The sequence below is a fragment of the Pseudomonas sp. FP1740 genome, from assembly GCF_030687165.1.
In the GTDB taxonomy this organism is placed as follows: Bacteria; Pseudomonadota; Gammaproteobacteria; order Pseudomonadales; family Pseudomonadaceae; genus Aquipseudomonas.
Genome location: NZ_CP117461.1, coordinates 2,772,817 through 2,886,190, shown reverse-complemented (window position 1 = coordinate 2,886,190; position 113,374 = coordinate 2,772,817). Strand labels below are relative to the sequence as shown.

Below are 113,374 nucleotides of genomic sequence, written 5' to 3'. Positions count from 1 at the left end.
GCCAAGGACCGATGGTCGCGCGTGAAGCCGACGAACGTCCGCTGGCCTCCCCGGCCGTGCGCAAGCATGCGCTGGACCTTGGCATTCAACTGCGCCTGGTGCGTGGCAGCGGCCCTGCCGGGCGGATTCTGCACGAAGACCTCGAAGCTTATCTGGCTCAGGGTCAGTCGAACGCATCGACCGCCACCGCCGCTTACGCCCAGCGTAACGATGAACAGCAAATCCCGGTGATCGGCATGCGCCGCAAGATCGCCCAGCGCATGCAGGACGCCACCCAGCGTGCTGCCCACTTCAGTTACGTCGAAGAAATCGACGTCACCGCCGTCGAAGAACTGCGTGCGCACCTGAACGAAAAACACGGCGCGACCCGTGGCAAGCTGACCTTGCTGCCGTTCCTGGTGCGCGCCCTGGTCGTGGCCCTGCGCGACTTTCCGCAGATCAACGCCCGTTACGACGACGAGGCCCAGGTCATCACCCGCCTCGGCGCGGTGCATGTGGGCGTCGCCACGCAAGCCGACATCGGTTTGATGGTGCCGGTGGTGCGTCACGCCGAAGCCCGCAGCCTGTGGGACAACGCCGCGGAAATCTCCCGCCTGGCAACTGCCGCACGCACTGGCAAGGCCAGCCGCGATGAGCTGTCCGGCTCGACCATCACCCTGACCAGCCTCGGCGCCCTGGGCGGCATCGTCAGCACGCCGGTGCTGAACCTGCCGGAGGTGGCGATCGTCGGCGTGAACAAAATCGTCGAACGGCCAATGGTGATCAAAGGCCAGATCGTGATCCGCAAGATGATGAACCTCTCCAGCTCCTTCGATCACCGCGTGGTCGATGGCATGGACGCGGCGCTCTTCATCCAGGCCATTCGTGGCTTGCTCGAACAACCCGCAACGCTGTTTGTGGAGTAAGGAATGCAACAGACTCTAAATACCACGCTGCTGATCATCGGTGGCGGCCCTGGCGGTTATGTGACGGCGATCCGTGCCGGTCAGTTGGGCATTTCGACCATTCTGGTGGAAGGCCAATCGTTGGGCGGCACCTGCCTGAACATCGGCTGCATTCCGTCCAAGGCGTTGATCCACGTCGCCGAACAGTTCCATCAGACACAGCACCACAGCCAGTACTCGGCGTTGGGCATCAGCGTATCGGCGCCGACCCTGGACATCGGCAAAAGCGTCGAGTGGAAGGACGGCATCGTCGATCGCCTGACCACTGGCGTCTCGGCACTACTAAAGAAGCACAAGGTCCAGGTCATCCACGGCTGGGCGAAAGTGATCGACGGCAAAACCGTTGAAGTCGGCGACACGCGGATTCAGTGCGAGCACCTGGTGCTGGCCACCGGTTCGACAAGCGTCAACCTGCCAATGCTGCCGATTGGCGGGCCGATCATCTCCTCCACTGAAGCCCTGACGCCGAAAAGCGTGCCGAAACGGCTGGTTGTGGTCGGTGGCGGTTACATCGGTCTGGAGCTGGGGATTGCTTATCGCAAGCTCGGCGCCGAGGTCAGCGTGGTCGAGGCGCAGGATCGTATTCTGCCGGCCTACGATGCCGAACTGACCCATCCGGTGCACGAAGCACTCAAACAACTCGACGTGAAGCTTTACTTGAAGCACAGCGTTGAAGGTTTTGATTCGCAAAGAAATTTACTGCAAGTTCGCGACCCGAACGGCGACATCCTGAATCTTGCAACCGATCAGGTGCTGGTGGCCGTCGGTCGCAAACCCAACACCCAGGGCTGGAACCTCGAAGCCTTGAACCTGGACATGAACGGTTCGGCAATCAAGATCGACAACCGTTGCCAGACCAGCATGCGCAATGTCTACGCCATCGGCGACCTCAGCGGCGAACCGATGCTCGCCCACCGGGCCATGGCCCAGGGCGAGATGGTCGCCGAGCTGATCAGCGGCAAACACCGCGAATTCAACCCGACCGCCATTGCCGCCGTGTGTTTCACCGACCCGGAACTGGTGGTGGTCGGCAAGACCCCGGACGAGGCCAAGGCTGCGGGGCTGGACTGCATCGTGTCCAGCTTCCCGTTCGCCGCCAATGGCCGGGCGATGACACTGGAGTCGAAAAGCGGCTTCGTGCGGGTCGTGGCGCGGCGTGACAATCATCTGATTATTGGCTGGCAGGCGGTGGGTGTGGGTGTTTCGGAGTTGTCGACGGCGTTCGGTCAGAGCCTGGAAATGGGCGCGCGGCTGGAAGACATCGCCGGCACCATCCACGCGCATCCGACGCTCGGCGAGGCGGTGCAGGAAGCGGCGTTGCGTGCGTTGGGGCATGCCCTGCACCTTTAAAGACTAACGCAACCCTTGGTAGCAGCTGTCGAGCACCGCGAGGCAGCTGCTACAACGAGGTGCATCGATGGTCGCGGAGTTCGTAATCCGGGCTGCGATTTAGGCCCGGAATGAAGTATTGTTGTCCCCATCCAGAAAAATGTCAGAAGCCTTGAACCGTTTCGACGGTTGTTAAGTGATAGAGGGTGTCATGGGTAACGAAAGCATCAATTGGGACAAGCTGGGTTTTGACTACATCAAGACAGACAAGCGCTATCTGTCGCACTGGCGTAATGGCGAGTGGGACAAAGGCACCCTGACCGAAGACAACGTGCTGCACATCAGCGAAGGCTCTACGGCCCTTCACTATGGCCAGCAGTGCTTCGAAGGCCTGAAGGCCTACCGTTGCAAGGACGGTTCGATCAACCTGTTCCGCCCGGACCAGAACGCCGCCCGCATGCAACGCAGCTGCGCGCGCCTGCTGATGCCGCAGGTGTCCACCGAACAGTTCATCGAAGCGTGCAAGGACGTGGTCCGCGCCAACGAGCGTTTCATCCCGCCTTACGGCACCGGCGGCGCGCTGTACCTGCGCCCGTTCGTGATCGGCGTGGGTGACAACATCGGCGTGCGTACCGCACCCGAGTTCATCTTCTCGATCTTCTGCATCCCGGTCGGCGCCTACTTCAAGGGCGGCCTGACCCCGCACAACTTCCTGATCTCCAGCTACGACCGTGCCGCCCCACAAGGCACCGGCGCGGCCAAGGTCGGTGGCAACTACGCCGCCAGCCTGATGCCAGGCTCCCAAGCCAAGAAGGCGCACTTCGCCGACGCCATCTATCTGGACCCGATGACCCACACCAAAATCGAAGAAGTCGGCTCGGCCAACTTCTTCGGGATCACCCACGACAACAAGTTCGTCACCCCGAATTCCCCTTCGGTGTTGCCGGGCATCACCCGTCTGTCGTTGATCGAACTGGCCAAGACCCGTCTGGGCCTGGAAGTGGTCGAAGGTGACGTGTTCATCGACAAGCTGTCCGACTTCAAGGAAGCCGGTGCATGCGGTACTGCTGCCGTTATCACCCCGATCGGTGGCATCAGCTACAAAGACAAGCTGCACGTGTTCCACAGCGAAACCGAAGTCGGCCCGGTCACCCAGAAGCTCTACAAAGAGCTGACCGGTGTACAGACCGGCGACATCGAAGCGCCAGCGGGCTGGATCGTCAAGGTTTGATCTGACGCGACTGTTCGTTTGAACACAAAAGCCCGGCCATCACATTGAAGGCCGGGCTTTTTTTCGTCCGCGTTTCGGGCAAAACGTCACTAGACTTGCCACGTGCAACCGCCATCAACAGGTGCCACCAAAACCATGGATAAATTCTGGCGAAAGTATCTGGCCTTGCTGGACACCGATTTCACCACGCAAGTGTTCGACAACATCAAGAACCTGCTGGTGTGCGCCCTGCTGTTCGCGGCGGGCACCAACGCGTTGCACGGCGGCCATCATGTATTTATGGGATTGTTCGCTTCAAACCTCGCCGGCTGGGGATTGATTGCAACGTCAGCACTGCTGATGCTGCTCAGTGTCAGCGACGGCTTGCGCCGGCTGTCCAGGTTGCCGTATCACACGGCGTTCCAGATCATCCTGGGTCTGGTTTACCTGGTGCTGGCGGTGCGGGTGGTGGAGATCGTCTGGGACTTCAGGGCGTAGCGGTCACGGCACGAGGTGTCTGCCAACTCAGCTCATCCTGAGCAATCCGGGCAAACAACCACTCCACAAAGATCCGCGTGTGCGCCGTCACGTCCGGCGCAACACCGTAGTAATAACGCGGCAACGGCATGCGCAACTCGGGCAACGGGCAGATCAGGTGTCCACTCAACAGATGGTTGCCCAGCAAAGAGGTCGGGCACAAGGCGAGGCCCTGTCCCTCCACGGCGGCCTGAAGCACCAGGTGCATGTGATCAAACTGCCGGGTGACCTGAGTGGCTGACTGGCTTTGACCAAAGTGCATGGCCCAATTGTGCCAGTCTTCGCGGCGTGCCTTGGCGGTCAGTAACGTATGCCGACTCAGGGACGTGAGGTCTTCAAGTGGCAGGCGCTCGATCAGCGATGGCGCCGCGACCAGCAACAATTCGTCTTCGAACAGCGCTCGCGCCTCAATCGCCGGAGCCCAATCGTCACGACCACGGCGAATGACGATATCGAACCCGTCGCGTGCCTGATCGGGTGCCTGGGTCTGGGTGATCACCTGCGGCTTGATGCCGGGGTACTGCGCAACGAAATCCGCCAGCCTGGGCGTCAGCCAAAGCATGGCAAAGGACGGACGCACATTGATCTTCACCGTAGGCAGCGAGGCATGCTGCTTGAGCGCAGTGGCGGCATTGGCGATCTGAGACAGCCCGGCGCTGACCTGTTCATAGAAGCGCTGGCCGGCCGGCGTCAGCACCGATTGACGGATACGTCGCTCGAACAGCAGCACCCCCAGGTACTCCTCGAGCAATTTGACGTGCCGGCTGACGGCACTGTGGCTGACATGCAGCTCTTCGGCCGCCAGGCTGAAGCTCTGATGACGAGCAGCAACGGCGAAGGCGCGAACAGCATTAAGCGGCGGTAGTGGATTCATGCGTCTAATTTAGTCACCTATGTGCTGTAATTAAAGCGTTTGTCACGCCCTCCTCGCCACGCCAATCTGCCAGCACGCAGCCAATGCCACCTGACGGAGCAAGCCATGAACAGTTACGGACTCTTTGTACTCTTCGCCACCCTGACTATTTTGAGCCCGGGACCTGGTGTGGTCCTGACCCTGTCCAACGCGGTACGCCACGGCTGGACGGGGGCGGTGCCGGGCATTCTGGGGATCGCGTCGGGGGCGTTTGTCGTCGCCGCCGTCAGCGCCACCAGTGTCGGCCTGATACTCAGCACCTCGGCGAACGCCTTTACCGCGTTGAAATATGCAGGGGCTGCCTATTTGTTGTACCTGGGCTACAAAAGCTGGCGCTCGGATCGTTTGAGTACCTTGCTTGAAACGCGCCCCTCAAGCCCCGGCTATCGATTCGTCGAAGCCGCTTCGCTGCAGTTTTTGAACCCCAAGGCGGTGTTTTTCTTTCTGGCGGTGTTCCCGCAATTCATCGACACCTCGGCGCACTTCTACAGCCAGTTCTTCAAACTGGTCGCCTCCTACGCCATTCTGGTGATCCTGGTGCACGGCAACTATGCCTTGCTCGCCAATGCCGCCAAAGGCTGGTTGTCGAGCCCGAAAGGTTCCTGGCTGACCGCAAAAGTTTCAGGCGTGACCTTCGCCGGTTTTGGCGTGCTGATGGCTTCGGCCAGTCGTTAAGCCGTAGGGCTGGCGATCACGCGGCGCCTGTTCTCGGTGGACGAGAGTGGCGCTGTCGTTCCCTGAGCCGGCAGTTCAACGGCGAACCGGCGACCGAGTTCCTTTCGCCCCACTGCCGTCAACGCCAACGCCCGACTGTCCAGATCCTGCGTCATCCATTGGCGCTTGATCGCCGTTTGCAGCAACGCCGCGCCCAAGGCACCGCCCAGGTGCGGCCGACGCATGCTCCAGTCCAGGCATGGACAGGCAAAGCGGCGGCGCAAAGTGCCGAGGTCTTTGACGTCGATGCCCAATCCTTCGAACAACGCTTCACCACTGTCGCTCAATCGATAAGCCTGCTCATCGGTTTGCAGCAACCACCCCGCGTCGATCATCCGGTCATGCAGCACCACTGCCAACGTGCCGGCCATGTGGTCGTAGCAGGTGCGGGCGAATTGCAGGCGGTCCGGGGTGCGCGGGTTGAACACTGGCGCAGCGTTCTGGCCGATCACCATCAGTGCTTCGAGTGCCTGGGCCACACGTTTGTCCGCGAGGCTGTAATAGCGGTGACGACCCTGAACGTGCAAACGCACCAGTGCCAGCTCCTTGAGCTTGGCCAAGTGCGCGCTGGCAGTCGAGGCGCTGACTTCCGCAACCGCCGCCAGCTCGGTGCTGGTGCGGGCGTGGCCGTCCATCAGCGAGCAGAGGATTTTCGTCCGCGCAGGCTCGGCAATCGCTGCGGCCACTTGAGAGATGCCAACGTCGTGTTGCTCTGCGTTCATATTTCGCTCCCGGACGAATCAAGGCCCCTTCGGACTGGAGATAGTAGCAACACTTTTCAACCATCGATAAGGCTGCGCCCCATGGACCCGATCATCGCTGCGACTCACGCCGATCCTTACCCCTACTACGCGCAACTGCGTGCCGAGGGTGGATTGGTTTTTCATCAGGGACTGAAACTGTGGGTGGCCAGCAGCGCCCGAGCGGTCGCCGCCGTGCTGGCGCATCCGGATTGCCATGTGCGGCCGGCGCATGAGCCGGTGCCCAAGGCAATTGCTCAGGGCATGGCGGGCAAAGTGTTCGGTCAGCTAATGCGGATGAACGAGGGTGAGCGGCAGCGTTGCCCGAGGGCAGCGATTGAGCCGGGGCTGACGCTGATTGATGGGAATGACGTCAATTCATTGGTCAGCGCTCGGTTGATTACCCCTGGAGCCGATGGGTTGTACACGGCGATGTTTCGCGGGCCGGTCTGTGTAGTGGCGGCGTTGCTGGGCTTTTCTCCGGCTCAGGGCCGGGCCATCAGCGAGCTGACCGCTGACTTCGTCGCCTGCCTGTCACCCCTCAGCGACCAGGCCCAACTGGACGCTGCCCATGTTGCGGCAGAACAGCTGAAGGGATATTTCATCGAGCTTCTGGCTGATCCGAACAATCGAAGTACCCTGCTCGCCGGTATCCGGCAGCGCTTCGCCACCTCGACCGACCCGGAAACCTTGATCGCCAACCTGATCGGCCTGTTCTCCCAGACCTACGAAGCCACCGCCGGGCTGATCGGCAATGCGCTACTGGCGTTGAATCGAAACCCGCAGCTCGATTTGACTCAGGCTGACGAGTTGATCGCCGAAGTGCAGCGCTTCGATCCTTCAGTGCAAAACACCCGCCGCTTCGTCGCAGCGCCCTGCGAAATCGACGGCGTGAACCTGAACCCCGGCGACGTGATTCTGGTGCTGCTGGCCTCGGCCAATCGTGATCCGCTGCTCAATGACGATCCCGATACATTCCTGCTCGAGCGCCCAAACCGCCGCAGCTTCACCTTCGGCGCCGGCCGTCATCAATGCCCGGGGCAAGTGCTGGCCTTGAGCATTGCCCGCGCGACGCTGACTCAGATCCTGACGATGAAACCGGCTTTGGATCGGTTGACCTGGCACTACCGCGCCTCTCTGAACGGGCGCATTCCTTTGTTTACTGATCTGCCGAACGCCTGACAGACCGTGTCATCGCTCTTCGCCTTGTATCGCGGTAATAGCGGATCAGGCTTGCAGCAAAATCGCTGCGCAACCCAAGGGGGCAAGCCCCCTCGCCACAGCAAGCCCCTCGCCACAGATAGCAAAAACCCCGCTCTCTCCTCTCAGAGACAGCGGGGCTAATCATTTCAATTCACTCGCCCATCAATCATCCCGCGTCAGCACTTCCAGCAATTCAATCTCGAAAATCAGATTCGAATTCGGCGTAATCGCCCCCATCGAGCGCTCGCCGTAGGCCAGGTGCGCCGGCACCAGCAGCTTGCGCTTACCGCCGACCTGCATGCCCATGATTCCCTGGTCCCAGCCCTTGATTACCCGCCCGGTGCCAATCACGCACTGAAACGGTTTGCCCCGGCTGTAGGAAGAATCGAATTCGGTGCCGTCTTCCAGCCACCCGCGATATTGGGTGGTGATCAGCGCGCCTTTGACGGCGGCTTTGCCGTCGCCCACTTCAAGGTCGATTACCTGCAACTCATCATTCATTACATTCACTCTATCTGTGCGCTTGCCCGAGCGGGCTTGATGGGCGCCGTTTTCCCAGAAATGCGGGCTATTGGCAACCGTTTCGCTCTGTATCCGGCAGTGGTCGTGAACTAATATACCCGCCACCTCCCCTACGGTTCGATACGCCATGAGCGCAATTCCTCAATGAGTCAGCTCTGGACCGACGTCACCATCGGCTCGCTGACCCTTGCCCTGATCGTCGCGCTGATTTGGCGCGATCGTTCGTTGCAAAAGCAGTTGGCCGAGTGCCGTGCGCTGATCGATAGCCTCACCGAGGGACAAAGTATCCACCAGGAAGGCGACGCCGAGCGCTTCAAACGTAGCCAATACTTCGCCCGCATCGGCACCTGGGACTGGGAGGTTGATACCGACAAGCTCTATTGGTCGGATGCAATCTACGGGATGTTCGGGTTCAAGATCGGCGAGGTGACGCCCTCCTACGCCCTGTTCTGTTCCTGTGTGCACCCGGACGACCGGGTCAAGGTCCGCGCCGGTGAATTGCGTTGCCTGGAAACCGGCGAAAACCACGACGAGGAATACCGCGTGGTCTGGCCGGACGGCAGCATCCGCTGGCTGCGGGAGACCGGCAATGTGGTCAAGAATGAGCATGACGCAACGATCAAGATGATGGGCGTGGTCCGCGACATCACCGAAGAAAAAGCCTCCGCCACTTATCTGCAGCACCTGGCCCATTACGACCCGCTGACCGGCCTGCCCAATCGCCTGGTGCTCGAAGAGCGCCTGTCCGCTGCCCTGGAACACGCCCGCCTCAGCGCCACGCGGGTGGCGCTGGTGTTTGTCGACCTCAATGGGTTCAAGGCGATCAACGACCACTATGGCCATGCGGCCGGCGACCGCGTGCTGGTCACCACCGCGACACGCCTGAAGAAAATCCTGCGTTCAACCGACACCGTCGCCCGGATCGGCGGCGACGAGTTCGTGGTCATCCTCCAAGGCCTTCCCCAAGGCAACAGCCTGCAAGACGAAGCCCGCAGCATCTGCCAGAAAATCTTCATCGAACTCGCACCGCCGGTGACCATCGGCAATGACCAGCGCCACATCGGCAGCAGCCTTGGGGTTGCGGTGTTCCCGGACCATGCGCCGAGCATGGACCGCTTGATTCACATTGCCGATCTGGCGATGTATGAGGCCAAGCGCAGCGGGAATAATCAGTATCGGTTGGGGAACATCAGCCCGATACGCGTTCACAGCGAATAGCCTTGGGCAAACGCCGAATCTCTGGAGGTCGGCAACATTGATCCGCTTCATGCATCAATACATACCAACTATGCAATTAACATATTGATGTCCCTGTTCCACTATCCACCCCAATAAGAACCGTGCACCGCGTCCAGGCAGTGCACGTCATAAAAGCGGTGGAGTACACGTCAATGACAGCATCAATCCATTCCGGTCGCTCCCGGACCAGTGCGATTTTCCGAGTGACCTCGGGCAACTTCCTCGAGCAATTCGATTTCTTCCTTTTCGGCTTCTATGCCACGCAGATCGCTGCCGTATTTTTCCCTGCCAGCAGCGAGTTCGCGTCCCTGATGATGACGTTCGCGGTGTTCGGCGCGGGCTTCCTGATGCGTCCGTTGGGCGCCGTGATACTGGGCGCTTACATCGATGATGTGGGGCGCCGCAAAGGGCTGATCGTCACCCTGTCGATCATGGCCAGCGGTACGATTCTGATTGTGCTGGTGCCCGGATACGAAACCATCGGGCTGTTCGCCCCGGCCATCGTGCTGATCGGCCGATTGCTGCAAGGCTTCTCGGCCGGTGCGGAACTGGGCGGTGTATCGGTGTATCTCGCGGAGATCGCCACTCCCGGCAACAAAGGTTTCTTCACCAGTTGGCAATCAGCGAGCCAGCAAGTGGCGATCATCGTCGCGGCGGCTTTGGGCTATGGTCTGAACCAATGGATGGCGCCGACGATGATTGCCGATTGGGGATGGCGGATTCCGTTTTTCGTCGGCTGCATGATCGTGCCTTTCATCTTCTTCCTGCGCCGTAACCTGGAAGAAACCGAAGAGTTCGCCGCCCGTAAACACCGGCCAAGCATGGGCGACGTGTTCCGCACCCTGGGACAGAACTGGGTCATCGTGTTCGCCGGGATGATGATGGTCGCCCTGACCACTACCGCGTTCTATCTGATCACCGTGTACGCGCCAACCTTCGGCAAAACCGTGCTGCACCTCAATACCTCCGATGCACTATTGGTGACCCTGCTGGTGGGCGTTTCGAATTTTTTCTGGTTGCCGATTGGCGGCGCGCTTTCAGATCGCATCGGTCGTCGCCCGGTACTGATCGCCATGGCGTTGCTGACGTTGGCCACGGCCTACCCAGCGCTGACTTATCTGGTGCAAGCACCGAGCTTCATCAACATGCTGTTGGTGCTGCTGTGGCTGTCGTTCATTTATGGCTTGTACAACGGCGCAATGATCGCCGCGCTGACGGAGATCATGCCGGTCGAGGTTCGGGTCGCAGGTTTCTCCTTGGCTTATAGCCTGGCGACGGCGGTGTTCGGCGGTTTCACACCGGCCATATCGACCTTCCTGATCCAGTACACCGGCGATAAGGCCGCACCCGGTTACTGGATGAGTTTCGCCGCGTTCTGTGCCCTGTGCGCGACGCTGTTTCTCTATCGCCGTGCCTCTGGCCGCCTGCAACCGGCCGTGTCGTGAACCACCCAACCTCTAACTGCGAGAGCTATTTGATGAAAAGGTTTTTCAACTTTACCGCCCTGGCCCTGGTGGCCAGTCTCGGTCTGAGTTCGATCGCCCAGGCTGAAGAAATCCGTGTAATGACGTCCGGTGGTTTCACGGCGGCCTACAAAATCCTCGGTCCGAAATTCGCCGAGTCTAGCGGCAACACCCTGGACACCGCCCTCGGTCCATCCATGGGGAAAGCCCCGGAAGCGATTCCCAATCGTCTGGCCCGCGGTGAGAAAGCCGACGTGGTCATCATGGTCGGTTATGCCCTCGACGACCTGATCAAGCAAGGCAAAGTCGATCCCGCTTCACGGGTCGAACTGGCGGATTCGCGGATCGGCATGGTGGTGCGTGAAGGCGCACCGAAGCCGGACATCAGCTCGGTGGAAGGCCTGAAAAAAACCCTGCTCGACGCCAAGTCAGTCGCCTACTCCGACAGTGCCAGCGGCGTGTATATCGAGGATCAACTGTTCAAGCGTCTGGGCATCGAAAACCAGCTCAAACCCAAATCGAAGATGATCCCGAAAATCCCGGTGGGCTCGGTGGTTGCCACTGGCGATTATCAACTGGGCTTCCAGCAGGTCAGCGAATTGCTACCGGTGCCTGGGGTGAGTTTTGTGGCGAAAATTCCGGAATCGGTGCAATCGGTCACTCGTTTCGCCGCCGGTATTCCGGTCAATGCGCAACACCCGGCCGAGGCCAAGGCACTGCTTGAGTACCTGGCCTCCAGCGCAGCCCAGCCGGACGTAAAAGCGACGGGGCTGGACTCAGTCAGCCACTGACCGAAGGTTGCTGGACTTTCATTTCCACCACCAGGCGCTCCAACGCCAATGCCGCCGGGGTTAACGTACGACCCCGGCGCTTGATCAACCCAACATTGCGCATCACCTGCGGATCGGTCAACGGTACCCGCGTCAGAATCGGGTGGTCCGCCGCCGGCATCGCCATCAACGGCACGGCCGCCACGCCCAACCCGGCCTCCACCAGACCGATCATGGTCGTCACATGACGGGTTTCGCAAATGCTCGGCCGCTGCGGCACCACGCCAGACAGCGATTGATCCAGCAAAAAGCGATTGCCCGAAGTCTTGTCCAGCGAGATGTAATCCTGCTGATAAAACTCATCCCACGTCACGCTGCTGCGTCCCGCAAGGGGGTGATCTCGTCTGCACGCCACCACATAACCTTCCTGCACCAGCGGCTCGAATTCGACTTCGGCCTCCAGGGTGCCCATGAAGCTCAGGCCAAAGTCCGCTTCACCGTTGACCACGGCACTCAATACCTCGTGAGCACTGGAGTCGAGCACCTTGACCTTGATCCGCGGAAATTGCCGATGGTAGTGGGCGATCACGCGCGGCATGAAGTAGTAGGCCGCCGACGGCACACAGGCGACGGTGACATGCCCGAGCCGGGTCGAGGCGACTTCGCTGATGCCCAGTAGCGCCACGTCCAGGTCATCCAGCAGGCGCTCGACGCTGGGCATGAAACCACGCCCAGCCTGAGTCAGGCTGACCCGGCGAGTCGTGCGCTCGAACAATTTCACGCCCAGAGCGTCTTCGAGCTTTTCGATCCGCCGGCTGAGGGCTGGTTGGGAGATGCGTACGGTGTCCGCAGCCTTGCGAAAGCTGCCCTGCTCCACCACGGCGCGAAAGGCTTGCAGATCGTTAAGGTCGAAGTTGATGGCCATGGTGCGCACTCGGGAACGAACAGATTGATCAGCTTATCCTATGAATGTCACTAATTGATGCTAAATGTTACGACATCTTGGGTGCCTGAAAAACTGCCATCGCGAGGCCCAAACATTTTCGTTCATGGCTGACGCATCCGGCTCCAGCCTTTATCCTTATCGCCCCCGCCGTATCGAGTTTTTGGAGTTTCGCATGCCCCACGAAGGCAACCTGTTACAAGCCGCTGTCGTCTTTTTGTTCGCGGCGGTGCTCGCCGTTCCCTTGGCCAAGCGCCTGCAACTGGGGGCGGTGCTCGGCTATCTGTTTGCCGGGGTGATCATCGGGCCGTCGGTGCTGGGTTTGATCGGTAATCCACAAAGCGTCAGCCACATTTCCGAGCTCGGGGTGGTGTTGTTGCTGTTCATCATCGGCCTTGAGCTGTCGCCGCGTCGTTTGTGGGTGATGCGCAAATCGGTGTTCGGCGTGGGCCTGGCGCAGGTGCTGTTGACCGGTTCGGTGATTGGCGTGCTGGCGTTGTTCGCGTTTGGCCAGTCCCTGAACAGTGCCATCGTGTTGGGCTTGGGCCTGGCGTTGTCGTCCACCGCGTTTGGCTTGCAAAGCCTGGCCGAGCGCAAGGAACTGACCAGCCCCCATGGGCGGTTGGCGTTCGCGATTTTGCTGTTCCAGGATATCGCCGCGATCCCGTTGATCGCGATGGTGCCGTTGCTGGCCGGCGGCGATCACACCAGCAGCGCGGCCGAAGATTTGAACCATGGCTTGCGGGTGCTGGGCAGCATCGCGGTGGTGGTGATCGGCGGGCGTTATCTGTTGCGTCCGGTGTTTCGCGTGGTGGCCAAGACCGGTCTGCCGGAGGTGTCCACCGCCACCGCGTTGCTGGTGGTGATCGGTACGGCGTGGCTGATGGACCTGGTGGGCGTGTCCATGGCACTCGGTGCGTTCCTCGCCGGCCTGCTGCTGGCGGATTCCGAATACCGTCACGAGCTGGAGGCGCAGATCGAGCCGTTCAAAGGCCTGCTGCTGGGGCTGTTTTTCATCAGCGTCGGCATGGGCGCCAACTTGAGTCTGCTGCTTAGTGCGCCGGTCGTGGTGCTGGGGCTGACCCTGCTGCTGATCGCCATCAAGCTACCGTTGCTGTTTGTGGTCGGTCGACTGGCCGGGGGGTTGGGCAAGGTCAATGCGATTCGTTTGGGGATCGTGCTGGCGGCCGGTGGTGAATTTGCCTTTGTGGTGTTCAAGATCGGTCGGGATCAGGGCTTGTTCGAGCCGCGCCTGTACGACTTGCTGGTGCTGACCATCACCCTGTCGATGGCGCTGACGCCGCTGTTGCTGCTGGCCTGCGCACGCCTGGTCAAACCCAAGGTGCAACCGGTGGAGGTGCCACAGAAGTTCCGTGAAATCGACGCCGATACGCCCCGCGTGGTCATTGCCGGCATGGGCCGTATGGGGCAGATCGTGGCGCGGATTCTGCGGGCGCAGAACATCAAATTCATCGCCCTCGACACCTCGGTGGAAACCATCGAACTGTCCCGCAGTTTCGGCGGTGTGCCGGTGTTCTATGGCGACCCGATGCGCCCGGAAATTCTCAGCGCGGCCAAGGTCGAGCAAGCGGAGTTCTTTGTGATCGCCACCGATGATCCAGACACCAACATCAAGACGGCCGAGGTGGTGCACAAGCTGTATCCGCACATCAAAATCATCGCCCGTGCCCGTAACCGTCAGCATGTGCACCGGTTGGTGGATGTCGGGGCGCAGGCGGTGCGGGAAACCTATTACTCCAGCCTGGAAATGACCCGGCGCACCCTGGTTGGACTGGGGCTGACCCAAGCCCAGGCGGATGCACGGATCAAGCGCTTTACCCATCATGATGAACAGGTGCTGGAGGCTCAGCACGCGGTGTATGACGATGCGGCCAAGGTGATGCAGACGGCGCAGGAAGCGCGGGCGGAACTGGCGAAGTTGTTTGAGTCGGATCAGCTGGAAGAGCAAGCGGGCAAGGTTTGAGGTGACAGTGATGACTTCATCGCGAGCAAGCTCGCGATGAACGATAACGCAGTGTTCGAGGCAACCCGAACGTCCAGGGAAACTTATCGCTGACGCTCATTGACACCCGCACCAAAGCCCTTGGGCAGCATGCGCGTGAGCGTGTTGTCGCGAACCCAGTAGTGATGGACCAACCCCGCCGCCGCGTGCAAACCGATCAGCCAGTAGCCGGCACTGCCGAGCCACTCATGCCAATGCTTGAATTGCTTGGCCAGCACAGGATCAACCGCCACCGGCGCCGGCAGGAAAAACTCGAAATACGGCATCGGCTTGCCCCCGGCGGCCAGCATCAACCAGGCCAATAGCGGCGTTGCGATCATCAGCACATACAACGCCAGGTGCATGAGGTGCGAGGCGCCGGTCTGCCAGGTGGGCAGGGCCGGAGTAATCGGTGGCCGGGGTGTGAGGCGCCCGAGCAAGCGAACCCAGACCAAGGCAAAAATGCTCAATCCGAATAAGCCGTGAAGCCCCAGGAAAAGGCCCCTCAAATCATTTCCACGGGGCAGTAGCCCTTTGATCTCGATGCAGCCATAAACGCCGATGAACAGCGCCAACATCAGCCAGTGCAAGGTGATCGAGAGTTTTCCATACCGGTGTACTGCTGAATCTGGGGTCATACAGAACCTCGTGTAGATCAGTGGCGGCTGCCGACTCATTTCGTGCAGCCTGGATCCGGTTTCGTCAAACCGACCGGCGCCACCCTGCCCGTCCAGTCTTAAGACAATCTGAAGGTCGCCTTCAGACTTCGTTAAGAATCGCCTTTGATACTCCTCCCAAACTGACTCAAGGGAGGCGTTCTTGCCCATGCACGATTTCGACTGGAACATCCCTCTGCCCCTGCACTTCGGTCAAGCCGAAACCCCGCAGATGAGCCTGGACAGGGCCTTGCCGGACGATGCCCAGCGACCCGTCTTCGAAGCTTTTATCCAGCAACGTTTTCGCAAGGCCCATGGCGCCGATATCCGCCATTTCATGCCGCAACTGTTCGGCATGAGCGATGAGTCCGGCACGCTGTGTGCGGTAGCCGGCTTACGACTGGCCAGTACCGAACCCTTGTTTCTGGAGCGTTACCTGGACGAGGCGATCGATACGCTGATCAGCGCCGCTGCCGGCCAACCCGTGGACCGGGCCGGCATTGTCGAGGTCGGTAACCTGGCCGCCAGCGATACCGGCAGCGCGCGACTGAGCATCATCGCCATCACCTACCTGCTGGCCATGGGCGGGCTGGAATGGGTGGCGTTCACCGGCAATATCGGGCTGGTGAACAGTTTCCATCGCCTGGGTTTGAAGCCGGTGACGCTGTGCGCCGCCGACCCCGAGCGGCTGGGTGAGGACCGTCACCACTGGGGCAGTTATTACGAGAGCCAGCCATGGGTGCATGTCGGCAACATCCGCGCCGGCTTCATTCATTTGCGCAACATCGGTCTGTTCAATCGCCTGGGGCTGCCAACGTCCCTTGAGGAGTCCAGCCATGTCGCCTGAAATGGAGCGTTTCAAACAAACCCTGCGCCATCACGCCGAACACAAAGGCAACGCCATCGCCCTGTGGGGCGATCAGTTGAAACTCGACTACGCCACGCTGTACGCCGAGGTCATGGATCGCCAACAGCGACTGCGCGATGAGCACGTCAAGGTGGTCGCGCTGGCTCTGGACAACGGCACCGAGGCAATGCTCTGGGACCTGGCCATCCTGTTCGAAGGCCTGACCTGCCTGACGTTGCCGCCCTTCTTCAGCTCGGCACAACGCACCCATTGCCTGGAACAGAGCCAGGCCGAACGGGTGATTGCCGAGCCGGAACTGGAAGCCGAACTGCAAGGGGCCGGCTACGAACACGCTGGCGAATTCTGGCGCCGTCCCTTCAGCGGTCCGAACCGGATACCCGAAGGCACCGCCAAACTGACCTTCACCTCAGGCACCACCGGCACGCCCAAAGGCGTGTGCCTGAGCGCCGAAAGCCTTTTGCGGGTGGCCCGTGAACTGGATCAGGCAAGCAAACCCACCGATCCACGGCACCACCTGGCGTTGCTGCCCCTGGCGATTCTGCTGGAAAACCTCGGCTGTTATGCCGCGCTGTATGCCGGCGCGACCCTGAGCGTACCGAGCCAGAAAACCCTGGGCATTCAGGGCGCCAGCGGTGTCGATGCGCCGCGGCTGCTGGGGTATCTGGCCGCCCGTGCGCCCGAGAGCTTGATCCTGGTGCCACAGTTGCTGCTGATGCTGGTCAGCGCCGCCGAGCAAAAAGCGTTCAACCCCCAATCATTGCGTTTCGCCGCCGTGGGCGGTGCGCGGGTCAGCGAAGAGTTACTGCATCGTGCCCAACGCATCGGCATGCCGGTGTACGAGGGTTACGGATTGTCGGAATGCGCGTCGGTGGTGTGCCTCAATCGCCCGGGAGCACACCGCCCCGGCAGCGTCGGCCGGCCCCTGCCCCATGTCGAAATTCGCCTGGCCGACGACGGCGAAGTGCTGGTCAAGGGCTCGACCCTGCTCGGCTATCTGGGGCAAGCGCCCTACCACGATGAATGGTGGCCAACCGGCGATCTCGGCGAGTTCGACCCGGAAGGTTTTCTCTACCTCAACGGGCGCAAGAAGCATCAGTTCATCACCAGTTTCGGCCGCAACGTCAACCCGGAATGGGTCGAGGCCGAACTCACCCAGCGTCGCCACATCGCCCAGGCGTTCGTCTACGGCGAAGCGATGCCGAGCAACCACGCCCTGCTCTGGCCCCATCGGCCGGACTGCACCGATGAAGAACTGGCCACCGCCGTGGCCCAGGCCAATGAGGCCTTGCCTGATTACGCTCAGGTTCATCACTGGACCCGTCTCGATCAACCGTTCACCCCCGCCAACGGCTTGCTGACCGCCAATGGCCGACCGCGCCGCGACGCCATCGTCGAGCATTACCGGGCGCAGCTCACCGAATCCGTTATTTCCGAGGAATCTGCACCATGAGTTTTTTCGACACCCTGCAAGAAGCCACCCAGCAGGAACGCCACGAGTTGTTCAACCTGCCGATCATCCTCGATGCCCTTGAGGGCAAGGTCAGCCTGGACAGCTACCGCGCCTTCCTCGCCCAGGCCTACTATCACGTGCGCCATACCGTACCGTTGATGATGGCGTGCGGCGCACGTCTGCCGCAGCGCCTGGAATGGTTGCGCAAAGCGGTGTGCGAGTACATCGAGGACGAATACGGCCATGAACAATGGGTACTCGATGACATCGCGGCCTGTGGCGGTGACAAAGACGCCGTGCGTGACGGCCGTCCATCGCTGCCAATCGAGTTGATGATCAGCTTCCTCTACGACCTGATCGCCCGGGACAACCCGGTGGGCCTGTTCGGCATGGTCAACGTGCTGGAAGGCACCAGCATTGCCCTGGCCACCCACGCGGCCGGCAGCATCCGCGAACGCCTGGCGCTGCCGGAAACCGCCTTCAGCTACCTCAGTTCCCACGGCTCGCTGGATATCGAACACATGCAGACCTACCGCCGCTTGATGAACATGCTCGAAGACCCGGCCGATCAGGCCGCGGTGATTCATGCCTCGAAGGTCGTGTACAAGCTCTACACCGACATGTTCCGCGGCCTGCCGCGTGATGGGGAGAATCTGCATGCGCCCGTCTGAGGCTCGCGTGGTATTGACCGGCGCCAGCGGCGGCATCGGCCTGGCCATCGCCGGCACCCTGTGTGCCAGTGGCGCCCATGTATTGGCCGTGGCCCGGCATCGGGAGTCGCTGGAGCCCTTGCTCGAACGCTACCCGGAGCAGTTGCGCTGGGTCGGTGCGGACCTGACCTCGCCCGACGACCGGCGCAACGTGCTGGCCGCGGCCGAAGCCATCGGCGGCATCAACCTGCTGATCAATGCCGCGGGCGTCAATCACTTCGCCATGCTCGAACAGCTCGATGACAGCGAGGTCAACGCCATGCTGGCAGTGAATGTCGGCGCACCGATCTGTCTGACCAAGTTGTTGCTGCCGCTGCTCAAGCAGGCCGAGAGTGCCATGGTGGTGAACGTCGGTTCGACCTACGGCTCCATCGGCTACCCCGGTTACGCCAGCTATTGCGCCACCAAGTTTGCCCTGCGCGGTTTCTCCGAAGCCCTGCGCCGGGAACTGGCCGATACCCGGATCAACGTGCTCTACGTCGCCCCCCGAGCGACCCGCACCAGTATGAACAGTGCGGCGGCCCAAGCGCTGAACGATGCGCTCAAAGCCAATGTCGACGACCCGCAAACCGTTGCCTCGGCGGTCATCCACGCCATTGCCGGTGACCGTCGCGACTTGTACCTGGGCTGGCCGGAACGCTTTTTCGTGCGCCTGAACAGTCTGTTGCCGCATCTGGTGGACCGTGGCTTGCGCAAGCAATTGCCGCTGATCCGTCGCCTGAGTCAGAAGACCGATAAGGAGAGCCTCAAACCATGAAGAAAATTCTCGCCTGCTTGCTGTTCGGGGTACTGAGCCAAAGCGTCTGGGCGCTGGACGCCGCCGATCAGCAGCGCCTCAATGCCATTCAACAAAGCTGGGCGCACATCCAGTACGAATTGCCCGCCGAACAGCGCAGCGCCGCCTTCGAAAAACTCGCAGCCCAGGCCTCGGCGTTCACCCGGGAACGCCAATCCCTGGCCGAAGCGTGGATCTGGTCCGGTATCGTCACCAGTAGTTGGGCCGGCGCCCAGGGTGGCCTCGGTGCCCTGAGCAAGGCCAAGGCAGCCAAAGTCGATCTGGAAAAAGCCCTGACCATCGATCCCAAGGCCCTGCAAGGCTCGGCCTACACCAGCCTCGCGGCGCTGTATGATCGAGTGCCCGGCTGGCCTATCGGCTTCGGCGACGCCGACAAGGCCGAACAACTGTTGAAGCAGGCCCTGGACCTGAACCCGACCGGCATCGACAGTCTGTACTTCTGGGGCGATCACCTTTACCGTCAAAAGCGCTATGGTGAAGCCAAGCAAGCACTGCAAAAAGCCCTGCAAGCAGCGCCCCGTCCTGGCCGGGAAAGCGCCGACGCCGGGCGGCGTAAAGAGATCGAAGCGTTACTGGTGGACGTGAACAAGAAACTCGACTGACAGGAGTCCGTGTGCGCTTATTACTGATCGAGGATGACGTAGCCCTCGGCGAGGGCATTCATCAGGCCCTGGGCCGTGAGGGTTACACCGTCGACTGGCTGCAGGACGGCAACAACGCCTTGCATTCACTGCTCAGCGAAACGTTCGATGTGGCCGTGCTCGACCTCGGCCTGCCGCGCATGGACGGCCTGGAAGTGTTGCGTCGCTTGCGTGACAGCGGCTCGAACCTGCCGGTGCTGATCCTCACCGCCCGGGATGCCACCGAAGACCGCATTGCCGGGCTGGATGCCGGCGCCGACGATTACCTGGTCAAACCCTTCGATCTGGCCGAGCTCAAGGCCCGCCTGCGGGCCTTGTTGCGCCGCAGTGCCGGTCGCGCGCAAGTGCTGATCGAACACGCCGGCATCAGCCTGAACCCCGGCACCCAGCAAGTCAGCTATCAGGGCGAACCGGTGGCGCTGACGCCCAAGGAATATCAACTGCTCCACGAATTGCTCTCGCCTCCGGGCCGGGTCATGACCCGCGACCACCTGATGCAACTGCTTTACGGCTGGAACGAAGAAGCCGAAAGCAACACCCTGGAGGTGCATATCCATCACCTGCGCAAGAAGTTCTCCACCGACCTGATCCGCACCATTCGTGGGGTGGGTTATCTGGTGGAGGAGCGTCGATGACTTCGATCCGGCGTCGTACCCTGACGCTGATCATCGGCCTGATGCTGACGGGGTTGGCAATCCTCAGCGTGTTCAACCTGCACGACAGCAATCACGAAATCGCCGAAGTCTACGACGCCCAACTGGCGCAGAACGCCCGGCTGCTGCAGGGTGTGATGCGCATGCCACTGGCCAGTCATGAACACGCCGAACTGTATCAAGCGTTCAACAAGGCCTTGAGTGAAGCGGTGCCGGGTGTCGATGGTCACCCCTATGAAGGCAAAATTGCCTTTCAGGTGTGGAATCGCAAGGGCGAAGTGCTGGTGCACACCGCCAGCGCCCCCTCCTTCACCGCGCCGCCGACGACACATGGTTTCAGCGATGTGGTGGATTTGAACAACCGTCATTGGCGGGTGTTCGTGCTCGAAGATAAGCAGAACGACCTGAGCATCTGGGTCGGTGAACGGGACGACGTGCGTGCGGACCTGGTCGACCGGATCGTGCGTCACACGCTGTGGCCCAATGTGTTGGGCAGCCTGATTCTGGCGGCCATGGTCTGGCTGGCCATTGGCTGGGGGCTCAAACCCCTGGCCGATATGGCGGCCACCTTGCGGGCACGGCACAGCGGTTCTCTGGAGCCGTTGCAACTGACGCCGTTGCCCAGCGAACTGGAACCGATGCAAGCGGCGCTCAATCGCATGCTCGCGCAAATTCAAGAGGTGCTTGGCCGTGAGCGGCGCTTCATCGCCGACGCCGCCCACGAATTACGCACACCACTGGCCGTATTGCGGGTGCATGCGCAAAACCTGCAGGAGGCCGGCACGGAACAGGAACGTCGTGAGTCCCTGGCGTTTCTGATTGCCGGGGTCGACCGCGCCAGCCGTCTGGTCAACCAATTGCTGACCATGGCGCGTCTCGAACCCAAGGCCGTAGTGCCGGTGCTGCACAGCATCGACCTGAGCGAGACCGTGCGCGCCAGCCTGGCCCAGCTCACACCCTGGTTGCTGAGCAGGAACCTGGAACTGGCTTTCGACGCCGAAGACCGGCCTTTCAAAGTCCTCGCCAATGCCGGTGCCATCGACATCGCCCTGAACAACCTGGTCACCAACGCGGCGAATTTTTCGCCGGAGCACGGCGTCATCACCGTGCAACTGAGCCAGGACGACGGGTTCTACAACTTGAGCGTCCAGGACCAGGGACCGGGCATCGACGAAGCGGATCGCGCACGATTGTTCGAGCGCTTCTACAGCCGTGGAAATACCGGGGGCGCGGGCCTGGGGCTGGCCATCGTCAACACCATCGCGACACGGCTGGGTGGACGGATTACCTTGGTCAATCCGCCAGAAGGTGGGTTGCGGGCGACGCTGTCGATTCCTGTTGACCAGCACCATTGAACACTCTGTGGCGAGGGAGCTTGCTCCCGCTGGACCGCGCAGCGGCCCCAAAAAAGGGACCGCTGCCCAGCCCAGCGTCAGTTACCCACTCACCACCGCAAGCGGCGCCTACTTGGGCAGATCAATCTTATCCAGCACCCGGTTCGCGGTGATCTCCGCCACCATGATGCTGTTTGAAATACCCAGCAGGGCGTAGCGCGACTCACCCTCCAGATGATCCACCAACTGATGGACCATCACATCGACCGAGGCCAGTGTCTCGACCAAAAAAATCGCCAGGGTTTCGGTAGTGGCCTCTGGGGCCACAGCAAACAGCCTGCTGGGTTTACGCGCGGTGGCTTTGATGTCGGCATTCGACGGAAAGTGGAAGTTCAGAGCCCGCTCGGCGGCCTCATTGAGCTTCTTTGAATCGGGTTCGTACGGGGAGACCGGATCGGCGTCCGGCGGATTGGGTGTGACCTTGAACATAAGCTGGCTTCTCTGATTGGGTGCCACCCTCCTGCTGCTAAACGAGAGGGAGGCAGCTGTACGCAGGTTAGCAGACCGGGGAAGCTAGCAAAGCCGGCGCGCCCGAAGGCGCCCTGCGCACAACCACCATCAAGTGCAGGCATGGGAATGCCTGACTGACAAGAGCTTGTGCACCTTGCTTATAACCCCGGGCTGCTAAACCCGATCACTGATGGGCAGTGACGGGAATCAAGTTACCGAGCGGGCCCAGGGCGCACAAGCCGGCGGATTCTGTCTTACGTGTAGGGGGTGGCGCAAGGCGTTGTAGCCTTTGGATGGTAACGGCAAGCTTCATTTAAACGATCGCGATTTTTCTTGTTTAAACGGGCTTTCCCAACAACAACAACTCCTGCTCACGCTCACACAACCCCACCACGTAATCCCACAACACCCGCAGCCGCACCGACTTGTGCAGCTCGCGCCGCGTACTGATCCAATAACTGCGCTGGATGCTTTCATCCGGCAGCAACGGCACCAGTTCAGGATCGGCGCTGGCCATGTAACACGGCAGCACGGCGATCCCCAGGCCCGAGCGAGCGGCCTGTTGTTGGGCGATGACGCTGGTGCTGTGAAACACCACCCGGGGGTTGCGGCAGAAGCTGTTGAGGAACATCAGTTCCTGGCTGAACAACAAGTCGTCGACGTAGCCGATCCACGCGTGGCGGCCAAGGTCTTCGCGGCTGCGCAGTGGTGGCGAGCGGTCCAGATAGGCCTGGCTGGCGTAGAGCGCCAGTCGATAGTCGGTGAGTTTGCGGGTGACCAGCATGTCGGCGGCCGGGCGTTCCAGGTGAATGCTGATCTCCGCTTCACGGTTGAGGATGCTGACGAAGCGCGGCACCGCCACCAGTTCCACTTCCAGCCCCGGATAGCGTTCGAACAAGCCGTTCATGCGGCTGGCGAGGAACATGATGCCCAGCCCCTCTGTCACCCCGACGCGGATCTTGCCCAGCGGCGCGGTGGATTGGGTGATTTCTTCCTGGGCCAGCAACGCGACGTTTTCCATGGCCTCGGCATGCTTGAGCAGCGCTTCGCCGGCCGGGGTCAATTCGTAGCCCTGGGCATGCTGGACGAACAGCGCGGTGCCGAGGCTTTTTTCGATGGCCTCGATGTGCCGGGCCACGGTGGCGTGGGTGGTGTTCAAGCGGCGAGCGGCGGTCAGCAAGCGGCCGCTGCGCTGCAATTCGAGAAAAAACCGTAGGTCATTCCAGTCGAACATGAACCATCCTTGACGTTATGCCGTTAATGACGCTGTTTAAAAACGCACAGCAGCTGCGCAAAAACTAACATTCTTTTAACGAAAGCTAACAACTAGGATGACCGACAACAAGAACAACAATACGAGGTCAGGGATGCAGACTTCCCTTGATGAATACGACTACATCGTGGTCGGTGCCGGGCCGGCCGGGTGTTTGCTGGCCAATCGACTGTCGGCCAACCCGCAACACCGCGTGTTGCTACTCGAAGCCGGCGGCCGCGACAACTATCCGTGGATTCATATCCCCGTGGGTTACCTGTTCTGCATCGGCAACCCGCGCACCGACTGGTGTTTCAAGACCGAGTCGCAACCGGGCCTGCAAGGCCGCGCCCTGAGCTACCCGCGCGGCAAGGTGCTTGGCGGCTGTTCCTCGATCAACGGCATGATCTACATGCGCGGCCAGGCTGGCGACTACGATGGCTGGGCGGCCGAGGGTAATCCTGGGTGGGGCTGGCAAGACGTGCTGCCGCTGTTCAAACAGAGCGAAAACCATTTTGCCGGCGATTCTGAATTTCACGGCGCCGCCGGCGAATGGCGGATCGAGCGGCAACGTCTGTCGTGGCCGATTCTCGATGCCTTCCGCGCTGCTGCCGAACAAAGCGGCATTGCCAGCATCGATGACTTCAACCAGGGCGACAACGAAGGCTGCGGCTATTTCCAGGTCAACCAGAAAGCCGGGGTGCGCTGGAACGCGGCCAAGGCGTTTCTCAAACCGGTCCGTCACCGCACCAACCTCACGGTGCTGACTGATGTTGAAGTCGACCGCGTGCTGCTGGAAAACGGCCGTGCCTCGGCGATCAGCGCCCGTTGGCAAGATCAGGCGAAAACCTTCAAGGCACGCAAGGAAATCATCCTGTGTGCCGGCTCCGTCGGTTCACCCGGCATCCTCCAGCGTTCCGGCATCGGCCCTCGCCCGCTGTTGCAACAACTCGGCATCGGCGTTGCCCATGAACTGCCCGGCGTGGGCGGCAACCTGCAGGATCACCTGCAACTGCGGCTGATCTACAAACTGGAAAACGCCCGCACCTTGAACCAGATCGCCGGCACGCTGTGGGGCAAGATGGGCATGGGCCTGCGTTATCTGTATGACCGCAGCGGCCCATTGTCCATGGCCCCAAGCCAACTCGGCGCCTTCGCCCGTTCGGGGCCGGAACAGACCTCGGCGAACCTCGAATACCACGTGCAACCCCTGTCGCTGGAGCGCTTTGGCGAACCGCTGCACGCCTTCCCCGCTTTCACCGCGTCGGTCTGCGATCTGCGTCCGCAAAGCCGTGGCCGGATAGACATTCGCTCTGCCGACCCGCGAGAAGCGCCGCTGATTCAGCCCAACTACTTGAGCCATCCCGAAGACTTGCGCGTGGCAGCCGAAGCGATACGCCTGACTCGCCGCATCGTTTGCGCCCCCGCGCTGCAAGCGTTCAAACCGGTGGAGTACCTGCCCGGCGACAGCTTGCAGAGCGAAGAGCAATTGCACGAAGCCGCCGCCCGGATCGGCACCACCATTTTCCACCCGGTGGGCACCTGCCGGATGGGCAACGACGCGGACGCGGTAGTCGACGCTGAGCTGCGCGTGCATGGCATCCCCGGCCTGCGCATCGCCGACGCCTCGATCATGCCGCGCATCACCTCGGGCAACACCTGCTCGCCGACATTGATGATCGCCGAGAAAGCCGCGCAATTGATCCTCGAAACAACCGCAAGGAGTTTTGCCCCTGACGAAAAAGCACTGACCGCAGTCTCTTGAGCAAAGGAATAGCGGCACCCGCCCACAAGGCTGGCGTCGACAGTGGAACAACAAAAACAATCACTGTGAGGGATACCGATATGTCAGAACATGTTCAGCCCCTGGAAGCCGTCCGCAGCGCGGGCACCAGTCAGGAAACCCAGAAAGTCATCTTCGCCTCGTCCCTGGGGACGGTGTTCGAGTGGTACGACTTTTTCCTCTACGGCGCCCTCGCGGCGGTCATCAGCAAACAGTTCTTCGCCGGGGTCAACGACACCACGGCGTTCATCTTCGCGCTGATGGCCTTCGCCGCCGGCTTTATCGTGCGCCCGTTCGGTGCGTTGGTGTTCGGACGGTTGGGGGACATGATCGGGCGTAAATACACGTTCCTCGCGACCATCGTCCTCATGGGCCTGGCGACGTTCTGCGTCGGTTTGCTGCCGACCTACGCGAGCATCGGCATCGCTGCGCCGATCATCCTCGTGGTGCTGCGCATGCTCCAGGGCCTGGCGCTGGGTGGTGAGTACGGCGGCGCTGCCACTTACGTCGCCGAACACGCACCGATCGGCAAGCGCGGCTTCCACACCAGCTGGATTCAATCCACCGCCACCCTCGGCTTGCTGCTGTCGCTGCTGGTGGTGCTCGGTTGCCGTTACTTCACCGGCGACCAGTTTGAAGTCTGGGGCTGGCGTATTCCGTTCCTGTTTTCGATCGTGCTGCTGGGCATTTCCACCTGGATTCGCCTGAGCCTGCACGAGTCGCCTGCGTTCGTGAAAATGAAAGAGGAAGGCAAACTCTGCAAGTCGCCACTGCGCGATTCTTTCGGCAAATGGGAAAACCTTAAAGTGGTGCTGATCGCCCTGTTCAGCATCAACGCCGGGCAAGCGGTGACCTTCTATGCCGCGCAGTTCTACGTGCTGTTCTTCCTCACGCAGTTCCTGAAAATGGACCCGGCCCTGGCCAACAGTCTGCTGATTGTCAGCGTGATCATTGGCGCACCGTTCTTCATCTTTTTTGGCTGGCTGTCGGACAAGGTCGGACGCAAACCGGTGCTGATGATCGGCCTGCTGCTGGCGACTGCACTGTACTTTCCGATCTTCAAGTCCATCGCCCACTACGCCAACCCGGCCATCGACCAGGCCAGCCGCCAGGCACCGATCACCGTATTGGCCGACCCGGCCACCTGCACCTTCCAGTTCGACCCGGTGGGCAAGGCGAAATTTGATAGCCCGTGCGACAAGGTCAAAACCTTCCTGGTCAAACAAGGCCTGCCCTACAACAGCGAAGCGGCCCCGGTCGGCAGCGGTGTTCAGGTGAGCGTCGGTGACGTGAAGCTCGACGGCTTTGACGAAGCGGCCCTGCGTGGCGCAGTGACCCTGGCCGGGTATCCGTCAAAAGCCGACATCCAGCTGATCAACAAACCGATGATCGTGGTGTTGATCGTCGCGCTGATCATCATCTCCGCCATGTGCTACGGCCCGCTGGCGGCGCTGATGGTCGAACTGTTCCCGACCCGCATTCGCTACACCTCGATGTCCCTGCCCTATCACATCGGCAACGGCTGGTTTGGTGGTTTCCTGCCGACGGTGTCGTTTGCCCTGGTGGTGTACACCGGGGATATTTTCTACGGGCTGTGGTACCCGGTGGTGATTACCGGGGTGAGCCTGGTGGTGGGGATGATGTGTTTGCGGGAGACGAAAAACGTGGACCTCGATAAAAACTGAGCGCTAACGGGAGGTTAGTTTGTGGCGAGGGTGCAAGCCCCCTCGCCACAAAATGCTTTCTGCACATCAGGTCTTGAGCACCTCAAACGTCACTTCGTCAGGATAGAACGCCACATACCCGCCAATCTGCGCAACCGACACCTTGGGGTGCTCATAACTCCACACCGCATTGGCACTTTCATGCCCGGGGATTTGCAGGCTGTAGTAGCTGGCATCGCCCTTGTACGGGCAATAGCTGGTGTGGTCGGTGCGGGCGAAATACTGTTCGGCGATGTCCTCCCGCGGGATGTAGTACACCGGAGGATAATTGGTCTCATGCATGACCAGCGCCCGAGTGGACGACGCCACTTGAATGCCATGGAACTTCACCACCACGCAGCCGGGTTGAGGGACGATGGAGATGGGACTACCGGCACCTGGGACTTTCATTAAGTAGGTTCCTCTGCTGCTGTTGTGCGGTTTCCGCGCCCCAACAGGTATACCCCATGTTCCGGTATCGCGAGTACTTCGCAGCCGAACGGAGCGTGCTTCAGTCGCTGGATTGACCGCTGTCATCAACCGCAACAGCTCAAGCTGTACATCCATACAGATAAAGATTGCTCCATCGCTCATCAACCGCCATTCTGTGCACCTCTCGAACACTGATCGACGATGGTGGTTATGCGGCTGTACCTCTGTGAAAAACCTTCCCAGGCCAAAGACATCGCGGCCGTGCTGGGCGCCAGGCGTCGGGGCGACGGCTGCTGGCTGGGAACGGACGTCACGGTGACCTGGTGCATCGGCCACCTGCTGGAAACCGCGCCGCCGGATGCCTACGACGCGCGTTACAAGCGTTGGGTGCTGGCGGATCTGCCGATCATTCCGGAAAAATGGAAAATGACCGTCAAGCCGCGCACGGCCAGCCAGTACAAGGCAGTCAAACGCCTGCTCGGCGAGGCCAGTGAACTGGTGATTGCCACCGACGCCGACCGTGAGGGCGAGATGATCGCCCGGGAACTGGTGGAGCATTGCCGTTATCGCGGGCCGATCCGGCGGCTGTGGTTGTCGGCCCTGGACGATGCATCAATCCGCAAGGCACTGGCGGCGCTCAAGCCGGGGGCCGAGACGTTCAGCCTCTATCATTCGGCGTTGGGGCGCTCCCGGGCCGACTGGTTGATCGGGATGAACATGAGTCGGCTGTTCACCCTGCTGGGGCGTCAGTCCGGCTATCAGGGCGTGTTGCCGGTCGGTCGGGTGCAGACGCCGACTTTGCGCCTGGTGGTGGATCGCGACCGCAGCATCGCCAATTTCGTCCCGGTGGCCTACTGGGCCATCGACGTGCAACTGCTGCACGATGGCACTGCGTTCACTGCCCAGTGGCGCGCGGCGTCCGATGCTTGTGACGATCAGGATCGCTGCCTGAACCAGGCGCTGGCCCAGCAGGCGGCTGCGACCATTGGCAACGCGGCGAGCGCTCGGGTGATCAAGCTACGTACCGAGCGCATGCGCGAAGTCGCGCCGCTGCCGTTCGACCTGGGTACTTTGCAGGAAGTCTGCTCGAAAAAACTCGGGCTCGGCGCCCAGGAAACCCTCGATATCGCCCAGGCCCTGTATGAAACCCATAAAGTCATCACCTACCCGCGCAGCGACTGCGGCTACCTGCCCCTGAGTCAGCACAGCGAAGCGCCGGGTATTCTGGCGGCGCTCCGGCAAGCCGATCCGGCCCTGAACGCCTTGCACGATTATCTGGAGCCGCAACGCCGCTCGCGGGCCTGGAACGATGCCAAGGTCAGCGCGCACCACGGCATCATTCCGACCGCCGCGGCGAAGAATCTCGATCGACTGGTGGGCAAACAACGGGCGGTCTACACCCTGATTCGTGCGCGTTACCTGGCGCAGTTCCTGCCCAATCATGAATACGACCGCACCCAGGCCGACTTCGACTGTGCCGGTGAAGCCTTGCGCGCCGTGGGCAAGCAGATTGTCGAGCCCGGCTGGAAACGCGCCCTGCCCGAAGCCCTCGCGCCTGCCAAGGGCCGCGAAGCACCGGCACCGCAAACACTGCCGACATTGGCCGAAGGGCGTGACTGCGCGGTGGCTGACGTGAAACTCAAGGACCTCTGGACCCAGCCGCCCAAGCCATTCACCGAAGGCGATCTGATCAAGGCAATGAAGAACGTTGCCAAACTGGTGGAAGATCCGCTGCTCAAGCAAAAGCTCAAGGACACCACCGGCATCGGCACCGAAGCCACACGCGCCTCGATCATCCAGGGCCTGCTCGACCGCGGTTATCTGATCAAGAACGGCAAGGCCCTGGCCACGACGCCGGCGGCTTTCAGCCTGATCGATGCGGTACCGCGCGCGATTGCCGACCCCGGCACCACGGCAATCTGGGAACAGGCGCTGGACATGGTGCAGAGCGGTGAAATGAGCCTGGAAGAATTCGTCACCAAACAGGCCGCGTGGATGAGCAAGCAAGTGGCGCGCTGCGCCGGCCTGAACCTGACCATCAGCGGGCCGGCAAGCCCGGCCGGGCGTGGCGCCACACCGTGGAAAAACAAACGCAAACCCGCCAAACGCAAGCCTTCGACTGGCACCAAGCGCGCGGCGAAACCGGCGGGCAAGGTTTGAAGGCAGCGAATCGAAATGGTCTAGTGTTCTTCAATGTCAGTTAAGACACGGAAGGTACGACCATGGCGACAATCAGGAGCCAGCCCTCGATAGAACTGCACGCCGCCCAGCGCGACGAACTGGAAACCATCGAAAACCTGATGCAGTTCTACATGTACGATTTCAGCGAATGGCTGCCGCTGAAGCTCGGGGAGAATGGTTTCTTCAACATCCAGCCCAGACTGGACTACTGGCGCAACCCGGCAACCCGGCCGTTTCTGATCAAGGTCGACGGCGAGCTGGCGGGCTTCGTGACCGTGGATAACGAAACCCATATCGTCGGCGCCGAGTACAACATCGGCTACTTTTTTGTCAGTCGACGCTTTCGTGGCCAAGGTGTCGCGAAGTTTGTCGTCTCTGCCCTCTTGAGCCGCTTCCCCGGTCAATGGCAGATTTTCCACATCGATGCCAACCAGCCTGCGCGGCTGTTCTGGGCCAGGGTGATGCCCGATCTCACGGGCGGAGCATTCACCGTGCATCAGCTGCCGATCGACGGTTATCCATGCACCCTTTACCGCTTTGAAAGATCGCAGCCTTCGGCAACGCCTCCGGGGCCGGGGTAAGCGCTGCCGAAGACTCCAAACGGTGGCCACGCTGACTTTCTAATTCCAAAACCACTTTGTCCGACAATATGTAGTGAACAAAAATAATCACTACAAAACCGTTGACGCCTCCGATTTGCCCTTGCATGATGCAGACGTCTCCCCGATCGGGAGTACAGGCAACACGTTTGAGCAAGTTCGTCTGACCGCCGAGCTGTTTTTCCCGGATACACGCTGCCCACAAGGCAGATTGAAGAAGCTGACCTGGCCTGAACGTCCAGAACAAGGGCGAGAAGCGCTGGCGATCAATCCTCATGAAGCTTGTGGCCGACCCTGAAAACGTCGGCAGTGGCCTCCAGGTTTTCGCTGCTTCTCTTCGTTGTGACGCTATTGCGTAGCAGTTATTCAACACGACTACATGCAACAGATGTGCGACCCCGTCGTATTGACGGTCGACCGCTGACGTCCTGGTTTCGGTGCCAGGGATCAACTAACCGATGGGCTACCTGTATTAGCGAATCAACTTTGAAAGATCACCAAATGGTCAAGGGGCTTACAATGAATCTGAACAATCAACCTACTATCGATGAACTGGCTCGTTTGTTCGCTGCGCAAAAAGACAGCCATGACAGCCATATTCTGTGGATCAGCAAATCGGGCCAGGTCCATATCGACTGCCTGTCACCCCATGCCCACGAAGAAGAGTTCGACAAGAACAACCAGAACCTGCTGGCCCGCATGAAGATGTACCGTCGCGGCCAGGGCTATGTCGGCAAGAAAGCCGCGGCCGACAAGGACTTCATCGGTAATGTGCTGCAAACGCTGACACAGGCGTGGGCCTCGCTGCAGAACCAGAATGAAGTTCGGGTGATTGATCGGTTGTACTGATCTCCCCCAAACACAAGAAGGCCCCGCTCGTTTTATCGAGCGGGGCCTTTTTTTGTTTCTTGTTTTTGCACCTCTAACTTCGCACCGGGTCAAAAGAACAGGGCTATGGTTAACAGTGCGCTGGACATCGGTTTATCCGCTGGAGGTCTGCGATGAAAACAACCCTGACATTCATGCTACTGGCATTGGCGAGTGCAGCCCATGCCAACAGTCTCCCCGGCATTCCCGCCTTCGATGTGGACTGTCCCGGGAAAATCATGGTCCACGCCGACCAGGATGGTCCGGTGATGATCAACAGCAAAGAAGCCCAGACCAAAATGATCAATGATCGCCTTTTCGAGGCCAAGGGGCCGGATGTGACGATCTCGATCAGCATCGCGGATGACGACACGGTAGCCGTGACCTATACCAGCAAGAAAGGCGGCAATGGCATCTGCCAGTCGGTGGATGATTGATTCACACGCTGGTGCTGCCGGCCATCACCAGGTTCGCGAACGCCACAGACGCGGCACTGTGATAGTTGTTCTTCCTGCGCAGCAATGCCGCGTCGCGCCGGGGTGCCTCGCCCTGTAATTCAATTCGACGCAATGCCCGTTCCGCCGTGGCGATGGGCTCCGGGAGGATGGTGGTCATCGGCGTGTGGCGAATGACCTCCAGCAACGTACTCACCGAATTCACCTCGATCGCCACCTTGGGCGTGATGTTCTGCTGCCGAAAATACTCGTCGACTGAGGATCGGGTAATGAAGTCCGGCGTCAGCAACGCGAACTCCAATTGCGCCATCTCCTTGGGCGATAGCGGGATCTGCCGTTCGTACAACGGATGACGGTGCCCGACCACCACACCCAGAGTCTCGACAAACGCCGGCACGCACTCGATATCCGGGCTCCTCACCGGGGTGAAGGCAATGGCAATGTCCAGCGAGTCATCAAGCAACCCCGTCTCGATGTCATCCATCGACAACTCGAAAATCTGCAGATGGATGTTCGGAAATTTCGCTCCATAGTCGCGCACCAGCGGCCCCACCAGATACGCCATGAACGTTGGCGTCATGGCCAGTCGCAAGGTGCCGCGAGACAAGTCCTTCACGTCATGCAGCGCGCGTTTGCCCGCTTCCAGTTCCACCAGCACCCGCCGGGCGCATTCGATATAGGCCTGCCCCGCGTCGGTCGCTCTGACCGTGCGCGAGGTGCGGTCGAACAGGCTGACACCCAGGGTTTCCTCCAGTTGCCGGATCTGCTGGGACAGTGTCGGTTGGGAGACGTGCAACGCCTCCGCGGCGCGGGTGAAGCCGCCGTGGTCGGCGACCGCCAGCAGGTAGCGCAAATGTCGGAGCAGCATGGGGCTCATAATCTATAGGCAGGACTTATGCAAAGCATTGTATATCGATCTTGGACGCTATGGATCAATCAACCGAAGATGGCTCCACTTTCCAGCCACAACCGATAGGAGTCACACCATGCAACAGTCCCACGCTTACCAGGACACCAGTCTGGCCCTGACCACTTCGATCCTCGATGCCAAGGCGCGCAAGAATCTGTCCTGGCAGGATCTGACTGACGGCACCGGCCTGGGTGTGGCCTACGTCACCGCCGCCCTGCTCGGCCAGCATCCACTGCCGGAAGCCGCCGCCAGAGTGATCGGCGAAAAACTCGAGCTGGACGCCGACACCGTGACCCGCCTGCAAATCATCCCGCTGCGCGGCAGCCTGTCGGGTGTTCCGACCGACCCGACCATCTACCGTTTCTACGAAATGATCCAGATCTACGGCACCACGCTTAAAGCCCTGGTTCACGAGCAATTCGGCGACGGCATCATCAGCGCGATCAACTTCAAGCTGGACCTGAAAAAGGTCGAAGACCCGGAAGGCGGCTCCCGTGCCGTGATCACCCTGGACGGCAAGTTCCTGCCGCTGCGCCCGTTCTAAGTAACTGGCCACCTTTAGCAAGCGACACCCCGTAGCAGCTGCCGAGCCTGCGAGGCTGCGTTCGGCTGCGAAGCAGTCGTGAAATCAAGCAGCGCGGTCTTTCAGGTAGACCGTGTGCACCGGGTTTACGACGGCTCCGCCGCCGAACGCAGCCTCGCAGGCTCGGCAGCTGCTACGCCCCCTCATTCATTGCAAGGAAGTCCGCCATGAAAGCGCTCATCGAAGGTTTATTGAAGTTCCAGAACGAAGCGTTTGCGCAACGTACCGATCTGTTCAAACACCTGGCCACCACCCAGCATCCGGGCACCTTGTTCATCACCTGTTCCGACAGCCGCGTGGTACCGGAACTGCTGACCCAGCAAGAGCCCGGCGAACTGTTCGTGGTGCGCAACGCCGGCAATATCGTGCCCTCTTACAGCCCGCATCCGGGCGGCGTGTCGGCTACGGTGGAATATGCGGTCGCGGTATTGGGCGTGACAGACATCGTGATCTGCGGGCATTCGGACTGTGGCGCCATGACCGCCATTGCCCAGTGCAAATGCATGGATCACCTGCCCGCCGTCAGCGGCTGGTTGCAGCACGCCGAGTCGGCCAAGGTGATCAACGAATCCCGCCCTCATGCCAGCGACGCGGCCAAGGTCAGTTCGATGGTGCGGGAAAACGTCATCGCCCAACTGGCGAATATCCAGACGCACCCGAGCGTGCGCCTGGCCCTGGAAAAAGGCCTGTTGAACCTGCATGGCTGGGTCTATGACATCGAAACCGGCTCGGTCGATGCCCTGGATGCCGGCAGTCACAGCTTCGTGTCGCTGGCCGAACACCCCGGCACTTGCGCCGTGCACGGCAAAACGGTCGAAGCCGCCTGAAGGTGTCGACCGCACAAGCTGCACCAGGCTTGGCGCAGCGTTACAAAGTGGACAGGCGCGCTACTGCGCCCGTCCTCGTTTCCCGGCCGGGAATGTGACACTCACACGGTCGCCCTGGTTATTTGTCGTCCGTCTTGGCTGACGATTGTGGCCGACGTTCAGGTGTGTCTTCAGCGTTGGGCGCTTCTGGAAAACTGCCTGGGGTGAACACATGAGTGAGCAATTCGCTGGCATCGATATTGACGACACCAGGAACCGAACGGGCCAGTGCAACAGCCTGCTCACACTGTCTATGGGTATTGACGCGACCGCTCAATGCCACCGTACCCGCATGGGTTTTAACGTGGACATTCAGGCCAAGGTTGGGTTCGGCCAATGCCAGGGCCGACTTCACCCGGGTGGTGATCCACGCGTCGTGAACGACCGTTTCCAGACCATGGGAGTAATGTTGGAAGTCATGAAGTTTCATGGCGCAATCCTCTCACACGTAATCAGATGCGCTGTCCGTCCCCGCACAGGCACGGACACACAATAAGTATAGTGCGTGCCGTTGCCTGCGGCCGGGGGCTCCTGATGAGCGACGAAAATCCTGTGGGAGCGTGGCTTAACTTATCGCTGTCAGCGTTTGACCGACAGATCCACCTGGGTCATGCGGCTGCGGATCGTGAACACGCCATCACCCGAGAGAATCGCGCTGCGCGCAAACAGGCGACCGCTCTCCCAGTTCGAAAGCCCCAGTTCCGGCTTGTTCAGCGCGTACTGTCCGTCGACCCAGCGGGTGATCCCGTTGCCGACAAAAGGCGCGTTGACCGCATTGTAGAAACGCTCCTGCGCCAGTGCATCTTCACTGATCAGCGACACGGTGAATTGCGGGCTGTAGCGGTTGAACAAGGCAATGGCCTGATCCAGATCGTCGACGATCTTCAGGCTGACTTCCGGGGTTTCTTCCCATTCCCACTCGCGGCCCAATTGGTCCTCGGGCAACGGTTCGGCCTGCGCTTCGGTCTGATAGCCTCCGGCGCGGTACACCTCGACGCTCGCGGTGCGCCAATCGCTCGGCAAATGCTGCTCGCTGCCCTCGACGATGTGCAATTTGCAGCCTTGGCCCCGCGCGGTGCCGGCCTGTTGCAGTGCATCGAGAAACAGCGGCACCAGTTCGGCAGCTCGGTCGCGGTGGATCAGGCAAACATTCAAGGTGTTGCAGACTTTGCGGTCCAGCGAGTTGCGCACCACGGCGGCGAAGCGCTGGGCGTCGGCGTCTTTATTCGCGATCAGCCAGGCGCCACCGGTGCCGTGCAGGCTGACGGCGGTGCCGGCCTGTCGCGCGATGCTGCCCAACTGGCTGACCGCACGCCCCGAACCACGGGCCACGGCCAGCGACAGGCGCCGGTCGGCGAACATTGCCCAGCCGGCGGCGTGATTGACGCTTTCGACCAGCGACACTGCACCGTTCGGCAACCCGGCATCGGCCAGTGCCGGATTCAATGCATGGGTGACGATGGCCTGGGCGGTGCCCAACGCGTCGCTGCCAATGCGCAGCACCGCAGTGTTACCGGTACGCAATACACCGGCGGCGTCGGCGAAGACATTCGGCCGGCCTTCGAACACAAAAGCGACGATGCCCAGCGGCGAAACCATCTGTTCGACTTTCCAGCCGTCGTGCTCGACGCAGCTCACGACTTGACCGCGGGTGGCCGGTGCATCGCGCCAGGCCCGCAGGCCTGCGATCATGTCGCGGCGCATGCGCTCATCAGCCAGCAATCGCGTGGTGGAACGCCCGCGCGCCTTGGCCCGCTCGATGTCGGCCAGGTTGGCGGCCGCAATCAAGGCCCAGCACTCCGGGGTTTCCAGGCGCTGCGCGAAGCGATCGAAGAACTCGCTGATGGCGTGATCCGAAACGCTGGACATTGCGGCAAACGCCGCCTCGGCGCGCTCGATGGCGAACGCCGCTGCCTGTTGATCCGCCACCGGGATCAGCAACAACTCGCCGCTGACCTGCTCCACCAGCAAATGGTCGCCGGGCTGAAAGCGCGCCGCCAGTTCGGGGCTGACGACCGTGACACGATTACCGGCAAATGGGATCGGCGTGCCAGCGACTAGACGTTCGAGCGCAAGAGACATGAAGCGGTTTCACCATGCAGGGGGGCGGTCGGAAAATGTATAGGAAAATCCGTGGAGCGTCATTCACCGGGACGCGGTGGTGGTTACTTTTTCGCAAGTCGAAATACGTCCTGCTCCAGTCCATTGCTACCTTGTTTACGCTTGTCCGAATTCACGTCATAAACCACCAGCAACAAGGGCTCTTCTACGCCATCGGTGCCTATAAAGGTCATCCCTTCGGCATGATCGCAGCCTTTATCTTCTCCTTGCCCGTAAGGAACCTCCAGGACCGACGTCACTTGTTCGCTGAAAACGAAACCTTCATCTGCTGGCCTGGCGCCGTCGCGCCATCGAAATACAGTGACGGGCCCGTCGAGGTCCATCGTCGGTCCAGCCTGGATCAACATATCGTCACCATCGAGGCATAAGTCCCTGACGCCGAGTCCATTCAGCTGGAAAAAATGCTTTCGATACTTTCGCCCACCCGGCCCGATTTTCTTCAGCCTCAGTGTGTGAGCAACCTTGGGATGGTCTTCGGGTTCGACCTCCAGAATGATTGCCCATCCCCGCAGCACAGGCCCTCGCAACCCGATAAAAACACGCTTGCCGTTGACCTCGAGGCCTTCGGTATCGAACCCGTTGTCCTTGCCGGGAATGTGCAGGAATGCCCCAACATGTTCGTCGTCCTTGAGTTCATCGAGCAATTCGTCACCCAGTTGATTGCCGGCCAATTGAGCGGCGACTCGATCATCGCTGGTGCTGCTCTTCACCAAAGTGAACGTCCCGTTTTCTTCGACCAGCGGAATCCGGACCAGGAGAAAACGATTGCCATCACGGCTGACAATGGCCAGACGTTCGGCGTTTTTCTTCAGGGACTTGGTGCTATCGGGCTTTTTCCGTTTCAGGCTGTGAGAGCCCACGATCCAGAGATACCCTGTGTCGCGGTCGTAACTCATGCCTTCCAGGTCGGCTTCAACGTCTTCTTTGCCAACGTCCGGCATGACCGGCAGCGTCAACAGGGATGCCAACGGGAACCGCTTCTGCTGATCAAACAGAAATTCGCCCGGGCTGGCGCGCTCGCGCTGGGTGAAACGTTCAAGGCTCAAGGATTCATCATTGGCGACCCACAGGGTATTGCCGACCTGCACCACGGCAGACAACCCGTCGCGCAAATGAGCGTCCGCCTCATTGAAGACGAGAAGCGCGGAACCGAATTTCATCATGGAATCACCCACGCCTCCACCCGATCGGGTGAGCAGTCAAAAGATCTACTTCACGTTAGCGACCTCCCGGTGCAAGTCAAGGAGCGCCATCAGAACACTGACCAGCCAATCCGTTGACTCAACAACTCCAGCGCCGCCATGCCAGCGAGCGAGTTGCCGGCAGCGTTCAATTCCGGGGACCAGACGCACACCGTGAATTGCCCCGGTACCACCGCGACGATGCCCCCGCCCACGCCGCTCTTGCCCGGCAGACCGACGCGATAGGCAAAGTTGCCCGCTTCGTCGTACAGACCGCTGGTGGCCATGATCGAGTTGACTTGTTGGGTCTGGCGGGCGCTGAGAATCTGTGCGCCGCTGTGTTTGCAGAAACCGTCGTTGGCCAGGAAGCAGAACGCCCGGGCCAGGTCCACGCAACTCATGCGCAACGCGCAATGGCTGAAGTAGCTGCGCAGCACCGCTTCGACATCGTTATGGAAGTTGCCGAACGACTGCATCAGATACGCCATGGCCGCGTTACGCGCGCGGTGCTGGTATTCGGATTCGGCGACCTTGCCGTCCACCATGATGTTCGGGTTGCCGGACAAGCGCCGGACAAAATCGCGCATCGACAGCGCTGGAGCGGCAAAGCGCGATTGATTGATGTCGCAGATCACCAGCGCACCGGCATTGATGAAGGGATTGCGCGGGCGCCCGCGCTCGAATTCCAGCTGCACCAGCGAGTTGAACGGCTGGCCGGATGGCTCGTGGCCCAGGCGTTCCCATATCGCTTCGCCGGAGTGTTCGATGGCCTGCACCAGGCTGAACACCTTGGAAATACTCTGCACCGAGAACGGCGTGTCGGCGTCCCCCGCGCAAAACAACTCGCCATCATTGCCATACACGGCAATGCCCAATTGATTGCCCGGTACCTCGCCGAGGGCGGGAATGTAGTCAGCCACTTTGCCCTGACCGATCAACGGTCGGACTGCGTCAAGGATCTCGTTCAACAGCGCTTGCATGCCGGGTTCCGAAGTCTCGCCCCATGGGATTGCGGGGACACTGTCGCTAGACGCCGCTGGGCGGCGCTGAATCACAGTTTTGTATGGGAATGTATTTGTCACGGTCCGGGATACACCAACTTGCACCCGGCGGCGTTTCAGACATATCGCCAATACAGCTGATTGCAACACTTCTGTCGTCCGCTGACCACCGATAACCGCTAGTGGCTGCCGAGCAGCTGCTACCGGTAGACACTTGCAATGAATGCCCGGAGACCAAAACCATGACCACCGCTCTCTCATCAGCCGTCCAGGGCCTGCACCTGAACCTCGACCGCGTCGGCAATTGGATCGCGCCCCTCACCCTGCGGCTGTTTCTGGCCTGGGAGTTTTTCGAGTCTGGCCTGGAAAAATGGAATGGCCAGAACTGGTTCGCCGACATCCAGGACCGCTTCCCGTTTCCCTTCAACCACGTTCCCGCCACGCTGAACTGGGAACTGGCGATGTGGGCCGAGCTGATCTGCGCCCTTACCTTACTGGCAGGCCTCGGGACACGGCTCTCGGCGATTATTCTAGTGGTGGTCACAGTCGTTGCGACCGCTGCCGTCCACTGGCCGGCCGATTGGTCTACATTGAGTGAACTTGCCCAGGGTTATGCCATCAGCAACAAGGGCCACGGCAACTTCAAACTGCCGTTGATCTACCTCGTAGCCCTCATGCCGTTGTTGTTCTCGGGGGCCGGCAAACTCAGCATGGACGCGTTGTTGGCTCGACTCTTCTGGCGGCGCAGTCACCGCTGAGACGCCAGCGTCTCGATACCCCATCCAACTTGTGTAAAGGAGCCATCATGAGCGTAACCAGCCAATGGATCGAAATCAGCAGCCCCGAAGGCACCTTCGGCGCTTACCTGGCCATCCCCCACACCCGTAAAGGGCCGGGGATCGTACTGATTCAGGAAATCTTCGGGGTCAACGAACACATTCGCTCGGTTGCCGAGCAATACGCCGCCGATGGCTATCTGGTCATAGCGCCGGATCTGTTCTGGCGCCACGGCCACCGTATCGAACTGGGCTACGACGAAGCCGGCTGGAAACGCGCCGTCGAATTGATGAACGCCACCGACCGCTATAAAGCCCAGGCTGACATCAAACTGGCCATCGATACCCTGAAGACGCATACCGGGCTCGACGGCAGGATCGCCTCCATCGGTTACTGCTTCGGCGGCATGCTGTCGTACAACACCGCAGCCAACGGTTTCGTCGACGTGGCGATCGCCTATTACGGCGGTGGCATTCAGAACCAACTGGATCGGGCCGGTGAAATCAAGGTGCCGCTACTGATGCACTTCGGCGAACAGGACAGCCATATCCCCATCGACGCCGTGAAGCAAATCGCCGAGCGTTTCGAGTTCAACGACGACGTCGATATCGAGGTCTATCCAGGGGCCGAACATGGCTTCAACTGCTCGCACCGCGACAGCTACAACCAACGGGCTGCGGCCGAGGCGCATGGCAATACGTTGATCTTCTTGAGTCAGAATCTTTAAGGGCTGATCGCCGACATCAACAATCGGTAAGCATTCAACCCCGGAAACCAGCATGGACAACCTCGCAAAACCCAGACCAGCCTCACTGCGTATCCCCTCCACGGTCTGGGCTCTGGGCTTTGTCAGCCTGTTCATGGACCTTTCGTCAGAGCTGGTGCACAGCCTGTTGCCGGTATTTTTGGTCACTACTTTAGGCGCCAGCGCACTGACCGTCGGGGTGATCGAAGGCATTGCCGAGGCGACGGCGATGGTGGTCAAGATATTCTCCGGCGCCATCAGCGACTTTATCGGCCGGCGTAAAGGCCTGCTGTTGATGGGCTACGGTCTGGCGGCGTTGTCGAAGCCGCTGTTTCCCCTCGCGCACTCGGTTGATGTGGTATTTACCGCGCGGTTTCTGGATCGCATCGGCAAAGGCATTCGTGGCGCGCCGCGCGATGCGCTGGTCGCCGATGTCGCCCCGGCCGAAATCCGTGGCGCCTGCTTCGGCTTGCGCCAGTCGATGGACACCGTGGGGGCGATTCTGGGTCCGGTTCTGGCGATCGTGCTGATGCTCTGGCTCGGGCAGATCCATCTGGTGTTGTGGTTCGCGGTGATCCCGGCGGTGATATCGGTGGCGCTGATTGTCGGTGGCGTCAAAGAACCGACCGATGTCGCCGGGAAACACACCTTCCGCTCGCCTATCCACTGGAAGGTTCTGCGGGAGTTTTCCCGGGGTTACTGGTGGGTGGTGATTGTTGGCGGGCTCTTCACGCTGGCCCGTTTCAGCGAGGCCTTTCTGGTCTTGAAAGCGCAGCAGACAGGTCTGACGGCCACTTGGGTGCCGATGGTGATGGTGGTCATGTCGCTGCTGTATGCGGTGTCTGCCTACCCTGCCGGCTGGCTGTCCGACCGGATCAGCCGCACCAAGTTGCTGTGTGTCGGCATGGGGCTGCTGATCCTGGCGGACCTGCTGCTGGCGCAAGCGGATTCAATCATGACCATGATGGCGGGCGTGGCCTTGTGGGGTCTGCACATGGGTTTCAGCCAGGGCATTCTCGCGACGCTGATCGCCGACACCGCACCCGAACATCTCAGGGGCACGGCGTTCGGCCTGTTCAATCTGATCAGCGGCGTGTGCCTGTTGATCGCCAGCGTGCTGGCTGGCGCGCTATGGGAAACCTCGGGTTCCGCCAGCACTTTCATCGCCGGGGCGGTGCTGGCGGCTGCGGCGCTGTTGTTGCTTGTGCTGCGCAAGTCCTAGTCCGCGATCGCGGCGAACCCGCGTTGCAAATCCTCAATCAACGCGTCGACATCTTCCAGGCCAATGTGCAACCGCAGCACCGGGTTCAATGCGCGATCTGCCGCACTGTTGCGATCCTGGGTGTCGGCGACGGTGACCAGGCTTTCATAGCCGCCCCAGGACGCGCCCAGACCAAACACCTGCAACGCATCGATGAAGCGCTCTACATACGTAGCGTCGGCATCACGCAGTTCGAAGGACAGTAAGCCGTTGCTGCCCGTGAAGTCCCGTCGCCACAGGGCATGATGGGGATGATCGGCCAGCGCCGGATGGAACACCCGTTTCACCTGCTGTTGCGCTTGTAGCCAATGAGCGATTTCCAGGGCCTGGCGTTCGTGCACCTCCAGGCGCGGCGCCAGGGTTCGGGCGCCGCGCAGCACCAGCCAGGCGTCGTCGGGGCTGACGGCGATGCCAAAGGTGTCGCTCATGGACGCCAGCGGCTGCCAGACCTCTTGCCGGGTACAGACGCTGCCCATGACCACATCGCTATGGCCACACAGATACTTGGTCAACGCCATGATCGAGATGTCCGCGCCCAGGGTCAGCGGCCGGTACAGGTAGCCCGAGCCCCAGGTGTTATCGACGGCCAACAGGATGCGCCGTGGTTTGCACAGTGCGGCGATGGCCGGCAGGTCGCAGAGTTCATACAGCAGCGAGCCGGGCACTTCGGTGTAGACCATTTTGGTGTTGGCTTGCAGTTGAGATTGCAGCCCGCTGCCGTCAGGCGCGAAGTAGCTGACCTGGATGCCGAACGGCCCAAGCAGTTTGCGGGCCAGACGCCGCACGGGCGCATACACCGCGTCGGTGATCAGCACATGATCGCCGGGCCGCAGGTAGGCCAGGAACGTCTGCGCCACCGCCGCCAGCCCGGTGCCAAACAAGCGGGTGCGATAACCGCCTTCCAATTCCGTCACCAGGTCTTCCAAGGCAAAAGCGGTCGGATTGCCCCGGGCGCCATAGCTCAACACCCGCTCCCGGTCACGGCGAGCACGGGCATCGCGCATCTGCGCCAGGTTGTCGAACAGCACCGTGCTCAAACGAGTGACGGGCACGTTGACACCTCGACTGCCACTGCCCTTTTCGGTACGCGCCGCCTGCACCAGACGGGTACGCACCCGCGCATCACGAGTCGCTTGAGACGGCGCACGCAGCGGTTTGAGGCTGGCGATTTCGTCTGCGCTCATTTGCGCCAACAGGCCGATTTCCCAAGCCAGGTACCGACGCGCCGCGTCCTTGTTGCCGGCGTGGCGATCATGGGTAAAGAACAGAAAATCGATGCACTGCTGATCGGGCGGCGTGTTGGCATCCTCTTGCAACGCAAAACCCGCCTCGCGCCAGGCGTCAACACCGCCGCTCAACAGCCGGGTTTGTGCACGCTGAACATCGGGTAATTCCAACGCTGCGAACGCGGCCAGCTGCGGGTCATCGGCCAGCAACACCAGAGGTCGCTGTTCACCGGCCACTTCACTTGCCAGCAACGAACGGATAGACCAGCGAGAGCCGGCGATATGGCCTTTACGGAAGGTCATGCTCGGGCGCAGGTCAATCAATGCCACCGCGCTGTCCTTCAGCGCATCGGCCAGGGCCTGTGCGGTGATCACGGGCAATGTTTCGTGAACGGATACCTCAAGCGCGGGCAATGCCAGACCGCTACTCACCCCACCTTCCAGCACATAAGCTTCATGCCCCAACTGCCGCAGCCAACTGGCAACAATCGGCGCCCGTATGCCATCGCTGTCGAACAGCACCAACCGCGCCTGACGTACGCCGATATACAGATCGGTAGACTGAATCAACTGCCCGCCCGGCGTGCAGGTGCGCCGATCTTTCTCGCACGCCATATTGGTCCACCTGGTTCGCCTATCGAGTCCGGAAGTCCGTTGACGCAACTGGTGCAGGAACTGGAGCTACAGGGTGACGAAGTGATCTTCGAGAAAAGCCGACCCAACGCCTTCACCAAGACAGCTCTGGCCGATCAGCTACGAGCTTGTGGCGCTCAGGGCGTGGTCATTACCGGAATGAAGACCCAATACTGTGTCGACAGCACCTGCCGCGCTGCACGGGATTTTGGATTCGATGCAGTGCTGATCGCCGATGGCCACACCTGCAACAGCACCCCTGCGCTGAAGGCTGAAGAGATTGTTGCTCATCACAATGCGACTCTGGCAGGACCATTCTGTCGCGTCGTATATGCTGAGGACTGGTGTTTCTAACCGCCATCGACAGACCGGTCCGAGTCAGGACCGATCTGCCCACTTTGGGTCAACAGCAGCCGTCGCCGAGTGGCAACGGTCGTGGCCCGCCCCTATCGCCCCCCTGCTGCGCCCTCTTCACGCTCACACCTGATCCATAGCCTCGACCACTCCCTGATCCTCACCCAGAAACCCGCCGCTTTGATGCTGCCACAGCCGCGCATAAATCCCGTTCTTCCCGAGCAATTCGGTGTGGGTGCCCTGCTCAATGATGCGTCCGTTGTCCATGACGATGAGCCGGTCCATGGCCGCAATGGTGGACAGTCGATGAGCGATGGCGATCACCGTCTTACCCTGCATCATTTCATCGAGGCTTTCCTGTATGGCCACTTCGACTTCCGAGTCCAGCGCGCTGGTGGCCTCGTCAAGAAGCAGGATCGGGGCATTCTTGAGCATCACCCGGGCAATCGCGACGCGTTGGCGCTGGCCGCCCGACAGCTTGATGCCGCGCTCACCCACAAGGGTGTCGTAACCGGTATGGCCTTGCCGGTCGCTCAGTTGGCTGATGAACTCGTCGGCCTGGGCATTGGCCGCGGCGCTGCGGATTTGCGCGTCGGTCGCATCGGGGCGGCCGTAGGCGATGTTGTCACGAATGGAACGGTGCAGCAGGGAGGTATCCTGCGTGACCATACCGATGGAGCCGCGCAGGCTGTCCTGCGTCACTTTTGCGATGTTCTGGCCGTCGATGCGAATCTCCCCGCTGTCGACGTCATAAAAGCGCAGCAGCAAGTTGATAAGCGTGGATTTGCCGGCGCCAGAGCGGCCAACCAGACCGATCTTTTCGCCCGGACGGATGTGCAGGCTCAGGCCATCGAGCACCTGACGTTCGCCATTGTAGTTGAAGCTCACCTTATCGAAGGTGACCGCGCCGCCGGAGGTCACGAGCACGCCCGCGTCCGGCGCATCCTGCACCTTTGGGCCCCGGGTAAAGGTTGCCATGCCATCCTGCACGGTGCCGATGCTCTCGAACAGCGAGGTCATTTGCCACATGATCCAGTGCGACATGCCGTTGATACGCAACGCCATGGCGGTGATTGCCGCCACGGCACCTGCGCCGACCTCACCCTGGTGCCATAGCCACAGGGCATACCCCCCCGCCGCCATGATCAACGCCACCACCAATGCCTGGTTGATGATCTCGAACTGGCTCACCAGACGCATCTGACGAAAGCCGGTTTGTTTGAAATCCTCCATCGCTGCACGCGCGAAATGCGCTTCACGATTGGAGTGGGAGAACAGCTTCACCGTCGTGATGTTCGTGTAGGCGTCTGAGATACGCCCGGTCATCATCGACCGCGCATTGGCCTGCTCCTGCCCGACTTTCCCCAGGCGGGGCACGAAGTACCACATGGCCAGCCCGAACAACACGACCCAGGCAATGAAAGGCAGCATCAGTTTCAGGGCGAAGCCGCCGGCCAGTGCGATGATCGCGATGAAATATACCCCGATCCCGGGCGCGATCTCGATAAGGGTGAATAGCATGTCGCGCACCGCCAGCGCCGTCTGCATCACCTTGGTCGTGACCCGGCCGGAAAACTCATCGGAAAAAAACGAAAGGCTTTGCCGCAGCATCAAGCGATGGAAGTCCCAGCGCAGCCGCAACGGCAAGTTAATCGCCAATATCTGGTGCTGCACCATGGTGCGCAACGCCACCAGCCCGACACTGGCCACCATGATGATGCCCATGCCCCACAACACGCGACTTTCCTGCGCAGCCGCTTCACCGCCTGCCTGCCAGGTCGAGAGCAGGTCCACGACCTGCCCGAGGAAGGAAAACAGCCAGGCTTCGTAAATCGACACACCGGCACTGAGCAGCGCAAACACCAGAATGTAACCGCGGGCACCCCGCGTACAGGCCCACAGGAAGCGAGCCAGGCCGTCGGGTGGCGGTGGTACCTCGTCAGGAGGAAAAGGGTCGAGCCTTCGTTCAAACGCACGAAGCATGGTGTTCTCCAAAACGATCAAGTTGAGGAGATTCTGCCATTGAACGGTTGCTTTGAGGGGGTTGCGAAGTAGAGGTATGGCGCTTAGGCAGGTCGCTCTGAAGATTGGGCTGCCGGGGGCGGCCTCTTATACGCTGCCAGAGATCCGCTCGGCAGGGATAAATTTGTCGGTATCGAAGGGGGGCTGGCCAAGACCGGACGTTCATCGAAGGACCGCTTTCAGCTGTGGATTCAACCGGCCAAAACAGACATCCCGTTACAACCCCTCTTGGGCAGCAGCTGCCTCTGCATGGGCATCGAGGCAGCTATCCATACTTACGACCTAAGCTTGGAGCAGGTTGTAGATCTTGACGTCCGGATCGACGTCAGCCTCGTAGTCCACCCCTTCGATCCCGAAACCGAAGAGACGCAGGAACTCCGCCTTGTAACCGACAAAATCAGTAAGTTCATAAAGGTTGTCATTGCTGACCTGATCCCATAGTTGCTTGACCCTATCCTGGACTTCGGGAGCCAGCTCCTTGTAGTCCGCGCGCAGGCGACCCTCTTGATCCATAACTGGAGAATGGCCGTACAAGCTGTCTTTGTAGAGCGCGTAGACCTGCTCGACGCATCCCTCGTGTGTGCCCTGCTCCTTCATGACTTTGAACAACAATGACAGATACAGCGGCATGATCGGGATAGCTGAACTTGCCTGGGTAACCACCGCTTTCAATACCGAGACCCGCGCGTCGCCTCCCAGAACAGCCAACCGTTCACGGATACCAAGGACTTTCTGATCCAGGTCCTTCTTGGCCGCACCAATGGAGCCGTTCCAGTAGATATCATGAGTCAGCTTTTCGCCCAGATAAGTGAACGCGGTCGTTTTCGCCCCATCAGCCAGAACACCCGCTTCGTGCAGGGCATCGATCCACATCTGCCAATCTTCGCCGCCCATCACGGCCACCGTGCCATCGATTTCGCTTTGGATCGCGGGTTGTAGCGTGGTGTCCTTGACCATTTCCTTATCAGTATCCAGGCCCCGCAAGGTCACGGCCTTGTCGAGCGGCTTGAGGGTAGAACTGAATACTTCACCCGTCTTGGGGTGTGTCCGGCGCGGTGCGGCAAGACTGTAAACAACCAGGTCGACCTTCCCGAAGTCGCGCTTGATAACGTCGATAGTCTTCTGTTTGATCTCATCGGAAAAAGCATCGCCGTTGATGCTCTTGGCGTAGAGGCCGTCGGACTCGGCAAACGTGTGAAAGGCCGCTGTGTTGTACCAGCCGGCGGTGCCGAGCTTGCCCTCATCGCCTTCACGTTCGAAAAACACACCGAGAGTGCTGGCGCCACAACCAAAAGCTGCCGTTATCCGCGCAGCAAGTCCGTATCCGGTCGATGCACCAATCACCAGTACGTTCTTTGGCCCCCCGGTGATCAATCCTTTCGTAGTAACGTAATCGATCTGATTCTTGACGTTGGCTTCGCAGCCAGTGGGGTGGGTAGTCACACAGACAAAGCCGCGAACGCGCGGTTTAATGATCATAAAAGATCTCCCTCTTCCAGGATGAGAGCCAACCTTGGCTACGAAGTTATAGACGCCTGGAAAGCTGGAACGTCACGATGAAAGATCTGCAGCGATTGGTGCCTCGCCAAGCAATGCTTGAACAAATCCTTCCTACTGGTCATATAGCATTGGCAACCTAGAGCCTGGCAAGAGACTGCGACGGTCTAGCCTCGACCGTTGCAGTGGGTGGTCAGAGGTCCATCTGTTCCGCCATTTCCAGGGTGTCATCGACCTCGATCCCCAAGTATCTAACGGTACATTCAAGCTTCGTACGGCCAAGCAGGAGTTGCACTGCTCTCAGGTTCTTCGTCCTGCGATAGATTAGCGATACCTTGGTTCTCCGTAGCGTGTGGGTACCGTACATGGTTGGAACGTCCTGCATCGGCAGCCTCTCTACGAAAGTCGCTAGGTTCAGCGGTTGTTACGGAGTGCCCATTGGCTCGCGCAAATGGACGGAATCCGTGTGTCAGTCCGCACTTGGCCGTTTTTGACTATCTATATTGGGTCGTTTTCTTCCTGTCGTGACAGGCAGCAATCGGCCGAAGCTGTGTAAGAATGATTTAGAGCAAGTTAAACGGTCAGAACCAGAACGTTACTGGACAATCGAGACTATAGTCGGCCTGGTAATACGCATTCTGCCTGCCTATTTCTCCATACAGGCCTTCATCATCACCCTAAGCCTGGCGGGGTCTGGCTGCTGATTAAAGCGCCCTGCCCAGGCATGTTCGACCTACACCAGCACGGTCAACCAGGTCGACACCAGCAGCAAAAAAGCCAGTGCATGGTTCACGCGTTTGAACGCCTGTGGCGAACCAAAAAACCGAGCACTACCCACGCCGAGCAACGCCCACAGAGTCATGCACGGCAAAGAGACCAACAGGAACACCAGCGACAACAACACCAGCCGCATGGTCTTGTCGCCGCCACCGGCAAACACGCTCACCACCGCCACCGCCATCATCCAGACTTTGGGGTTGAGCAATTGCAGGGTGGCGGCACCGAACACACTCAGGCCCTCGTCGCGCGGGGTAGTCGGGTTCAGGGACGGCGGCGCGCTTTGAAAGATCTGCCAGGCCAGCCAACTCAACCAGAACACCCCGATCCAGGCCATCGCCTGCTGCACTCGCGGAAACCGCAGCAGCGTCTCGCCCACGCCGAGCCCGACGGCAAACACAATCAGCGCCGCCGCCACGCATGCGCCAAAAATGATCGGCAGCGTAGCGCCCAGCCCCCACCGCGAACTGTGGCTCAGCACCAGAATATTGGTCGGCCCCGGAGTGATCGAGGCAACGAACGCAAACAGCAGGAAAGGCAACAACGATTCCATGACTCAGACTCCCTGAGGACACATCGAAGGCGCAGAAAGGAACAGCGAAAAAGACATGGCATGGACTCCTTGATCAGATAGGAGGCCATGGTCGCGGGTCAGCTGGTTTCAGTCTGGAAGGTTTGAGCAGCGCTTGCGGTAGTCCGCTGGCGTGAGCTGGTAGGCACGGCGGAACCAGCGCCCCATATGGCTTTGATCGGAGAACCCGAGAGCACTGGCCACCTGCGCCGGCGACTCGCCCCGCGCCAGTAGCTGCCGCGCCTTGGCCAGGCGCAGCTGGATCAGATAAGCATGAGGCGCCAGCCCAAAGGCTGCCTTGAAGGCCCGCGTCAGGCGAAAGCGATCAACACCACAGGCTTGAGCCAGATCATCCAACCCGATGTCCTCGTAGACATGGGCATGCAGATAGTCACGCGCAACCTGGGCCACCAACGGCAGACGGGGATCAAAGGCCTGCCGCTTGCGCCAATCAAGGTGGCAAGTGAGCGCCCCCAACAAGGTATCGATGGCGCTCTGGCGCACGATGCGCAAGTCACCCTCATGGAGCACGTGGAAGGCTTGATAAATGGCAGTGGCCAGGCCCGGATCCTGGCTCAGGGTGTCGGCAAAGCCCGGCTGACTATCGGCCGGCGCGTGCTCAAACAACGCATGCAACTCCCGTTCAAGCCAGTGCGGATCGAGGTAGAGCATGGAATAGGTAAACCCTTCCTCGGTCGGCGCATGCCCATCGTGGATTTCCCCCGGCTCCAGCATGAATACCTTGCCCGGCGTACTAAGATGGCGAACGCGTCGGCAATTGAACTGCTGCACCCCCTGTTCGGTGACCCCCACCAGAAAACTGTCATGCCAGTGCGGATCGTAGGCATGCCCCTGAAAATGGGCACGAATCGATTCAATCCCGGTATCGGCATCCTGGGACAGCTCAATCCAGTTGCGTTTATCCACGGAAGGCTCCAGAGGTATGGTTCAGCTTTGAACTGTGCGGGCGACTAAATTACCGCGCTTTTGAAAAGGACGTTTAGAAGATTTGTGCGGTTTGATGCTGAGCCATAGCTGCCTATGCTGAAAGGCAGAAAACGGGTCGATTTCCGTCAGTCGTGACAGGCAGAAATCGGCCAGAAGCAGCCAGTGGAATTGTGAACAAATTCGTCTAGCCTAAGTATCTATGCGGAAACGAATGCTTCTGGCGCATGACTGAGGAGAGTTCGCTTGATACTTGACTTACTAAAATCGACTCTTCACTTGAACAACCATATCAAGGCTGCGTTATTTACCACGTTCGCCCTATTAGTATTTACAGCACTCTATCTCTCCGAACTTTCAAATAAGCCACTGCCCTTCAAAGAAAACGCTTCCGTGACAGAGGGCACACTCGTGTGGGCTGATGGCACTCAAAGAGGGATCTGGCTTATTATAAGAGACAAATCCACTAATGAATTAAGAAAATTTCTCGCCCTCCCAGACTATACAGAACTTCCGAAGGGGCTCACAAAAATTCGAGGGAACCACATCACCATTACACATTATGGAAAATTAGTGACTGGATGCAATTTAGAGTCGGTAGGATTTTGCACACCAAGATGCGGTGAGGCTTACGAGTGCAAAGCTAATAGTATAAAACACTCAGCTGAGGCCTTAAGACATACCAGTATTACCATTTTTGTCTTTTTGGTTGGCATAGTTCTTCATTATTTTTTCTGGGCCAAAAAATCTCCGAAGGATTAATCGCTAAGTTGGTAAAAACTCATGAGAAAAATTGGCAGAACATCGGAGGAGGAAGCTTACCTTCTGATGATTTAGCGCCTGCCATGGGTCGTGAGAGGCAGAAACCCGCCAAAAGCTGCCTGCTGGAACCGGCTGAAATCGACCCGAAGCAGTCTTCGCTAACGATTGAACTCACAGGCCTGGACAGCCGTTCGGGCTGGTCCGGCGGCATGATGGGTCAGCCCGTAAAGAAGTACTTGCCTTTGATTTTCCTGGGATTGACGAAGACGAAGTCTGGAAAGATTTTGCCTCGGACGTACCAAACAAAAGCCAGGATAACGATACTTATAGCTAATGCGATAGTGGTTGTTGCCGGACTCGATGTAAACCCCGCAAGCGATCTTGGGAATTGGGGAAGCGCAAGGAGTATGTACGCGTTGTAAGCGCCGACGCGATGGTTGTAGAAGCCCCATACCAAAAACAAGGGAATCAAGGTCATTGAAACACCCATAACCCATTTGGCCGTTGGCCCCATCCGGGCGCCGATATCCAATCCCAGAAAGAATGCAATCAAAGCCTGGGCGAGCATTATCGTGATGAGAATATTGACCTTGCGATCGTGCTCGTCACAACGAATTGGATCTGCATACGAGGCTATAAAGTAGGCAAGATGACTGTCTTTTACACCCCGCCCGGAGAGTTGTGAAAACACTTCCGACTTTGCAGTGCCGGCGGCGAGCAGCTCGCGAACTTTTTCCTGAACTTCTTTCTTGCTCAAAGTTGAATGTGAAATGCTTTCTCTTTGCTTGACAGATTTCTTAGCAGGAAACACCAGGACAGCTACGCCCCCGATAAAGGCTAGCGTGCCCAAGAAAACGCCGAGGTAAAAAGCCCCACCTAGTGAGTAAGTACCTGGCTTCACTCTACCCGGCTTCGCAGGGTCGACAAGAATTTCGATCACTTTTCCTTCCCGGAGTGTTGCAACTGATCTTTCGACCGACTCCAGGCTGGTCTTACAGGGCCGCTGCGATATTTCGAGCGGATAAGTGTATTGCTGTCCGTTCAACTCAAAGGTCACGTTAACCAGAGGGCAATAGGTCATACCCTTACTGCGCATCTCCTCAAAAATGGAGACAGTGGCGACAGTGGCATTCAACCTCTGCCAAGTCTTCGTCTCGTCCACCTCCTTGTACGAGGAAAGAGACACGAGAAGACTGAGCAAGGCAAAGGAAAATAAAACAACGAACAGGGCCGTCCTTAGCAAGAGCAAGAAGGTCTTCATAACGCTCCTTGGCCAACGTGAATTGGAGGTCAGTTGGGATATGACACCTTGGCGGCGAGTCCCCCCGCGCGCGGTGTAATGATGCACTGAGGTTAGTCCGTAGATACTCAAATGCAATGCAACTTCTCGCGCTTGCGCTCCTGGCCGGTTTCTGCCGGTTCCCACCGGCAGCTATGGGTTGTGGATTCAACCGGTCGATGCAACACAACTAAATTCTGTGTAAGCAGAAGGAGTGTTGCAGATGAAGCAGAGACCTCGGATCTATTACACCGAAAGCCAGAAAAAACTGATGTGGGATCACTGGCAGAAAGGCGACTCTCTCCAGCACATCGCCCAACTATTTGATCGAAACCACTCATCGATACAGCGCATTCTGGCGGAGACCGGGGGGATCAGACCCGCTCTACGCCGCAGGTCCAGATTGGCGCTGACGTTGGCTGAACGCGAAGAGATTTCGCGTGCAGTGGTGGCAGGTAACTCGATCCGTTCCATAGCCGCGCTGCTAGGGCGAGCAGCCTCTACGATCAGTCGTGAGATCAGACGCAACGGTGGCCAAGGAGGCTACCGGGCTAATCGTGCGGATCAGGCTGCCTGGGATCGCGCCCATCGACCCAAGGTCTGCAAGCTTGTTGAGAACCGAGCGGTGGCGCAAATTGTTGCAGACAAGCTTCAATTGCAGTGGTCACCGGAACAAATTGCCGGCTGGCTGAAGCGCACCTACCCGGACGATACGAGCTATCAGGTGTCACACGAGACGATCTATCGCACCCTCTTCATACAGGCTCGCGGGGCTCTGAAGAAGGAGTTGCTTGAGCATTTACGGCGAACGCGAGCCATGCGTCGCTCGCGCCATCACACGCAGAAGAAAGAAAATCACGGTCGAATCACAGACGCGGTATCGATCCGCGAACGCCCGGCCACGGCTGAGGATCGGGCGGTGCCAGGTCACTGGGAGGGTGACCTGCTGTGCGGTAGCAGGAACAGCCAAATTGCCACTCTTGTGGAGCGTCATACCCGTTACGTAATGCTGGTGAAGTTGGCCGGTAAGGACACCGAGACGGTCATCAGCGCCCTGATCGAAAACGCCCGCGAACTCCCCGAGGAACTCTACCAATCGCTGACGTGGGATCGCGGCAAAGAGATGGCCGACCATAAGCGTTTTACGGTGGCTACCGACATCAAGGTCTACTTCTGCGACCCTCATCGTCCCTGGCAACGGGGATCGAATGAGAACACCAACGGGTTGTTAAGGCAGTACTTCCCGAAAGGCACCGACCTGTCGGAGCACTCGCAAGCCACGCTCAATGAAGTGGCAAGGCAGCTGAACAGCCGTCCTCGGAAAACACTAAACTACGAAACGCCCGCTGAACGATTTAGCCAATCTGTTGCATCGACCGGTTGAATCCACAGCCGATTTCTGCCGTTCGTGAAGGGCAGAAATCGACCAGTAGCGGTCGCATTCGACAGGTGAACTTCTGAGCGCCTCGCTCAGATATGCAGCCAAGCCAACGAACCCAACATGACGCCAACACCCGCGGCCCCAAACGAGAGCCGCTTGAGCCATTCCTTACGCGTCAGCAAGGTAATGGCCGCCAGTGAAATTGCTATTTGAATCGCGGTCATTGCCTGGGCCCAGCGGTGATGCTGATGCAACGCCTGCTCTGACTTCTCGTCCCACTCTCTTGCCCGTTGTTCGAATGCTTCAGCCTTCTTGCGCGCCTCCTCCTTCTGTTCCCCGTACCGCCGCGCCTCAGCAACATAATGGGCGGAATCCAGCCCTGGAAGATGGCTTGCCAGATCCGACAGGTTCTGCCGGCTGGACTTGGCCTGGTAGTAATTCCACTCGTTGGCGGCTTCGGTTTTCTGGATGGCGGCGTTGTTTTTGTCCATGGCCGCCTCATTCTCCGTTGAGCCGGCCTGATAGCTCATCAGGGCGCCGACGGTCGCCATGACGGCTGTCATCACCGCAATCTTGCTGGCAAAGCTGTCGCCTTGTGCATGCGCATGATGGGTGGTGTGCTCAATGTGTTGCTCGTGTGGGCTGGGGACTTCGAACTCTGCAGGCATGGGTGTCGATCTTGGAGGCGTTAGTGGAGATGGACAGCATTATGAATTGTCCCTGATTCTTTGGACACAATTGACTGGCAGCCAGTGGTCGGTTGCAGACTATTCTTGATCTGGGTAACCAACCGGTCGCACCGAAGGAGGTCACTCGTTTATGCACTGTGCCCTTTTCGAAATCCGCCGCGGTTCGATCTGATGCATGAAGGCAAATCGATCTGCGCCGTCATCAAGTTCCGATGAACTACCGGCCTGGGGCGCGGCCCCAGGCACTTTTGTCTGACACCCTGAAACGGAGACGCCAGCATGAGCACCTTGCAACTTCACCCTGCACTGGACAATGGCATCCAACCCGCCGCCGCGAATTTCACAGGTGGCACCCTGCAATGCCTGTGTGCGACCGACAAGGTCGAGGTCAAGATCGACGCACAAACTTTGTATAACCACGCGTGCGGCTGCAGCAAATGCTGGAAACCCAAAAACGCGACATTCGCCGTTATCGCCGTGGTGCCTCGAGATAAGGTCAGCGTCATTGCCCACGGCGAAAAACTGGAGATTGTCGACGAATCCGCCACCATCCAACGCCACGCCTGCAAGCAGTGTCACGCCCATCTCTTTGGGCGCATCGAGAACAAGGACCATGCGTTTTATGGCCTGGACTTCGTCCACACCGAGCTTTCGCCACAGCGCGGATGGGCTGCGCCGGGATTCGCGGCGTTCGTGTCCTCCATCATCGAAACCGGCACACCGCCAGCGCAAATGAAGGCTATCCGCGAGCGCTTGCGCTCGATCGGGCTGGAACCCTATGACTGCCTGTCCCCGGAGTTGATGGACGCACTGGCGACTCATGTCGCCAGACAGAAAGGCCTGCTCCCCGCCGCCTGATCGGTCGGTCGCCGCGGTTTCTTTTCCGGACCGCGGTCCGATTCACCAGTTCTGTGGGAGCGGACTTGCCGGATCGCCGGACCGCGGCAATGGCTTCACCGCAAGCACACCGGTCTTTCCCCAAGCGACTACCGGCGCCAGCGTCAGGGCTCTGCTGGCCGCAGATAGGGCTCGATAAAGCCGCAGCCAAGGATCTCGTTCAGGCGTTGCGCATCGTTCATTCGGCGAAACAGTCCAATAGTCTTCCACGGCGCGTGACCATCGATATTGGGCGCTCCCAATCCGGTCAACAGGTCGGCGATCAGTATTGATCGGGTCTCGAAAGAGATGCGTGTCAGCCCGGTACTATTGCCGACGCCGGCATGGGCATGAGCCCCGGAAAAGGCGATCAGGCTCCCCGGAGCGATATCGACGGCAATCCCCTCCTGCGGGTCGACCGCTTCCAACAGATGAGGAATGGCTTCGTCGGCATCCACGGCATTGCGGCCGTCTCGATGGGATCGCTGCAAAATGGCGCGCATATCGAAATCTGCGCTCGAATTACCCAGCGGTCGCTGCCAGAGGCCTGGATACAAGGCGACGGTACGCCCTGCCGCGATGGGATAGATGGGCGCCCACCAGTTGGTTTGTGCATAGATATTCGACCCCCAGGTATCGCGGTGAAACGCGATGGTGGCCGTCGTGCGGGCACGCGGTGTCGACTGCTCTGGCTCGCAATGTGGCTGAAAACGCAAATGCAGGCGATCGCACGCCAGGGCATCGGGGGCGATGCCAAGACTTTGCACGACGTCCTGCCAGCGCTGCTGGACCTCAGCCGAGCCTGCGAAGTCGTTCTGAATTTTCGAAAAGTGCTCAGTCTGCTCAGGGTGGCTCAAATGGCGATGGATCTGTTGCGGCGACCAAGGATGCAGCGCGTCTTCGAGGAACGCACGCGTATATTCCACCAGGGCCGTCATGGGCTGCAGGTCAGTGAAGCGAACGATCTCGCCAGCATAGATCCGGTCATGCAATTGGCGAGCGGTGCTCGGTATGGCAAGCGAGCTGTACATGACTGGAAGTCCCCTGAAGGTGCGCCCCCTGACTTTAGATCCACGCCGAGTGTGGCGAAAGTGGCAGGTGAGGCGAAAAAGCGCGGATCAGGCCCTGGGGACGTGAGCAACAGGCGACCGTCAAGCCATGAATGGGACGCTTATGACAGTTCTTGGCAGGCAGTTAACAGCCAGAAGCCGACACCAGATAGCAAACCTCAAAGAAGCCGAACAATGAGGTCGTCGGCTATTTAAGCCGCGGAGCCCTAGAACTTTTCTCTTTTTATCGGTCTATGTGGACAGGCACATCCTCGGTAAGCGCGACCTCGCAGGCTTCCCGCAGTCAGATGGCCACACGTCCATTGTCAATCAGAGGTTGTCTTCGCTCATGAAATTCCATGACCCACGGATGGTGCTCTTCGGCCTGTTCGCGCTCGCGGCAGTGGGCTCCGCATCAGCAACACAAATGAAGACCTCAACCCCTGTTTTCGCAACTGAAGTGGCAGCCGTTCAGGCTCCGGTCGAGGCCGCCGGCAACCCTTGGCCAACCTTGGCCAGTATGGCTGGCAAACAGCCAGGCCCCTTGCTGGCCCATGACGACCGATACTGGCATGACGGCCGTTGGCACGATCGTAGAGACGATTGGCGCCGAGACGAATGGCGCAGAGAACAGTGGCGTAGAGAGCAAGCCCGTCGAGAAGCTGAACGCCATCGTTATTGGGAGCGCCACGATGATCGGCCCATGCGGCACCGCTACGAGGACGATCACCGCTACTATCGTCGCTAATGCGACGCCACGAGATTAATCCGCTTGCACTCAAACCGGCCTGATAGCAGTGCTGCTGAAAACGAAGCGGAACAGACGGAAGTCTGACCATTCAATGCGACGGTCGAAGCTGGACCGTCGCTCATCCGTGTACCAGATAGGCTCCCAACGGAACCCGATGCCGTAGCTTCTTGCATTTGCCCGGTGGGGGCTGATGCCCGGGCGGACGATCAGGAAACCAGATTCGGCATTTACCCGGAGGCGGCCAATGGCCACGGGGAATCTCAATTCCATCGTACGCGGGCGCTGGTTCGGTGGAAGCCGATTGCAATTCTCCTTCGGGCATTGCGCGAGCGAAGTTGCCAGCATCGCGCCCAGTATCCGGAGCGGCTTGTTCAGCAGCGGCCATTTCTGCTTCGCGCAGCCTTTGGGCCTCCTCTTCGAGCCCCTTCTGTACTGCGACCTGGTCCTCTTTGGCGTTGGGTGAGGTGCTCGAAGCGTTGGCCTGCTGCGCCGCCTGGATCAATTGGAAGTTGCGGTTGCGTAACGCTACGTTGCTACCGACTCTCATGTTCGAACGCACCGCCAACGTTTCAGCCTGTTGGTACTGTCCCTGCTGAAGACGCAACACACCGAGATAATGCAGCGTCGCGGGATTGTTCGGTTGGATATGCAGGGCACGCTCCAGCGTGGCAGCGGCTTGGTCCAGCTGGCCATTTCCATACTGCCGCGAGGCGGTTTCGATCAGGGTGGTTGATGCGCTGTTACTTTGCGAAGGCGCCCTTCGCTCGGCAGCAATCGAACAAAGCGACGCGACGACGCAGAACGCCAGGAGAAGACTCGGCAGAAAAATCTTGGTTGGCATCAGGGGGCGGACTCGGCTGATCTCGGACGGCACTGTCGTAAAACAGGCCACCAGCACTGCTCGGCATCTGCGACACAGGGCCCCCATTGACCTGGCCAGTACCCTGAAGTTCCCGCCGCAACGGCCACTGCGGACGGAGTGGAATCCGCGGGTCACCGCAACCGGTATCAATTTTTACCTGAAATTTTAAGCTGGTATCATTCAAGCACTGACAAACCGAGCAGAAAATATGAATCGTCGTAAAAAAATAAATCAGTTGTTAAAGGCTAACGCCAAAAAGGCCAGTGCCAAATTGGCACCGAAAAGCAAGACTAAATACATTAGTAAAGCTGACCGATTGAAGCTGGCGGCTGAAGCCGGTCAGGACTCAATCACTTGCGCTGAGAGCTGATCTACCTAGCCTTCGCGACCGACCGCTTCCGCCCCAGAGCCCACTTCCCTGCCCAACCGATCTGACAGATCGCGCGGACGCCAAAACTGCTACAGCGGTTTTTTTGTTGAGCTGCAGCAGTTCCCGTACCACGAGTTTACAAACTTGCTTCTTTGTAGGATGACTGAAGAAACTCTGCTATCAGCGATGTGATCTGCTGTTGAATCACCTCACGTGAGCGACCGCCGTCGCCATCCAGGCAAATGATGCCATCGCCTGGTACATCGTCTTCGAGCATTTTCTGCGCGCCAGGTTTGCACATCGACAAGAAGCTGAAATGGCTTGCGTCGCTGATTTCGACGTAACGGCTTGACGCCGCAGGCAAGCGTTTGGCCAGGTTGGCAGACTCCAACTCAGCAGGAAGCTCGCGCGACGGTACGCCGGCAGCGATCACCAGCGCTGGTACCGGCAGCGCGGCCAGGCTTTCATCGGTCAGGCCCCGTGAAAGGCCCAGGTCCAATGTGACCACAGCAGTGACGCGTTTATCGCGCAAATCGCCGGCCAACGCGGCCTTTGATTTTGAGGTGCTTGCAGGGTTTATCGTTTCGTAGACGGTGCAACTCGCTAACTGCGGGTGGGCTTTGCAGTCAAGGGCGAAGCGGTCTGGATCGAAACGAGCACCGGCGATCTCCAGGGCGGTCCAGCCGCCGAGTGAATGGCCCACTACTGCAATTCGGTCATTGGCGACCAAGCCGAATTTTTCTGGTTGAGTCGTGACCCTATCAATGACTCGGCCCAAATCAACGGGCCGCTGCCATAACTGCGCCGCCGCTTGAGGGCTACGGTCATGAGTGGTGGTGCCAGGGTGATTGATAGCGGCGACGATGTAACCCCTATGGGCCAGAGCACTGGCAAGCCAGATCTGGTTGCTCCAGTTCCCCCTGTACCCGTGGGAGAGCACCAGCAATGGATGCTTGCCAACAGCGGGCGGCGCATTACGAACGGCAGAAGCACCGACAAACACCGCATCATCGCCGATTAACTGCGTGGCGGCGGTAGTCGCACTGGGGTACCAAACGACCATCTCCAGTGAGCGGTCACTGTGCGAGTCCGCCAGTGTGGAAGATTGGAAGCCAACAGGGTTCTCGTCAGCGAGTGCGAGAGTAGTCAGGCAGGTCAACAACAGGGCGCCAAAAGCTATTTTCAATGTCGATTCTTCCTTGATTGGACAAGTGCACAGCGTGCACAGCGTGCACAGCGTGCACAGCGTGCACAGCGTGCACAGCGTGCACAGCGTGCACAGCGTGCACAGCGTGCACAGCGTGCACAGCGTGCACAGCGTGCACAGCGTGCACAGCGTGCACAGCGTGCACAGCGTGCACAGCGTGCACAGCGTGCACAGCGTGCACAGCGTGCACAGCGTGCACAGCGTGCACAGAAAAGTTAGAACCAATTCACGAGACGTCAAGGGGAGAGAGCTAGAAAAGAGTTCTACCTATCACGTCTATAATCCCTCCCCCAAAAACCGAAGTTAAAAACGCAACCTAGACGGCCCGAGGAAACCCACCAAAACCAACTCAACCCGCCCGCAGACCCCAAACCGCCGCAAGCTCATACGCAGCCTTATCAGGCAACACCGTCGCCCCACTCCGACGAACCATCCCAACATAATCAGCAAGTCCTTCAACAAGCACAGCCCATTCCGGGCGCGGGTCTTTGACGTAGTCCCACCCCAACCCCAACCACGGGCATCGCCCACCGATCCAGGCCTGCACAGCCGGGGTTGCTTGCATGACGTAGTCAGGGAGCGCGGGCGCATCCGGTCGGGGTTGGCGCGCCTTTACGGCCGGCACGTGTAGTTGCAGAACGCCATTCGCCTCGACGGTCACTTGCATCGCGCCAAGTAGTGCGATGTCAAAGGGAACCGGTTGACCATGGGTAACATAGAAATACGCCATGCGCCGGATGCTGTCATAGTCGGCAACGGCGCGATACAGGTAGGCGCAGATCACACCCAGCATGGGATCCGCGTGCTTTTGGTTCCGCAGGTCGGCGGCGAGCCAGTCGATGCTGTCGGCTTGGAGCCGGCCGGCGGCGAAATCGTCGATAGCACCGAGCATCCCTTGGTAGCTCTCAGGAGCATTGCGCGTGCCATAGGCCTGGAAAACGTCGCCGGCGCTGCTGGGTGTCACGACGGTGTACAGGTCATCGTACGGAACGACCGGTGTAAATGTGCCATCGGCCAACTCAACCAACACCGGCATCCCCTGTGGATCGCCCTTGATGCGGTACGTCTCGAACCCGGGCGTTGCGCCCAGTCGCTCGATCGGCTTCCGGGACAAAAGCTTCGCTTGACTGCCCCAGACGATCACGTTCGCCTGGCCTGGGTCGTTGACCTGTTCCAGCCTGCGCCGAACCTCTCCAGCCGCGGTCTTGCGGACATCGGCAGCCGCATCTGCCTCCAGTCGCTGAACCAGTGACTGTACCTTTTGCGTTTTTTCAGGCGTATGAGTGGTCTGGTGCCGCAGCTCGAACAGATCCTGAAGCAGATCCTTACTGTCGTCGGGGATGGTGATGAAGTGGTCGGCCGGCACCGCCAGATCGCGCCCCTTGAAGCCAAAACCGGTGCCGAGGATCTGCTCGCGAAAGTCCGTGTCGGTATGCACCCGCTCAAGAATTTGTTCGGCGGCACCTGGTGCGCCACCCGCCTCGACAGCACCCAGGGTGGTGGCATTCCCCGTACGCGGCCAGGGCTGCAATTCGGCGACGCCCTGTAGTGGATTGGCGGCGTTATAGAGCACGGCCGGTTCCGGGTCGACCAGGCACTGCGGGTTGAGCTTCAGGCGATACTCTTTCGCACGCTCGGTGGTGCGCGACCGCACGCATTTGCCCAGTGTCTCCGTGGTGATCACACCATCGATGATGGCGGCTGGCTCGATGCCCCAGAGCGCGTCGGCGATCACGCCAGAAAACACACACTTGCCCGGAGCGCCGGACATCGGATCAGACACCATATAGCCGAGTTGTCCGTCCTGGCAGGAGGCCAGACGATCAAACCTGGGGCTGTCGACTTGTGTGCCCTGCACGACGATCCCGCGCACGGCATCGAGGCGCATCAGGTCGATATTCTTCGGCGCTTCGCGGCATGCATCGGTAATCAGTGTGATGCGCTGCACGCCGTGCAGTAACAGTTCGGTGTAGAACAAGTCGGCCAGAACACGGTACTTCAAGCGCAGGGAATCGCTGAACAGCCAGGAGATCGAGCCGATATTCGCATCGGTGAGGCCATGGCCACAAAATGCCAGGATCAACTGCTCGACCACCTCGGCACCGCTCGGAAACAGTTCATCGACCGCTTGCTGCACCCGCTCACGGGTGACTGGAATGTCGCCGGCGAGGCCGTCGTCGACGACTCTTACGTTGCTGGCGCCGAAGCCCGAGCGGAGCGCCCAGTCGCCGATTGAGCGGGCGGCGAGCACCGCTCCGTCCAGGTACGCGAAGCGCAGCGACTGGTTTGAGGTCGGAGTCAGCGTGCTGACCCCGATCGCCAGACAGGCCCGCCTAGTCATGCGGGCGCGCCGCCTTTCGCGCAGTGAAGACAGAGCCAGGATCAAGTTGGGGGAAAATCGCCGGCCAACGCCAGCGCGGTCGATCCGCGGGCGTCAGGCGCTCAGCCAGCATCATTGCGCCTGCAAACAGCATGATCGGAATGTGCCACGCCCCGCCAAGCAGTGGCACCAGCATCCACGCCCAGCACGACGCAATGCACCAGAGACCATGCGTCATGCCGAAGATCAGGCAATCCCTGTCGGCCGCCCAACCGAACAGACCGATCCGCCGCATTCGGTGGCCACGATTGAGCGCCACGCGGTGCCACGGGCTGGCACTCCACAACATCGCAATCAGCAGTGCCCCGGCAAGGGCCGCCTCTGCGACGGTGAGCTGCAACAATAAAGCGAGAACGGTCAGGATCGGCCCGGCGGCCATCCATAGCGCACCGTAACCGAGCAAGAACCCGACTGATGCGCGCAGGCGTCTGCGTGGCAGGCTGGAACGCCAGACATGCATGAGCGGCATCGCCAGCAGCGGAGGCATCATCGCGACGAGCATCAGCGCCCAGTCAGCCAGCAAGCGGTTCAGTGGATTCAGGGCGAACTCGGCCTTCAGCACGGTGGGCCAGAGCGTGACGATAGACAGCCCCGCCACCGAACTGCAGAAGGTCGGATGCGCAGCGTGCCCGGCGTTGTAAATGCTCAGGGCCAGACCGAGCCCAGCCGTCGCGAACAGCAACGGCCAGGGCGCCAGGGTAAAGCTGCGCATTACCGAACCTGGCTGCATGAGCGGGTACTCAACTCACGACGCCACTTCGCTTGAGAACGCTGATTCGGTCCACGGTCACAGGCTTGGCTTCCGATATCTGCTCGCCCGGAACAAGGGTCACACGCAGATGGTTCGGATCGAAGTCGCCAGCATCCGTCAGCCGCTGGGCTAGGTCAGTAATGTCGATCGTATAGCCAAGCCCATTGCCGCCGTGGCCGCCGTCTGGCCGCGAGGCGACGTTCAGGCCGAACAGCGTCAGGCTGCCGGCATGGCACTCGGGGTGGAGTTGTGGATCGACGCCTTCCGGCAAATTGACGTACACCTCCAGCAGAGGAGAAGGCGCGGAGCCGCGCACCGATTCAAGCGCCAGGTAAAGCCGGGTCACCTCCCTGCCCGGCTCCATCGCGCCCATGGCGGCGATGCCGGCGGTGGTGGCTTGCTGGTCGAGGTTGACTTGCGTGCGCACCGGCGCACCGCCGACCCTGACCATTGCCGCATTGGCACCGATTGGCTCGATGCTTTGTTGATCCGGCGCACCCATTTTGACCCGTGCCACAGCTTCTGCTCCAGGTGTTACACCGGTGCCGATGCGCAAGTCCGCATAGCTACGGTGCAATTTGCCATCTTTCAGTGTGTCGCGGCCGGAGAACTTCATTCCAGCAGCGCCGCCGGGCACCGGCATGATGAAGGTGCGGTCAGCCGGGCCGTTGAGCCAACGCGGATCATGAACCATCGTCTTGCCCGGCGTGCTCATCCATGCTTCCCAGAGCCGGTCGATGTTGCAATGGTGCAACCAGAAGATCGGGTCCAGGCCCGCGAGATACGGATTGGCCATGAATCCCTGGTCGCCGCCGATGAGACGATGGACCGTATTGTGCGGGTTGTTCTCCAGATCGCCGGTCCAGCGGGCGAACTGAACGAAATCGCCGGTGACGCCGCCGCCGAATCCGATGCTGCCGTCATTGCCGACCTGGAAATCATTCTCCTCCATCGCGGCGAGGCTGAACGCATCGCGTGGGCCCGGCCGCAGTTTGGTAAGTCCTTGTCGACGGGGGTATTTGCTGAGTGGGTTCGGGCTGCCGTCGGGCAAGGTTTCCTCCAGGAAAGCATCTGGAACACGCCGCGCATCCGGGTTGCCGCTGTTGAGGTAGTTCCAGTACGGCAGCGCCCATTCGTCGCCGGTCAGTTCCTTCACTTTCGCGGCGACGATCGCCTCGAATGCATACACATAACCGCGGTGCCAGGAAAGGAAATACCAACTGCCGTGCTGGCACTGACTGCCGTAGGTATAGTTGGTCAGATCCTTTGGAATCGGGTCGTCCACACCCAGCACGTTTTCGTCAATCCACAATTGCCTGTCGAACCCGTGGATGGCGCCCAGGAATTTCCAACTGTTGTGATCGGTGATCGGCAGCTTGTCCAGCTCGCGCATCGCCAGCGCATAGTTGAGCAGGACCTTGTTCCATCCAGAACCAAGTGTTGCGACATCTTGTCGAGCCGTACTCATGACCGCACCCTCCCTTGCAACATTTCGCCGCGTGGCGACTGTGTCGTCACACCGATTGCAATCCTTTGCAGTTCGCGACGTCATGTTAAGGGCGGAACTGCGCTCAAGAGGCTCGCTGAGTTGCGGTGATGCGCGCCTCTGCGAGATTCAGTATAGAAGCTCGGCAAAATGGTCATGGCGAATTCACCTGATATTTGCCGCAGGCGATGAATGGCAGTCACCACCACTAAGCATCCTGCAATTTTTCACGCAGAAACTCGATGAACCGTTGGGTTTTCGCCGGAAATAGTCGCGTCTCGGTGAGGGTATAAACCGTGACGGGCGAAGCCTGCCACTGCGTCGAGACTCTGCGCAGCGTGCCATCGGCGAGGTCTACCTGTGGGAGCACCGCACCGCCGCTCCCACAGGGATGAGTCGCTACATCTCAACCTGCGTACCCAGCTCAATCACACGATTGAGCGGCAAATTGAAGTATTTGAGATTGCTGTTGGCGTTCTTCAGCAAGAACGCGAACAGGGTCTCGCGCCAACGGGCCATGCCGATACGCTTGGTCGGGACGACCGTCTCGCGGCTGAGGAAATAGGTGGTGCGCATCGGGCTGAAATCCAGCTCTTTCAAATGACACAGGCTCAATGCCAGCGGCACATCGGGCTCTTCTATAAAACCAAAGTGCAGACTGACACGGAAGAAGCCTTCGCCATAGGACTCGATCTCGAACCGCTGATCCGCAGGCACACGCGGGCGGTCTTCAGACACCACGGTGAGCAACACCACCTGCTCGTGCAGCACCTGGTTGTGCAACAGGTTGTGCAACAGGGCATGGGGGACAGCATCGGATCTGGCCGTCAGAAATACCGCCGTACCCTGCACACGATGGGGTGGTTGCGCACGAATGCTGCTGATGAACAACGGCAGTGGCAGAGCGGTTTCGTCCAGTCGCTCGACAATGATCTTGCGGCCGCGCTTCCAGGTGGTCATCAAAATGAACAGGGCAATACCGGCAATCACCGGGAACGCACCGCCCTGGAAGATCTTCGATATGTTGGCGGCGAAGTACAGGCTGTCGACCACGAGAAAACCCAACAGCATCGGAATCGCCAGCCAGCGCGGCGTTTTCCACAGCAGCAAGACCACGGCCGAGGACAGGATGGTCGTGATCAACATGGTCCCCGTCACCGCCACGCCATACGCCGCCGCCAGCGCACTGGACGACTCAAAGCCGATGACCAGCAACACGACGCCGACCATCAGCGCCCAGTTCACGATACCGATGTAAATCTGCCCCTGCTCCTGACTGGAGGTGTGCTGGATAAACATACGCGGCACGTAACCCAGCTGAATGGCCTGGCGAGTCAGTGAGAACGCCCCGGAAATCACCGCCTGGGAGGCGATGATGGTGGCCAGTGTCGACAGCGCGACCATCGGCAGCAGCGCCCAGTCGGGTGCCAATAGATAGAATGGGTTGCGTACCGCTTCCGGGTTTCCGAGGATCAACGCACCCTGGCCAAAGTAATTGAGCACCAGGCCGGGCAGCACCAGCATGAACCAGGCACGGGCAATCGGTTTGCGACCGAAATGGCCCATGTCGGCATACAGCGCTTCAGCACCGGTCAATGCCAATACCACGGCGCCCAGAATGGCGATGCCAATGCCCGGATGAACCACGAAGAATCGCACCGCCCAAGCAGGATTGAGCGCTTGCAGCACTTCCGGGCGTTGCAGAATGCCGAATGTACCGAGAATGCCCAACACCACGAACCACAGCACCATGACCGGGCCGAACAGGATGCCAATACGCGCCGTGCCATGTTTCTGGATCAGGAAAAGTGCTACCAGGACGATAACGGACAGCGGAACGACCCAATGACCGATGCCCTCGAACGCAAGTTGCAGACCTTCAACCGCGGAGAGCACCGAAATGGCCGGGGTGATCATGCTGTCCCCGTAAAACAGTGCCGCGCCAAACAGCCCGAGCAACACCAGGTTCCGGCTCATTTTCGGATAAGGCGCGGAGGCCCGGCGTGCCAGTGCCGTCAAGGCCATGATGCCGCCCTCGCCCTGGTTGTTGGCGCGCAGGATAAACAGCACGTACTTGATCGAGACGACCCAGATCAGCGACCAGAAAATCAACGACAGAATGCCCAGTACACCGTCCTGATTGGCCTGGACGCCATAGTGGCCGGCGAACACTTCTTTGAGGGTGTAAAGCGGGCTGGTACCAATGTCCCCATAAACCACGCCGACCGCGGCGACGAGCAAGCCCACTCCTGATGTTTTGGCGTGGGAGTTATCATGGGCGGGGATCGCTGTTTCGCTCACGGGTAGCTTCTCTGAGATTGAAGGAAATAAATGGCATGCCACCTTCGAGCAAGAGGGTTTGCGGGGCTACCGGGTAAACATTGGAACTCAGCCATGAAACCCTACAGCTTGATAATGAGATTAGTCCATGGGGGTCATGCCGCTCGTTCAGGCGACCTGGAGAGTTTTGCAGGCCTGTCGACGATCAAAAAAACGCGGCAAGTATCCTCGCAAGGGAAAACACCTACCGTAAAGAAAGCGTAAAAATGTACGGGCAGCAGCGAGCGAATTTCGATCAAGTTTCTTGTGCGCGACCAAAAATAGTCCTTAATTAGAGGCAAGGTTCTTTCCGGGACCTGGTCACATCGCTATATCCTGTATTTCAACCCGAACCACCTGAATCGAGTGCCAAGGCACCACCAGCATGGAGTTTGCGAATGAGCCAAGGGCCTGTCCATGAGGACGACACCGCTATTGGACCTACCTGTACACCCTCAGAAGGTAGCGAGCAAACATCCCCGTTCCTTCACGACCTGGGGTTGAGCGATGTCCTTGAGGCACTTCCCGAGGCCATCTACACCACCGATGCCAAGGGTCTGATCACCTTTTACAACCGTGCAGCGGTGGCGCTGTGGGGAATGACCCCGGCGCTTGGGGAGAGCGCCTTTTGCGGCTCTTGGAAGCTCTATTGGCCTGACGGCACGCCGCTGCCCCACGATGAATGCCCCATGTCCATGGCATTGAAGGAACAACGTCCTGTCAGAGGGCTTGAAGCCATCGCCGAGCGTCCGGATGGCACACGCGTTCGTTTTCTGGCGTGTCCCTCGCCGATCTTCGATGCAGAAGACAGCCTGATAGGCGCCGTTAACATGCTGATCGATCTGACCGACCAGACCGTCGCCGACGAAGCCGCGCTGATCCATGACGCGCTGGTCGAATCGTCCGCCGACGCGATCATCGCCAAAGACCTGAACGGCACGATTACCAACTGGAACGCTGGCGCCCAGCGACTCTTTGGTTACACGGCCGAGGAAGCGGTCGGCCAAACCATTGACATGCTCATTCCCCTGGATCGGCGGGTTGAGGAACCCGGCATTTTGGCGCGCATCCGTCGAGGCGAGCGCATCGAACACTATGAAACCCTCCGGCGGCGCAAAGACGGTAGCCTGGTCGAGATCTCTCTCGCCGTCTCCCCCATCAGAAATCGGCAAGGCCGTATTGTCGGAGCGGCCAAAATCGCTCGCGATATCACCGAGCGACGACAGGCGGAAGAACAAAAGAGCCTGCTCATCAGAGAGATGGATCACCGGGTGAAAAACCTGTTCACCCTGGCAAACAGCGTGGTCTCACTGAGCGCCCGTTCGGCAACGACCCCCGGCGAACTCGCCTCCGCCGTTTGCGCACGGCTGAACGCATTGGCGCGAGCCCATACCCTGACCATACCGCACGGTTTGAGTAACGAGCAGCCAACGACATTGCATGCCCTCATTCAAACCATTCTCGCGCCTTATGCCGAGGGCGGGGATAACAGCCAGTCACGCGCCTTCGTGACCGGCCCTGACATAACGATGGACGGTGCTTCAGTCACCAGCTTCGCTCTGCTGTTGCATGAGTTTGCAACCAACGCCGCGAAATATGGGGCGCTCTCTTTGCCTGAAGGGCTTTTGGATATTTCGTGCAGCGAGAGTGAGGAGGTGTTCACCGTGGTCTGGAGCGAAAGGAATGGCCCGCTCATTGAACGGGAACCCGACAGCACCGGGTTCGGCACCCTTCTCGCAAAAGCGACTGTGCATGGCCAGCTTCACGGCGAAATCCGCCGTGACTGGAAGCACGAGGGGCTGACCATCACCGTAGCGTTTCCCACCCGTAGCATAAGCAGCCAGTAGAGAGTTGGCTCCAGGTGGCGCGAAGCGATTCGCACCTACTTTGCCGTTCCGCCACCAGGCTTATAGAACAGAAATTTCGGGGTCTCGCCTGTCTTGATGTACTGCTTCGCCCAGTCGGGCTTCACCGTTTTGTCGTGGAAATACAAGGCACCATGGGTGCGGTCCGTGAGTTGCCTGTTGAGTGCCTTGCGCGCGATTTCCTTGGCAAGGGCATATTCGTCGTCTTCCTTTACCTGATCTGCACGCCCGTCACACCACCATGAAAACTGGCAGGCGTGCTTTTCAGAACCTTGCTTGACCACCCCGCACACCGTATCCGGAAAACCTTCATGGCCCAGCCGGTTCATGACCACACCGGCGACGCCCTCCATGTCAGCATCCGTCACCCCTTTGGCTTCCCAGTAGATGCTGCGTGCAAGGCATGTAATGGCATCCTCCAGCGGCGCCGTGCCCGCCGGATCAACCGCCTGTACTTCAGAGGTGGTGATGGTCTCGGACTTGGGTATCGGAACTTCACTCCCCTTCTCTGCCGCTTTCTGCTCCAGGACCTGTGCCTTGTCTTCAGCCACTTCCTTTTTTTGCTCCTGATCAGTCGCCCACACCTGGCCGCACAGAAGGATGATTGCGAAGCAGGTGGCTACCCCGTTAAATCGCATGTTCCGATCCTTCTGATTGAAACCGATGTGAACAACGACACGATCGCAGACCTGAGTTGATTGTAGTCGCCGGAGTTCATACCAACAGGCAGGCAATAAACTGCATTTGGATGCGAAAAGGCATTGCATCCGGAGGGGTGTATTCGCGCATCATGAGCGCAGTCCGTTCAGGGGGAGATTTTCATGCGCAGCCTGTCATCCGTTTTGCATCTTGGCGTGTTGTCATTCGGGTTGGTGTTCAGCGTCATCGCATCGGCGGCCGATGAACAACAGCTGGTAGAGTCGATCAACGTTTACCGCAGCCAGGTACAGCGCTGTGCCGGACAGGCGTCTTCGGAGTTACCACCGCTGGCCAGCGATCCGCGCCTGGTGCTGTCCGCCAACAGCATCGGCGACCTGCAGCAGGCACTGGCCCGCGCGGCGTATCCGATGGTCAACGTGCAGGCGATCAGCTTGTCCGGCCCGCGTGATGGGCCCGCCGCGATGAAGGCGATTCAGGAGAGCTTCTGCCGGGTGGTGCTGGACCCGCAATTTGTCGATATCGGCGTCAGCCGGGAGGGCCGCGAGTGGCGCATCGTGCTGGCGCGCCCGCTGTTGACGGGGCGCTTGGGCGACTGGCAGGCGGAGGGACAGAAACTCCTTGAAGCGATGAACAGCGCCCGCACGCAAGCGCGCCAGTGCGGTGCCCAATCCTTCGCCGCCACCACGCCGCTGGCCTGGAACGCCACCCTGGGATCAGCCGCCGAGGGTCACAGCCGGGCCATGGCCAACCATAACTTTTTCGATCACAAGGACCGCGACGGCCGCACGCCGGGTGATCGGGCTGAACTGGCGGGTTACGCCGGCCAGCAGGTCGGTGAGAACATCGCCGCCGGGCAGGACACGGTGCGCAAGGTGGTCGATGGCTGGCTGGCCAGCCCGGGGCATTGCGCCAACCTGATGAACCCACAATTTCGCGAATTGGGTGCAGCCTATGCGGTGGACCCGAAGAGTGACGCGGGTATTTACTGGACGGCGATGTTTGGCACGCCGTAAAGGCCTGAATAAACCGTTGAAAAAGGAATCGTCATTTGAATAAGGCCCCCTCTTCGACCGTCGGGCAGGCGCTGTCGAAGCCTGCGGCGATCAGCCTGCGGGAAGCGTTTCTGTTCTGGCTGAAGCTCGGTTTCATCAGCTTCGGCGGGCCGGCCGGACAGATCTCGATCATGCATCAGGAATTGGTGGAGCGCCGACGCTGGATCTCGGAACGGCGCTTTCTGCACGCCCTCAACTACTGCATGTTGCTGCCCGGGCCGGAGGCTCAGCAACTGGCGACCTACATCGGTTGGCTGATGCATCGGACGTGGGGCGGCCTGATTGCCGGCGGGCTCTTTGTGTTGCCGTCGCTGTTCATCCTGATCGGGCTGTCGTGGGTGTACATCGCCTTTGGCGAAGTGCCAGCGGTGGCCGGGCTTTTTTATGGGATCAAGCCGGCCGTGACCGCGATTGTGGTGCAGGCGGCCCACCGGATTGGCTCACGGGCATTGAAGAACAACTGGCTGTGGGGCATCGCCGCGGCGTCGTTCACCGCCATCTTCGTGTTCAATGTGCCGTTCCCGTTGATTGTGCTGGGCGCCGCGATCATCGGTTACTTCGGCGGACGCCTGGCACCTGAACGATTCAGGACCGGAGGTCACAGCGCAGCGAAAAAGTCCTTCGGTCCGGCGTTGATCGATGACGACACCCCGACGCCCGAACACGCGCGTTTCAGCAGTTTCAAATTGCTGCGCCTGTCGTTGGTGGGTGCGGTCTTGTGGGTGCTGCCGATGGGGGTTCTCACCGCCCTGTTCGGCTGGGATGGCACCCTGACCCAGATGGGCTGGTTCTTTACCAAAGCGGCGTTGCTGACATTCGGTGGCGCGTATGCCGTGCTGCCTTATGTGTATCAGGGCGCTGTCGGCCACTATGGCTGGCTGACACCCACACAGATGATCGATGGCCTGGCGCTCGGCGAAACCACCCCCGGGCCGCTGATCATGGTGGTGGCCTTCGTCGGTTTTGTCGGCGCCTATGTTCATCAGGTGTTCGGCCCGGATCAACTGTTCCTGGCCGGCGCCCTCGCCGCCACACTGGTCACCTGGTTCACCTTCCTGCCATCGTTCCTGTTCATCCTCGCCGGCGGCCCGTTGGTGGAGTCGACGCACAACGAACTCAGGCTTACCGCCCCCCTGACCGCGATTACCGCGGCGGTGGTTGGCGTGATCCTCAACCTGGCATGCTTCTTCGGCTATCACGTGCTCTGGCCCAAGGGCTTCAGTGGCCAACTCGACTGGCCTTCGGCGCTGATCGCCATTGCAGCGGCCATCGCCTTGTTCCGCTTCAAGCGGGGGGTGATCGAGGTACTGATGGGCTGCGGGTTGATCGGGTTGGCGGTGCATCTGCTGCGCTAGCGCCCGACAAGACCATCAATGAAGTTTCCGTTGCCGCTGTAGCTCGGTCTTCAACCAGAGGTTGGCCGGTTGTATGCCTGCCGGACAGCGCACTTCATAGGCGCGGCCACTCATGCTGCTTTGGGTGGCCGCCAGCTCAATGAAGTCTTCGGCGCTGTTCACCCTGTCCTGTTCTTCAAGGTACTCCAGCTTCTTCTCCAGATGCGCCCGGGCTTGAGGGCCGCCGTATTCGCTTCCGTTGCGCACAAACCGGCATTCACTGTGCTCGACAAAGTCCAGCAAGCTGTTTATTTCCTGAGTGGCTTGAGGTGGGATTTGTGCCTGTGCATTGAACACCACGGCGGTCAGGCCGATACCGGCCGCCATCAGCCATTGAGTGAGGGGTGCAACAATATGCCCAGTCAGCCTTCGCATGATTATTCCTCAGGAGATCAGAGCGGTGATGGCCGCTCTGAAGCTGGGCGCAGACAGGTCAATCGTCGTCTCGGTCGTCATGATCGCGGTGCCGACGGCGATCATCACGACGATCGTAATCCCGGTCATACCCACGATCATCACGGTAATAATAGCCACGATCATGGTCGCGACGGTATTCACGGTGATCCCGATCGTACCTGTCTCCCTCTTCCCAGTAAGGAAAGCAACCTCCCAGCAGGAGAGTACTTGCAATGGCCAGGGTCATTATCGCGGTGCGCTTCATTTTAACGTCCTAAAAGGTCAGAACTACGGGGATGAGGTGACGCTAGCGGCGAATCGATCGCAGTGCGTTCAAACCCATAATTACGACCCTCAAGCCGATCAATGATTCCGTTATCGCCGGGCCTTAAAGCGTTCTCTGGCTGTTACCGATGGTTTTGGCTTTTTCGATGGCCCACTCCATCGCCGCTTCCATGTCCAGCAGATGCGGCGAGGGATGCTTGTCCTCGACAATGGCCGAGCCGTCCGGCCAATAGACCCCCATGAACATCTTCAGCGAACCGTCTCTCAATATCTCGGCTTTGACCTCAATCGTGCATCCGTTCGACAGCGTTTCCGAGTGGATCATGTGGCGCTCAGTCATGACTGCATTCCTCCCGTCGTTGCTATCAGCGTAACCCATGCAGCGTCGGGCGCGATGACGCTCAGGCGTCTGCCTGCACCACCTCGATCCCCAGTTTTTGATAATCATCGACATTGCCGGAGGCCACGTGACGTTCGGTGATCAGCGTATGCACACGGGCACAAGGCGCAACCACGAAGGGCTCCACCGCCCCCAGTTTGTCCGCGGTGGTCACGGCAATCACGTGGGAGGCGCTGGCGAGCATCGCCTGCTTCACCGGCACTTCATCGAAATGCAGCGAGCTGAGGCCGACTTCCGGATGAATGGCACAGACCCCGGTGAACACCAGGTCGGCCTTGATGCCCTCGATCAGCCGCAGGGTTTGATGCCCGCTGGAAGACATCGTCGCAGGGTTGAGCTGACCGCCGGCGACGATCACCGTGATGCCTTTGTATTCGGCCAAGGTGATCGCAATCATCGGCGACGCAGTGACGGCCGTGATGACAATGTCAGCGGGCAGCGAGCGTGCGATCTGCAGCGTGGTGCTCCCGGAATCGAACATCACGATCTGGCCGTCTTTGACCCGGCACGCGGCAAGTTGCGCCAACCGGGTTTTCACCTCGTCGGTTTCGCTGACCCGGGTGAAGTAATCCTTGCCCGTGTCCTTGGGCCGCGGGAGCGCCCCGCCATGCACCCGCTGCACCAGCCCGGCACTGGCCAGCTCCGACAGATCCCGGCGAATGGTGTCTTCGGACACGGCGAAATGCTGGCTCAGCTCGGAAGCCATGACCTTGCCATCACGTTCGAGGATCAGCAGGATTTTTTGGCGGCGCAGTTGGGGGAGTTCGGCGGAGGAATGCTCAGCGTGCATGGTTATGCCTGTTTTTGCGTGTTTGTGCGAGATTAGCCAAACACCTCAATGAACACAAGGCGCGGAACCTCTCTGGGAGCCCCCTCGCCACAGGCGCTCCCACAAGGGATTGTGTTTGATTGATACCCATCACAAGGCACTCACGATGAACTCACGCAACCATTGATGCGCAGGGTCGCGATGAGCGCGCTCGGGCCAGAGCATCGACATCTCGTATCCCGGCACTTCAAGCGGGGGCTCGACCATGGTCAAAGCGTGCGTATCGCGAACCAGGCGAGCTGGCAGCATCGCGACCATGTCGGTGCTCTCCACCACCGACGGGACAAACAGAAAATGGGGGAGCGAAAGCACCACTCGGCGCGTCATGCCCAGCTGGGAAAGCGCCTGGTCGGTGACACCCTGAAAGCCCCCGCCATCCCGGGATACGATGACGTGGTCGAGTTCGCAGAACTGCGCGAGGGTCGGCCGCTTTCTCAACAGCGGATGGCCAGTACGCCCCACCAACACATAGCGTTCGGTAAACAATGCACGACGTCGTAAGCCTGGGGGAGCATCCTCGGTGGTATGAAACGCCAGGTCGATTGCCCCCTGCTCCGCTTGTTTGGCCAGTTGTGACGGCATCAGGTCAAACACCGCCAGACGCGTGCCGGGTGCCGCCGAACGCAGCCCGGCCAACGCGGGCAAGATAATGGTCGACTCGCCGTAGTCCGACGCCATGACATTCCACGTCTGCTGTGCCTCGGCCGGGTTGAAAGGACTGGCGGGCGACACCGCGCGCTCCAGGGCTTCCAGGGCCTGGCGCAACGGCTCGCGCAACTCATCGGCCCGGGCCGTGGGCCGCATGCCCCGTGGTCCTGGCAGTAATAGCGGATCGTTGAAAATATCCCTCAATTTAGCGAGATGAACACTCACCGACGGTTGCGACAAATTCAGGCGTTGCGCCGCACGGGTCACGTTGTGTTCCGAGAGCAAGACATCAAGGGTCAGCAGCAGGTTGATGTCCAGACGACGCAGATTATTCATGACAATACCTGGCATATTGGTTATTCATTTCCAATATACCGGGTAAGGCCTGATTCTGCTGGCTTCTGACAACGGAGACTCAGCCCATGAATGTTCTGCTCGTTTACGCCCATCCCGAACCCAAATCGTTAAACGGTTCGCTCAAGGACTTTGCCGTCAAACGCCTGGAAGCTGCCGGCCATCGGGTACAGGTTTCCGACTTGTATGCGATGGACTGGAAAGCCTCGCTGGACGCCGATGACAGTTTCGGCCGCCCGGCTGACGCGCGGTTCGATCCGTCACAGGACTCCAGGCGCGCTTTCAAAGAAGGCCGGCAACGACAGGACATCGTCCTCGAACAGGAAAAACTGCTCTGGGCCGATACCGTCATTCTGCAGTTTCCGCTGTGGTGGTTCTCGATGCCGGCGATTCTCAAAGGCTGGGTGGAACGCGTCTACGCCTATGGGTTTGCCTACGGCGTAGGAGAACACTCCGATGCACGCTGGGGCGATCGTTACGGGGAAGGCACGCTGGCGGGCAAACGGGCGATGCTGATCGTCACCACCGGTGGCTGGGAATCTCATTACAGCCCACGGGGCATCAATGGGCCGATCGACGATGTGCTATTCCCGATCCAGCATGGCGTACTGTTCTACCCCGGCTTCGACGTGCTGCCACCGTTCGTGATCTATCGGACCAGCCGAATGGATGAGGCGAGATTTTCAGCAACTTGTGAGGCGCTCGGCCAACGGCTGGATGACCTCTGGGAAACCGCGCCGATTGCTTTCAGGGCGCAAAATTCAGGGGCGTATGACATTCCGCAACTCACGTTGCGTGATGAGATTGCTGCGGGTCAGATGGGCTTTGCGGCTCACGTCAGACAGGCGACACACTCGTTGTAGCAGTTCGATCCTGCGAGGCTGCGTTCGCCGTAGCAGCTGTCGAGCTTGCGAGGCTGCGTTCGGCTGCGAAGCAGTCGTAAAACCAGAACTCGCGGTGTGTCAGGCAGACCGCGTCGGCCGGATTCACGACTGCTGCGCAGCCGAACGCAGCCTCGCAAGCTCGACAGCTGCTACAGCGAACACGAAAAAGCCCGCACAAGGCGGGCTTTGGAAATCGAGTAGGTGGCCAGCGCTGGTCTCTGGCTTACAAGGTTTATCGGGCCTCTCACAGAACAGGATTTTTAGCTTTGGGCTGTTCTGCCTCACACGGCATAAGGGCTGGATCTCAGCGCGGAGATCTTTCTAACCGTGTACCCTTGGGAGCGCGCCCCACGCCTCCTCGCTATCCCTTTGCGCATCAGTCTGCGTCTTCACCTACAACCTCAGAATAGCAAACCATTCGAAGCCTGGGTCGGGGTTTTTAGACTGATTTTTTTCAAGGGAAATGATGGGTAAATGGAAAAATACTAACGCCGCAAGACGGACGTCCATGCCGCCTCCAACACCCGAACTAATTCACCGACATGCTTCCCGTGAGGTTCTGCTGCATGTAGGCCAGGAAGCGCCGCTGAAACAGCATGGTGTGCTCGTGCGCGGCCTGTTCGGCCTCATCCGGATTGCGCGCGGCGATGGCGTCAATCATTTCGTCATGGTCACGCCCCAACCGCGTACTCGTGCTGGCGGCGCTGATGATGTAGTCGAAATGCAGATGCAGCAGTCGCTGCCCCTCTCCCAAAAGCTTCTCGTAATAGCTGATGAAGTAAGGGTTCTTGCCGGCCTCGGCAATGGTCATGTGAAAAGCTTTGTTCATTTCCGACATCGCCTGGAAATCCCCGGTACTGACGGCCTCCAGATAAGCGGCATCGGCGGCGCGGATACGCGCCAGATCCTCGTCAGTACGCTGTAGCGCCGCAAGCCTTGTGACGGCACGCTGAATCAGGTCCAGGGCGGAGATGTAGTTAGGGAACTCTTCGATCTCGAACGGCGTCACCAACGTGGTGCGATTGGGCAGAATCGTCACCAGCCCTTCGCTGATCAGCCTTGCCAGGGCGTCGCGCACAGGCGAACGCGACAAGCCGAACTGCGCCGCCAACGACACTTCATCCAGCGGTGTGCCAGGCTTGAGCTTCAACGTCAGGATCTGTTTGCGCAGCTCCTCGTAAATGTAGCGCCCACCATGGCGCTTGACGCTTGCGTTGGTTTCAGCGGTGTCTTTGCTCATCAGGCAGCTCTCAGCGATACAGGCCGGACGTCTGTCCGGCCCGCAACTTTAGCATCAGCCAAGGCTCGGTTAGAAACCTTCGCCCCAGGTGTCGCTCAACATGAACCCTTCGCGGAGCGGGTCGTCCGGGTCTACACCAATCTGATGCAGACCATACACCCAGGCCCGCCCGGTGATTCTCGGCAACACCGCAGGCCGATCCCCCACCTCGGTCAGGCCCAGCAACTCGACCTTGAATTCACCGCCAATGGTGGAGCGCGAAGTGAGCTGGTCGCCTGGCTGCACCAGACCGCGCGCGCTCAGGGTCGCCAGGTTCGCCGAGCTGCCAGTTCCGCACGGCGAGCGGTCCACCCGGCCGGGCGGCAACGTGGTGCAGGTTTGCCAGGCTTTGTCGTCGAGGCGATGGCGGAACATCACATACGCGACTTCATTCAGCTCTTTGATCAACGGATGGCGGACCACCACCTGCTCGTTGATCAACCGCCGCAAACGCACCCCTTCGCTGGCCAGCGTACGGGCGTTTTCCGGAGCGATGCTCAAGCCGATCTGATCGACATCCACCAGCGCGTAATAGACCCCGCCAAAGGCGATGTCAGCCTTGATCGGGCCATACTCGGCGGTTTCAATGACCACGCCCAAATGCTCGACGAACGAGGGCACCATATCCAGCGAAACGCTGAGACAACGCCCATCCGCACACTGGGCACGCGCCGTGACCAGACCGGCCGGCGTGTCGAGCACCACGGTGGTGGACGGCTCCTGCATCGGCAAAATGCCCAGTTCCAGCAACGCGGTGACCACGCAAATGCAATTGCTGCCGGACATCGGGTGAGCCTTGTCTGCCTGTAATACGATGAACCCGGCCTGCGCCTCCGGCCGGGTGGATGGCAACAGCAGGTTGACGGACATTTGCAGGCAGCCGCGAGGCTCCAGCACCACCAGCCGACGCAGGCTGTCGTCCACTTCGTTGATGTAGTTCATCTTGTCGAGCATGGTCTTGCCGGGGATGTCGAGCACACCACCGGTAATGACTTTGCCGATCTCGCCTTCGCAGTGCACGTCGGCCATTTGCAGGGTTTTCTTCCAGCGCATCTCGGCCTCCTCTATTTGATGTACCAGCCCCAAGGCTGCTGGCTGTCATAACGGGTGATCTGCTTGGTTTCCAGGTAATTGTTCAAGCCCCACTCACCCAGCTCACGGCCGATCCCGCTTTGTTTGTAGCCACCCCAGGGTGCTTCGGTGAAGGTGGGTTGCGAACAGTTGATCCAGACAATACCAGCCTGCAGTCGGCGCGCGACCCGCTCCGCCCGTTGCATATCCGCAGACATCACCGCCGCCGCGAGGCCGAAGCGTGAATCGTTGGCGCTACGCAGCGCCTCGGCCTCATCGTCGAATGGACGCACGCACACTACCGGGCCGAAGATTTCTTCTTTCCAGATCCAGCTCTCTTCGGGCACATCGGCAAAAATCGCCGGCGTCAGGAAGTAGCCTTTTTCGCAGTCGGCCGGACGCGTGCCGCCGTACAACAAGGTTGCACCCTCCTCTTGGCCTTTGGCGATGGCTTGCAGCACTTTGTCGTATTGGCCACGGCTCACCAGCGGCCCGAGCAACACCCCCTCTTTCAAACCATTGCCGATGCTCAAGCTTCGGCTCTGTTCGACCAGGCGCTTGAGCAACGGCTCGTACAGATCCCGCTGGACCAGCACGCGGGACGTCGCGGAGCACACTTCGCCCTGGTTCCAGAAAATCCCGAACATGATCCATTCGACGGCCGCGTCGATGTCGCTGTCATTGAAAATGATGAACGGTGACTTGCCGCCCAATTCCAGGCTGATGTTTTTGATGTCGCGAGCCGCCGACTGCATGATCTTCGTCCCGGTCGGCACACTGCCGGTGAAGGCCAGCTTGTCGATGCCCGGATGCTCACTCAACGGTGCGCCGGCCTCGTTGCCCAGGCCGGTCACGACGTTCAACACACCGGCGGGCAACCCGGCTTGATGGGCAATGTCGGCCAGTTCCAATGCGGTCAGCGGCGTGAGTTCGGAGGGCTTCAACACCATGCAGCAACCCGCCGCCAACGCCGGAGCGACTTTCCAGGCCGCCATCAGCATCGGAAAGTTCCAGGGAATGATCGCGCCCGCGACCCCCATGGGCTCTTTACGGGCGATTGAGCTGAAGCGTTCATCCGCGAGGAAAATCGCTTGCTCCCGATGTCCGTCGAGGTCTTCGGCCAGATCGGCATAGAATTCGAAACAACCGGCCGTGTCGCCGATGTCCCACAGCGCTTCGGGCAAAGGCTTGCCGTTGTCCCGCACCTCAAGCTCGGCCAGGGCTTGCTGACGCTCGCGGATTCCGGCGGCGATCCGGCGCAGCACAATGGCACGCTCAGCCCCGCTCATCTGCGGCCACGGGCCCTCATCAAACGCACGGCGTGCGGCGTTTACCGCCCGGTCGATGTCCGGCGCGGTCGCAGCGGCTACGCGGGTGATTACACACTCATTGCTCGGGTCGATGGTCTCGAAGCTGCCGCCTTTGACGGGGCTGACCCATTGGCCGTCGATGTAAAGCAGGTCGTAGAAATTCATGAAGGGCCTCAATTGAAAGCAAAACGTTTGGCACTGAATGGGCTCAGGTCCTGGGCAGGTTTGCGTCCGGCGACCATATCGGCAATCAGTCGCCCGGTCGTTGCCCCGAGGGTCAGCCCCAGTTGCCCGTGACCGAACGCAAGGAATACGTTTTTGAGCCGATCGCAACCATCGATGATCGGCTTGGTGTCCGGCAGAAACGGGCGATAACCGACGCCATATTCAAGGCCGTCGATGTTCAACTGAGGAAGGATCCTGCGGGCCTTCTCCAGAATGATGTCCGCGCGTTTGTAGTTGGGTTCCGCATTGGGGCCGGCGAACTCGATCGTTCCGCCTATTTGCAAGCCTCGGGTCATCGGTGCGAAGCAAAAACCGCCATCGGCATAAATCACCGAATGACGCACCTCGACACCGGAATGAGGAAGCAGCACTTGATAACCGGCAATGCCCGCCAGAGGCACGCTGCCGCCGATTTGCCCGAAGAATTGTCGTGAGCCGATTCCGGCTGCGATCACCACATGATCGGCAGCGTAACGCGCACCGCTTGTAAGGGTCACGCCGCTGGCACGGTCGGCGACTTCATCAATGCTCTTCACTTCAGCACGCACCCGGGCGCCGCCTTGATCGATGAAGCTTTGCGTCAGAGCCGCAATAAATCCTTTGGTATCACTGACCGCACGCCAATCGGGAAACAGCAAACCGTGGCTGAATTTGCCGGCCAATGCGGGTTCAAGATCGGCAATGGCACCCCGATCCAGAACCTGCGACTTGAAACCCAGCGACCTGCGCAGGTCCATGTGTGGCTCTTCCTGCTCAAGCCCTTCAGCCGTGTCGAACACCTCGATGATCGGACGTTCGCCCATCAAGGTCTTGTCGGCACAGGCATTCAGCAGCGGCGCATAGTCTTCGTAGACATGATGCGTGAGCGTCGCCATTTCATTGGAAATCTCGACGATCCTGGAATGCCGCGCACATGCCACAAACCGCAAAAACCACGGCAGGATTCCCGGCAAGGCGCTGGGTCGCAACGCCAGTGGCCCTTTCTGATCCAGCAACCAGGCCGGAATCTTTTTCAGTATTCCCGGCTTGGACAACGGGATGACTTCACTCACCGCCATTTGCCCGCAGCTCCACTTGGCCGTGCTGTCGCCCGGCGCCTGGGGGTCGATCATCGTGACGCGATAGCCCTCGCGCTGCAGATACAGGGCGCAGCAGACGCCGACGATACCCGCGCCGATGACCACCGCGGTCTGGCGCTCGGCTTGCTGCTGGATGGGTGATTGCATAGGGATCATATACACCGTCTCTCTCTAGGAAGCTGAGCCCGCACCGTCCCACGTGGAGGCCGATGCGGGAAACGTATCAGCCTTGCAGCTTCTCGAACTCCTTGCGGAATTCGGTTTTTTCCTCAGCCGTCAGCGGCAACAACGGCATGCGCGCCACACCCACTTCAAAGCCAGCCAGTTCGCAACCGTATTTGACCTTCTGAATGAACTTGCCGCTTTCCAGATTGGCCATCAACGGGAACAACGAACGCACGATTTGTTGCGCACCGGCCAAGTCACCCGAGGTGTACTTGTTGTAGAACGAAACGATGTGCGGCGACAGGAAATTCGCCGGCGCACAGATCCAGCTGGTAGCGCCCCACAGGAAAAAGTCCAGCGCCTGGTCATCGGAACCGCAGGACAACTGAATCTTGCCCTTGTAGTTTTCACCGATCTCGACGGCGCGCAGCAGGTTGCCCGCACTTTCCTTGATGCCGATTACCCGTTCATGATCCTTGAGCGCATCCAGCACGCTATAACCCACTTCAACATTAGTGCGGATCGGGTAGTTGTAGAGCACGATGTTCACGTCCGGCACGGCATCGAGAATCGCTTCGTAGTGACCGATCAGCTCTTCCTGGGTTGGAATGGCGTAGTACGGCGGCGCAATCAGCAGGTTGCGATAACCAATGTCACGGGCCTGTTTGACCTGCTCGATCACCTCACGGGTACATGAGCCGTTGGCACCGGCGATCAGCATGCCGCGATCGCCGACCACCTCGCGCACGGTCGCCATGACCTGACGACGTTCGTCGTTGGTCAGCGCGTAGTATTCGCCCGTTGAGCCCAGCGGCACGAACCCGCTTACGCCCTGCTTGAGTTGATATTCGATAATCGATGTCAGGACGTCGTAATCAATGGCACCGGATTGATCGAAGGGGGTCACCAGGGCCGGCAGGATGCCTTTGAGTTGCTGCATGGGAATGTCTCCAGTGGGTTGAGTTAGTACGCGTAGCGTCTGAGCATCCGGGTTTCGATCACGCCAACCAGTCGGGTCAGGGGGAACGCCACCAGGAAATAAATCACCGCCACCGCCGACAGGAACTCGACCGGGCGCGCGGTGCTGTTGGAAATGTTCTGGCCGACGAACATGAGGTCGGCGATCCCCACCGACGAAATGAGTGCGCTTTCCTTGAACAGGCTGACCACGTTGGACAGCAGCGGCGGGACGGCACGCAACAATGCCTGGGGGAAAATCACGTAGAACACTTTGTTCCACGACGCCACGCCCAGGGCGGTACAGGCATCGTGTTGCTCGCTCGGAATCGACTTGAGCGCGCCACGAAAGGTCTCGCTGGTGATGGCAGTCATGTACAGCGTCAACGCCAGCACCACCGAGACGTAAGGCGGCACCGAGATGCCGAATACGACGGGCAGGCAGAAAAAGATCCAGAACAGTTGAATCAGCAACGGCGTGCCGCGGAACAGCTCGACGTACAGGCCGGTAGGGATTCGGATCAACGGGCTTTTCGAGAGCCGCAACAGACTCAACAGAAACCCGCAGACGCTGCCCAGCACCGCGCAACTGACGGTGAACGCCAGCGTCAGCGCCAGGCCTTTGGCCAACACCTGCCAGTAGGAAAGGACCACCCAGAAATCCAGCTGCATCTTCTTCTCCTCAGCGCGCGAGCGCAGTGTCCTGGCGCCGCTCGAGCCACTGCACCAGCTGCGCGATGGGCAGCGAGAGGGCGAAGTAGATCAGGGCGATCAGCGAGTAAGTTTCGAGTGGGCGATACGCTTCGGTGGCAATGCTTTTGCCGACGTACATCAGGTCTGCGACCGCCACGATGGCCACCAACGCGCTTTGCTGGAGAATCGAAATGCCGTTGGTCATCAGTACTGGCAGCGCGGTGCGCACGGCTTGCGGCAGAATCACGTACAGCGTGCGCTGCCACGGGCGCAGGCCCAGCGCAACACAGGCATCCAGATGTTCGCGCGGCACTGCCTGCACCCCGGCCCGATAGGCTTCGGCGTTGAACGCAGTGAGGTTCAGCCCCAGGGCCAAAACGCCCATGGTGATCGGGTCGATGAACACGTTGAACAGCATCGGCAAGCAGTAGAAGAACCAGACGATCTGCAACAACGCCGGCGTGCAGCGGAAGAACTCGATGAACAACTGGGCGGGCCAGCGGATGAAAAACCAGCGGCTCAGGGTCAGCAGGCACAAGCCGAAACCGAGTATCAGCCCCTCCACATTCGACACCAGCGCCAGCTGCAGGGTGACCTTGAGGCCCTCCCACAGGGCACCGAAGTTTCCAGTCAGAAAATGGAAATCAAATTGATAATTCATGGTCGTACCCCTCAGCCCAGGTGCAGGACTTTTTCGAGGAATTCGCGGGTGCGCGGCTCCTTCGGCTGAGTGAAGATCTGCGCGGGAGGCCCCTGTTCGACAACCTTTCCGTTGGCGCAGAACACCACCCGCGAGGCGATGTTTTTGGCGAAATGCATGTCGTGGGTGACGATGATCATGGCCATCTTCTCCTCGGCCAATTGCATCATCACGTTCTGCACTTCGGTGACCATTTCCGGGTCGAGCGCCGAAGTCACCTCGTCAAACAGCATCAGCTTCGGTTCAAGCATCAAGGCGCGGGCAATAGCGACACGCTGCTTTTGCCCGCCGGAGAGCTGGCTTGGATACGCATTGAGCTTGCTTTCCAGACCCAATCGCGCCAGGAAAATCCGTGCTTTCTCGGTAGCCTGGGCCTTGGACAGCCCGTGAACTTTCATGGGCGCCAGAATCAGGTTGCTCAAGACCGACAGATGCGGGAACAGCGTGTAGTGCTGGAACACCATGCCGACCTGGGTTTGCAAGCGCACATCCAGTGGTTTGCCCTGGTTTCTCGCGTTGCCATCGATGTAAGGCTGGCCCTGGAAGTTGATCGTCCCGCCCTGGATGCTTTCCAGCCCCATCATGACCCGCAGCAACGAACTCTTGCCGCTGCCGCTGGGACCGATGATTACCAGCCGATCGTCGGCGCGCATATCCAGGCTCAAATGGTCCATGACCACCAACCCTTCGCCATAGGATTTGTAAACATCGCGCAGCTGGATGAAGTCGCCGCCAGCCGAATCGGGGACGAACGATGCCTGTGGCTGGGCGGCCACCAGTAAAGGAGCTGTCATAGGGGGTCTCCAGGAGAGCGGCGGTTACCGGCCGCTCTCGGGAATCAGCGAAATTACTTGGATGTTTTTTCGTCGGCGTTCGCGAGGATGGAAGCCTTGTCGACCAGGGCGGCGATTTCGCCTGTCTCGCGACGCTGGGTGAGGTAGATGTTCAGCACTTGCAGGTCTGACTGCGACGCGTCACGGTTCAGTCCGAACGCGACGCCCTGCTTGGCCAAGGCCGGGGCCGGCATTATTTCCTTGGTCCAGTCCGGGTTGGCGACGGCGAACAAATGGTTGGTGTCACTGGCATCGACCAGCACGTCGGCGCGGCGGGACATCACCGCCAGTCGAGTCTCGTCCATCCCGGGTAAACGCATGACCGAGCCATTCTTCACCACCGCACTGATCGCCTTGTCGGCGGCCGTGCCGGACATCACTGCAAACGACACGCCCGGCTTGTCGTAGTCGGCGATGGCATTGCCCGCCGTGGCCAGTTTTGGATTGTCTTTATGGGTGAGCAACGAGATCTGGTAGTCGGTCGCCGGGACCGAGAAGCTGACGGCCATGGCCCGTTCCGGGGTCTGGTTCAATGCCATCGCCAGATCCCATTTGCCACCTTGCAGACCCGCAACCAGGTTGTCCCAGTTGGTGTCAACGAACTCCACCTTGACCTTCAGCACCTTCTCGCCGAAGTCCCGACACAAATCCACGAAGTAGCCGCTGTACTGACCGGAACGGGCATCACGCATCACATAGGGCGCCGCCACCGCAGCGCCGCAACGCAGCACGCCGGCCTTTTGCACGCCTTGCCAAAGTGACGGATCAGCGGCCTGCGCTGGAGCCTGGCTCAATAGCGCACCGATGGCGATGGCACAGAGGAGCATGTTGCGGGCGGAGCGAGAGAATAACCGAGCCATTTTGAACCTCACCGTTATGTAGTTGTTCTTGGGCAGAAAGGTACAAGCGTGTAGCAATGTGCGCCATCATGTGTGCAGCGCTGTATGCAGATTAGTTTTGAACGAATTGAGCTGTCAACAGACTTGCGCGGATTTTTTCAGGAAAGTGACTGAGCGGTCGGACGGCCGCTCGAAGTGTCGAAACCGTCAGGCGGTTTGCTGTACGGCTTGCAGGAAGTGATCGAGGATCAGGCTTTGGCGGCGGCTTTTGGCGGTCACAATGGCCAGGGGCGCATCGAAATGGAACCGTTGCGGCGCGATGGCTTTCATCATGCCCTTCTCCACCCACGCGGCCGCATAATGGTCGGGGAGGAAGCCGATGTAACTCCCGGTGAGGATCAAAAAAGCGATGCCTTCACGGTCGGTGGCAGTGGCGGCGCAATCGAGCAAGTGGTGCAAACCGATGGCTTCGGCGGTCATGCGAAAACTCGGCACCACGGCATCCACATGGCGCAAATCATCGGTGGACACCGTGTCGGCGCAGGCGAACAACGGATGCTCATGGCTGCAATACAAGTACGACCGCTCTTCATAAAGCAGGTTGTACTCAAGGCCTGAAAGCGGCGTAATCAAAGGGACTACCCCGACATGCAGACGACCGTCCAATACCCCGCGTTCGATCTCGGCCGGCGTGCTCATGCTCAAATTCACCGTCACCCCCTCGCCTTGGCTGCGCAGTGATTTCAAGGCCCGGGTGATGCGCATCTTCGGCTGGGTGACCAAATTATTGATGATCCCGATATTCAAGTCCCCCCGCAGTTGGCTGTGCAACTGGTTCACCTCGGTTCGAAACCCCTCGATGGCCACCAGCACCGCCTCGCTGGAACGAAGCACCTCACGTCCCTCATCCGTCAACGCGAAGCCGGCACGTCCACGCTGGCACAAGCGGACTCCCAGACGTTTTTCCAGATCGGCCATATGCACGCTGATTGCAGAGCGGCTGATCCCGAGCGAGGTTTCCGCCGCCGAGAAACTCCCGCACTGCACCACGGTTTTGAAGAGTCGTAACAATCTGAGGTCAAAGTCACTGACCTGGCTGAGGGGGATTTTCTGACTCATAGGTGAATTTTCCTGAACGTAAACATTTAACGATTCAGATTTATATCACCCATTGGCTCAGGGCATGCTCTGTTAAATCCGGTCATCGATTGCTCTTGTAGCAGCTGCTACGGGAGTGCGTCGTGGCAGCTCAAAGGCATAAACACTCGCAGGCGCTACATCGGTAATTTGTATTCAAATGCCAGCTTTATAATATTTTACCGATCCAGGGGTGATCCCTAGTCTTGACCCAAGAAATGGCAGGCCACAACCGACCTGATTCCAACTTCGATGGGTATAGAGATGACCACTGAAAAAACAAAAATAGATACGCTGATTGTGGGCGCCGGTCAGGCTGGCGTGGCCATGAGTGAGCACCTGAGCAAACTCGGCGTGCCTCACCTCGTACTGGAGCGGAGCCGCATCGCCGAACGCTGGCGCAGCGGTCGTTGGGATTCGCTGGTGGCCAACGGCCCGGCCTGGCACGATCGGTTTCCGGGTCTTGAGTTCGACGATCTCAGCCCCGACAGCTTTGCCCCGAAAGAACGGGTGGCGGATTATTTCGAAGCCTACGCGAAGAAGTTCAACGCCCCCATCCGCACCGGCGTGGACGTGAAGAAAGTCGAGCGCAATGTCGGTCGTCCAGGCTTCACCATTGAAACCTCCGAAGGCGTGATCGAGGCCAACCGCGTAGTGGCCGCCACCGGACCTTTCCAGCGTCCGGTTATTCCGCCGATCGCACCGAAAGATCAGCCATTCACCCAGATCCACTCCGCCGAATACCGCAACCCGCAACAACTGCCAGAAGGCGCTGTGCTGGTGGTGGGCGCCGGCTCGTCCGGGGTGCAGATCGCCGATGAATTACAGAGTACCGGCAAGCAGGTTTACCTCTCGGTGGGTGCGCACGATCGCCCTCCTCGCGCCTATCGCAACCGTGATTTCTGCTGGTGGCTGGGCGTGCTCGGCGAGTGGGATCAGGCAGCGATGAAACCCGGCCGGGAACACGTGACCATCGCGGTGAGCGGCGCGCATGGCGGCCGCACGGTGGACTTCCGTGGGCTGGCCCATCGCGGAATGACGCTGGTGGGTCTGACCCAATCGTTCAATGGCAGCGTGGCGACGTTCCAGCCCAACCTTGCCGACAACCTGGCACGCGGCGATGAGAACTATCTGGCGCTGCTCAATGCCGCCGACGCCTACGTCGAGCGCAATGGCCTGGACTTGCCGGAAGAACCTGAGGCGCGGCATACCTTCCCGGATCCGGATTGCGTCACCAACCCGATTCTTGAACTCGACCTGGCCAAGGCTGGCGTGACTTCGATCATCTGGGCCACCGGGTTCGCCACGGATTACAGCTGGCTGAAGGTCAACGCGTTCGACGACAACGGCAAGCCGCAGCATCAGCGCGGTGTGTCGAGCGAGCCTGGGGTGTATTTCCTCGGCCTGCCGTGGCAATCGCGTCGCGGCTCTTCGTTCATCTGGGGCGTTTGGCACGACGCCAAGTACGTGGCTGATCAGATCGCCATTCAGCGCTCATACCACGACTACCGCGATGCCCTGCAACGCGAAGCCGAAACCGCCCCCGTCGCGCATAAAACCACCGTCGGCGCTTAACGAATAGTTCTTCAGGAGCCTCAGATGTCCACGCCAACCCATACCCGTATTCGCATGTTCAACACCAAGGAAACCTACCCGAACCAGAGCCTGGACAATGACCTGTGCCAGGCCGTGCGGGCCGGCAACACCGTTTATGTTCGCGGCCAGGTCGGCACCGATTTCGAAGGCAACCTGGTGGGCCTCGGCGACCCGCGTGCGCAAACCGAGCAAGCCATGCGCAACGTCAAACAGTTGCTGGAAGAAGCTGGCAGCGACCTCAGCCACATCGTCAAAACCACCACTTACCTGATCGACCCGCGTTACCGCGAGCCGGTTTATCGGGAAGTGGGCAAGTGGCTCAAAGGGGTGTTTCCGATTTCCACCGGGTTGGTGGTGTCGGCACTGGGGCAGCCCCAGTGGCTGATGGAGATTGATGTGATTGCGGTGATTCCTGAGTAAGCAGGTAGACCGAGTCGCGGCCATCGCGGGCTTGCCCGCGATGGAGTCGAAACAGACAACCTATTTCTCCAAGCCCGAACAAGGAGCAAAACCATGACCTTCTCCATCGCCGCCCGTTGCCCCGAAACCGGTCAGTTCGGCATTGCAATCAGTTCCTCAAGCATCGCCGTTGGCGCCCGCTGCCCCTGGCTATTGCCCGGTGTCGGCGCGGTCTCCACACAAAATATCACCCTGCCATCCCTCGGCCCGGAAACCCTCGCCCTCATGGAACAAGGGCTCTCACCTGCCGAGGCTCTGGACAAGGCATTGACCCGCAACGGCTACAGCCAATACCGACAAATCACAGCGATTGACCACCTCGGCCGCACCGCGCATTTCAGCGGCTCAGAAACCCTGGGCAACCACAATGCCGTGTCGGGCGAGCAATGCGTGGCCGCCGGCAACATGCTCGCGGACCGAGCCGTGATCGAGGCCATGGTCGAGGCGTACGAACATGGCGAGGGCCAACTGACCGATCGCTTGCTCATCGCGATGAAAGCGGCGATGGTCGCAGGCGGTGAAGCCGGGCCGGTGCATTCGGCTGCCGTTGTAGTGGTCGGCGAACTGACCTGGCCGATCATCAACCTGCGGGTCGATTGGGCCGATGAAGATCCGATAGGTAAATTGGAGCAGTTGTGGGACGCCTATCGCCCACAGGTCAAGGACTACATCGACCGCGCCCTCGCCCCCGACAAATCCCCTGGCTACGGTGTTGCCGGAGACGATCGATGAGCAACAGCCGCGAATTGCTTGAAGCCTTGGTGGCGTTCGACACCACCAGCCGCGAATCAAATCTGCAGCTGATCGAGTTCGTCCGCGACTACCTCGCCCGCTTCGAGGTGCCTTGCGAACTGATCTACAACGACGAGCGCAGCAAGGCTAATCTGTTCGCCACCATTGGCCCGGCGGATCAGCCGGGCATCGTGTTGTCGGGGCACACCGATGTGGTGCCCGTCGACGGCCAGCCATGGACGGCTGCGCCCTTCAAGCTCACCGAGCATGACGGCAAACTGTACGGCCGCGGCACTGCGGACATGAAAGGCTACATCGCCTGTGTACTTGCCCTCGTCCCTTCACTGGTGCAAGCCTCGCTGCGACTGCCGGTGCACATCGCGCTGTCCTACGATGAGGAAGTCGGCTGTCTCGGCGTTCGTTCGCTTTTGAAAACCCTCGAACAGCGCCCGGTCAAACCGATGTTCTGCATCATCGGCGAACCGACCGAGCTCAAACCGGTGCTAGGCCACAAGGGCAAGCTGGCGATGCGCTGCGACATTCATGGCGAAGCCTGCCATTCGGCGTACGCGCCGCTCGGGGTCAATGCGATTGAATACGCCGCCGAACTGATCGGTGAACTGGGGCGGATTGGCCACAGGCTCAAGGCACCGGAGCATCACGACGCCCGTTTCGATCCGCCGTTCAGCACCGTGCAAACCGGCGTCATCTCCGGCGGCAAAGCCTTGAACATCGTCCCCGCCGATTGCCGCTTCGACTTTGAAATCCGCGCCCTGCCCTCACACGATCCCAGCGAGGTGGCGCAAGAATTGAAGACCTACGCCGAGCAGCACGTGTTGCCGCGCATGCGCGCCGTGAGTGATCAGAGTGAAATCCGCTTCAGTGAATTGTCGGCCTATCCCGGTTTGGCGACCGATGTGCACAGCGAAGCCGCTGAGCTGATCGCGGCATTTTCCGGTTCTGGGGAGTTCGGTACGGTGGCGTTCGGCACCGAGGGCGGTCTGTTTGACGCGGCGGGTATTGCGACAGTGGTGTGCGGTCCGGGCAGCATGGATCAGGGTCATAAGTCGGACGAGTTTGTCAGCCTCGAACAACTGAACGGCTGCGACCAAATGCTGCAACGGATGCTGCTATCAATCAGCCGCTGATCATTGACCCGACGCTCAGGTATACAGTCGGGCCAGTTCTTCCTGGCAGTAATCCACGAACAGCTGTACCGGCTTGGTCAGCTGCGACCTTTTCAACCATGCCGCCGACAAACCCGAACCGGTCACGGTCTCGGCCAGCGGTATGCACACGACTTTCTGCCCGTCATAGGTGTATTCGGAAAACGGTTTGGTGACCAGAATCGAAAAGCCAAAACCGCGCCCGACCATTCCTCGCACCATCTCGATCGAAGGTGAGCTGAACACGATGTGTGGCGTCAGTCCGCGCTCTTCAAAAATGCTCACGAAGTAGGTCCGGCTCGGTACCACGTCCAGCAATATCATCGGCTCCAGCACCAGGTCATTCAGCGACACTTTCGCCTGTTGCGCGAAGCGGTGATCCGCCGGCAACAAGGCGTAGGGCTGTTGCGGCGGCATCAGCGGCACTGTCTCAATCGTGCTGTCCAGATCGTGTTCGAACAGCATCGCCAGGTCGATGCTGCCGGCGGTCAGTGCCTGCACCAGTTCCTGCTGCTCGCCATCGCGAATGCGGATCTCCACACCCGGCCAGCGCTCTTTGAAACCAGCGATCAAACGCGGCAGGTACAGCGGCGCCACGGTTTCAAAACAGCCAATATCGATCTGCCCCGCCACCACGTCGTTGTCCGCCAGCGCGTTCTGCTCAAACTCATGGGCGACCCGCAGCAGCTCCAGCGCCTTGCGATAAAACCGCGACCCGCTCGGCGTCAGCGAAACACCCTGGGCGTGATGCCGGATAAACAGCTGCACGCCAAAACTTTCTTCAAGGTGCTTGATCGCCGTCGACACCGACGGCTGCGCGATATAAAGCTTGCGCGAGGCCTCCGCCACGCTGCCGCAATCGGCGGTGGTGACGAAATATCGAAGCTGTCGCAGGTTGTAAGCGGCCATGGGGACCTCCAGACACAACACATCAAAATCAAAAGATCGCAGGCTCCTACAGGAGTCAGTCGATGCACAACTCTGTGGCGAGGGGGCTTGCCCCCTCACCACAGGTTATTCGCCAGGCTCGGCAAAACCAGGTATTACGGAGTCTCCGAGAACGCTCAGGATCAAGGCTGAACATACCCGACACACCCAAACCACGGGCATATATTTTTTAAGGTCTGAAGCAACAAACTTACTAATTTATCTATCCCCGAAATGGGCATTCCACAAATGATCCAGAGCCGCGCCCAGTTCGGCTCACTCGGCGGCCATTCCCCCACTCCCCCCGAAATTTAATGAACCCCGCCCATCACCACTCACCTAACTGAATGACTATCAGGAGGTGACTCATGCAAATCGAAACGATCTGGATCGTGCTCGCGGCAGTGCTTTTGCTGATCGAGTTGTGGGCGATCAACAGGGTACGTAAAGCCGAGGGCAAATCGAGCAACAAACTGGTGTGGATCGTGGTGATCGTGTTTGTGCCGCTGTTCGGGCTGATAGGGTGGGCCATGGCGGGACCGAAACACATTGCGCAGAACCCGTAGTCACCGCAGGCCAGACAATAACGCCGTATAGCGTGCGGTAACGATTTGAGAACTGCGCATATCCAAATAACAAAGCCCCGAATAATCGGGGCTTTGTCGTTTCTACCTGGAACACCCAATCCATCATCCAGAGTGCTCACCCGCAGCATGACCGCATCAGCATCACACCGAAGTGGCCCTAGAAGCGGTTTGGCCTGGATAAGTCAGCCTCACTCTGCTCGCGACTGTGTGAGCGACCACATCCAGATGCTCAATACCGCGAGCAATACCAAGGCGAGCACGCTTGGCCACAGGGGCATGGGATACCCATTAACGAGAACCTCGGGGCGAATAATCAGGCGCCCCAGTTGCGCCAAGGCCATCAGTGCGTACACGGTACCGGCCACTCGCAGTCCAATGATCCGGGATTTCATGCTGTTCTCCTCGACCTGACTATGAATGCACCAACCAGGCCGGTACCGCCGACCAATGGAAACGCCCGACATCGATCGCCGCGACTGGCAGGACCGCCGTCATCGTCGGCAATATAAGCGCGAGCAGCGCTTTGTCCCAACTTTTCGTGCCTGGCTGGCATATTCGATAGGCCGGCAAATGGAGTGTAGAGTTCCCCTAACCACCAAGCGACGTGATGGAGGGAACTCCCATGCCCGCCACAGCAGAATCCAGAGCGCGCACGCGCACGTTCGCACGCGTCATCGGGCCTTGGCTGGTCATCGTGCCCGACATCATCGCCGTGCGGGCGCCAGACATGGGGCCACTGGCGGCCGACTTCTTCGCGAGCCCGCTCACCGTGTGGTTTACCGGCGCCCTGCTGTTGTTCGGCGGCCTGCTGATCATCGCGTTCCATCAATATTGGTCGAGCGCCGCGGCGGTTATGATTTCCCTGTTCGGTTGGTTCCTGGCGCTTCGCGGTGCTGTGCTCCTGGCCGCGCCGCAACTGATTGAACGTGGAGTGGCTGTATCGGCGAGGGCGCAGTTGCTGGTGCAAGTCGGCTTCGGCGTCGCCGTGCTGATCGGCCTCTGGCTCACCTATGTCGGCTGGATTGCCAAGCCCGATTCATCACCGGCAAAGGGCGTTTTATAAGCATGAGCATGCAGTCAATCTGGAATTCCACGCTACGAACGCAACACCCCAATCGCCCGCCGATACTTCTCAATGCGCTCCAGATCCTCCCAGGACGGTTGTGCAATCCGCGACAAGTCGCTGTTCTCTTCCAGATCCGCCAGCTTCACCACCCGCCCGATCGGGTTCTGTGCCGCGCGCTCGACGAACGCCTCGTAGGACTCACCCGGCGCCTTGGTCACCGACGCAATCGCCGTCAGCACCGTTTCGCTGAAGCCTTCCTTGCGCAGATCGTCGAGGCTGACGCCGCAGTCCTCGACCACGTCATGCAGCACCGCGACGATGCGCTCTTCCAGCGTGTTCACCCGCAGCATGACTTTCAGCGGATGCAGGATGTAAGGCGCCCCGCCCTTGTCCACCTGCCCTTCATGCGCCGTAGCGGCGATGGCAATGGCGCGTTCCAGTGTCTGACTCATGGGATTCTCCTCGGGTTAAATGCCGTGACGTCGCGGTCAGGATTTTGAAGTCTGTAGAATATGTAGGAATTTGCCCTTTGTGGCGAGGGAGCTTGCTCCCGCTGGGCTGCGAAGCAACCCCAAACCCTGATAGCCCGTTTCCTCAGACACACCACACCACCCGGCTTTACTGCGTTTGCGCCATAGAGTGGGGGAAAACCACTTTGCGAAATGACCGTCCGAGCGTCCTACACTCCGGTTGCGGCTACCAAAATCGCTGCCTAGAGTGGGGCTGTCGCTGACATCATTTGGCGATAGGGTTTCGCAGCCCCAAGAAGAGATGACCTTCACCGTCGAATGAAAACTCTGGCAAAATTCGCCGCGTTTCATTTCATGGCGGTTGTGCGTGGGAGACTTTCGAGTCTGCCGGGTTTAGGTCATCTCTCGGTCTGCGAACCCGCGTACAGCTGCCACCCAATTGTTTCGCAGTGAAAAGGTGGCACCTCTATTTACTTTCTTAGAGAACTACCAATGACCATGAACAACCCGCTCCGCCACTACACCCCCATGTCCCACTTCGCCACCGACCACCCCGTCCTCCTCATCGATGCCGACGCCCCACTGCGTGAACTCCACAGTTGCCTCAGCGAACGGCTCAACGCTGTTCTCAAATACCTGAACCTGATGGCCTGTACCAGCCTCCCCGACTACGCCGAGAACGACATCAACACAGTCACCAATATCGCGCGGATCCTGGTCCAGGATGTGAGTGATGTGTTTCGGGTGATTGAGCAGCGAGGGTTTGATACGCCCAAGGGGCAGTGATTAAATTTCAGTCGTAGAAAAACCGCATTACTGCGGTTTTTCTGCTTCCTGCTCCGACTCTGACAACAACAATCAGTAAACCTGCACCCGCCACAACTCCCGCGACGAAGAACCCGCCGACATCGGCAGCCGCCCGTGCAGCGTCCGATAGTTATCGATCAGCACCAGATCCCCCTCACTCCATTGATGAGCAATCAGACACTCCGGGTCATAAACCAGCGCGTTGACCTGTTCCAGCAACGCCTGCTGAGCCTGCTCGTCATGGTCCTGCACCGACTGGCTCAAGGTCTGCAATGTCGAGTCGGTGCCCTCTTGGTAGCGCAGGATGAGCTCGCCGCTGCGGGGGTGGTGGTCCACCAGGCTGTACATGCGCGGCGAGCCGCCGAAGTAGGTCATTTTGGTGTAGTAGGTGATGTTCACGCCCTGCCATTGTCGGGCGACTTGCTGCCCGACTTTGCGCAGTACGTTACGGCTGTCGACGATGGTGGTCTGGCCCTCGCCCGGCTGCGGCGCGGTCTTGCAATACAGCATGAATTTGCTGGCGCAGAATTTCGGGTTGCGTTGAACTTGTGCGTCGCTGTCGGGCAGCATGTTCAGGTCCCAGTGCAACGGTGTTTTCTCCAGCGAGTGCACCACGCCTTGGGGTTTGTCCGCAGGCTTGACCACGTGGACGGCACCGAAGGCCCATTCGTAGAGCGTGCCGAAGCGTTCGCAGCTGCGAGCAAAGCTATCCTGGTCGTCGAAACGGCAGCCTTTGAGGCAGACGAAACCGAAGGTTTCCACCAGAGCTTCCAGCAGGCCGGTGGACAGTCGTTCAAAACCCAGCCCCAACGGGTCTCGCACCACCAGGCCAAACAGCGGAAGTTTTTGCAGTTCGTACTCGAAGCCTTGGGCCTGCGGGTTTTCTGCTTGATGGTAGAGCCATGGCCGCCTCTCATAGGTGACCAGCACATGGTGGTCGAGGTCGACCTGGGCGCGGGTGCGAAGAGTTTGGCTGCCATCCAGGTTGCACACTGGCACGGCATGCCAGGGGCTGTCCGCGCGGGTCAGCCCTTCGGCCAGGCCGAAGGTGAATTTGGGTCCGGCATTGCTGTATTGATGGACCGACAAGCGAATATCATCGCCGAAGAAACGGTCCACTGCCGCGTTCAATGCGTGCCCGCGATACATCATTTGGTAGGCTTTGAAGTTGATTTGTTGCAGGTACTCGTCCTCGCTCTGCCCTTCTTCGCGGCACAGACGCAGGTCGTTGTAGAGGTGACTGCAGAGGTTGTCATGCGCCCGGCTGAGGGACTCATCGTCGCGGCTCTGCTCGATCAGCTCACCAAGGTTTTTCCACGGCAAACGGGCCTGCTTGATCAGGCTGGCGCGAACCGACTCGGCACTTTGGGCCTGGGGAAACAGGTCTTCCATGCTGACCCACTCAATCGTGTGGGTGGTGCACAGTTCACGCAACGCCCGGTTGTAAGCGGCGCGAACGTCGTCGGCCACGCCGACGATGTCATTGAAGGTCGTGCCGTCGCTGAGGATCGACACCACGCAGCCCGGTGCGTGCAACGCGGCGATGGCTTGGCCGAGTTGGTCGAGGCGCTCGACGGCCATGACCTCGCCGTAGTCCGGCAGCACGCCGAAGGTCTGGTCGCTGGCGTTTGGCGACTTGCAGGGAAAGCCTGGCAAAACCAGACGCACTGGCAGGCCCTGATCGAAGCAGTGCCCCAATCGAAGCGCCAGATGTGCCCGGCCTTGTGTGTCGAAACAATCATCCGTGCCTTTGAGCAGATAACCGGCCAGCAAATCGCTGACGGCACCGATCCAGGCGTCTCTATGTTCCATAGAACAATTTCCTTGAGGGTGTGTGTGTATCAATAGGATTTGACGGTGTCGCCATGCTCGGTGAACGCATGCGCAGCCCCGCAGGCTTGCTGCAAACTGCGCAGCAATTCGGCCGGCTGTTCACAGCACAAGTTCGGGGCCTGGGCCTGCAAGTCAGGTGTCAGGCCATAGCCCCAAGTGACTGCCGCCGAATACATGCCCGCAGCACGGGCCGTTTGCAGATCGATCTCCGTGTCACCGACGAACAAGCAGCGTTGCGGATCAACCGACAACCGCCGGGCGGCTTCCCATGCCACCTCCGGTTGCGGTTTGAGCGACCTGCCTGCGCGATGCCCCAGGATTGGCCCGAAAGCATTCTGTGGCAGCAACGTTCTGGAAACCTGCAACGCCATTTCCTCGGCCTTGTTGGTCACGATAGCCAGCGGTAGCTGTAACTGTCGGCAGCCTTCGAGCAATTCCAAGACACCGCTGAATGGACGGGAAAATTGAACCAGGTTGTGCTGATAGAGCGCCACATAGCGCTGATGCAAGGCGACCGCATCGACTATGCCAAACTGCGCGGCTACCCGCTCGCTCATCGCCGTGGTGCCGCCGCCGATGTATCCGCGCACTGTTTCCGAGGTCAACGCCGGGCAACCGTGTTCGAGCAGCACTTGGTTCAAGCACCAGGTGATGTCGGGCAAGGTGTCGACCAGAGTCCCGTCCAAATCGAAGAGTAAGGCTTCGACCCGTAACCGAGACGTCATCATTGGGCACTGGCGTAATGACAGGGACGCCCCTTGCGGAACACCAGGCGGTGATAGCGCTCATCGACATTGCTGCGTTTTTCGAGCGTGACCACACCCCGTCGCTTGATGGCCACAGAATGCCAGGGCGTACGCCACAGGTCACTGGTTGGCACCAACCGGATACCGATCTTCGTCGAGACCGCCAGCTGTGGGTGAATCGACAGGCGCAGGCAATGCGGGTAACGCGCCTGTAACAGCGCGCCCCAGGCTTCACTGCGCTGGATCACCCGCTGCGAGGCCGGTTTGGCGACCTTCTTCACTGCGTTGAGGCTCATGCCAGCGAATACTTTCAGTCCCGAGTAATCCTCGGAAAGAAAGCGATGGATGCCGCAGTACATCAACATCATGTGCGGATCATCCTTGAAGCGCTGCTGCAACAAGATCAATGACTGACCGTGCTCGATCATCATCTCCTCACGCATGGCGTCCAGACAATCCAGCTGAGGGTAGGCATCCCGGAGATCGAAATGGGCGAACGTGCCGGGATAGTGCTGTTCGGCGTAGTCCTGAATAGCGTCGGTGTAGGCCTTAACATCCGCATCGGGAACATGCACCAAGTCAGAGAACACATAGCCATCGGAGCAGATATGAATCAGCGCCCCCGGTGCGTAGATCTCCTGGATCTCTGTGCACAGGCGGTTTAACTCATCGATAGCATGATGTTCAGCAAGATCGGGCAGATGACTCAGGGTTTTCTTGCGGCTGGGCGATTTGCCGGGAAAGGCTGGCAAGACCATTTCAATCTTGCGACCGCTCTCGACCGCCTGCATGACCTTGGTCAGATGGGGTTCCAGCACCTGCGACGACAGTTCGTGATCCTGCCCCGGGGCGAGGCTACGACGGCGAAACAGGCATTCGAGGATTTGCTCGGCAATGTTCATGTGTGGGGTGTTCTGATGCTCGTGCACCAGCTGACCGCACACCTGTTGAGCAACGGTGTTTGAACCTTGCATAGACAATCCTTTGTGTGGTGAACAACGGCCATCTTTTGGCCGTCAGCAGATATCCCTTACCTGCGGGCGGCTAAATTCCTACAAGTTGTGAGGACTGTCAATCGTGGCAATCCGGAATATTACGGCACCAAAATCACCGAAAAACCTCACACAAGCTCATGCAACCTCCAGGCTGGCAAAGCCATCCTGCGGCCACACGCATGCCGTGGAACAAAATTAAATCAGTGTTTTTTTTGTGGCTACACTCATGGCTGGTAGCTATTGGCTACCAACGTGATGGGTCTCAACAGGAATTACAAATAGAAGGGAATCTGATGAACAAGTTAAAAGCCCCCCCCGTTTGCCTGCGCTGCATTGTTGTTTTTCGGCGCTCATTCCATGGCTCAGGCTGCCGACATTCTGGATCAGGGATGGAGTGACACCACCCAGTCCAATTGGCTTGAACTTTCACAAGGATCGAGAATTCTCCCTCTCTCCTGGGCGCTTGCATTGGAAGAGTCTGGTTCAGAGGAGAAGTTCATGAGTGACAAAACGATCTCCGCCTACGGTTACACGCCTTATCGTCCGTCTTATAACGGTAAGCGCTTTACGTTGCCGATGGGTTTCGTTTTGGATGACAGTCACGACAGCAAGTTGTCTTTCACGAAACTCCGCTGGTTTTTTGGACAAGGGTCGAGAGAGCCGTGGGTGGGGATGAACTGTTCTGCTTGTCACACGGCTCAGATCAAATTTGAAGAGCAGAATCTTGTGATCAACGGCGGGCCAACGAACGCCGACTTTCAAAATTTCTTTAAATATTTTAGAGAGGCCTTAAGCAAAACGGCTTCCGACCCTGAAAAATTTGAACGCTTTGCAAAGAGCGTCCTGGGTGATGATCTGTCGAAAGGGAATCGCCAACGGTTGAAAAAATCCCTGGATAGCTTGAATGCGTTTTATGCCCAAAACGAGACACTGAATGCCACAGATCTGCAATATGGCCCAGGTCGCCTTGATGCCGTGGGCCACATTCTCAACAAAATCAGTCAAGTCACCCAAGCGAAACCGCCTACCCCTAACCCCTCTGATGCGCCGGTGAGTTATCCATTTCTCTGGAATACGCATCAACACAACGTCCTCCAATGGAACGGAATGGTCAGTAAACACCAACTCCCTTCGATTAAAAATGACGGCGGCCTGGATGCTGGAGGTCTGGGGCGTAATGCTGGAGAGGCCATCGGTGTGTTCGCCGACATTCGACCGGTTAAAGAATCTGCGGCCAAGGCAGGGTTTGTCTCCAGTGTGAATGTGAAAAATCTGGATGTTCTAGAGCGTTCTCTTTATAGCCTGAAGCCTCCGCGGTGGCCTGGGCAGTTGCCAAACGACCTTGCGCTTGGCGCCAAATTGTTTAAGGACAATTGTTCCGGCTGCCATACCCATATTGTTAGAGACGATCTCACCACGGCCATCACAGCGGTCATGATTCCAATCTCTGCGAATGACAATTTCAATGCCCAGAGCCCACAAGACTCGACCATTGGCACGGATCCCTGGATGGCGTGCAATGCCTATCAATTTAAAGCGGATGCGGGAGTGTTGACGGGTTATTCCAAAGTCGATAAATCAGGAACCATCAAGTCAAATGACCTGCTCTACAACATGCTGGGTGTGACCGTCCTGGAGACGTTACTGGGTAAAGGACGCGATGTCGCCGAACTGGCTTTCGATGGATTGCTTGGTATAGATACCAAACCTCAAAAAGTCCCTGGCTTCAAGGACCGTGCCCTGTTCAGTCGTTTGGATGAGAAAGCGCTACGGCTATACAACTGCTACCGTGCCAGCTCAACCGTTCCTCTTCTCGCCTATAAAGCAAGACCCCTGACCGGCATCTGGGCCACCGCTCCCTATTTGCATAACGGCTCTGTACCGACCCTCAACGACCTTCTCCTGCCACCCCACCAGCGCCCCTCGACTTTTTATACAGGGACCAATGAGTTCGATGACAAAAAGGTTGGATTCAAGACCGAGAAATCGGACAAGAACTGGTTTCTTTTCGACACCAAGCTTGAGGGCAATAGCAACGCAGGCCATGACTATGGCGTGGGCAAGCTCAATGACATCCAACGGTCACAGCTTCTCGACTACTTGAAGTCACTTTGAACGGCGTCGCGGACGCCCTCACCTGAGGCATGGAGTGGTAATCGCTGGTAGGGGCGACCGAAAGTAGTGGTCGCCCCGCCGAAGGCCTGTACAGGCTTAATGTTTGCTTCAGGTATCAGAAGTTAGCCGGGGTGTTGGCGCTGATGATTTCTGCCTCATCCGCCCCAATATTGCGAAACCGATGCGGCAGCGTCGTCGGGAAGTAATAACCATCCCCGGCATTCAACACACTAATCTGCCCATCCACCGTCAACTCAACCGTGCCACGGGTTACGAGCCCACACTCCTCCCCCTCAGCATGCACAATCGGCTCTTCCCCCGAACTCGCTCCAGGCGCGTATTGCTCGCGCAACAGCCGCATCTGCCGACTCGGCACCGAAGCGCCAATCAGCAACAACCGCAGCCCATGACGCCCGAGGTCCGGCTGCTCATTGGCGCGAAACACGTACTGATGCTCGCGTGGCGGTTGGTCGAAGGTGAAGAAGTCCGCCAAGGACATGGGGATGCCTTCAAGCAGTTTTTTGAGGGAGCTGACGGAGGGACTGACGCGATTCTGTTCGATCAGGGAGATGGTGGCATTGGTGACGCCGCTACGCCGGGCCAGCTCGCGCTGGGACAGTTTGTAGCTTTCGCGTACTAATTTGAGTCGTGAGCCCGTGTCCATGACAGCCTTATGTGAGAACTACTTAAGGGGTAATGGGGGTGGGTGGCGGGCGACTGGTGGCCGCGGATTACGCCGTTTCCCGTCCCGGAACCGTGGAAGGCGGGTATTAAATCACGTTTGTGGGTGTTGCTCAGCAGGTTCGATAAACGGCTGGCAAAAAAGCTGTCGGCTTCCGATGTCAGTCAGTTCTGGTTTAGAAACTGTGGCGAGGGGACTTGCCCCCTCGGCCACGAAGGTTTGTCCCGCATGGATTGCATCAATGGCAAAAAGCGGGGCCGCTTCGCACCCCAGCGGGAGCAAGCTCCCTCGCCACGGGAGTGATGCGTAGCCTTGGCCGGCGGAGACCGCCGGCACAAGGTTCAGCCTAGATGCCGAAGCGGTCTCGCAAGGCGTAATACGCCGCGCCCATGGCGGTGAGTGGGGCCTGGAAGGTGCGACCGCCGAGCATCGGCATGTGTGGCAGGGAGGCGAAGGCGTCGAAGCGTTCGGCGTCGCCGCGGATCATTTCCGAGATCAGTTTGCCGGCCAGGTGCGAGCAAGTGACGCCGTGGCCGCTGTAGCCTTGCATGTAATAGGCGTTTTTCTCGATGCGGCCGAATTGCGGCATGCGCGACATGGTCAGCAGGAAGTTGCCGGTCCAGCGGTAGTCGATCTTCACGTCCTTGAGTTGCGGGAAGGTCTTGAGGATCTTCGGGCGGATCAGTTGTTCGATGTCGTCCGGCTCGCGGGCGCCGTAGACCACGCCGCCGCCGTACAGCAGGCGGTTGTCGGCGGTGAGGCGGTAGTAGTCGAGCAGGTAATTGCAGTCTTCGACGCAGTAGTTATTGGTGATCAGGCTGCGGGCGACCTTCTCCGACAACGGCTCGGTGACGACGATCTGCGAACCGCAAGGCATGCTTTTGCGGGTCACGCGGTTGTCGAGGTCTTGCGGCAGGTAGGCGTTGCCGGCGATCAGCAGATACTTGGCCCGCACCACGCCTTTGGCGGTGCGCACGGTGATTGGCTCGCCGTAGGAGATGTCCACGGCGGCGGATTGTTCGTAGATTTTGCCGCCCAGGCGAATGATCGCAGCGGCTTCGCCGAGGGCCAGGTTCAGCGGGTGGATATGGCCGCCCTGCATGTCCAGCAAGCCGCCGACGTAGTTGTCGCAACCGACTTCGCGCTGGATGTCCGAGGCGTCGAGCATTTTCAGGTTGTTGTTGCCGTAGCGTTCCCAGTTACGCTTCTGCTCGGCCAGGCCGTTGAGTTGCTTCTTGTTCAGCGCTGCGAAGATGCCGCCGGGGCGGTAATCGCATTTGATGTCGTATTCCTTGATGCGCGAACGGATGATGTCGGCGCCTTCGAAGATCATGCTGCCGAGCACTTCGGCGGTCTTGTCGCCGTAGCGCTCTTCGATCACATCGACGTCGCGGCTGTAGGAGTTGACCAGTTGGCCGCCGTTGCGACCGCTGGCGCCGAAGCCGACTTTGGCGGCTTCCAGTACCGTTACGCTATAGCCCGCTTCGCTAAGGAACAGCGCCGAGGACAGACCGGTGTAGCCAGCGCCGATCACGCAGACGTCGCATTCCACCAGTTCTTCCAGCACCGGGTAATCCCCGGTCTGGTTGCGGGTTGCGGCGTAGTAGCTGTTTACATGATTTTGTGTAGAGCATTGTTTCATAGATTTCTCCGAGGGCCGCCGGCAAGCGCCGGCGACCGCCGCTGCAAAAGTGTTAGAGCTTGATCCAGGTCGCTTTGAGTTCGGTGTACTTGTCGAACGCGTGCAGCGATTTGTCCCGACCGTTACCCGACTGCTTGAACCCGCCGAACGGCGCGGTCATGTCGCCGCCGTCGTACTGGTTGACCCAGACACTGCCGGCGCGCAGGCCGCGAGCAAAGGTGTGGGCCTTGCTGAGATTGCTGGTCCACACACCAGCAGCGAGGCCGAAGATGCTGTCGTTGGCGATCTGCAGCGCTTCTTCGGCGGTGTCAAAGGTGATCAACGACAGCACCGGGCCGAAGATTTCTTCCCGGGCGATGGTCATGGCATTGGTCACGCCGTCGAAAATCGCTGGCTCCACGTACAGGCCACCGGTGCCTTCGAGGGCACGATTGCCGCCAGCAATCAGTTGCGCGCCCTGGTCTTTGCCGACCTGGATGTAGCGCAGCACATTGTCCAATTGGCGCTGATCGACGACGGCGCCGACGGTGGTTTCTGGGTCGAGCGCATGCCCCGGTTTCCAGGCTTGCAGCGCTTCCACCAGCAACGGAATGAACTGCTCGCGGATCGAGCGCTCCACCAGCAGGCGCGAGCCGGCGGTGCAGACTTCGCCCTGGTTGAAGGCAATCGCACTGGCCGCTGCCCGAGCCGCTGCGCGCAAGTCCGGCGCGTCGGCGAACACCACGTTCGGGCTCTTGCCGCCCGCCTCCAGCCACACGCGTTTCATGTTGCTTTGCCCGGCGTAGATCATCAGTTGCTTGGCAATCGCGGTGGAACCAGTGAAGGCCAGCACGTCGACGTCCATGTGCAACGCCAGCGCCTTGCCGACGGTGTGACCGAAGCCCGGCAACACGTTGAACACGCCTTTGGGAATGCCGGCGTCGAGGGCCAGTTGCGCGATGCGGATCGCCGTCAGTGGTGATTTTTCCGAAGGTTTGAGGATGAACGAGTTGCCTGCCGCCAGGGCTGGGGCAAACTTCCAGCTGGCCATGATCAGCGGGAAGTTCCACGGCACGATCGCGGCGACCACGCCTGCCGGCTCGCGAGTGACGAGGCCCAATTGATCGTGCGGGGTGGCGGCGACTTCGTCGTAGATCTTGTCGATGGCTTCGGCGCTCCAGCGGATCGCGTTGGCGGCCGCTGGAATGTCGATGGCCATGGAATCGCTGATCGGTTTACCCATGTCGAGGGTTTCCAGCAGCGCCAGTTCTTCCTGGTTGGCCAGGATCAAGTCCGCGAAGCGAATCAAGATGCGCTTGCGTTCTGCGGGTGCCAACCGCGCCCAGATGCCGGATTCAAATGCACGGCGCGCGACGGCGACTGCCGCATTGGCGTCGGCTTCGTCAGTGCTGGCGATGTTCGCCAGAAAGCGGCCGTCGACCGGGCTGATGCATTCGAAGGTGTTGCCACTGAGTGCCGGGCAGTATTGGCCGTCGATGAATGCGCGGCCTTCCAGTGTCAAGGACTGGAAGCGTTGCTCCCAGTCGCTGCGAGTGTTTGTCATGGTTGTGACTCGACGCAGAGAAATAAGTGATCGTGTTAACCGAAGGGCAAGCGATGAGTAACCTGTGGCGAGGGAGCTTGCTCCCTCGCCACAGGTTTAGTGTCAGCCCCCGTTAAACCGTGTGCAGGTACCAGTTGTACTCAAGGTCTGAAATGGAGTTCTCGAACTCGGCCAGCTCGCTTTCCTTGCACGCCACGAACACGTCGATGTACAGCGGGTCGATGTAGCGCGCCATGACTTCGCTGTCGTCCAGTTCGCGCAATGCGTCGCGCAGGTTGTTCGGCAGGCTTTGCTCGTTCTGCTCGTAGCTATTGCCTTCAACCGGGGCGCCCGGCTCGATTTCGTTGGTCAGGCCGTGGTGAATACCAGCCAGCACCGAGGCCATCAGCAGGTATGGGTTTGCATCGGCGCCGGCGACACGATGCTCGATGCGCACGGCATCCGCCGAACCGGTAGGTACGCGCACCGCCACGGTACGGTTGTCGATGCCCCAGCTTGGCGAGTTCGGTACGTAGAACTGCGCGCCGAAACGACGGTAGGAGTTGACGTTCGGGCAGAGGAACGCCATCTGCGCGGGCAGGGTCTCGAGCACACCGCCGATCGCATGTCGCAGCGCGGCGTTCTGCTCGGGATCCTCGCTGGCGAAGATGTTGTTGCCTTGCTTGTCGAGAATCGAAATGTGCACGTGCAACCCGTTGCCCGCCTGACCCGGATATGGCTTGGCCATAAACGTGGTGTCCATCTCGTGGTCGTAGGCGATGTTCTTCACCAGACGCTTGAGCAGCACCGCGTAGTCGCAGGCCTTTATAGGGTCGGAGACGTGATGCAGGTTGACTTCGAATTGCGCCGGGGCGCTTTCCTTGACGATCGCGTCAGCCGGGATGCCCTGCTCTTTCGCGCCTTCGAGGATGTCTTGCAGGCAGTCGACGTATTCGTCCAGATCGTCGATCAGGTACACCTGCGTCGACATCGGACGTTTGCCCGACACCGGCGAGCGTGGCGACTGCGGACGACCGTTCACGTTGTCCTGGTCGATCAGGTAGAACTCCAGCTCGAACGCCGCGCAAATGGTCAGGCCCATGTCATCGAACTTGCTCACCACCTGACGCAGCACTTCGCGCGGGTCAGCAAAGAACGGCTGGCCTTCGAGCTCGTGCATGGTCATCAGCAACTGCGCGGTCGGGCGCTTCTGCCAGGGTTCGATGCTGAGGGTATCGGGGATGGGATAGCAGATGCGATCCGAGTCGCCGATGTCCAGACCCAGGCCGGTGCTTTCCACCGTGGAGCCGTTGATGTCCAGGGCAAACAGCGACGCCGGCAGGTTGATGCCTTTTTCGTAGACCTTGTGAAGACTGGTGCGCTCGATGCGCTTGCCGCGCACCACACCGTTCATATCCGCAATCAGAAGGTCGACGTACAAAACCTCAGGATGTTGCTTAAGGAATGCGTTTGCTTCGTTGAGTTGAACGGCACGCAGAGGGACCGACATGATGCACCTATTAGCTGTTAATTATTATGTTCACTTCACTTGCGAGAGCCAGTCAACCCGAACGGCAAAGTGAAGTCAATAGCGAACACAAGGCCTTTCAGCCTTTATTTTCTGGCCTTTTTTGGGCCATAGAGTGCCATATCAGGCTTACACACCGCGTAGACCCTCAGCATCGGACGTTCGGCGTTTAGAATTTTTTACATGAGAGTTGTTAATTAAAATCAACAAGGCTAAGCTCCGGAAAAGCTCGTTCAAGTGTGAAACTTCGAGGTGATAAAAATGGCATTCAAGCCATTGATCGGCGTTACTGCGTGCGTCAAACAGATTGGCCTGCACCCCTACCAAGTCAGCGGCGACAAGTACTTGCGTGCTGTCAGCGTCGCGGCATTGGGGCTGCCAGTGGTCATTCCTTCCTTAGGCGACCTGACCGAAACCGATGCGCTGCTCGCGCAGCTCGACGGTCTGCTGCTGACCGGCTCGCCGTCGAATGTGGAGCCTTTCCACTATCAAGGCCCGGCCAGCGCTCCCGGTACGGATCACGATCCGCAACGGGACGCCACCACCCTGCCCTTATTGCGTGCAGCCATCGCCGCCGGTGTTCCGGTGCTCGGCATCTGCCGGGGCTTTCAGGAAATGAACGTGGCGTTCGGCGGCAGCCTGCATCAGAAAGTGCACGAACTGCCCGGCATGCTCGATCACCGGGAAGCGGACAGTCCGGATCTGGCGGTGCAATACGCACCGGCCCATGCAGTGAATGTGCAACCGGGCGGTGTGTTCGAAGCACTGGACCTGCCACAGGTATTCCAGGTCAATTCGATTCACAGCCAAGGCATCGACCGACTCGCACCCGGCCTGCGCGCTGAGGCGATCGCGCCGGATGGTTTGATCGAGGCGATCTCCGTCGAGCACAGCAAGACCTTCGCCGTCGGCGTGCAATGGCACCCGGAATGGCAGGTGCTTTCGAATCCCCCTTACTTGAGTATTTTCCAGGCGTTTGGCGAGGCGTGCCGACAACGGGCGGCGCTGCGCAATACGCGCTGACTTCAGACATTACCAATCGATTGACTGCCCCCGTGAGTCTGGCGGGCGTGCCTTTGCGCGCCGGTGGCTCACGTAATAGATGAACCGCAATAACAACAAGTACGACCAGGCAGCCAGGACGGCGGTGCCGAATAAGCCCGAGCGCCAGCGCATCGCCCGGCCCGGGTTTGCAATCCACTCTTAAGTCAGGCCGTGTTGGCCCGACGACGAAACCTGTTGGGAGTTTCATATGGCAAACGCCTCCAGCATCTACAGGAAGGCTCTTGATGGTCACCAGGCACCGAAAAAGGTGCTGGTGAAAGTCGACCGCGTCACCAAGAAATTCGACGAAACCACCGCCGTGGACGATGTGTCCCTGGAGATCCATCAAGGCGAAATCTTCGCCTTGCTCGGTGGTTCCGGCTCGGGCAAATCGACGCTGCTGCGCATGCTCGCCGGCTTCGAGCGCCCGACCGAAGGGCGGATTCTGCTCGACGGTGTCGACATCACTGACATGCCGCCCTACGAACGGCCGATCAACATGATGTTCCAGTCCTATGCGCTGTTCCCGCACATGACCGTGGCGCAGAACATCGCCTTCGGCCTCAAGCAGGACCGTTTGCCCGCCAGCGAAATCGACGCCCGTGTCGAAGAAATGCTGCGCCTGGTGCACATGACCCAATACGCCAAACGCAAGCCGCATCAGTTGTCCGGCGGTCAGCGTCAGCGTGTGGCACTGGCGCGTTCGTTGGCCAAGCGACCGAAGCTTTTGCTGCTCGATGAACCGATGGGCGCACTGGATAAAAAGCTGCGTTCACAGATGCAACTGGAACTGGTGGAAATCATCGAGCGGGTCGGCGTGACCTGCGTGATGGTGACCCACGACCAGGAAGAAGCCATGACCATGGCCGAGCGCATCGCGATCATGCACCTGGGCTGGATCGCCCAGATCGGCAGCCCGGTGGACATCTATGAAGCACCGGTCAGCCGCATGGTCTGCGAGTTCATCGGCAATGTGAACGCCTTCGACGGCACCGTCGTGGAAGACCTGGAAGGTCACGCGATCATTCACAGCCCGGACCTTGCGCAGAAGATTTACGTCGGCCACGGCGTGAGCACCTCGGTGCAGGACAAGTCGATCACCTACGCCATCCGCCCGGAAAAAATGCTGGTCAGCACCCTCAAGCCCGAGACCCGCTACAACTGGTCCGAAGGCAAGGTTCACGACATCGCCTACCTCGGTGGCCACTCGGTGTTTTATGTGGAGCTGCCTGGCGGCAAGATCGTCCAGTCGTTCATGGCCAACGCCGAACGCCGTGGCGCGCGCCCGACCTGGGACGATCAGGTCTACGTGTGGTGGGAAGACGACAGCGGCGTGGTACTGCGCTCATGAGAACCTTCAATCAGCAATTCCTGCGCCTGGTGCCCAGTGGCCGCAAAATGGTCATCGGCATTCCATTCCTGTGGCTGTGTCTGTTTTTCCTGCTGCCGTTCTTCCTGGTGATGAAGATCAGCTTCTCGGAAGCAGCCCTGGCCATTCCGCCCTACTCCGAGATTTACACCTTCGCCGAACAGAAATTCCAGCTGCTGCTGAACCTCGGCAACTACTCGCTGCTGACCGAGGATGAGCTGTACATTTCGGCTTACTTCGGCTCGTTGAAGGTCGCATTCTTAAGCACGCTGATGTGCCTGGTGATCGGTTTCCCGATGGCTTATGCGATCACCAAGGCCAGCAAGGAAGCGCAAAACGTCTTGCTGCTGTTGATCATGATGCCGACCTGGACCGCGATCCTGATCCGCGTGTATGCGTGGATGGGCATCCTCAGCAACAACGGATTGCTCAATGCGTTCCTGATGTGGACCGGGCTCACGTCGCAGCCTATCGAGATCCTCAACACCAACACCGCCGTGTACATCGGGGTGGTTTACGCGTACCTGCCGTTCATGGTGCTGCCGCTGTACGCCAACCTGGTGAAGCACGATGGCAGCCTGCTGGAAGCCGCGTCGGACCTGGGCTCGAGCAACTTCAACAACTTCTGGAAAATCACGGTTCCGCTGGCCAAGAACGGGATCATCGCCGGCTGCATGCTGGTGTTCATTCCGGTGGTCGGTGAGTTCGTGATTCCGGAACTGTTGGGTGGCCCGGAAACCCTGATGATCGGCCGCGTGCTGTGGCAGGAGTTCTTCAACAACCGCGACTGGCCGGTGGCGTCCGCCCTGGCGGTGGTGATGCTGGCGATCCTGATTGTGCCGATTCTGCTGTTCAACCGTAGCCAGGCCAAAGAGATGGAGGGACGGGGATGAACCGTTTCGGATTTTCACGATTGATGCTGGTGCTCGGCCTGTCGTTTATCTACCTGCCGATGCTGATTCTGGTGATCTACTCGTTCAACGCCTCGAAGCTGGTGACGGTGTGGGGCGGCTGGTCGGTGAAGTGGTATGTCGGCCTGCTCGACAACACGCAACTGATGGGCTCGGTGGTGCGCTCGCTGGAAATCGCCTGCTACACGGCGATTGCCGCGGTGGCGCTCGGTACATTGGCGGCGTTCGTGCTGACACGTGTGACGCGCTTCAAGGGCCGTACGCTGTTCGGTGGCTTGGTGACGGCGCCGCTGGTGATGCCGGAAGTGATCACCGGTCTGTCGCTGTTGCTGCTGTTCGTGGCCATGGCGCAGATGATCGGCTGGCCGCAGGAACGCGGCATCGTCACCATCTGGATCGCTCACACCACATTCTGTGCAGCCTATGTGGCGGTGGTGGTGTCGGCGCGCTTGCGTGAGCTGGATTTGTCGATCGAAGAAGCGGCCATGGACCTCGGTGCACGGCCGCTCAAGGTGTTCTTCCTGATCACCATTCCAATGATCGCGCCGTCACTGGCGGCCGGCGGCATGATGTCGTTTGCCTTGTCGCTGGATGATTTGGTGTTGGCGAGCTTCGTGTCGGGGCCAGGCTCCACGACCCTGCCGATGGAAGTGTTCTCGGCGGTGCGCCTGGGCGTGAAGCCTGAGATCAATGCCGTGGCCAGTCTGATTCTGCTGGCGGTGTCGATCGTCACGTTCATGGTCTGGTATTTCAGCCGCAGGGCCGAAGCCACCCGCAAACGGGCGATTCAGGAAGCGATGGACCAGACTGCCAGCGAGTCCTGGCAACAACCGAAAAAGCAATTGGTAGAAGCGACGGCCTAGGCCGTCGCGTTTCACAGCGTTGCGTTTTTGAAAAACAAGAAATGGAGTTGTACCGATGAAAATGTTTGGCAGGACTCTGCTGACACTGTCCTTATTGGGCGCAATCACCACTGGCGCCCAGGCCAATGACAAGGTTCTGCGCGTCTACAACTGGTCGGATTACATCGCCCCCGACACCGTCAAAAAGTTCGAGGACGAGACCGGTATCCGCGTGACCTACGATGTGTTCGACAGTAACGAAACCCTTGAGGCACGGCTGCTGGCGGGAAAATCGGGCTATGACATCGTGGTGCCGTCCAACAGTTTCCTGGCCAAGCAGATCAAGGCCGGGGTCTATCAGGAACTGGACAAATCGAAGCTGCCGAACTGGAAGAATCTCAACCCGGTGCTGCTGAAAAATGCCTCGGCCAGCGACCCGGATAACGGCCACGCCTTCCCGTACATGTGGGGTTCGATCGGCATCGGTTACAACCCGGCCAAGGTCAAGGAAGTGCTGGGCACTGACGCCCCGGTGAATTCCTGGGACTTGCTGTTCAAACCGGAAAACGCCGCCAAGCTCAAAGCCTGCGGCATCAGCTTTCTTGATTCACCGACTGAAATGCTTCCGGCCGCCCTGCACTATCTGGGTTATCCGGTGAACTCCCGGGACAAGGCGCAAATCGCCGAAGCCGAAGCGCTGTTCATGAAGATTCGACCGTCGGTGGCCTACTTCCATTCGTCGAAATACATCTCCGACCTGGCCAACGGCAATATCTGCGTCGCCGTCGGTTACTCCGGCGATGTGCTGCAAGCCAAGGCCCGCGCCCAGGAAGCCGGCGACAAGGTCAAGATCGAGTACAGCATCCCGAAAGAAGGCGCCGGCAGCTTTTACGACATGGTCGCCATTCCCCGGGACGCCGCCAACGTCGACAACGCCTACCTGTTCATGAACTTCCTCATGCGCCCGGACATCATTGCCGAAGTCACCAACAGCGTCGGCTACAGCAACGCCAACGCGGCGGCCACGCCGTTGGTGGATGAAGCGATTCGCGACGACCCGGGGTCGTATCCGCCGCAAGCGGTGATGGCGACGTTGTATGCCATTCCCGACATGCCGATTGCCACCCAGCGGATCATGACCCGGGGCTGGACGCGGGTGAAGCTCGGTAAGTAACCCCCACTGGCACTGATCATTCCCACGCTCCGCGTGGGAACGATCATCGCTTTCCCTTTTCCGTTCACGCAGCGCCTTACCACCGCTGCACTCCTCTCTGCAGAACGGCCTCACCTGGCTTCCTCGGTTAAGGTGAGTTTCGGGCGCCCTTGGGCGCCTTTTTTTGTGGGCTTATGAAGCGACCAGCGGCCACTCGGCCAGCGCTATGTACCGGCCTTTATGGGACTCGAACAGGCTGAAGCGATCGGCGCGCAGGTAAAACTCCGGCGGCGTCGCGGATTCGGGGACCGGCGCCCGGTAGTCGCGCATCAGGGTCAAATGCGGACGAAATTCCCGATGGGTGTCTTCAAAACCGAACGGCAACATGGCCTGCTCCAGCGCATACACCAGGCGCAGCAGCTCCGGTGCCGCCTGCGCGGGCGCCAGCAGCAACACCCCGGAGCGACGCCAGACGTCCAGCCGATCCAGCACCACCGTCAACGGCACGCCGGGCGTGCGGATATTGGCGGCGGCCTTGCAGACACCGGCTATTTGCGCCATGCCCACCGTGCCGAGAAACAGCAGGGTCAGATGAAAGTTTTCCGCCGGCACCGGGCGCCCGACGTTGAGCCCCAGTGCGCTGCGCCATTGCGCGATGGCCCGGCGTTGTTCGGGGGCGCAGTTCAGGGCGAAAAACAGCCGTTTGAACGGCTCGCGGGTTTCATCGCTCATGTCTGGCACCTCAATGCTCGGGGACCCTTTGATTTTACAAAGGGATACCACGCCAGCAAGCCCATTTCTGGCACCTGTCGGCATGCGCGTTATAGTTGAAGCAACCGAATCGACGGGAGGACGCCATGCGTCAGGTCATCAGCAAAGAGCCATGGTGGGCCGTGCCACCGAAGCCCGGCCAGGATGAGTCCGAGCTGGAATGGGGCTGGCTGGTTCATTACAACGAAGGCGAGCCGCGCTTCGAGTTCATCAAGGAGCGGCCGTCGGACAGCGAGATTCGCAATCGCAAAAGCTGCAGGATCACCCCGACGCCGGAGTGATCCTGCCGCCTCTTCAGGCTTTGACGAGCATTTCGAAACCGCCAAAAATCGCGCGCTGGCCGTCGAACGGCATCGGATTGACGTCCGGTTGCATCCGCGGATCGCTCATCAGTTTCGCCATGCCGGCATCGCGGGTGGGCTTGTCCGGCCAGACGATCCAGGAAAACACCACGGTCTCGTCTTCCTTGAGTTTGACCGCCATGGGAAACGACGTCACTTTGCCATCAGGCACGTCGTCGCCCCAGCATTCGGCGAGGCTGAGCGCGCCGTTTTCCTTGAAAATCGCGGCGGCGGACTCCGCGTGTTTCTTGAATTTTTCGCGGTTGGCCTTGGGTACTGCTGCAACAAAACCATCAACGTAAGCCATGATCATTCTCCTCGGGTTATGGGTTGATCTGCTGGATAGTCGATCCAGCGTGGCTCCAATCGACAGATCCCGCACCCAAGCCGACCGACGGTTCGACGGGCTGTTCGAGGGGTTGTGCAAGGGGCTGTGCAACGGGCTGGGCCAGGCTGCCTTCGATTTGCCCGGCCATGTACAGCGTTCCGGCCATGACGCCGGTGGTAGGGTTTTGCACCAGCTTCAGCCACGCCTTGTCGAATGAGTCGCCCAGGCTGCTGCGCATCAGCGCCTCGCTATCGGGCCGGTCGTTGGCCTGAATAACCGCGCGCACCCCCGCCACTCCCAGGGAAATCAACGCCCCGGCCAGTTTCCCTGCGGCAGCCGCCACGGCACCGGCCGCGCCTCGTGGGGCCATTTCGGCTTCCATTCGTTTGCTCGCGCGCTTGGCCACTGGCGTCATGCCGGCGTCCGTCGAGGCGATACCCTTCTCACCGCCTGCCGTGTGGATCTTGTCGATCAACGCCGCGTAGGCCGGCAACTTAGTCAGCGGTTCACTGTGCACCACCTGATACAGCGACGCGTCACGGGCGGGCGGCGGGCCCAGCGAAATCGCCGGAATTTTCTGGATACGGTCGTTGAGCTGCGCCATCGGCACGCCATGACGCTGGGAGATGACCTGAAGTTGCTGGCCGAGAGCTTGCACGTAAAACGCTGTCGCCTGCCCGAGGATCTCGTCGGGATCGATCTCCACCGCTACCGGGTTCAGCACTTTCTGGTGATATTGTTCCAACAGATAGGCCGCCAGACGTTTAGCCGAGGCATCCTGCTCGCCCTGGGCACTGATGGTGTACCAGCTGACCTTCATCGACAGCCATTCCTGGGTCCAATAGCTGCTGAACCACGGAATGAAGACTTCTTCGGTCTGTTCGTAAACTCGCGTGCGCCAATGCTCCATGGACCCGCGGGCATATACCCTGGCCTGTTCGGTGGCCTGCTGCGAAGCCGCGACAATTTCCTGGTCCACCTGCTGCCAGGTGCTCTGGGAAACCACTACAGGCGCCACCGCTACCGGGGCACGCGCAGACGTGACGCATCCCGCCAGTACCACCAACAACACAGCGGCGATCAGCGAACGCAGGTTCAAGATCGCGTGTCCTACAGTCTGCGTCGAACGGAGTGTCCGACGCTAAGTAGCATGTTGATTTGAGTATAGGTCGGGGCCGGTGGCCGTCCGTCAGGAAGCGTAGTGGCGCCCTCAAAATTCATTCGTTTTGCGACTGCTTCGCAACCGAGCGGGACGGTGCGGCGATCCGACAAGCTCCCTCGCCACAATGGATCCCGGATTCCCGATTTCTGCTGCCACCATCATCCACGTCGATATTCACCATCGCCGCGAATGCCTTCCGCAAAAAAACCGTCAGGTGCAGGATCAACTCATCGCCACTCAAACCCCGCATCGGAGGGGTACACCATGTTGATCCACCTTCTGACCTGCCTGGCCCTGACGACCATCACGCTGACCCTGTTTTCCCGCTTGGTGCTGGATATCGGTCAAACCGAGGGGCCGACATCATGATTTATTCCGTCAGCCTCGCCGTGAGCTTTCCGGTGTTCGGCAGCAACTACTATTCGCAGCAGGTCGTCTCTCGCAAAGCCGTCGCGCTGGTGTTCGACAAGCAATTCGAAACCTTGCTGATGCCGGCGGCCACCCACCACTTCAGTAACGAAGTGGTGGGGCTGAACGATCAGTTCCGTTTTTTGAACGATATGCTGGTTGAGCATCTGCTGGAAATCGAGATGACTCAGCGTCCGTCACGCTCGGCGCAAGCGTTCACCTTCTGACAGGCTGGGTGCAGCCTGTCATTCAGGCCGGCGCACAGCCCTCACCTTCCCGCTGTTGCCGCCGCCACAGAAAAACCGGTCGTGGCCATCGAACTCAAGCCCCGACACGCCGACGCCAGCCGGCATCTGGACGTTCTCCAACACCTCTCCCGTGGCCGGATCGACTCGTCGCAGCTCGCTCTCGTCACCTTCCCAGGTGCCATGCCACAGATCGCCCTCGACCCAGGTCACTCCGGTGACGAAACGATTGGATTCCAGGGTGCGCAGCACCGTTCCGGTCTGGGGATCGACCTGATGGATCTTGCGCTCGCGATACTCACCGACCCAGAGCGTGCCTTCGGCCCACGCCAGCCCCGAGTCACCACCGCCACCGGGCGCGGGGATGGTGGAGATCACACGGCCGGTCTGCGGGTCGATCTTCTGGATGCGATCCTCGGCGATCTGAAACAGGTGCTGGCCGTCGAAGGCTGTGCCGGCGTGGGCGGCGACATCGATCGATTTCAGGGTTTTGCCGCTGGCCGGGTCCAGGGCGTTGAGTTTGTCGCCGGAGGCAAACCAGACACGCTGACCGTCATGGGTGACGCCATGCACATGGTCGATGCCTGGAAAAGGTCCGTATTCGCGGATGATTTCAGCCGTTGAATGTTTCATGTCTTGCTCCTCGTTTACTGACTGCGTTCACTGGGGTAGTGAAGAGGATGCTAATCACTGGGCAGCAACGCCGTGAGTAACAATCCCGTCGCGAATCCGGGTACCGGCGGGAACATCCAGCGACGGGCCCGGCCGTGACCGAACGACTGCACCTTGCCGGTCGCCGCCAACATGTCGAGGGCTCGTTGCACGGTGCGCTGACTGGCGCCGAGCGCCAACGCCAGGGCCGAACTTGACCACGACTCGCCGTCAGCGAGGAAGGCGAGCAGCGTCGCATGCGGTTCTTCGACAGGCCGCGCCAGCACCACGACGTCAGGCGCAACCCGTGGCACCAGTGCAAACCCTCGTGGGGTCGCGATCACGTCGGCAATCAAGTGCAGCGCCCCGCGCAGCCGCCCGAGTTCGACGCGCAACCGTGCGCGATGGGACTCATCCGCGTGCTTCATCCGAAAGGCTCGCGCAATCAGCGCTTGCCTCGGCACGTCGGCGGGCCACGCTTCACCCAGCGCCCGGGCGAGCGCAAACAGCACCGGACGCCGGGCAAGCGAAACCGACGAGCCTGCGTCGCGCACGACGTACCGGCAGGCGTCCACCACCAGCGTGGGGGATGCCAATAACGCTTCAATCTCATCAAGCAGCAGCGGCTGTTCCTGCCCACCGATAATCAGCCGCGCCGCTGGCGTATCGAGGATATGCCAGGCGCTTTCGACCTCGGCGGTGAGTGCCGCAATGCCCGCGTGCTGCGCGGCATGCTCGGCCCGAACAAGTGCAGCACGCGCCGCTTTCGTTTGCAGACGACGCATCGCGATGCCCGCCAGAACCAGTTCGTAAGCAGCCCTCGACGCGGGCAGTAATGGCGTCGGGTCGAGTTCGGCGAGACGGCCCTCGGCCTCGTCGAGATGCCCGATCAGCAGCAAGCGGCGAATCTCGAGATAGCGCGCATGGGCGGCGTTGACCCAATCGCCGTGTGCCTGAAGCGTCGCCCGCGCGGCGTCGAGCGCCTTCACCGGCCAGTTCAGGTCACGCGAGGCCAGCGCGATCTCGGCCTCGGCGACGACACACCGCGCGCGCGCCAAGGCCTCCTTCGCACCGAACGCCCGCGCGGCACTTCGCACCAGCGCCTTCGCCCGCACAAGGTCACCCAGTTGCGCCATCGCGATGCCTCGAAGCGCGAGTGCAGGCGCGTCG

General features: G+C 59.7%; 111 protein-coding genes and 3 pseudogenes (2 of these 114 running past the window's edge). 54 read left to right on the top strand and 60 right to left on the bottom strand.

Annotation, left to right across the window (positions count from 1 at the left end; all coding sequences use genetic code 11):
- From PSH69_RS13175 to PSH69_RS13160, 4 genes are all read left to right on the top strand, one after another.
- A protein-coding gene (locus tag PSH69_RS13175) for a dihydrolipoamide acetyltransferase family protein (protein WP_305412395.1) crosses the window boundary here: on the top strand, positions 1–905 show its 3' portion. The gene continues 370 nt to the left of window position 1, outside the view; only the last 905 of its 1,275 coding nucleotides appear in the window; the start codon falls outside the window, past its left edge; the stop codon is at positions 903–905.
- Between the two features lie 3 nt (positions 906–908).
- Positions 909–2,294 (top strand): dihydrolipoyl dehydrogenase, encoded by a 1,386-nt coding sequence (lpdA, locus tag PSH69_RS13170; RefSeq protein ID WP_305412394.1) that lies wholly within the window; start codon positions 909–911, stop codon positions 2,292–2,294.
- A gap of 190 nt (positions 2,295–2,484) precedes the next feature.
- Positions 2,485–3,504, top strand: a complete 1,020-nt coding sequence (locus PSH69_RS13165; protein ID WP_019579417.1) for a branched-chain amino acid aminotransferase — start codon at positions 2,485–2,487, stop codon at positions 3,502–3,504.
- Positions 3,505–3,639: 135 nt separating this feature from the next.
- Positions 3,640–3,981 carry a hypothetical protein gene (locus PSH69_RS13160; RefSeq protein WP_105345583.1) on the top strand — a complete coding sequence of 114 codons (342 nt, stop codon included), beginning with the start codon at positions 3,640–3,642 and terminating at the stop codon, positions 3,979–3,981.
- Here PSH69_RS13160 and PSH69_RS13155 read toward each other — a convergent pair.
- Entirely contained in the window at positions 3,971–4,894 is a 924-nt protein-coding gene (locus tag PSH69_RS13155; protein ID WP_305412393.1) for a LysR substrate-binding domain-containing protein, read from the bottom strand. The genes PSH69_RS13160 and PSH69_RS13155 overlap by 11 nt on opposite strands.
- A gap of 105 nt (positions 4,895–4,999) precedes the next feature.
- On the opposite strand from PSH69_RS13155, the gene PSH69_RS13150 reads away from it, so the two are divergent.
- Complete coding sequence (locus tag PSH69_RS13150) at positions 5,000–5,608, top strand: LysE family translocator (protein WP_305412392.1); 609 nt, start codon at positions 5,000–5,002, stop codon at positions 5,606–5,608.
- On the opposite strand, the gene PSH69_RS13145 is transcribed toward PSH69_RS13150, so the two are convergent.
- The gene (locus tag PSH69_RS13145; protein WP_305412391.1) at positions 5,605–6,369 is read right to left on the bottom strand and encodes a helix-turn-helix transcriptional regulator; all 765 of its coding nucleotides are present in this window, start codon (positions 6,367–6,369) and stop codon (positions 5,605–5,607) included. The two genes, PSH69_RS13150 and PSH69_RS13145, sit on opposite strands and share 4 nt — an antisense overlap.
- An 81-nt stretch (positions 6,370–6,450) precedes the next feature.
- Between PSH69_RS13145 and PSH69_RS13140 the strand changes: the two genes are divergently transcribed.
- Complete coding sequence (locus PSH69_RS13140; RefSeq protein ID WP_305412389.1) at positions 6,451–7,569, top strand: cytochrome P450; 1,119 nt, start codon at positions 6,451–6,453, stop codon at positions 7,567–7,569.
- A gap of 183 nt (positions 7,570–7,752) precedes the next feature.
- Here the strand turns inward: PSH69_RS13140 and PSH69_RS13135 are convergent, their stop codons facing one another.
- Complete coding sequence (locus PSH69_RS13135; RefSeq protein WP_018929733.1) at positions 7,753–8,091, bottom strand: FKBP-type peptidyl-prolyl cis-trans isomerase; 339 nt, start codon at positions 8,089–8,091, stop codon at positions 7,753–7,755.
- Positions 8,092–8,256: 165 nt separating this feature from the next.
- On the opposite strand from PSH69_RS13135, the gene PSH69_RS13130 reads away from it, so the two are divergent.
- From PSH69_RS13130 to PSH69_RS13120, 3 genes are all read left to right on the top strand, one after another.
- Positions 8,257–9,330: a sensor domain-containing diguanylate cyclase gene (locus tag PSH69_RS13130; RefSeq protein ID WP_305412387.1), complete on the top strand. Its 1,074-nt coding sequence runs from the start codon at positions 8,257–8,259 to the stop codon at positions 9,328–9,330.
- 173 nt (positions 9,331–9,503) lie between these two features.
- The gene (locus PSH69_RS13125; protein WP_019579428.1) at positions 9,504–10,796 is read left to right on the top strand and encodes an MFS transporter; all 1,293 of its coding nucleotides are present in this window, start codon (positions 9,504–9,506) and stop codon (positions 10,794–10,796) included.
- Positions 10,797–10,828: 32 nt separating this feature from the next.
- Positions 10,829–11,605, top strand: a complete 777-nt coding sequence (locus tag PSH69_RS13120) for a substrate-binding domain-containing protein (protein WP_018929737.1) — start codon at positions 10,829–10,831, stop codon at positions 11,603–11,605.
- Here PSH69_RS13120 and PSH69_RS13115 read toward each other — a convergent pair.
- A complete protein-coding gene (locus PSH69_RS13115; protein ID WP_305412384.1) occupies positions 11,595–12,509 on the bottom strand; it encodes a LysR family transcriptional regulator in 915 nt (304 codons plus the stop codon). The genes PSH69_RS13120 and PSH69_RS13115 overlap by 11 nt on opposite strands.
- 193 nt (positions 12,510–12,702) lie before the next feature.
- Here PSH69_RS13115 and PSH69_RS13110 point away from each other — a divergent pair, with 193 nt between their 5' ends.
- Positions 12,703–14,511: a monovalent cation:proton antiporter-2 (CPA2) family protein gene (locus PSH69_RS13110; protein WP_111453477.1), complete on the top strand. Its 1,809-nt coding sequence runs from the start codon at positions 12,703–12,705 to the stop codon at positions 14,509–14,511.
- 83 nt (positions 14,512–14,594) lie between these two features.
- Here PSH69_RS13110 and PSH69_RS13105 read toward each other — a convergent pair whose 3' ends face one another.
- Positions 14,595–15,167: a cytochrome b gene (locus tag PSH69_RS13105; protein ID WP_105345612.1), complete on the bottom strand. Its 573-nt coding sequence runs from the start codon at positions 15,165–15,167 to the stop codon at positions 14,595–14,597.
- A 187-nt stretch (positions 15,168–15,354) separates the two neighbouring features.
- On the opposite strand from PSH69_RS13105, the gene PSH69_RS13100 reads away from it, so the two are divergent.
- Genes PSH69_RS13100 through PSH69_RS13070 form a run of 7 tightly spaced genes read left to right on the top strand, consistent with a single transcriptional unit; the run spans position 15,355 to position 21,658 of the window.
- Positions 15,355–16,032 (top strand): thermostable hemolysin, encoded by a 678-nt coding sequence (locus tag PSH69_RS13100; RefSeq protein WP_305412825.1) that lies wholly within the window; start codon positions 15,355–15,357, stop codon positions 16,030–16,032.
- Positions 16,022–17,503, top strand: a complete 1,482-nt coding sequence (locus PSH69_RS13095; RefSeq protein WP_305412383.1) for an AMP-binding protein — start codon at positions 16,022–16,024, stop codon at positions 17,501–17,503. Before PSH69_RS13100 ends, PSH69_RS13095 begins: the two co-directional genes overlap by 11 nt.
- On the top strand, positions 17,500–18,174 hold the full coding sequence (locus PSH69_RS13090; protein ID WP_305412382.1) for a TenA family transcriptional regulator: 675 nt from the start codon (positions 17,500–17,502) through the stop codon (positions 18,172–18,174). The genes PSH69_RS13095 and PSH69_RS13090 overlap by 4 nt, the downstream gene beginning before the upstream one ends.
- Complete coding sequence (locus PSH69_RS13085) at positions 18,161–18,970, top strand: SDR family oxidoreductase (protein ID WP_105345620.1); 810 nt, start codon at positions 18,161–18,163, stop codon at positions 18,968–18,970. Before PSH69_RS13090 ends, PSH69_RS13085 begins: the two co-directional genes overlap by 14 nt.
- Positions 18,967–19,611, top strand: coding sequence for a tetratricopeptide repeat protein (locus PSH69_RS13080; RefSeq protein ID WP_305412381.1), 645 nt, complete (start codon positions 18,967–18,969; stop codon positions 19,609–19,611). The genes PSH69_RS13085 and PSH69_RS13080 overlap by 4 nt, the downstream gene beginning before the upstream one ends.
- Before the next feature lie 11 nt (positions 19,612–19,622).
- Positions 19,623–20,285 (top strand): response regulator, encoded by a 663-nt coding sequence (locus PSH69_RS13075; RefSeq protein ID WP_305412380.1) that lies wholly within the window; start codon positions 19,623–19,625, stop codon positions 20,283–20,285.
- Complete coding sequence (locus PSH69_RS13070; RefSeq protein ID WP_305412378.1) at positions 20,282–21,658, top strand: ATP-binding protein; 1,377 nt, start codon at positions 20,282–20,284, stop codon at positions 21,656–21,658. The genes PSH69_RS13075 and PSH69_RS13070 overlap by 4 nt, the downstream gene beginning before the upstream one ends.
- 108 nt (positions 21,659–21,766) lie before the next feature.
- Here the strand turns inward: PSH69_RS13070 and PSH69_RS13065 are convergent, their stop codons facing one another.
- Together PSH69_RS13065 and PSH69_RS13060 are read right to left on the bottom strand one after the other, a co-directional pair.
- On the bottom strand, positions 21,767–22,126 hold the full coding sequence (locus PSH69_RS13065; RefSeq protein ID WP_019579437.1) for a DUF6124 family protein: 360 nt from the start codon (positions 22,124–22,126) through the stop codon (positions 21,767–21,769).
- A 358-nt stretch (positions 22,127–22,484) separates the two neighbouring features.
- On the bottom strand, positions 22,485–23,381 hold the full coding sequence (locus PSH69_RS13060) for a LysR family transcriptional regulator (protein WP_305412377.1): 897 nt from the start codon (positions 23,379–23,381) through the stop codon (positions 22,485–22,487).
- A 133-nt stretch (positions 23,382–23,514) separates the two neighbouring features.
- Between PSH69_RS13060 and PSH69_RS13055 the strand changes: the two genes are divergently transcribed.
- Both PSH69_RS13055 and PSH69_RS13050 read left to right on the top strand, forming a co-directional pair.
- A complete protein-coding gene (locus PSH69_RS13055; protein ID WP_305412376.1) occupies positions 23,515–25,164 on the top strand; it encodes a GMC family oxidoreductase in 1,650 nt (549 codons plus the stop codon).
- An 80-nt stretch (positions 25,165–25,244) separates the two neighbouring features.
- Positions 25,245–26,867 carry an MFS transporter gene (locus tag PSH69_RS13050; protein WP_305412375.1) on the top strand — a complete coding sequence of 541 codons (1,623 nt, stop codon included), beginning with the start codon at positions 25,245–25,247 and terminating at the stop codon, positions 26,865–26,867.
- A 66-nt stretch (positions 26,868–26,933) separates the two neighbouring features.
- Here PSH69_RS13050 and PSH69_RS13045 read toward each other — a convergent pair whose 3' ends face one another.
- On the bottom strand, positions 26,934–27,296 hold the full coding sequence (locus PSH69_RS13045) for a DUF427 domain-containing protein (protein WP_230172440.1): 363 nt from the start codon (positions 27,294–27,296) through the stop codon (positions 26,934–26,936).
- A 231-nt stretch (positions 27,297–27,527) separates the two neighbouring features.
- Between PSH69_RS13045 and PSH69_RS13040 the strand changes: the two genes are divergently transcribed.
- From PSH69_RS13040 to PSH69_RS13020, 5 genes are all read left to right on the top strand, one after another.
- Positions 27,528–29,477, top strand: a complete 1,950-nt coding sequence (locus tag PSH69_RS13040; RefSeq protein ID WP_305412374.1) for a DNA topoisomerase III — start codon at positions 27,528–27,530, stop codon at positions 29,475–29,477.
- A gap of 62 nt (positions 29,478–29,539) precedes the next feature.
- Positions 29,540–30,079 (top strand): GNAT family N-acetyltransferase, encoded by a 540-nt coding sequence (locus PSH69_RS13035; protein ID WP_305412373.1) that lies wholly within the window; start codon positions 29,540–29,542, stop codon positions 30,077–30,079.
- Between the two features lie 73 nt (positions 30,080–30,152).
- A complete protein-coding gene (locus tag PSH69_RS13030; RefSeq protein ID WP_305412372.1) occupies positions 30,153–30,395 on the top strand; it encodes a hypothetical protein in 243 nt (80 codons plus the stop codon).
- Positions 30,396–30,616: 221 nt separating this feature from the next.
- The gene (locus PSH69_RS13025) at positions 30,617–30,946 is read left to right on the top strand and encodes a hypothetical protein (protein WP_018929754.1); all 330 of its coding nucleotides are present in this window, start codon (positions 30,617–30,619) and stop codon (positions 30,944–30,946) included.
- 152 nt (positions 30,947–31,098) lie between these two features.
- Complete coding sequence (locus tag PSH69_RS13020) at positions 31,099–31,401, top strand: hypothetical protein (RefSeq protein ID WP_018929755.1); 303 nt, start codon at positions 31,099–31,101, stop codon at positions 31,399–31,401.
- 1 nt (position 31,402) lies between these two features.
- On the opposite strand, the gene cynR is transcribed toward PSH69_RS13020, so the two are convergent.
- Complete coding sequence (gene cynR, locus PSH69_RS13015) at positions 31,403–32,287, bottom strand: transcriptional regulator CynR (RefSeq protein ID WP_305412371.1); 885 nt, start codon at positions 32,285–32,287, stop codon at positions 31,403–31,405.
- Between the two features lie 118 nt (positions 32,288–32,405).
- Between cynR and cynS the strand changes: the two genes are divergently transcribed.
- Both cynS and PSH69_RS13005 read left to right on the top strand, forming a co-directional pair.
- The gene (gene cynS, locus PSH69_RS13010; protein WP_305412369.1) at positions 32,406–32,873 is read left to right on the top strand and encodes a cyanase; all 468 of its coding nucleotides are present in this window, start codon (positions 32,406–32,408) and stop codon (positions 32,871–32,873) included.
- 206 nt (positions 32,874–33,079) lie between these two features.
- Positions 33,080–33,739 carry a carbonic anhydrase gene (locus PSH69_RS13005; protein WP_305412368.1) on the top strand — a complete coding sequence of 220 codons (660 nt, stop codon included), beginning with the start codon at positions 33,080–33,082 and terminating at the stop codon, positions 33,737–33,739.
- Between the two features lie 118 nt (positions 33,740–33,857).
- Here PSH69_RS13005 and PSH69_RS13000 read toward each other — a convergent pair whose 3' ends face one another.
- From PSH69_RS13000 to glsB, 4 genes are all read right to left on the bottom strand, one after another.
- On the bottom strand, positions 33,858–34,208 hold the full coding sequence (locus tag PSH69_RS13000; RefSeq protein ID WP_305412366.1) for a BON domain-containing protein: 351 nt from the start codon (positions 34,206–34,208) through the stop codon (positions 33,858–33,860).
- Positions 34,209–34,357: 149 nt separating this feature from the next.
- Positions 34,358–35,860, bottom strand: a complete 1,503-nt coding sequence (locus tag PSH69_RS12995; RefSeq protein WP_305412364.1) for an aldehyde dehydrogenase family protein — start codon at positions 35,858–35,860, stop codon at positions 34,358–34,360.
- Positions 35,861–35,943: 83 nt separating this feature from the next.
- On the bottom strand, positions 35,944–37,062 hold the full coding sequence (locus PSH69_RS12990) for a DUF3616 domain-containing protein (RefSeq protein WP_305412362.1): 1,119 nt from the start codon (positions 37,060–37,062) through the stop codon (positions 35,944–35,946).
- A gap of 89 nt (positions 37,063–37,151) precedes the next feature.
- Entirely contained in the window at positions 37,152–38,060 is a 909-nt protein-coding gene (gene glsB / locus PSH69_RS12985) for a glutaminase B (RefSeq protein ID WP_018929762.1), read from the bottom strand.
- A gap of 263 nt (positions 38,061–38,323) precedes the next feature.
- On the opposite strand from glsB, the gene PSH69_RS12980 reads away from it, so the two are divergent.
- Genes PSH69_RS12980 through PSH69_RS12970 form a run of 3 tightly spaced genes read left to right on the top strand, consistent with a single transcriptional unit; the run spans position 38,324 to position 40,825 of the window.
- Positions 38,324–38,839, top strand: coding sequence for a DoxX family protein (locus PSH69_RS12980; RefSeq protein ID WP_305412361.1), 516 nt, complete (start codon positions 38,324–38,326; stop codon positions 38,837–38,839).
- A 47-nt stretch (positions 38,840–38,886) separates the two neighbouring features.
- Positions 38,887–39,585 (top strand): dienelactone hydrolase family protein, encoded by a 699-nt coding sequence (locus PSH69_RS12975; RefSeq protein ID WP_018929765.1) that lies wholly within the window; start codon positions 38,887–38,889, stop codon positions 39,583–39,585.
- A gap of 52 nt (positions 39,586–39,637) precedes the next feature.
- Positions 39,638–40,825 (top strand): MFS transporter, encoded by a 1,188-nt coding sequence (locus tag PSH69_RS12970; protein WP_096480033.1) that lies wholly within the window; start codon positions 39,638–39,640, stop codon positions 40,823–40,825.
- Here the strand turns inward: PSH69_RS12970 and metC are convergent.
- Positions 40,822–42,675, bottom strand: a pseudogene (gene metC / locus PSH69_RS12965) (cystathionine beta-lyase); the annotation flags it as partial. The gene PSH69_RS12970 and the pseudogene metC overlap by 4 nt on opposite strands.
- On the opposite strand from metC, the gene PSH69_RS12960 reads away from it, so the two are divergent.
- Complete coding sequence (locus PSH69_RS12960) at positions 42,556–43,077, top strand: isochorismatase family protein (RefSeq protein WP_370695258.1); 522 nt, start codon at positions 42,556–42,558, stop codon at positions 43,075–43,077. The pseudogene metC and the gene PSH69_RS12960 overlap by 120 nt on opposite strands.
- Positions 43,078–43,200: 123 nt before the next feature.
- On the opposite strand, the gene PSH69_RS12955 is transcribed toward PSH69_RS12960, so the two are convergent.
- From PSH69_RS12955 to PSH69_RS12935, 5 genes and pseudogenes are all read right to left on the bottom strand, one after another.
- Complete coding sequence (locus tag PSH69_RS12955) at positions 43,201–45,060, bottom strand: ABC transporter ATP-binding protein (RefSeq protein ID WP_305412359.1); 1,860 nt, start codon at positions 45,058–45,060, stop codon at positions 43,201–43,203.
- A gap of 321 nt (positions 45,061–45,381) precedes the next feature.
- Positions 45,382–46,578 carry an enoyl-ACP reductase FabV gene (gene fabV / locus PSH69_RS12950; RefSeq protein ID WP_305412357.1) on the bottom strand — a complete coding sequence of 399 codons (1,197 nt, stop codon included), beginning with the start codon at positions 46,576–46,578 and terminating at the stop codon, positions 45,382–45,384.
- A 211-nt stretch (positions 46,579–46,789) separates the two neighbouring features.
- Positions 46,790–46,969, bottom strand: a pseudogene (locus PSH69_RS12945) (integrase); the annotation flags it as partial.
- Positions 46,970–47,329: 360 nt separating this feature from the next.
- Positions 47,330–47,926: a LysE family translocator gene (locus tag PSH69_RS12940; RefSeq protein WP_305412356.1), complete on the bottom strand. Its 597-nt coding sequence runs from the start codon at positions 47,924–47,926 to the stop codon at positions 47,330–47,332.
- 108 nt (positions 47,927–48,034) lie between these two features.
- Entirely contained in the window at positions 48,035–48,871 is an 837-nt protein-coding gene (locus PSH69_RS12935) for an AraC family transcriptional regulator (RefSeq protein WP_064618396.1), read from the bottom strand.
- Between the two features lie 297 nt (positions 48,872–49,168).
- Between PSH69_RS12935 and PSH69_RS12930 the strand changes: the two genes are divergently transcribed.
- Positions 49,169–49,651 carry a hypothetical protein gene (locus PSH69_RS12930; protein ID WP_305412355.1) on the top strand — a complete coding sequence of 161 codons (483 nt, stop codon included), beginning with the start codon at positions 49,169–49,171 and terminating at the stop codon, positions 49,649–49,651.
- Between the two features lie 217 nt (positions 49,652–49,868).
- Here the strand turns inward: PSH69_RS12930 and PSH69_RS12925 are convergent, their stop codons facing one another.
- Positions 49,869–50,912: a DUF3592 domain-containing protein gene (locus PSH69_RS12925; RefSeq protein WP_305412353.1), complete on the bottom strand. Its 1,044-nt coding sequence runs from the start codon at positions 50,910–50,912 to the stop codon at positions 49,869–49,871.
- Positions 50,913–51,153: 241 nt separating this feature from the next.
- On the opposite strand from PSH69_RS12925, the gene PSH69_RS12920 reads away from it, so the two are divergent.
- Complete coding sequence (locus PSH69_RS12920) at positions 51,154–52,314, top strand: IS30 family transposase (RefSeq protein WP_305409304.1); 1,161 nt, start codon at positions 51,154–51,156, stop codon at positions 52,312–52,314.
- Positions 52,315–52,400: 86 nt separating this feature from the next.
- Here PSH69_RS12920 and PSH69_RS12915 read toward each other — a convergent pair whose 3' ends face one another.
- On the bottom strand, positions 52,401–52,979 hold the full coding sequence (locus PSH69_RS12915; RefSeq protein WP_305412351.1) for a DUF4337 domain-containing protein: 579 nt from the start codon (positions 52,977–52,979) through the stop codon (positions 52,401–52,403).
- A gap of 300 nt (positions 52,980–53,279) precedes the next feature.
- On the opposite strand from PSH69_RS12915, the gene gfa reads away from it, so the two are divergent.
- Positions 53,280–53,858, top strand: a complete 579-nt coding sequence (gene gfa, locus PSH69_RS12910; protein ID WP_305412349.1) for an S-(hydroxymethyl)glutathione synthase — start codon at positions 53,280–53,282, stop codon at positions 53,856–53,858.
- A gap of 143 nt (positions 53,859–54,001) precedes the next feature.
- On the opposite strand, the gene PSH69_RS12905 is transcribed toward gfa, so the two are convergent.
- The gene (locus PSH69_RS12905; RefSeq protein WP_305412346.1) at positions 54,002–54,907 is read right to left on the bottom strand and encodes a hypothetical protein; all 906 of its coding nucleotides are present in this window, start codon (positions 54,905–54,907) and stop codon (positions 54,002–54,004) included.
- 367 nt (positions 54,908–55,274) lie between these two features.
- On the opposite strand from PSH69_RS12905, the gene PSH69_RS12900 reads away from it, so the two are divergent.
- A complete protein-coding gene (locus PSH69_RS12900; RefSeq protein WP_305412344.1) occupies positions 55,275–55,673 on the top strand; it encodes a hypothetical protein in 399 nt (132 codons plus the stop codon).
- 121 nt (positions 55,674–55,794) lie between these two features.
- Here PSH69_RS12900 and PSH69_RS12895 read toward each other — a convergent pair whose 3' ends face one another.
- A complete protein-coding gene (locus PSH69_RS12895; protein ID WP_305412342.1) occupies positions 55,795–56,517 on the bottom strand; it encodes a tetratricopeptide repeat protein in 723 nt (240 codons plus the stop codon).
- A gap of 229 nt (positions 56,518–56,746) precedes the next feature.
- Here PSH69_RS12895 and PSH69_RS12890 point away from each other — a divergent pair, with 229 nt between their 5' ends.
- A complete protein-coding gene (locus tag PSH69_RS12890; protein ID WP_018930247.1) occupies positions 56,747–56,908 on the top strand; it encodes a DUF2986 domain-containing protein in 162 nt (53 codons plus the stop codon).
- Positions 56,909–57,044: 136 nt separating this feature from the next.
- Here the strand turns inward: PSH69_RS12890 and PSH69_RS12885 are convergent, their stop codons facing one another.
- From PSH69_RS12885 to PSH69_RS12860, 6 genes and pseudogenes are all read right to left on the bottom strand, one after another.
- On the bottom strand, positions 57,045–58,094 hold the full coding sequence (locus tag PSH69_RS12885) for an alpha/beta fold hydrolase (protein WP_305412824.1): 1,050 nt from the start codon (positions 58,092–58,094) through the stop codon (positions 57,045–57,047).
- Between the two features lie 370 nt (positions 58,095–58,464).
- Positions 58,465–60,456: a hypothetical protein gene (locus PSH69_RS12880; RefSeq protein ID WP_305412340.1), complete on the bottom strand. Its 1,992-nt coding sequence runs from the start codon at positions 60,454–60,456 to the stop codon at positions 58,465–58,467.
- Positions 60,449–61,225: a DUF2182 domain-containing protein gene (locus PSH69_RS12875; protein WP_370695242.1), complete on the bottom strand. Its 777-nt coding sequence runs from the start codon at positions 61,223–61,225 to the stop codon at positions 60,449–60,451. Before PSH69_RS12875 ends, PSH69_RS12880 begins: the two co-directional genes overlap by 8 nt.
- Before the next feature lie 10 nt (positions 61,226–61,235).
- Positions 61,236–62,714, bottom strand: a complete 1,479-nt coding sequence (locus tag PSH69_RS12870) for a tyrosinase family protein (protein ID WP_305412336.1) — start codon at positions 62,712–62,714, stop codon at positions 61,236–61,238.
- 226 nt (positions 62,715–62,940) lie between these two features.
- Positions 62,941–63,087: pseudogene (locus PSH69_RS12865) on the bottom strand (LysR family transcriptional regulator); the annotation flags it as partial.
- Positions 63,088–63,131: 44 nt separating this feature from the next.
- The gene (locus PSH69_RS12860) at positions 63,132–65,033 is read right to left on the bottom strand and encodes a potassium transporter Kup (RefSeq protein ID WP_305412335.1); all 1,902 of its coding nucleotides are present in this window, start codon (positions 65,031–65,033) and stop codon (positions 63,132–63,134) included.
- A 518-nt stretch (positions 65,034–65,551) separates the two neighbouring features.
- On the opposite strand from PSH69_RS12860, the gene PSH69_RS12855 reads away from it, so the two are divergent.
- Complete coding sequence (locus tag PSH69_RS12855) at positions 65,552–66,898, top strand: PAS domain S-box protein (RefSeq protein ID WP_305412334.1); 1,347 nt, start codon at positions 65,552–65,554, stop codon at positions 66,896–66,898.
- A gap of 35 nt (positions 66,899–66,933) precedes the next feature.
- On the opposite strand, the gene PSH69_RS12850 is transcribed toward PSH69_RS12855, so the two are convergent.
- The gene (locus PSH69_RS12850; protein WP_305412333.1) at positions 66,934–67,554 is read right to left on the bottom strand and encodes a cell wall hydrolase; all 621 of its coding nucleotides are present in this window, start codon (positions 67,552–67,554) and stop codon (positions 66,934–66,936) included.
- Positions 67,555–67,737: 183 nt separating this feature from the next.
- On the opposite strand from PSH69_RS12850, the gene PSH69_RS12845 reads away from it, so the two are divergent.
- Positions 67,738–68,589: a CAP domain-containing protein gene (locus PSH69_RS12845; RefSeq protein WP_305412332.1), complete on the top strand. Its 852-nt coding sequence runs from the start codon at positions 67,738–67,740 to the stop codon at positions 68,587–68,589.
- 35 nt (positions 68,590–68,624) lie between these two features.
- On the top strand, positions 68,625–69,983 hold the full coding sequence (gene chrA, locus PSH69_RS12840; RefSeq protein WP_305412331.1) for a chromate efflux transporter: 1,359 nt from the start codon (positions 68,625–68,627) through the stop codon (positions 69,981–69,983).
- A gap of 15 nt (positions 69,984–69,998) precedes the next feature.
- Here the strand turns inward: chrA and PSH69_RS12835 are convergent, their stop codons facing one another.
- The 5 genes from PSH69_RS12835 to PSH69_RS12815 all read right to left on the bottom strand — a co-directional run bounded on the left by PSH69_RS12835 (position 69,999) and on the right by PSH69_RS12815 (position 72,916).
- On the bottom strand, positions 69,999–70,397 hold the full coding sequence (locus PSH69_RS12835) for a DUF5329 domain-containing protein (protein ID WP_305412330.1): 399 nt from the start codon (positions 70,395–70,397) through the stop codon (positions 69,999–70,001).
- A gap of 58 nt (positions 70,398–70,455) precedes the next feature.
- Complete coding sequence (locus PSH69_RS30255) at positions 70,456–70,683, bottom strand: hypothetical protein (protein ID WP_007942076.1); 228 nt, start codon at positions 70,681–70,683, stop codon at positions 70,456–70,458.
- A gap of 123 nt (positions 70,684–70,806) precedes the next feature.
- On the bottom strand, positions 70,807–71,043 hold the full coding sequence (locus PSH69_RS12825; RefSeq protein WP_019648658.1) for a hypothetical protein: 237 nt from the start codon (positions 71,041–71,043) through the stop codon (positions 70,807–70,809).
- A gap of 61 nt (positions 71,044–71,104) precedes the next feature.
- Positions 71,105–71,893, bottom strand: a complete 789-nt coding sequence (locus PSH69_RS12820; RefSeq protein ID WP_305412327.1) for a DeoR/GlpR family DNA-binding transcription regulator — start codon at positions 71,891–71,893, stop codon at positions 71,105–71,107.
- Between the two features lie 129 nt (positions 71,894–72,022).
- Positions 72,023–72,916, bottom strand: coding sequence for a LysR family transcriptional regulator (locus PSH69_RS12815; protein WP_305412326.1), 894 nt, complete (start codon positions 72,914–72,916; stop codon positions 72,023–72,025).
- A gap of 86 nt (positions 72,917–73,002) precedes the next feature.
- Here PSH69_RS12815 and PSH69_RS12810 point away from each other — a divergent pair, with 86 nt between their 5' ends.
- Entirely contained in the window at positions 73,003–73,797 is a 795-nt protein-coding gene (locus tag PSH69_RS12810) for an NAD(P)H-dependent oxidoreductase (RefSeq protein ID WP_305412325.1), read from the top strand.
- A 550-nt stretch (positions 73,798–74,347) separates the two neighbouring features.
- On the opposite strand, the gene PSH69_RS12805 is transcribed toward PSH69_RS12810, so the two are convergent.
- The 10 genes from PSH69_RS12805 to PSH69_RS12760 form a co-directional block, all read right to left on the bottom strand.
- Complete coding sequence (locus PSH69_RS12805; RefSeq protein WP_111453429.1) at positions 74,348–75,058, bottom strand: GntR family transcriptional regulator; 711 nt, start codon at positions 75,056–75,058, stop codon at positions 74,348–74,350.
- Between the two features lie 69 nt (positions 75,059–75,127).
- Positions 75,128–76,150, bottom strand: coding sequence for a proline racemase family protein (locus PSH69_RS12800; RefSeq protein WP_138867803.1), 1,023 nt, complete (start codon positions 76,148–76,150; stop codon positions 75,128–75,130).
- Between the two features lie 11 nt (positions 76,151–76,161).
- Positions 76,162–77,643 (bottom strand): aldehyde dehydrogenase family protein, encoded by a 1,482-nt coding sequence (locus tag PSH69_RS12795; protein ID WP_111453427.1) that lies wholly within the window; start codon positions 77,641–77,643, stop codon positions 76,162–76,164.
- 8 nt (positions 77,644–77,651) lie between these two features.
- A complete protein-coding gene (locus PSH69_RS12790) occupies positions 77,652–78,929 on the bottom strand; it encodes an FAD-binding oxidoreductase (protein WP_218281479.1) in 1,278 nt (425 codons plus the stop codon).
- Between the two features lie 76 nt (positions 78,930–79,005).
- Positions 79,006–79,887: a 4-hydroxy-tetrahydrodipicolinate synthase gene (dapA, locus tag PSH69_RS12785; RefSeq protein WP_111453425.1), complete on the bottom strand. Its 882-nt coding sequence runs from the start codon at positions 79,885–79,887 to the stop codon at positions 79,006–79,008.
- A gap of 23 nt (positions 79,888–79,910) precedes the next feature.
- On the bottom strand, positions 79,911–80,576 hold the full coding sequence (locus PSH69_RS12780) for an amino acid ABC transporter permease (protein WP_111453424.1): 666 nt from the start codon (positions 80,574–80,576) through the stop codon (positions 79,911–79,913).
- Between the two features lie 10 nt (positions 80,577–80,586).
- Positions 80,587–81,258, bottom strand: coding sequence for an amino acid ABC transporter permease (locus PSH69_RS12775; protein WP_111453423.1), 672 nt, complete (start codon positions 81,256–81,258; stop codon positions 80,587–80,589).
- A gap of 11 nt (positions 81,259–81,269) precedes the next feature.
- Complete coding sequence (locus PSH69_RS12770) at positions 81,270–82,091, bottom strand: amino acid ABC transporter ATP-binding protein (protein ID WP_111453422.1); 822 nt, start codon at positions 82,089–82,091, stop codon at positions 81,270–81,272.
- A 53-nt stretch (positions 82,092–82,144) separates the two neighbouring features.
- On the bottom strand, positions 82,145–82,990 hold the full coding sequence (locus PSH69_RS12765) for a transporter substrate-binding domain-containing protein (protein WP_111453421.1): 846 nt from the start codon (positions 82,988–82,990) through the stop codon (positions 82,145–82,147).
- A 186-nt stretch (positions 82,991–83,176) separates the two neighbouring features.
- Positions 83,177–84,088 carry a LysR family transcriptional regulator gene (locus tag PSH69_RS12760; RefSeq protein WP_111453420.1) on the bottom strand — a complete coding sequence of 304 codons (912 nt, stop codon included), beginning with the start codon at positions 84,086–84,088 and terminating at the stop codon, positions 83,177–83,179.
- A gap of 282 nt (positions 84,089–84,370) precedes the next feature.
- On the opposite strand from PSH69_RS12760, the gene PSH69_RS12755 reads away from it, so the two are divergent.
- The 4 genes from PSH69_RS12755 (at position 84,371) to argE (ending at position 88,041) form a co-directional block, all read left to right on the top strand.
- Positions 84,371–85,681, top strand: a complete 1,311-nt coding sequence (locus PSH69_RS12755; protein ID WP_305412320.1) for an NAD(P)/FAD-dependent oxidoreductase — start codon at positions 84,371–84,373, stop codon at positions 85,679–85,681.
- A 24-nt stretch (positions 85,682–85,705) separates the two neighbouring features.
- Entirely contained in the window at positions 85,706–86,122 is a 417-nt protein-coding gene (locus tag PSH69_RS12750) for a RidA family protein (protein ID WP_018930235.1), read from the top strand.
- Positions 86,123–86,215: 93 nt separating this feature from the next.
- Positions 86,216–86,893: a DUF1028 domain-containing protein gene (locus PSH69_RS12745; RefSeq protein WP_305412318.1), complete on the top strand. Its 678-nt coding sequence runs from the start codon at positions 86,216–86,218 to the stop codon at positions 86,891–86,893.
- Positions 86,890–88,041 carry an acetylornithine deacetylase gene (gene argE / locus PSH69_RS12740; protein WP_305412316.1) on the top strand — a complete coding sequence of 384 codons (1,152 nt, stop codon included), beginning with the start codon at positions 86,890–86,892 and terminating at the stop codon, positions 88,039–88,041. Before PSH69_RS12745 ends, argE begins: the two co-directional genes overlap by 4 nt.
- A gap of 15 nt (positions 88,042–88,056) precedes the next feature.
- On the opposite strand, the gene PSH69_RS12735 is transcribed toward argE, so the two are convergent.
- Positions 88,057–88,968, bottom strand: coding sequence for a LysR family transcriptional regulator (locus PSH69_RS12735; RefSeq protein ID WP_305412315.1), 912 nt, complete (start codon positions 88,966–88,968; stop codon positions 88,057–88,059).
- Positions 88,969–89,354: 386 nt separating this feature from the next.
- On the opposite strand from PSH69_RS12735, the gene PSH69_RS12730 reads away from it, so the two are divergent.
- On the top strand, positions 89,355–89,552 hold the full coding sequence (locus PSH69_RS12730; protein ID WP_064618452.1) for a PLDc N-terminal domain-containing protein: 198 nt from the start codon (positions 89,355–89,357) through the stop codon (positions 89,550–89,552).
- Positions 89,553–89,761: 209 nt separating this feature from the next.
- Here the strand turns inward: PSH69_RS12730 and PSH69_RS12725 are convergent, their stop codons facing one another.
- Entirely contained in the window at positions 89,762–89,965 is a 204-nt protein-coding gene (locus PSH69_RS12725; RefSeq protein WP_086946173.1) for a hypothetical protein, read from the bottom strand.
- 230 nt (positions 89,966–90,195) lie between these two features.
- Here PSH69_RS12725 and PSH69_RS12720 point away from each other — a divergent pair, with 230 nt between their 5' ends.
- Entirely contained in the window at positions 90,196–90,636 is a 441-nt protein-coding gene (locus tag PSH69_RS12720) for a hypothetical protein (RefSeq protein WP_305412313.1), read from the top strand.
- A 32-nt stretch (positions 90,637–90,668) separates the two neighbouring features.
- On the opposite strand, the gene PSH69_RS12715 is transcribed toward PSH69_RS12720, so the two are convergent.
- Entirely contained in the window at positions 90,669–91,091 is a 423-nt protein-coding gene (locus tag PSH69_RS12715; RefSeq protein ID WP_305412311.1) for an HD domain-containing protein, read from the bottom strand.
- Positions 91,092–91,601: 510 nt separating this feature from the next.
- Between PSH69_RS12715 and PSH69_RS12710 the strand changes: the two genes are divergently transcribed.
- Positions 91,602–91,895, top strand: coding sequence for a fructose-bisphosphate aldolase (locus PSH69_RS12710; protein ID WP_105345745.1), 294 nt, complete (start codon positions 91,602–91,604; stop codon positions 91,893–91,895).
- Between the two features lie 72 nt (positions 91,896–91,967).
- Here the strand turns inward: PSH69_RS12710 and PSH69_RS12705 are convergent, their stop codons facing one another.
- The 3 genes from PSH69_RS12705 to PSH69_RS12695 are packed head-to-tail and all read right to left on the bottom strand — an operon-like array spanning position 91,968 to position 95,469.
- Complete coding sequence (locus PSH69_RS12705; RefSeq protein ID WP_305412307.1) at positions 91,968–93,728, bottom strand: L-tyrosine/L-tryptophan isonitrile synthase family protein; 1,761 nt, start codon at positions 93,726–93,728, stop codon at positions 91,968–91,970.
- A 29-nt stretch (positions 93,729–93,757) separates the two neighbouring features.
- Positions 93,758–94,474: an HAD family hydrolase gene (locus PSH69_RS12700; protein ID WP_305412306.1), complete on the bottom strand. Its 717-nt coding sequence runs from the start codon at positions 94,472–94,474 to the stop codon at positions 93,758–93,760.
- On the bottom strand, positions 94,474–95,469 hold the full coding sequence (locus PSH69_RS12695; protein WP_064618466.1) for an isocyanide synthase family protein: 996 nt from the start codon (positions 95,467–95,469) through the stop codon (positions 94,474–94,476). The genes PSH69_RS12700 and PSH69_RS12695 overlap by 1 nt, the downstream gene beginning before the upstream one ends.
- Before the next feature lie 378 nt (positions 95,470–95,847).
- Between PSH69_RS12695 and PSH69_RS12690 the strand changes: the two genes are divergently transcribed.
- On the top strand, positions 95,848–97,605 hold the full coding sequence (locus PSH69_RS12690; protein ID WP_305412304.1) for a di-heme-cytochrome C peroxidase: 1,758 nt from the start codon (positions 95,848–95,850) through the stop codon (positions 97,603–97,605).
- 115 nt (positions 97,606–97,720) lie between these two features.
- Here PSH69_RS12690 and PSH69_RS12685 read toward each other — a convergent pair whose 3' ends face one another.
- The 4 genes from PSH69_RS12685 to PSH69_RS12670 all read right to left on the bottom strand — a co-directional run bounded on the left by PSH69_RS12685 (position 97,721) and on the right by PSH69_RS12670 (position 102,961).
- Positions 97,721–98,269, bottom strand: coding sequence for a cupin domain-containing protein (locus PSH69_RS12685; protein WP_008011722.1), 549 nt, complete (start codon positions 98,267–98,269; stop codon positions 97,721–97,723).
- A 364-nt stretch (positions 98,270–98,633) separates the two neighbouring features.
- Complete coding sequence (locus PSH69_RS12680; RefSeq protein ID WP_305412302.1) at positions 98,634–99,929, bottom strand: FAD-binding oxidoreductase; 1,296 nt, start codon at positions 99,927–99,929, stop codon at positions 98,634–98,636.
- A 52-nt stretch (positions 99,930–99,981) separates the two neighbouring features.
- Positions 99,982–101,472: an aldehyde dehydrogenase gene (locus PSH69_RS12675; protein WP_305412301.1), complete on the bottom strand. Its 1,491-nt coding sequence runs from the start codon at positions 101,470–101,472 to the stop codon at positions 99,982–99,984.
- Between the two features lie 112 nt (positions 101,473–101,584).
- Positions 101,585–102,961: a glutamine synthetase family protein gene (locus tag PSH69_RS12670; protein WP_305412300.1), complete on the bottom strand. Its 1,377-nt coding sequence runs from the start codon at positions 102,959–102,961 to the stop codon at positions 101,585–101,587.
- A gap of 279 nt (positions 102,962–103,240) precedes the next feature.
- Between PSH69_RS12670 and PSH69_RS12665 the strand changes: the two genes are divergently transcribed.
- The 5 genes from PSH69_RS12665 to PSH69_RS12645 all read left to right on the top strand — a co-directional run bounded on the left by PSH69_RS12665 (position 103,241) and on the right by PSH69_RS12645 (position 108,319).
- Complete coding sequence (locus tag PSH69_RS12665; RefSeq protein WP_305412299.1) at positions 103,241–104,002, top strand: gamma-glutamyl-gamma-aminobutyrate hydrolase family protein; 762 nt, start codon at positions 103,241–103,243, stop codon at positions 104,000–104,002.
- Positions 104,003–104,231: 229 nt separating this feature from the next.
- A complete protein-coding gene (gene potA / locus PSH69_RS12660; RefSeq protein WP_018930104.1) occupies positions 104,232–105,374 on the top strand; it encodes a polyamine ABC transporter ATP-binding protein in 1,143 nt (380 codons plus the stop codon).
- A 29-nt stretch (positions 105,375–105,403) separates the two neighbouring features.
- Positions 105,404–106,285: an ABC transporter permease subunit gene (locus PSH69_RS12655; protein WP_167331203.1), complete on the top strand. Its 882-nt coding sequence runs from the start codon at positions 105,404–105,406 to the stop codon at positions 106,283–106,285.
- Entirely contained in the window at positions 106,282–107,166 is an 885-nt protein-coding gene (locus PSH69_RS12650) for an ABC transporter permease subunit (protein ID WP_230175636.1), read from the top strand. The genes PSH69_RS12655 and PSH69_RS12650 overlap by 4 nt, the downstream gene beginning before the upstream one ends.
- 55 nt (positions 107,167–107,221) lie before the next feature.
- The gene (locus PSH69_RS12645; protein WP_305412298.1) at positions 107,222–108,319 is read left to right on the top strand and encodes a polyamine ABC transporter substrate-binding protein; all 1,098 of its coding nucleotides are present in this window, start codon (positions 107,222–107,224) and stop codon (positions 108,317–108,319) included.
- Between the two features lie 171 nt (positions 108,320–108,490).
- On the opposite strand, the gene thpR is transcribed toward PSH69_RS12645, so the two are convergent.
- A complete protein-coding gene (gene thpR, locus PSH69_RS12640; RefSeq protein ID WP_305412296.1) occupies positions 108,491–109,030 on the bottom strand; it encodes an RNA 2',3'-cyclic phosphodiesterase in 540 nt (179 codons plus the stop codon).
- Between the two features lie 125 nt (positions 109,031–109,155).
- On the opposite strand from thpR, the gene PSH69_RS12635 reads away from it, so the two are divergent.
- Positions 109,156–109,350 (top strand): hypothetical protein, encoded by a 195-nt coding sequence (locus PSH69_RS12635; RefSeq protein ID WP_018930099.1) that lies wholly within the window; start codon positions 109,156–109,158, stop codon positions 109,348–109,350.
- 13 nt (positions 109,351–109,363) lie between these two features.
- Here the strand turns inward: PSH69_RS12635 and PSH69_RS12630 are convergent, their stop codons facing one another.
- A complete protein-coding gene (locus PSH69_RS12630) occupies positions 109,364–109,717 on the bottom strand; it encodes a DUF1428 domain-containing protein (RefSeq protein WP_305412295.1) in 354 nt (117 codons plus the stop codon).
- Positions 109,718–109,733: 16 nt separating this feature from the next.
- Positions 109,734–110,837, bottom strand: coding sequence for a hypothetical protein (locus tag PSH69_RS12625; RefSeq protein WP_305412294.1), 1,104 nt, complete (start codon positions 110,835–110,837; stop codon positions 109,734–109,736).
- Positions 110,838–111,265: 428 nt separating this feature from the next.
- Here PSH69_RS12625 and PSH69_RS12620 point away from each other — a divergent pair, with 428 nt between their 5' ends.
- Positions 111,266–111,535 carry a hypothetical protein gene (locus PSH69_RS12620; RefSeq protein WP_305412292.1) on the top strand — a complete coding sequence of 90 codons (270 nt, stop codon included), beginning with the start codon at positions 111,266–111,268 and terminating at the stop codon, positions 111,533–111,535.
- Positions 111,536–111,553: 18 nt separating this feature from the next.
- Here the strand turns inward: PSH69_RS12620 and PSH69_RS12615 are convergent, their stop codons facing one another.
- Positions 111,554–112,186 carry a glutamine cyclotransferase gene (locus tag PSH69_RS12615; RefSeq protein ID WP_305412291.1) on the bottom strand — a complete coding sequence of 211 codons (633 nt, stop codon included), beginning with the start codon at positions 112,184–112,186 and terminating at the stop codon, positions 111,554–111,556.
- A gap of 50 nt (positions 112,187–112,236) precedes the next feature.
- Positions 112,237–113,374, bottom strand: partial view of a helix-turn-helix domain-containing protein gene (locus PSH69_RS12610; RefSeq protein ID WP_305412289.1) — the 3' portion only. It continues 83 nt past the right edge of the window; 1,138 of the gene's 1,221 nt are visible here — the last part of the coding sequence; its start codon lies beyond the right edge, outside the window; it ends in the stop codon at positions 112,237–112,239.

Bases quoted from the DNA above. Each gene is read 5' to 3' on its own strand.
- PSH69_RS13125 (WP_019579428.1), top strand. From the start codon at position 9,504: ATGACAGCATCAATCCATTCCGGTCGCTCCCGGACCAGTGCGATTTTC.
- PSH69_RS13085 (WP_105345620.1), top strand. From the start codon at position 18,161: ATGCGCCCGTCTGAGGCTCGCGTGGTATTGACCGGCGCCAGCGGCGGC.
- PSH69_RS12890 (WP_018930247.1), top strand. From the start codon at position 56,747: ATGAATCGTCGTAAAAAAATAAATCAGTTGTTAAAGGCTAACGCCAAA.
- PSH69_RS12970 (WP_096480033.1), top strand. From the start codon at position 39,638: ATGGACAACCTCGCAAAACCCAGACCAGCCTCACTGCGTATCCCCTCC.
- PSH69_RS13025 (WP_018929754.1), top strand. From the start codon at position 30,617: ATGAATCTGAACAATCAACCTACTATCGATGAACTGGCTCGTTTGTTC.
- PSH69_RS12750 (WP_018930235.1), top strand. From the start codon at position 85,706: ATGTCCACGCCAACCCATACCCGTATTCGCATGTTCAACACCAAGGAA.
- PSH69_RS12715 (WP_305412311.1), bottom strand. From the start codon at position 91,091: ATGAGTCAGACACTGGAACGCGCCATTGCCATCGCCGCTACGGCGCAT.
- PSH69_RS12780 (WP_111453424.1), bottom strand. From the start codon at position 80,576: ATGCAGCTGGATTTCTGGGTGGTCCTTTCCTACTGGCAGGTGTTGGCC.
- PSH69_RS12955 (WP_305412359.1), bottom strand. From the start codon at position 45,060: ATGCTTCGTGCGTTTGAACGAAGGCTCGACCCTTTTCCTCCTGACGAG.
- PSH69_RS12850 (WP_305412333.1), bottom strand. From the start codon at position 67,554: ATGCGATTTAACGGGGTAGCCACCTGCTTCGCAATCATCCTTCTGTGC.
- PSH69_RS12915 (WP_305412351.1), bottom strand. From the start codon at position 52,979: ATGCCTGCAGAGTTCGAAGTCCCCAGCCCACACGAGCAACACATTGAG.
- PSH69_RS12675 (WP_305412301.1), bottom strand. From the start codon at position 101,472: ATGACAAACACTCGCAGCGACTGGGAGCAACGCTTCCAGTCCTTGACA.
- PSH69_RS30255 (WP_007942076.1), bottom strand. From the start codon at position 70,683: ATGAAGCGCACCGCGATAATGACCCTGGCCATTGCAAGTACTCTCCTG.
- PSH69_RS12720 (WP_305412313.1), top strand. From the start codon at position 90,196: ATGCCCGCCACAGCAGAATCCAGAGCGCGCACGCGCACGTTCGCACGC.
- PSH69_RS12820 (WP_305412327.1), bottom strand. From the start codon at position 71,893: ATGCACGCTGAGCATTCCTCCGCCGAACTCCCCCAACTGCGCCGCCAA.
- PSH69_RS13050 (WP_305412375.1), top strand. From the start codon at position 25,245: ATGTCAGAACATGTTCAGCCCCTGGAAGCCGTCCGCAGCGCGGGCACC.
- PSH69_RS12990 (WP_305412362.1), bottom strand. From the start codon at position 37,062: ATGATGAAATTCGGTTCCGCGCTTCTCGTCTTCAATGAGGCGGACGCT.
- dapA (WP_111453425.1), bottom strand. From the start codon at position 79,887: ATGCAGCAACTCAAAGGCATCCTGCCGGCCCTGGTGACCCCCTTCGAT.
- PSH69_RS13115 (WP_305412384.1), bottom strand. From the start codon at position 12,509: ATGGCCATCAACTTCGACCTTAACGATCTGCAAGCCTTTCGCGCCGTG.
- PSH69_RS12895 (WP_305412342.1), bottom strand. From the start codon at position 56,517: ATGCCAACCAAGATTTTTCTGCCGAGTCTTCTCCTGGCGTTCTGCGTC.
- thpR (WP_305412296.1), bottom strand. From the start codon at position 109,030: ATGAGCGATGAAACCCGCGAGCCGTTCAAACGGCTGTTTTTCGCCCTG.
- PSH69_RS12795 (WP_111453427.1), bottom strand. From the start codon at position 77,643: ATGAATTTCTACGACCTGCTTTACATCGACGGCCAATGGGTCAGCCCC.
- PSH69_RS12765 (WP_111453421.1), bottom strand. From the start codon at position 82,990: ATGGCTCGGTTATTCTCTCGCTCCGCCCGCAACATGCTCCTCTGTGCC.
- gfa (WP_305412349.1), top strand. From the start codon at position 53,280: ATGAGCACCTTGCAACTTCACCCTGCACTGGACAATGGCATCCAACCC.
- lpdA (WP_305412394.1), top strand. From the start codon at position 909: ATGCAACAGACTCTAAATACCACGCTGCTGATCATCGGTGGCGGCCCT.
- PSH69_RS12685 (WP_008011722.1), bottom strand. From the start codon at position 98,269: ATGGACACGGGCTCACGACTCAAATTAGTACGCGAAAGCTACAAACTG.
- PSH69_RS12835 (WP_305412330.1), bottom strand. From the start codon at position 70,397: ATGCGAAGGCTGACTGGGCATATTGTTGCACCCCTCACTCAATGGCTG.
- PSH69_RS13060 (WP_305412377.1), bottom strand. From the start codon at position 23,381: ATGTTCGACTGGAATGACCTACGGTTTTTTCTCGAATTGCAGCGCAGC.
- PSH69_RS12680 (WP_305412302.1), bottom strand. From the start codon at position 99,929: ATGAAACAATGCTCTACACAAAATCATGTAAACAGCTACTACGCCGCA.
- PSH69_RS12920 (WP_305409304.1), top strand. From the start codon at position 51,154: ATGAAGCAGAGACCTCGGATCTATTACACCGAAAGCCAGAAAAAACTG.
- PSH69_RS12875 (WP_370695242.1), bottom strand. From the start codon at position 61,225: ATGCAGCCAGGTTCGGTAATGCGCAGCTTTACCCTGGCGCCCTGGCCG.
- PSH69_RS12800 (WP_138867803.1), bottom strand. From the start codon at position 76,150: ATGCGCTGGAAGAAAACCCTGCAAATGGCCGACGTGCACTGCGAAGGC.
- PSH69_RS12900 (WP_305412344.1), top strand. From the start codon at position 55,275: ATGAAATTCCATGACCCACGGATGGTGCTCTTCGGCCTGTTCGCGCTC.
- PSH69_RS12790 (WP_218281479.1), bottom strand. From the start codon at position 78,929: ATGCAATCACCCATCCAGCAGCAAGCCGAGCGCCAGACCGCGGTGGTC.
- PSH69_RS12745 (WP_305412318.1), top strand. From the start codon at position 86,216: ATGACCTTCTCCATCGCCGCCCGTTGCCCCGAAACCGGTCAGTTCGGC.
- PSH69_RS13120 (WP_018929737.1), top strand. From the start codon at position 10,829: ATGAAAAGGTTTTTCAACTTTACCGCCCTGGCCCTGGTGGCCAGTCTC.
- PSH69_RS12845 (WP_305412332.1), top strand. From the start codon at position 67,738: ATGCGCAGCCTGTCATCCGTTTTGCATCTTGGCGTGTTGTCATTCGGG.
- PSH69_RS12690 (WP_305412304.1), top strand. From the start codon at position 95,848: ATGGCTCAGGCTGCCGACATTCTGGATCAGGGATGGAGTGACACCACC.
- PSH69_RS12905 (WP_305412346.1), bottom strand. From the start codon at position 54,907: ATGTACAGCTCGCTTGCCATACCGAGCACCGCTCGCCAATTGCATGAC.
- cynS (WP_305412369.1), top strand. From the start codon at position 32,406: ATGCAACAGTCCCACGCTTACCAGGACACCAGTCTGGCCCTGACCACT.
- PSH69_RS12635 (WP_018930099.1), top strand. From the start codon at position 109,156: ATGCGTCAGGTCATCAGCAAAGAGCCATGGTGGGCCGTGCCACCGAAG.
- cynR (WP_305412371.1), bottom strand. From the start codon at position 32,287: ATGCTGCTCCGACATTTGCGCTACCTGCTGGCGGTCGCCGACCACGGC.
- PSH69_RS12980 (WP_305412361.1), top strand. From the start codon at position 38,324: ATGACCACCGCTCTCTCATCAGCCGTCCAGGGCCTGCACCTGAACCTC.
- PSH69_RS12775 (WP_111453423.1), bottom strand. From the start codon at position 81,258: ATGAATTATCAATTTGATTTCCATTTTCTGACTGGAAACTTCGGTGCC.
- PSH69_RS12730 (WP_064618452.1), top strand. From the start codon at position 89,355: ATGCAAATCGAAACGATCTGGATCGTGCTCGCGGCAGTGCTTTTGCTG.
- PSH69_RS13160 (WP_105345583.1), top strand. From the start codon at position 3,640: ATGGATAAATTCTGGCGAAAGTATCTGGCCTTGCTGGACACCGATTTC.
- PSH69_RS12710 (WP_105345745.1), top strand. From the start codon at position 91,602: ATGACCATGAACAACCCGCTCCGCCACTACACCCCCATGTCCCACTTC.
- PSH69_RS13065 (WP_019579437.1), bottom strand. From the start codon at position 22,126: ATGTTCAAGGTCACACCCAATCCGCCGGACGCCGATCCGGTCTCCCCG.
- PSH69_RS12870 (WP_305412336.1), bottom strand. From the start codon at position 62,714: ATGAGTACGGCTCGACAAGATGTCGCAACACTTGGTTCTGGATGGAAC.
- PSH69_RS12735 (WP_305412315.1), bottom strand. From the start codon at position 88,968: ATGGCCGCTTACAACCTGCGACAGCTTCGATATTTCGTCACCACCGCC.
- PSH69_RS12925 (WP_305412353.1), bottom strand. From the start codon at position 50,912: ATGAAGACCTTCTTGCTCTTGCTAAGGACGGCCCTGTTCGTTGTTTTA.
- PSH69_RS12880 (WP_305412340.1), bottom strand. From the start codon at position 60,456: ATGACTAGGCGGGCCTGTCTGGCGATCGGGGTCAGCACGCTGACTCCG.
- PSH69_RS13035 (WP_305412373.1), top strand. From the start codon at position 29,540: ATGGCGACAATCAGGAGCCAGCCCTCGATAGAACTGCACGCCGCCCAG.
- PSH69_RS13130 (WP_305412387.1), top strand. From the start codon at position 8,257: ATGAGTCAGCTCTGGACCGACGTCACCATCGGCTCGCTGACCCTTGCC.
- PSH69_RS12650 (WP_230175636.1), top strand. From the start codon at position 106,282: ATGAACCGTTTCGGATTTTCACGATTGATGCTGGTGCTCGGCCTGTCG.
- PSH69_RS12695 (WP_064618466.1), bottom strand. From the start codon at position 95,469: ATGCAAGGTTCAAACACCGTTGCTCAACAGGTGTGCGGTCAGCTGGTG.
- glsB (WP_018929762.1), bottom strand. From the start codon at position 38,060: ATGCAAGCGCTGTTGAACGAGATCCTTGACGCAGTCCGACCGTTGATC.
- PSH69_RS13140 (WP_305412389.1), top strand. From the start codon at position 6,451: ATGGACCCGATCATCGCTGCGACTCACGCCGATCCTTACCCCTACTAC.
- PSH69_RS12995 (WP_305412364.1), bottom strand. From the start codon at position 35,860: ATGTCTCTTGCGCTCGAACGTCTAGTCGCTGGCACGCCGATCCCATTT.
- PSH69_RS13145 (WP_305412391.1), bottom strand. From the start codon at position 6,369: ATGAACGCAGAGCAACACGACGTTGGCATCTCTCAAGTGGCCGCAGCG.
- PSH69_RS13040 (WP_305412374.1), top strand. From the start codon at position 27,528: ATGCGGCTGTACCTCTGTGAAAAACCTTCCCAGGCCAAAGACATCGCG.
- PSH69_RS12770 (WP_111453422.1), bottom strand. From the start codon at position 82,091: ATGACAGCTCCTTTACTGGTGGCCGCCCAGCCACAGGCATCGTTCGTC.
- argE (WP_305412316.1), top strand. From the start codon at position 86,890: ATGAGCAACAGCCGCGAATTGCTTGAAGCCTTGGTGGCGTTCGACACC.
- PSH69_RS12760 (WP_111453420.1), bottom strand. From the start codon at position 84,088: ATGAGTCAGAAAATCCCCCTCAGCCAGGTCAGTGACTTTGACCTCAGA.
- PSH69_RS12620 (WP_305412292.1), top strand. From the start codon at position 111,266: ATGATTTATTCCGTCAGCCTCGCCGTGAGCTTTCCGGTGTTCGGCAGC.
- PSH69_RS12810 (WP_305412325.1), top strand. From the start codon at position 73,003: ATGAATGTTCTGCTCGTTTACGCCCATCCCGAACCCAAATCGTTAAAC.
- PSH69_RS13005 (WP_305412368.1), top strand. From the start codon at position 33,080: ATGAAAGCGCTCATCGAAGGTTTATTGAAGTTCCAGAACGAAGCGTTT.
- PSH69_RS13000 (WP_305412366.1), bottom strand. From the start codon at position 34,208: ATGAAACTTCATGACTTCCAACATTACTCCCATGGTCTGGAAACGGTC.
- PSH69_RS12940 (WP_305412356.1), bottom strand. From the start codon at position 47,926: ATGGAATCGTTGTTGCCTTTCCTGCTGTTTGCGTTCGTTGCCTCGATC.
- PSH69_RS12705 (WP_305412307.1), bottom strand. From the start codon at position 93,728: ATGGAACATAGAGACGCCTGGATCGGTGCCGTCAGCGATTTGCTGGCC.
- PSH69_RS12975 (WP_018929765.1), top strand. From the start codon at position 38,887: ATGAGCGTAACCAGCCAATGGATCGAAATCAGCAGCCCCGAAGGCACC.
- PSH69_RS12725 (WP_086946173.1), bottom strand. From the start codon at position 89,965: ATGAAATCCCGGATCATTGGACTGCGAGTGGCCGGTACCGTGTACGCA.
- PSH69_RS13080 (WP_305412381.1), top strand. From the start codon at position 18,967: ATGAAGAAAATTCTCGCCTGCTTGCTGTTCGGGGTACTGAGCCAAAGC.
- PSH69_RS13165 (WP_019579417.1), top strand. From the start codon at position 2,485: ATGGGTAACGAAAGCATCAATTGGGACAAGCTGGGTTTTGACTACATC.
- PSH69_RS13070 (WP_305412378.1), top strand. From the start codon at position 20,282: ATGACTTCGATCCGGCGTCGTACCCTGACGCTGATCATCGGCCTGATG.
- potA (WP_018930104.1), top strand. From the start codon at position 104,232: ATGGCAAACGCCTCCAGCATCTACAGGAAGGCTCTTGATGGTCACCAG.
- PSH69_RS13045 (WP_230172440.1), bottom strand. From the start codon at position 27,296: ATGAAAGTCCCAGGTGCCGGTAGTCCCATCTCCATCGTCCCTCAACCC.
- PSH69_RS12815 (WP_305412326.1), bottom strand. From the start codon at position 72,916: ATGAATAATCTGCGTCGTCTGGACATCAACCTGCTGCTGACCCTTGAT.
- PSH69_RS13155 (WP_305412393.1), bottom strand. From the start codon at position 4,894: ATGAATCCACTACCGCCGCTTAATGCTGTTCGCGCCTTCGCCGTTGCT.
- PSH69_RS12825 (WP_019648658.1), bottom strand. From the start codon at position 71,043: ATGACTGAGCGCCACATGATCCACTCGGAAACGCTGTCGAACGGATGC.
- PSH69_RS12755 (WP_305412320.1), top strand. From the start codon at position 84,371: ATGACCACTGAAAAAACAAAAATAGATACGCTGATTGTGGGCGCCGGT.
- PSH69_RS12670 (WP_305412300.1), bottom strand. From the start codon at position 102,961: ATGTCGGTCCCTCTGCGTGCCGTTCAACTCAACGAAGCAAACGCATTC.
- PSH69_RS12615 (WP_305412291.1), bottom strand. From the start codon at position 112,186: ATGAAACATTCAACGGCTGAAATCATCCGCGAATACGGACCTTTTCCA.
- PSH69_RS13090 (WP_305412382.1), top strand. From the start codon at position 17,500: ATGAGTTTTTTCGACACCCTGCAAGAAGCCACCCAGCAGGAACGCCAC.
- PSH69_RS13020 (WP_018929755.1), top strand. From the start codon at position 31,099: ATGAAAACAACCCTGACATTCATGCTACTGGCATTGGCGAGTGCAGCC.
- PSH69_RS13135 (WP_018929733.1), bottom strand. From the start codon at position 8,091: ATGAATGATGAGTTGCAGGTAATCGACCTTGAAGTGGGCGACGGCAAA.
- PSH69_RS13055 (WP_305412376.1), top strand. From the start codon at position 23,515: ATGCAGACTTCCCTTGATGAATACGACTACATCGTGGTCGGTGCCGGG.
- PSH69_RS13095 (WP_305412383.1), top strand. From the start codon at position 16,022: ATGTCGCCTGAAATGGAGCGTTTCAAACAAACCCTGCGCCATCACGCC.
- PSH69_RS13100 (WP_305412825.1), top strand. From the start codon at position 15,355: ATGCACGATTTCGACTGGAACATCCCTCTGCCCCTGCACTTCGGTCAA.
- PSH69_RS13105 (WP_105345612.1), bottom strand. From the start codon at position 15,167: ATGACCCCAGATTCAGCAGTACACCGGTATGGAAAACTCTCGATCACC.
- PSH69_RS13150 (WP_305412392.1), top strand. From the start codon at position 5,000: ATGAACAGTTACGGACTCTTTGTACTCTTCGCCACCCTGACTATTTTG.
- PSH69_RS13110 (WP_111453477.1), top strand. From the start codon at position 12,703: ATGCCCCACGAAGGCAACCTGTTACAAGCCGCTGTCGTCTTTTTGTTC.
- fabV (WP_305412357.1), bottom strand. From the start codon at position 46,578: ATGATCATTAAACCGCGCGTTCGCGGCTTTGTCTGTGTGACTACCCAC.
- PSH69_RS12805 (WP_111453429.1), bottom strand. From the start codon at position 75,058: ATGAGCAAAGACACCGCTGAAACCAACGCAAGCGTCAAGCGCCATGGT.
- PSH69_RS12630 (WP_305412295.1), bottom strand. From the start codon at position 109,717: ATGGCTTACGTTGATGGTTTTGTTGCAGCAGTACCCAAGGCCAACCGC.
- PSH69_RS12645 (WP_305412298.1), top strand. From the start codon at position 107,222: ATGAAAATGTTTGGCAGGACTCTGCTGACACTGTCCTTATTGGGCGCA.
- PSH69_RS12665 (WP_305412299.1), top strand. From the start codon at position 103,241: ATGGCATTCAAGCCATTGATCGGCGTTACTGCGTGCGTCAAACAGATT.
- PSH69_RS12700 (WP_305412306.1), bottom strand. From the start codon at position 94,474: ATGACGTCTCGGTTACGGGTCGAAGCCTTACTCTTCGATTTGGACGGG.